The 115343-nt window shown below is 57.4% G+C and carries 77 protein-coding genes and 1 tRNA gene (1 of these 78 only partly in view); 57 read left to right on the top strand and 21 right to left on the bottom strand.

The genetic code is table 11. The features are described from left to right. The 5 genes from C1719_RS15270 to C1719_RS15250 all read left to right on the top strand — a co-directional run. Positions 1-1286, top strand: the 3' portion of a protein-coding gene (locus C1719_RS15270; protein ID WP_102375875.1) for a molybdopterin-dependent oxidoreductase. 1090 nt of this gene lie to the left of the window's left edge; only the last 1286 of its 2376 coding nucleotides appear in the window; its start codon lies off the left edge, out of view; its stop codon occupies positions 1284-1286. A gap of 15 nt (positions 1287-1301) precedes the next feature. Then, entirely contained in the window at positions 1302-1634 is a 333-nt protein-coding gene (locus C1719_RS15265) for a 4Fe-4S dicluster domain-containing protein (RefSeq protein ID WP_102375874.1), read from the top strand. A gap of 289 nt (positions 1635-1923) precedes the next feature. Further along, complete coding sequence (locus C1719_RS15260; RefSeq protein WP_146007924.1) at positions 1924-3270, top strand: SLC13 family permease; 1347 nt, start codon at positions 1924-1926, stop codon at positions 3268-3270. Positions 3271-3371: 101 nt separating this feature from the next. After that, complete coding sequence (locus C1719_RS15255; protein WP_180963659.1) at positions 3372-4634, top strand: MFS transporter; 1263 nt, start codon at positions 3372-3374, stop codon at positions 4632-4634. Between the two features lie 418 nt (positions 4635-5052). Next, positions 5053-6429, top strand: coding sequence for a response regulator transcription factor (locus C1719_RS15250; protein ID WP_180963658.1), 1377 nt, complete (start codon positions 5053-5055; stop codon positions 6427-6429). 106 nt (positions 6430-6535) lie between these two features. Here the strand turns inward: C1719_RS15250 and C1719_RS15245 are convergent, their stop codons facing one another. Continuing rightward, positions 6536-8092, bottom strand: a complete 1557-nt coding sequence (locus C1719_RS15245; RefSeq protein WP_180963657.1) for an FAD-dependent oxidoreductase — start codon at positions 8090-8092, stop codon at positions 6536-6538. A 232-nt stretch (positions 8093-8324) separates the two neighbouring features. Then, positions 8325-9914: an FAD-dependent oxidoreductase gene (locus tag C1719_RS15240; RefSeq protein ID WP_245874567.1), complete on the bottom strand. Its 1590-nt coding sequence runs from the start codon at positions 9912-9914 to the stop codon at positions 8325-8327. A 314-nt stretch (positions 9915-10228) separates the two neighbouring features. Between C1719_RS15240 and C1719_RS15235 the strand changes: the two genes are divergently transcribed. The 14 genes from C1719_RS15235 to C1719_RS15170 all read left to right on the top strand — a co-directional run bounded on the left by C1719_RS15235 (position 10229) and on the right by C1719_RS15170 (position 31400). Then, a complete protein-coding gene (locus C1719_RS15235; protein WP_102375869.1) occupies positions 10229-11800 on the top strand; it encodes a helix-turn-helix transcriptional regulator in 1572 nt (523 codons plus the stop codon). A 327-nt stretch (positions 11801-12127) separates the two neighbouring features. Then, positions 12128-14221, top strand: coding sequence for a C1 family peptidase (locus tag C1719_RS15230; protein ID WP_102375868.1), 2094 nt, complete (start codon positions 12128-12130; stop codon positions 14219-14221). Positions 14222-14351: 130 nt separating this feature from the next. Beyond that, entirely contained in the window at positions 14352-14822 is a 471-nt protein-coding gene (gene purE, locus C1719_RS15225) for a 5-(carboxyamino)imidazole ribonucleotide mutase (RefSeq protein WP_102375867.1), read from the top strand. A gap of 160 nt (positions 14823-14982) precedes the next feature. Then, positions 14983-16362 carry a helix-turn-helix transcriptional regulator gene (locus C1719_RS15220; RefSeq protein ID WP_102375866.1) on the top strand — a complete coding sequence of 460 codons (1380 nt, stop codon included), beginning with the start codon at positions 14983-14985 and terminating at the stop codon, positions 16360-16362. Between the two features lie 217 nt (positions 16363-16579). Then, entirely contained in the window at positions 16580-18829 is a 2250-nt protein-coding gene (locus C1719_RS15215) for an oxidoreductase (protein WP_102375865.1), read from the top strand. Positions 18830-19583: 754 nt separating this feature from the next. Next, on the top strand, positions 19584-20267 hold the full coding sequence (locus C1719_RS15210; RefSeq protein ID WP_146007923.1) for a hypothetical protein: 684 nt from the start codon (positions 19584-19586) through the stop codon (positions 20265-20267). Next, a complete protein-coding gene (locus C1719_RS15205) occupies positions 20264-21292 on the top strand; it encodes a VanW family protein (protein WP_102375863.1) in 1029 nt (342 codons plus the stop codon). Before C1719_RS15210 ends, C1719_RS15205 begins: the two co-directional genes overlap by 4 nt. 85 nt (positions 21293-21377) lie before the next feature. Beyond that, the gene (locus tag C1719_RS15200; RefSeq protein WP_102375862.1) at positions 21378-22199 is read left to right on the top strand and encodes a hypothetical protein; all 822 of its coding nucleotides are present in this window, start codon (positions 21378-21380) and stop codon (positions 22197-22199) included. Between the two features lie 179 nt (positions 22200-22378). Then, the gene (gene tnpA / locus C1719_RS15195; protein ID WP_180963402.1) at positions 22379-22900 is read left to right on the top strand and encodes an IS200/IS605 family transposase; all 522 of its coding nucleotides are present in this window, start codon (positions 22379-22381) and stop codon (positions 22898-22900) included. A gap of 288 nt (positions 22901-23188) precedes the next feature. After that, the gene (locus C1719_RS15190) at positions 23189-25336 is read left to right on the top strand and encodes an FAD-binding protein (RefSeq protein WP_102375861.1); all 2148 of its coding nucleotides are present in this window, start codon (positions 23189-23191) and stop codon (positions 25334-25336) included. A 158-nt stretch (positions 25337-25494) separates the two neighbouring features. Continuing rightward, on the top strand, positions 25495-26925 hold the full coding sequence (locus tag C1719_RS15185; protein ID WP_146007922.1) for a helix-turn-helix transcriptional regulator: 1431 nt from the start codon (positions 25495-25497) through the stop codon (positions 26923-26925). A gap of 361 nt (positions 26926-27286) precedes the next feature. Next, on the top strand, positions 27287-29308 hold the full coding sequence (locus C1719_RS15180; RefSeq protein ID WP_102375859.1) for a thiamine pyrophosphate-dependent enzyme: 2022 nt from the start codon (positions 27287-27289) through the stop codon (positions 29306-29308). Then, positions 29301-29906, top strand: a complete 606-nt coding sequence (locus tag C1719_RS15175; protein ID WP_102375858.1) for an indolepyruvate oxidoreductase subunit beta — start codon at positions 29301-29303, stop codon at positions 29904-29906. The genes C1719_RS15180 and C1719_RS15175 overlap by 8 nt, the downstream gene beginning before the upstream one ends. A 30-nt stretch (positions 29907-29936) precedes the next feature. Continuing rightward, a complete protein-coding gene (locus C1719_RS15170) occupies positions 29937-31400 on the top strand; it encodes a helix-turn-helix transcriptional regulator (RefSeq protein WP_102375857.1) in 1464 nt (487 codons plus the stop codon). 74 nt (positions 31401-31474) lie between these two features. On the opposite strand, the gene C1719_RS15165 is transcribed toward C1719_RS15170, so the two are convergent. After that, a complete protein-coding gene (locus C1719_RS15165) occupies positions 31475-33157 on the bottom strand; it encodes an FAD-dependent oxidoreductase (protein WP_102375856.1) in 1683 nt (560 codons plus the stop codon). Positions 33158-33656: 499 nt separating this feature from the next. Here C1719_RS15165 and C1719_RS15160 point away from each other — a divergent pair, with 499 nt between their 5' ends. From C1719_RS15160 to C1719_RS15150, 3 genes are all read left to right on the top strand, one after another. After that, positions 33657-34649 carry a diguanylate cyclase domain-containing protein gene (locus C1719_RS15160; protein ID WP_102375855.1) on the top strand — a complete coding sequence of 331 codons (993 nt, stop codon included), beginning with the start codon at positions 33657-33659 and terminating at the stop codon, positions 34647-34649. Between the two features lie 68 nt (positions 34650-34717). Continuing rightward, a complete protein-coding gene (locus C1719_RS15155; RefSeq protein WP_102375854.1) occupies positions 34718-35953 on the top strand; it encodes a phenylacetate--CoA ligase family protein in 1236 nt (411 codons plus the stop codon). A gap of 506 nt (positions 35954-36459) precedes the next feature. Continuing rightward, positions 36460-37551, top strand: coding sequence for a KamA family radical SAM protein (locus tag C1719_RS15150; RefSeq protein ID WP_102375853.1), 1092 nt, complete (start codon positions 36460-36462; stop codon positions 37549-37551). Between the two features lie 125 nt (positions 37552-37676). Here C1719_RS15150 and C1719_RS15145 read toward each other — a convergent pair whose 3' ends face one another. Beyond that, positions 37677-39587, bottom strand: coding sequence for an FAD-dependent oxidoreductase (locus C1719_RS15145; RefSeq protein WP_102375852.1), 1911 nt, complete (start codon positions 39585-39587; stop codon positions 37677-37679). A 197-nt stretch (positions 39588-39784) separates the two neighbouring features. Between C1719_RS15145 and C1719_RS15140 the strand changes: the two genes are divergently transcribed. The 4 genes from C1719_RS15140 (at position 39785) to C1719_RS15115 (ending at position 47353) form a co-directional block, all read left to right on the top strand. After that, positions 39785-41275 (top strand): helix-turn-helix transcriptional regulator, encoded by a 1491-nt coding sequence (locus tag C1719_RS15140; protein WP_102375851.1) that lies wholly within the window; start codon positions 39785-39787, stop codon positions 41273-41275. Positions 41276-41987: 712 nt separating this feature from the next. Then, positions 41988-43523, top strand: a complete 1536-nt coding sequence (locus tag C1719_RS15130) for a sodium:solute symporter family protein (RefSeq protein ID WP_102375849.1) — start codon at positions 41988-41990, stop codon at positions 43521-43523. 357 nt (positions 43524-43880) lie between these two features. Further along, positions 43881-45560 (top strand): Na+/H+ antiporter NhaC family protein, encoded by a 1680-nt coding sequence (locus C1719_RS15120; RefSeq protein ID WP_102375847.1) that lies wholly within the window; start codon positions 43881-43883, stop codon positions 45558-45560. Between the two features lie 242 nt (positions 45561-45802). Then, a complete protein-coding gene (locus tag C1719_RS15115; RefSeq protein ID WP_245874566.1) occupies positions 45803-47353 on the top strand; it encodes an FAD-dependent oxidoreductase in 1551 nt (516 codons plus the stop codon). Between the two features lie 105 nt (positions 47354-47458). Here C1719_RS15115 and C1719_RS15110 read toward each other — a convergent pair whose 3' ends face one another. Both C1719_RS15110 and C1719_RS15105 read right to left on the bottom strand, forming a co-directional pair. After that, a complete protein-coding gene (locus C1719_RS15110) occupies positions 47459-48943 on the bottom strand; it encodes a helix-turn-helix transcriptional regulator (protein ID WP_102376124.1) in 1485 nt (494 codons plus the stop codon). A 2-nt stretch (positions 48944-48945) separates the two neighbouring features. After that, on the bottom strand, positions 48946-49593 hold the full coding sequence (locus tag C1719_RS15105; RefSeq protein WP_180963655.1) for a 5-formyltetrahydrofolate cyclo-ligase: 648 nt from the start codon (positions 49591-49593) through the stop codon (positions 48946-48948). Between the two features lie 629 nt (positions 49594-50222). Here C1719_RS15105 and C1719_RS15100 point away from each other — a divergent pair. Continuing rightward, the gene (locus tag C1719_RS15100; RefSeq protein WP_102375844.1) at positions 50223-50762 is read left to right on the top strand and encodes an RrF2 family transcriptional regulator; all 540 of its coding nucleotides are present in this window, start codon (positions 50223-50225) and stop codon (positions 50760-50762) included. A 476-nt stretch (positions 50763-51238) separates the two neighbouring features. Here C1719_RS15100 and C1719_RS15095 read toward each other — a convergent pair whose 3' ends face one another. Together C1719_RS15095 and C1719_RS15090 are read right to left on the bottom strand one after the other, a co-directional pair. Then, positions 51239-52618, bottom strand: a complete 1380-nt coding sequence (locus tag C1719_RS15095; protein ID WP_102375843.1) for an NRAMP family divalent metal transporter — start codon at positions 52616-52618, stop codon at positions 51239-51241. Between the two features lie 3 nt (positions 52619-52621). Beyond that, on the bottom strand, positions 52622-53974 hold the full coding sequence (locus tag C1719_RS15090; RefSeq protein ID WP_102375842.1) for a magnesium transporter: 1353 nt from the start codon (positions 53972-53974) through the stop codon (positions 52622-52624). Between the two features lie 726 nt (positions 53975-54700). Between C1719_RS15090 and C1719_RS15085 the strand changes: the two genes are divergently transcribed. From C1719_RS15085 to C1719_RS15075, 3 genes are all read left to right on the top strand, one after another. Then, entirely contained in the window at positions 54701-55321 is a 621-nt protein-coding gene (locus tag C1719_RS15085; RefSeq protein WP_102375841.1) for a TetR/AcrR family transcriptional regulator, read from the top strand. 175 nt (positions 55322-55496) lie between these two features. Next, a complete protein-coding gene (locus C1719_RS15080; protein WP_102375840.1) occupies positions 55497-57104 on the top strand; it encodes a molybdopterin-dependent oxidoreductase in 1608 nt (535 codons plus the stop codon). A gap of 10 nt (positions 57105-57114) precedes the next feature. Then, the gene (locus C1719_RS15075) at positions 57115-57909 is read left to right on the top strand and encodes a molybdopterin-dependent oxidoreductase (RefSeq protein ID WP_245874565.1); all 795 of its coding nucleotides are present in this window, start codon (positions 57115-57117) and stop codon (positions 57907-57909) included. 170 nt (positions 57910-58079) lie between these two features. Here the strand turns inward: C1719_RS15075 and C1719_RS15915 are convergent, their stop codons facing one another. Next, complete coding sequence (locus C1719_RS15915; RefSeq protein WP_219717883.1) at positions 58080-60329, bottom strand: oxidoreductase; 2250 nt, start codon at positions 60327-60329, stop codon at positions 58080-58082. A 221-nt stretch (positions 60330-60550) separates the two neighbouring features. On the opposite strand from C1719_RS15915, the gene C1719_RS15065 reads away from it, so the two are divergent. The 5 genes from C1719_RS15065 to C1719_RS15045 all read left to right on the top strand — a co-directional run bounded on the left by C1719_RS15065 (position 60551) and on the right by C1719_RS15045 (position 69332). Continuing rightward, positions 60551-61981 carry a helix-turn-helix transcriptional regulator gene (locus C1719_RS15065; protein ID WP_102375838.1) on the top strand — a complete coding sequence of 477 codons (1431 nt, stop codon included), beginning with the start codon at positions 60551-60553 and terminating at the stop codon, positions 61979-61981. Positions 61982-62237: 256 nt separating this feature from the next. Next, the gene (locus tag C1719_RS15060; protein WP_180963654.1) at positions 62238-63749 is read left to right on the top strand and encodes a helix-turn-helix transcriptional regulator; all 1512 of its coding nucleotides are present in this window, start codon (positions 62238-62240) and stop codon (positions 63747-63749) included. A gap of 110 nt (positions 63750-63859) precedes the next feature. Continuing rightward, positions 63860-65710 carry an FAD-binding protein gene (locus C1719_RS15055; RefSeq protein ID WP_102375836.1) on the top strand — a complete coding sequence of 617 codons (1851 nt, stop codon included), beginning with the start codon at positions 63860-63862 and terminating at the stop codon, positions 65708-65710. Between the two features lie 333 nt (positions 65711-66043). After that, the gene (locus C1719_RS15050) at positions 66044-67501 is read left to right on the top strand and encodes a helix-turn-helix domain-containing protein (protein ID WP_180963653.1); all 1458 of its coding nucleotides are present in this window, start codon (positions 66044-66046) and stop codon (positions 67499-67501) included. A 172-nt stretch (positions 67502-67673) separates the two neighbouring features. Further along, a complete protein-coding gene (locus tag C1719_RS15045; RefSeq protein ID WP_102375834.1) occupies positions 67674-69332 on the top strand; it encodes an FAD-dependent oxidoreductase in 1659 nt (552 codons plus the stop codon). A gap of 146 nt (positions 69333-69478) precedes the next feature. Here C1719_RS15045 and C1719_RS15040 read toward each other — a convergent pair whose 3' ends face one another. Beyond that, positions 69479-70876: a sensor histidine kinase gene (locus tag C1719_RS15040; RefSeq protein ID WP_245874564.1), complete on the bottom strand. Its 1398-nt coding sequence runs from the start codon at positions 70874-70876 to the stop codon at positions 69479-69481. Then, complete coding sequence (locus C1719_RS15035; RefSeq protein WP_102375833.1) at positions 70824-71552, bottom strand: response regulator transcription factor; 729 nt, start codon at positions 71550-71552, stop codon at positions 70824-70826. The genes C1719_RS15040 and C1719_RS15035 overlap by 53 nt, the downstream gene beginning before the upstream one ends. Positions 71553-71709: 157 nt before the next feature. Between C1719_RS15035 and C1719_RS15030 the strand changes: the two genes are divergently transcribed. From C1719_RS15030 to C1719_RS15015, 4 genes are read left to right on the top strand one after another with little or no spacing between them, the layout of a single operon-like run. Continuing rightward, the gene (locus C1719_RS15030) at positions 71710-71970 is read left to right on the top strand and encodes a hypothetical protein (RefSeq protein WP_102375832.1); all 261 of its coding nucleotides are present in this window, start codon (positions 71710-71712) and stop codon (positions 71968-71970) included. Between the two features lie 31 nt (positions 71971-72001). Next, entirely contained in the window at positions 72002-72922 is a 921-nt protein-coding gene (locus C1719_RS15025) for an efflux RND transporter periplasmic adaptor subunit (protein ID WP_102375831.1), read from the top strand. A gap of 8 nt (positions 72923-72930) precedes the next feature. Further along, on the top strand, positions 72931-73608 hold the full coding sequence (locus C1719_RS15020; protein ID WP_102375830.1) for an ABC transporter ATP-binding protein: 678 nt from the start codon (positions 72931-72933) through the stop codon (positions 73606-73608). After that, positions 73605-74765 (top strand): ABC transporter permease, encoded by a 1161-nt coding sequence (locus C1719_RS15015; protein WP_102375829.1) that lies wholly within the window; start codon positions 73605-73607, stop codon positions 74763-74765. The genes C1719_RS15020 and C1719_RS15015 overlap by 4 nt, the downstream gene beginning before the upstream one ends. Before the next feature lie 122 nt (positions 74766-74887). On the opposite strand, the gene C1719_RS15010 is transcribed toward C1719_RS15015, so the two are convergent. Together C1719_RS15010 and C1719_RS15005 are read right to left on the bottom strand one after the other, a co-directional pair. Beyond that, positions 74888-76561, bottom strand: a complete 1674-nt coding sequence (locus C1719_RS15010; RefSeq protein WP_102376121.1) for an FAD-dependent oxidoreductase — start codon at positions 76559-76561, stop codon at positions 74888-74890. Positions 76562-76711: 150 nt separating this feature from the next. Beyond that, entirely contained in the window at positions 76712-78163 is a 1452-nt protein-coding gene (locus C1719_RS15005) for a helix-turn-helix transcriptional regulator (protein ID WP_146007920.1), read from the bottom strand. A 172-nt stretch (positions 78164-78335) separates the two neighbouring features. On the opposite strand from C1719_RS15005, the gene C1719_RS15000 reads away from it, so the two are divergent. Continuing rightward, positions 78336-80018 carry an FAD-binding protein gene (locus C1719_RS15000; RefSeq protein WP_102375827.1) on the top strand — a complete coding sequence of 561 codons (1683 nt, stop codon included), beginning with the start codon at positions 78336-78338 and terminating at the stop codon, positions 80016-80018. A 93-nt stretch (positions 80019-80111) separates the two neighbouring features. Here the strand turns inward: C1719_RS15000 and C1719_RS14995 are convergent, their stop codons facing one another. From C1719_RS14995 to C1719_RS14980, 3 genes are all read right to left on the bottom strand, one after another. Then, a complete protein-coding gene (locus C1719_RS14995) occupies positions 80112-81524 on the bottom strand; it encodes a LuxR family transcriptional regulator (protein ID WP_219717882.1) in 1413 nt (470 codons plus the stop codon). A gap of 316 nt (positions 81525-81840) precedes the next feature. Next, positions 81841-82776: a LysO family transporter gene (locus C1719_RS15910; protein ID WP_219717880.1), complete on the bottom strand. Its 936-nt coding sequence runs from the start codon at positions 82774-82776 to the stop codon at positions 81841-81843. Positions 82777-83471: 695 nt separating this feature from the next. After that, entirely contained in the window at positions 83472-83984 is a 513-nt protein-coding gene (locus tag C1719_RS14980; protein ID WP_102375824.1) for a nitroreductase family protein, read from the bottom strand. 256 nt (positions 83985-84240) lie between these two features. Here C1719_RS14980 and C1719_RS14975 point away from each other — a divergent pair, with 256 nt between their 5' ends. The 3 genes from C1719_RS14975 to C1719_RS14965 all read left to right on the top strand — a co-directional run bounded on the left by C1719_RS14975 (position 84241) and on the right by C1719_RS14965 (position 88820). Then, a complete protein-coding gene (locus tag C1719_RS14975; RefSeq protein ID WP_180963651.1) occupies positions 84241-85128 on the top strand; it encodes a hypothetical protein in 888 nt (295 codons plus the stop codon). 386 nt (positions 85129-85514) lie between these two features. Then, the gene (locus C1719_RS14970; protein ID WP_180963650.1) at positions 85515-87179 is read left to right on the top strand and encodes an FAD-dependent oxidoreductase; all 1665 of its coding nucleotides are present in this window, start codon (positions 85515-85517) and stop codon (positions 87177-87179) included. Between the two features lie 144 nt (positions 87180-87323). Further along, the gene (locus tag C1719_RS14965) at positions 87324-88820 is read left to right on the top strand and encodes a LuxR C-terminal-related transcriptional regulator (protein ID WP_102375822.1); all 1497 of its coding nucleotides are present in this window, start codon (positions 87324-87326) and stop codon (positions 88818-88820) included. A gap of 382 nt (positions 88821-89202) precedes the next feature. Here C1719_RS14965 and C1719_RS14960 read toward each other — a convergent pair. Next, a tRNA-Arg gene (locus C1719_RS14960) sits at positions 89203-89279 on the bottom strand. A 430-nt stretch (positions 89280-89709) separates the two neighbouring features. On the opposite strand from C1719_RS14960, the gene C1719_RS14950 reads away from it, so the two are divergent. After that, entirely contained in the window at positions 89710-91059 is a 1350-nt protein-coding gene (locus C1719_RS14950; protein ID WP_102375820.1) for a citrate/2-methylcitrate synthase, read from the top strand. A gap of 128 nt (positions 91060-91187) precedes the next feature. On the opposite strand, the gene C1719_RS14945 is transcribed toward C1719_RS14950, so the two are convergent. Next, entirely contained in the window at positions 91188-94340 is a 3153-nt protein-coding gene (locus C1719_RS14945) for a cell wall-binding repeat-containing protein (RefSeq protein WP_180963649.1), read from the bottom strand. Between the two features lie 307 nt (positions 94341-94647). Between C1719_RS14945 and C1719_RS14940 the strand changes: the two genes are divergently transcribed. The 13 genes from C1719_RS14940 to C1719_RS14880 all read left to right on the top strand — a co-directional run bounded on the left by C1719_RS14940 (position 94648) and on the right by C1719_RS14880 (position 110140). Further along, complete coding sequence (locus C1719_RS14940) at positions 94648-95556, top strand: PGN_0703 family putative restriction endonuclease (RefSeq protein WP_102375818.1); 909 nt, start codon at positions 94648-94650, stop codon at positions 95554-95556. A 102-nt stretch (positions 95557-95658) separates the two neighbouring features. Beyond that, positions 95659-96771, top strand: coding sequence for a CPBP family intramembrane glutamic endopeptidase (locus tag C1719_RS14935; protein WP_180963648.1), 1113 nt, complete (start codon positions 95659-95661; stop codon positions 96769-96771). Between the two features lie 260 nt (positions 96772-97031). Then, positions 97032-97478, top strand: coding sequence for a MarR family transcriptional regulator (locus tag C1719_RS14930; RefSeq protein ID WP_102375816.1), 447 nt, complete (start codon positions 97032-97034; stop codon positions 97476-97478). Between the two features lie 161 nt (positions 97479-97639). After that, a complete protein-coding gene (locus C1719_RS14925; protein WP_102376119.1) occupies positions 97640-98425 on the top strand; it encodes a glucose-1-dehydrogenase in 786 nt (261 codons plus the stop codon). Positions 98426-98526: 101 nt separating this feature from the next. Further along, positions 98527-99171, top strand: coding sequence for a hypothetical protein (locus tag C1719_RS15595; protein WP_146007919.1), 645 nt, complete (start codon positions 98527-98529; stop codon positions 99169-99171). 230 nt (positions 99172-99401) lie between these two features. Beyond that, a complete protein-coding gene (locus tag C1719_RS14915) occupies positions 99402-102893 on the top strand; it encodes a SpaA isopeptide-forming pilin-related protein (RefSeq protein ID WP_102375814.1) in 3492 nt (1163 codons plus the stop codon). A 138-nt stretch (positions 102894-103031) separates the two neighbouring features. Continuing rightward, positions 103032-104873: a SpaH/EbpB family LPXTG-anchored major pilin gene (locus tag C1719_RS14910; protein WP_102375813.1), complete on the top strand. Its 1842-nt coding sequence runs from the start codon at positions 103032-103034 to the stop codon at positions 104871-104873. Positions 104874-104957: 84 nt separating this feature from the next. Beyond that, entirely contained in the window at positions 104958-105863 is a 906-nt protein-coding gene (locus C1719_RS14905) for a class C sortase (protein ID WP_102375812.1), read from the top strand. Continuing rightward, positions 105856-106728: a class C sortase gene (locus tag C1719_RS14900; RefSeq protein WP_102375811.1), complete on the top strand. Its 873-nt coding sequence runs from the start codon at positions 105856-105858 to the stop codon at positions 106726-106728. Before C1719_RS14905 ends, C1719_RS14900 begins: the two co-directional genes overlap by 8 nt. Continuing rightward, on the top strand, positions 106721-107494 hold the full coding sequence (locus tag C1719_RS14895) for a class C sortase (RefSeq protein WP_102375810.1): 774 nt from the start codon (positions 106721-106723) through the stop codon (positions 107492-107494). The genes C1719_RS14900 and C1719_RS14895 overlap by 8 nt, the downstream gene beginning before the upstream one ends. A gap of 42 nt (positions 107495-107536) precedes the next feature. Continuing rightward, positions 107537-108718, top strand: a complete 1182-nt coding sequence (locus C1719_RS14890) for a hypothetical protein (RefSeq protein ID WP_102375809.1) — start codon at positions 107537-107539, stop codon at positions 108716-108718. A gap of 160 nt (positions 108719-108878) precedes the next feature. Then, positions 108879-109601, top strand: coding sequence for a PRC-barrel domain-containing protein (locus C1719_RS14885; protein WP_102375808.1), 723 nt, complete (start codon positions 108879-108881; stop codon positions 109599-109601). Positions 109602-109792: 191 nt separating this feature from the next. After that, a complete protein-coding gene (locus tag C1719_RS14880) occupies positions 109793-110140 on the top strand; it encodes a MarR family winged helix-turn-helix transcriptional regulator (protein WP_146007917.1) in 348 nt (115 codons plus the stop codon). A gap of 9 nt (positions 110141-110149) precedes the next feature. On the opposite strand, the gene C1719_RS14875 is transcribed toward C1719_RS14880, so the two are convergent. The 3 genes from C1719_RS14875 to C1719_RS14865 all read right to left on the bottom strand — a co-directional run bounded on the left by C1719_RS14875 (position 110150) and on the right by C1719_RS14865 (position 114818). Further along, a complete protein-coding gene (locus C1719_RS14875; RefSeq protein WP_102375806.1) occupies positions 110150-111661 on the bottom strand; it encodes a helix-turn-helix transcriptional regulator in 1512 nt (503 codons plus the stop codon). A 276-nt stretch (positions 111662-111937) separates the two neighbouring features. Beyond that, on the bottom strand, positions 111938-113011 hold the full coding sequence (locus tag C1719_RS14870) for a molybdopterin-dependent oxidoreductase (protein WP_102375805.1): 1074 nt from the start codon (positions 113009-113011) through the stop codon (positions 111938-111940). A gap of 7 nt (positions 113012-113018) precedes the next feature. After that, positions 113019-114818, bottom strand: coding sequence for a molybdopterin-dependent oxidoreductase (locus C1719_RS14865; protein WP_102375804.1), 1800 nt, complete (start codon positions 114816-114818; stop codon positions 113019-113021). Positions 114819-115343: the final 525 nt, after the last annotated feature.

The raw sequence follows: 115343 nt of genomic DNA, 5'->3' as shown, positions 1-115343 counted from the left end.
ACGTTATCGCTTCGGACCCGTGGGGCGTTGGCGTTCTCATGGCGTATGCGGGCGGCAGTACCGACGGGCAGATTGCGCCCGAAACCATGGAGAAGCGCATCGGCTACAAGGGCTATCCCATGCGCGAGGCCGGCATGACGACCGTCGGTCTGGGTGACGAGTGCCTGCGTACCCTCGAAACGGGCAAGCCCTATCCTCTGACGATGTGCTGGATGACGGGCACCAATCCTATCGCCAACATGTCTGCAGATGCACCGCGTGCTTACAATGCGCTTAAGAAGGTCGAGTTCACCGTTGTATGCGATTACCATATGACGCCGACGATCCAGGCGCTTGCCGATCTGGTCCTGCCCGTCGCGTTCAACTGGGAGCGCAATACGCTTCGTCTGTGGTACACGCCTGTTCGCGCGACGCGAAAGATCTCGGAATACTATGAGTGCAAATCCGACGAAGAGATCTGCGTGCTGGTCGGTCAGCGCATGAATCCCGAGTTCTTCAAGGAGAAGAACATCAACGACGATGTCGATTTGCTCGAGTACATCATCACGTGCGCCGACCATCCGACTTCTACGTGGCACGAGCTGATGGACGACACGGGATATCTGTGGCCCGAGTACGAGTACGGGAAGCACGAGAGCGGCAAGCTGCGTCCCGACGGCGCGGTTGGCTTCGGCACCCCGACGGGTCGAATCGAGCTGTATTCCACGTTGTTCGCTCAGTTCGGCTTTTCGCCGGTTCCGACTTACCAGGAACCCGACGAGAGCCCGTACTCGACGCCGGAGTTGTTCGAGGAATATCCGCTTGTGTTGACGACTGGTGCTCGTAACTGGGAATACTTCCACTCCGAGCAGCGCGATCAGCCCCATATGCGCGCTACGCGCCCCGATCCCATCGTCGAGATCAACCCTAAAGATGCCGCGAAGTACGGAATCGAAAACAACGAATGGGTATGGATCGAAAACGGAATTGGCCGCTGCCGCCAGCGCGCCTGGGTTAACGACGGAATGCTCGAAGGGTGTGTGTCGGCCGATCATGGTTGGTGGTTCCCCGAACAGGATCCTGAGGAGCCTTCGTTCTACGGTGTGTTCGAATCGAACATCAACAATCTCGTTGAGCAGTGCAATCCAGGCGCGTACAGTTTCGGCGCACCGTATCGCGGCACACTTTGCAAAGTGTACAAATGCACCGATGAGAACAGCAGGATCACGCCTGGTCAGCAGACTGTAAACGGCGGATTCCATGAGCTGACGTATCGCGGCCTCGTCGAGCCGCCGGCGAACGCGTAGAAGGGAGGATGGAAGATGAGCAAAATGGGATTGTTTATCAACTACGAGTACTGCACCGGGTGCCATGCTTGCGAGATGGCCTGCGCTCAAGACAAGAAGCTCGAAGCAGGCGAGTGGGGAATTAAGATTTCCCAGTACGGCCCCATCAAGAATCGCAACGGGCAATGGGAACTCACCTTTTTGCCTACGCCGACGAAGCTTTGCGACATGTGCGCCGATCGCGTGGAAAAAGGGAAGCTTCCCGCCTGCGTACATCATTGCCAGACGAACTGCATGAAGTTTGGCGATTTCGAAGAATTGAGTGCTTTGCTTACGGATAATCCGCGTTCGGTAATCTTTTCTGTTTAGCTGAAAGGCGGCTGGCTGGCGGAATCTGCGCTCGGTTGGCCGCCATCAGGCCGGCATCGGTGGGATGTCGGCCGGCGTTTAACGATGCGACGATTCTAAATTGGAACGTTGGCGGGGTGGCGCATATGGTTTCATGTGATTGCTCGACATCGCGGAAACCATCTGCTCTATCTCGTAGAAGGGGGCGGTTCGCACAATGGGGAATGCGAAGCATATACGAAATGCAGCGATCTCTATCGCGATTATGGTTCTGTTCAGGTTTATTCCGCCCATTGGGGCTATGACTCCGATGGGAATGGAAATACTGGGAATATTCATCGGCGCCTTTTATGCTTGGCTTCATGGGGAGATGATCTGGTCGAGCGCGATTGCTCTGATCTTGTTCGGATTTACGGGTTACTTCGACAACGTGACCGCGGTGTTCGCATCGGCGATGGGCAACGGTACGATCCAGATCATTCTTTGGATGCTGGTTTATTCGTCGATTATGATCAGTTCTGGCCTCGGTGAGCATATCGCTAACAGGATAGTGTCTTTCAAGCTGCTGCGCGGGCGGCCGTGGGCGATAACGATTGCGATCATGGCTGCGGCGTATTTCACGTCTATGACGGGAGCTATTTTTGCGGCGATCATCATTTGTTGGAATTTTGTCTATCTCATAGCGGAAAAGGTTGGGTATGAGAAGGGCGACCGATGGATCAAGATGATGCTGGTCGGCGTTGCTTTTTCGACATGCGTTGGTGTTATGACGCTTCCGTTTCAGACCAGCGTAGTTGCGACGTTCGGGTATCTCTTCGCTGTTTCGGACGGAGCATACACCTCCTACGATTACCTTACGTACTTGATTTTCGCCCTGATTCTCGGATTAACGATCATGTGCGTGTACCTGCTGCTGTGTCGTTTCGTCGTTCGTCCTGACATGGGTAAATTGAAGGGTTTCGAAATGCCTCTGGGGCATCGCGATCCTCTCGATGCCAAGCAGAAGATTGCTGCGTGGTCGCTTGTCGGTTTGCTGGCGATAACCGTTGTTCCGGGCTGCATACCCAACGATACCGTGCGAGCGCTGTTCTCCACGCTTGGTCTTCCGGCAAGCATTCTGCTGGTTATCGGAGTGGTGATCTTTCTGCGCGACCGAGAAGGGAAACCGTTCTTTACGTTCAAAGAGCTGGCGAATGCGGGCATATATTGGGATATGGTGTTCATGATCGCGGCGGCGATAACGTTGGGTTTGGCTCTTTCGTCCGAGCAGGCCGGGCTTTCAGCGACACTGCTCAATCTGCTGAGTCCCATGCTTGCCGGCGCTACTCCGTACGCCCTTGCTCTCGGCATCGCGGTTGTCGGATTGATAATCACCAATGTAATAAACAACTCGGTTTGCGGTGCCGTTCTCGTGCCCTTGTCGTTTTCTCTCTCGCTCTCTGTGGGCGCAAGCCCTCTTGCGCTGGCGGCAATTCTGGGTTTCATCTCCGACATAGGGCTGCTTATGCCGAGTGCGAGTCCCACAGGAGCTCTTCTGGCGGCGAATACGGAATGGATAACGACGAAAGAGATCGTCCCGCAAGCTTTGATCTGTGCGTTCTCGACGTTTGCGGCGGTCGCCGTAGTGGGCATTCCTCTCGCTTACGCAATGTTCTGATCGATTGCGGCGCGGTAGGCGGTGTCGCAAGACCTGGTATTCGATTTATGGAGCGCTTGCTAAGGCGCAAAACCAATGTTCTTCACTATATAGGAGGAGATATGGAAACCAAAGATATAAAAACAAGCTCCGAAAGCAGCGGAGCGTCGGAGGCGGTTGCCAAGCCCGCAAAGAAAAGCCCGCCGAAATGGCTTCTCGTTGCAGCATGCTTGTCGTTTGCCCCTTTGACGAACACCGCCGGCCTCATCATGCCGGTGCTTGGCACGATGCAGCAGTCGTTCGCCGCATCCGGTGCGGTATATCCCGACTGGCTCGTTCAATGCATTCAGACTTCCTTGATGTTGTCGGCGTTTATCATGGGCCTTCTTTTTGGTCCTGCCAGCAAGAGGTTTTCGCTCAAGACGCTCGGTGTGGCGGGTATCGCAATAACCATGGTATGCAATGTCGTGCCTGGCATATTCCCGCAAGGCGGCCTTTGGCTGTTCGTTATCATGCGGTTCTTGTCTGGGTTCGGTGTCGGTTTGGTTTACGGATGCAACACGAGCTGCATCGTGGCGAACTTCCCGCCGGCGCAGCGCGCTGGCTTGATTGCCGCTTCGGTTGCGGTTATGCAGGCGAGCTCGATCGTCTATTCTTTCGCAGCGGGATATCTCGGTGCCATCGACTGGCGGTTGAACTTCATCGCCATGAGCATCTTTGTGATTCCGATGATTCTGGTGATCGTCGGAATGCCGAGCAAATCGGAGCTCGAGGTCAAAGAGAGCGGCAAAAAGCAGAAGGTCAAGCTTTCGGGCCAGTGCTGGTTCGTTATCGTTATGGCTCTTCTGTACATGCTTATCGCAGGTTCGTTCAACCTGGGAGTTTCGCAGCAGCTTATCGCTTTGGGTATCGGTGGTCCCGTCGAAGCAGGTCAAGCGCTCGCCGTGTCGGCGGTTGCAGGTTTGCTGATCTCCCTTGTGTGGGCTAAGCTTCGCTCTCTGTTCGGTCGGTGGTCGTTGCTGGCCGTTGTCATCCTTGGCGTTATCGGATACGTGGTTGCAAGCATGACGACCTCGTTGGTGGTTGTTTACGTGGCGGCAGCGCTGATCGGCGCCCAGTGCGGTGCCGGTATGGCGGAGGTGAACACATCCATTTCGGAAACCGCTGGTGCTGCGGCCACTCCGACTGCGATCGGGATCTATAACGGGCTGAGCCGCCTTTTTGGGTTCTTCCTTTCGATGATTCTCGCTCTTATTCAGGTCGTTTTCGGGTTCGTTGGGCCTAATGCTTTCATGATGGCTTCGCTTCCGATTTGGGCTGTTCTCGTGGTTTTCGGAATCATTTATGCGGTTAAAGTCTACAAGAAACCCGAGATGGTCGACTAGCAATTGGACAAGTGCAGTGGAATAGATCGCTGAGCTGCAAAGAGTGTACGTGATTGGGCGGCTGTCATCATGAAGGTGGCAGCCGCCCAATGCAAAGAGAAGAGAAGGGGGGCTTCAATGTGCGGATTGTCGTGCGTACATTGCGGCAAGTGTCCAGGTAAAGAATCATTCGCCCGTCCGTTCGGGACGTGCTTGAAATGCGGAAAAAGCAATGATCCAAGCACCGACACGTGCTCGTTTTGCGGCGCGCGTCTAGTGAAACCCCCTGGAAAGCCAATGGGAGTCAAAGCCGTTCGGGTTAGAGGTGCGTCGGATTTGGGCTAGTGCGACCGTAGACGCTTCTCGGCGGGGTTTAGAGCCAAGTTGGCCCGCGCGGGCGTATATTGGCTATAATGCACCAATGAACAGAAACGCTCGATTGATAATAGGCTACTCTTTCTTCGTCGCGGCCAACTCGTTTACGTTGCGCGAGCCGACGCTGATGTTTTCCGCCGACTTGCTTTCGCACGAATGGCTTCGTGCGGCAACGTATCTTCCCTTTGCGCTCGCAACGATAGCGATGTGCTTTTTCGTTCTGCGAAGCAAGAAGGATGCAAGCCGCTCGTTGCTCGTTGCTTCCGTGGCGTCGTTTCTCGTCGGCGCGGCATTGCTCGTGGCAAGTTGGGCGCTCTCGGGCGAGCTGTTCGTATCCGTCTTGTCCATGATCGTGCTGGCATGTTACTGCGCGATACTGTTCACTGCGTGGGTGAACGAGGCGGTTAGGCTTGAGAAGAACGACCTGTGGATCTATCTCATCTCGTCGTCGATCCTCGCAGCGCTGATCCATTTTCTGTGCGTTGCCTTTATTGGCGATGCTTCTGCGGCGCCTGCGTTCCTGGTGCTTTCGGTGCTGTCCCTCAGCCTGCTGCTCGGAGTTTCCAAGAGCGAGAACGCCATTGCGCCAACGCATCCTTCCTGGGGCGCCGACTTGCGGTTCGTCTGGCAGATAATCAGCGAAAAGGGACTGCTCATCCTGTATCTCGGCGCACTCGGATTCGTGTCATCCGTCTCGCGGATGGTGCTGTGGGAAGAGGGCATCGTTTTGCTCAGCAGCGTCGAGATGGTTTCCGTCGTTTTGGCGGGGGTCGTTTTGTTCTTCGCGTTGTTCGTCATCCGCGCCCGCGTCAACGCGGAAGAGACGATTCTGTGTCTCATCCCCATCGTAGGTTTGTTCTGCTTGGGCATTCCCCTCGCGAGCGATCCGCTCCATCTTGCCGCGTTCGGCGCTTCCACAACGGCGTTTACGACGGGTCTTTTGCTCCTTCAGGTTGTATGTCGCGACTACGGCAGAGGCGATGCGAGAAAAGCGGTCGCTGCATATTGCCTTTTGGCGGGGTTCGTCTGCGTGCTGAACGTGCTCGGCTTTTACGCACTCGATGCTTTGAACAGCGAGTCGGGCCTTTCCGAATACATGGCGTCGGTGTTTATCTGCCTATTCGTTTTGTTACTTGCCCTGCTTGTCGATAGGCTGCCGTTCAGTAAGACCCGATTTGAAGAAGCCGAGGCAGAGACTGCTTCCGAAAACGCCGCGATCGCCAATCTTGCTCAAGAATACGGGCTTACGGAGCGGGAGCGGGAGGTGCTCGAGCTTATGGCGAACGGGCGAAACATTCCCGCCATAGCGAAGATCCTCTACGTTTCGGAAAGCACGGTGCGCACGCACAACAAGCATATCTTCAAGAAAATGAACGTGCATACGCGCCAAGAGTGCCTGGACCTGGTGGCGGCGGCATCCGGTACGGGCGTCAAGCGGTAAGCTCGTTTGCGCCCGCATCTGGCGCCGTCAGCTGTTGGACGATCGTCGGGTTGCACCTGCGTTGGTTGGGCGGGAGAGACGCTCGGCGCAACCCGTTGCTCGGTGTTTACTTCACATAGGTTTCGAACGCGTGGTTCACGGCTTTTCTGCCCGAAGCGATGCCCCAGCCGCTGCAGGTGCCCGGCGTGTCAATCGTGTAGATGTTTCGGTAGAGCATGCATCCGTCGTTTCCGATTGCGTACAAGCCATCGACGGGCTCGAAGCGATCGCGGACGACCTGGGCGTTGTGGTTCGTTCCGATGCCGCCGACCACGCAGAAGACAACCCAGATGGGACGCGCAATGTAAAATGGGCCGTTCTCGATGGGCTGCATGTACTCGGCGCTCTTTCCGAAAAGTTCGTCGGTGCCCTCGGCGCACATCCTGTTGTAGTCCTCCACGAACTTCTCCAGTGCGTCAGCGTCCAGGTTGTAGCCTTCGGCCAGTTCGCGGATGGTATCGCAGCGGTAGACCGAACCGTCGTCGTTTTCCACGGCGGCTTCTACGAGGCTCGTGAAGTCGCCCGTCGAGTCGACGCCCCAGGAGCTGTAGCCTTCGAGCATCTTCGTGTCCCAGATCATAAAGTAGTCTTTCTGGTTCCACTTGGGAGGATTGGAGTAGGACATGTTGGTGACGACGATGTCTTCGGCGTAGAAACGCTCGCAGTTCTCGTTGATCCAGGGGATTTCCGGCTCCAAGCAGAACAGCATGTTGGTCTGGCCTTGCGGAACGCCGGCAAGCATGGGAGCGTTCTGGTCGCAGCAGCCGGGGATCGTGTCGACAGCGCCCATTTCCATAGCCATAAGGTAGCCGTGGCCCTGTGCGTTTTCGAACATGCAACCCAGACGATCCTGATCGTAGCCGATGCGGGAAACCAGCTCGGCGTTCGATCCGAAGCCGCCGCTTGCAAGGATGACGGCTTTTGCGTTCACCTGCAGCCAGTCGCCGTTTTTCTGCTGGGCATAGACGCCGGTGACTTTTCCGTTCTCGTCGGCGATGAGCTTTTTGGCGGTCGTGTTGACGATGACGTCGACTCCCAGTTCTTTCGTGCGAGCCGACATTGCGGGCACGTAGCCTGCTGCGGCTTTGCCGTCTTTGTACCAATGGAACGTGTTGAACTTACCCGAATGGTAGTTGTCGATCGTACCGTTGAACTCGACGCCCTGCTTTACGAGCCAATTGATGTTTTCGCCTGCCACATTGAAGAATTCCCTCCACAGCAACGCGTCGCTTCGTTGCTGCGCTTGCGAAAGCTCGTCGTTGAGTATCGCCAGGCTGTCGACCTCGACGCCTGCCGTTTTCATCATTTCGGAATTGAGACCGAACGTTCCCTCGACGCCCATGCGCGCACCGCCGCCGACATCGTCGCCCGATTCGAGTGCGATGACGTTCAACCCCAGTTCGCCTGCCTGGACGCATGCCGAGAGCCCCGACAGACCGGCGCCTACGACGCAGATGTCGCATTCTTTGGTTTCTGACGGCTCGATGACCGTCTGCTCGGTTGTCGAAGGCTGGGCATCCGATTCCTTGCCCGGCTCGGCGGCGCATGCCGTCAGCCCTGCCATGGCGGCAAGACCGCCGGTTACTATTGCGCTTTTGATGAAGCTCCTTCGATCTAAACTCATTTCCATCCCTTTCGATCGTTTGATCAGACGCCCGATGCTTCTCCCTGTAAGTGCACCGAGCTTCTTTGTTTTACGATGGAAGAGGAAGGGGGGATGGGGGCAAACCTGGGGATTTGGGATATCCCCCAGAGTAGGGGATGGGTGTGCGAGTCCTTCGTTGCTGATAATCCCCGTCGGGAGCCGGCTGGTTCGCGGCTCCCGACGTTGTGGCGCTCTCTCGGCGGTTTTCGGTCTACTCGCTTGTTTTGCCTTGCTCCCAGACGGCAAGTTGAGCCGTTTCCTTGTCTTCGGTTGCCGCGTTCTTCCCGGCGATCATTCCGAAGAGAAGCGCTTGGATCAAGCCGTTGCCGCTCGAATAAACCGATCCGGCGCGGCAGGAAAAACCTTCGGTGCAGCCGCCCGCGGCGTACAGCCCCGGTATCAGGGTCTCGTCTGGACGAATCACGTGTCCTGCCACATCGGTCGGCATGCCGCCCTGCGTGTGGCGTATTTCGCCGGTAATCTTCATGGCGTAGTAGGGCCCATCGAAGTTTTCGGGCAAGTGGGATCGATTGAAGCTGTCTTCGCCTTTCGCTATGCCCTCTTTGTAGGCCTCGAAGGTTTTCTCGAGCGCAGCGGCGTCTATGCCGAGCGCATCGGCGAGCTCTGCGGCGGTTGCACCTGTTGCAACGTAGCCGGCCGATTGGCGCTCGGGGAATTCTTTGCTTTTCGCTGCCTGGATGTCGGTGAAGCATATGTATCCGATGTGGTCTGGCTGGGCGAGCACATGGGGCGACAGGTCGGAGTAGCCGCCGTACTCGTTCACGAAGCGTTCGCCGTTGGCGTTGACGATGATGGCTCCATTGGTCGCGAGGGCCTGATGGCCTGCGGTTGTATTGCTGTCCACTCCGCGAAACGCGTGGCCTTGGTAGGCTCCCATGCATTGCAGCTCGACGCCGAGCTCTTCTGCCCACTTAAGGCTTTCGCCCGTTGCGCCGATGGCCACGACTTTTACGGCATCTGCGGTTTCGGGGCAGTACTGTGCGATCATTTCAGGGTTGTTCGCAAATCCGCTCGTGGCGAGCACCGTGTTTTTGGCGGTTATCGCGTAGTCTTTGCCGTCGTATTTTCCGTAGGCGCCGACAACCGCGTCGGCATCGTCGAGCACGAGGCCCTCGATTTCGAAGGAGAGCATCTGGGTGATCGAATCCTGGGCCGTCATATGCTCGATGAGGGTGGTGACGAGTCCCTCGCCGGTGCCTTCGGCGATGTGCATGCGGCGGGCGGTTTGCCCGAAGCGCCCTCTTTCATCGAGGTTCCAGACAACGCCCTTCTTTTCGGTCCATTCGATGAGGTCCTTGGCGTTTTCGGCCACGGTGTACACGAGATCGGGGCGGACGGTGTAATTCGTCGGTCGCAAAATATCGGTAGCCATCGCGAAGATGCTATCTTCCACGCCTGCTTCGACTTGCTGGTTCGTTCCAACGACGGGGATGGCGCCTCCGGATAGAATCGTCGCGCCGCCGAGCTGGCTGAGCTTTTCGGTCAGGATGACCTGAGCGCCGTTTTCGGCTGCGCTGATTGCGGCGCAGATGCCCGCGCCGCCGCCGCCGACAACCAGCACGTCGGTAGAAAGCTGTTCTCTGTCGGCAACGTCCGATTGCCTTTTCGCGAAGGCGTACGATCCGGTCGATTCACCGGCTGCGCTGTTTTTCTCGGTGGCGGTCGAGGGCGCGCAACCGGTAATGCCGGCGAGGGCTGCCATTCCTGCAACGGCGCCCGCTCCCGCTAAAAACGTGCGTCGGCTCAATGCTGCATCGTGTGATTTCCCGTTATCGATCATATGGTCCCCTTTTCACGGTATCGGCGCCTCCCTGGCACCTTTTTCCATTTCTTTTCGGATTGCTCCGAAGCGCACCTAGATCGTATGGGGCGCTGTCTTTTCGGTCTTCGATAAAGATGGGTGAAAAGAGTCGGAGCAGCCGACACTTTTTGCCTAATTCGCTCGACAAAAAGTGTCTAAATATAACGTTTCGCCATGTCGGCGAACCTGGGGTGGAACGTTGCGTGGCGTTGCTTTCGAGGTTGGCGGGCCGACCATGTTAGAATGCGAGGCACGAACCTCGAAGGTGGGAGGCTCGGGCAAGGGGGCATGCAATGCGGCTACCAGGTGGGGGTTGGGAAGCTCCTTCTAAAGACGAAAACAAAAAAGACTCGACGGCGATTTCGAATGCTGCAGGAAAGATCGCGGCGAATTCTTCGCTTGAGTGGCGTGCGGGCGTCCTGTTGGTTTTCGGGTTCCTGTTCGCATGGATGTACATCGCGAAGGCGTTTTTCAAAGAATCGTATTTCGCCGTAATCGAATCCGTCGACGGCATACTCGCCTACTGCTTCTTTTTGGCCGTCCTTATCGGCTTGGTGCTGTTGGCTTCGATTGGGCGAAGGCGATTTGTCCGATTCGCTCGACGGCGCGGCGTCGTTCTCGCGTTCGGTCTTCTCGGTTCGGCGAGCCTGCTTGCGGTTCATTCGGTCTTGGGCTATGCAGGCCAGCCTTTTTCGGCGATTGCATGCGCACTGTGCCTTGTGGTTTTTGCAGCGGGGTTCGTCGTGGTCTTCTTCTCGTGGGTCGTTGAAATCAAAGAGCTCATGTTCTCCCAAAGGCTCAACACGATCGTCGTGCTCATGCTCATAGCGATGGCGCTGGCTTACGTTGTCGTTCCGAGCAATCTCAATAACAGTGAATTCCGGGTTGTCGTGCCCATCGCAAGCCTGGGTTTATCGAGCGTGTGCTACGTTGCCTATGCGAGACTGCGCGGAGGCCTTGATCCCGTCGGGTCTGCGGAGAAGTGCCTTGAGGGGACCGGGCGTCGGACCGAACGCAAAACATGGCTGATTCCGCTGTCCTTGCTCGTGCTGGCCATAAACTTGATATCCTACGTTGAGATTTTCGTTCCGGGATACCATGTGATAACCAGCGAGTCGCCCCTGACGTACGCGTTGCCGCTGATACTCAGCCTCATGCTGGCTCTGATAGCGGTTCAATCGGGAAAGACGCCGTTTTTCAAGAACAAGCTGTTTTGGTATGCCTGCCTTGCTTTTCTTGCCGTCATCTTCCTGAGCTTCTTCATGGCCGTATTCGTTTTGGCCGTTCAAACGAACTTTTGCTTTGAGGTTATGTACTTGTTCCGCCGTATGACGAAGATCATGTTTTTCATCATATTCATGGTCATCGTCTACCAAGAGGATTTGGATCCTTTGCCCGTTTTTGGAGTCTGCTACGTCGTCGCCCTCTTCGTGCCGTCTCTCGCAGTAAACGCCGTCCGCATTTTCCTGGAGAGCTATGCTCCTGATACGCTCGCTTTGATCGGGGAATATGCTGTTGGCTATGCATTGATACTCGGGTTCTGCCTCATCCTCTGCCTTGTGTTCGTTTGCGTCATGTTCGTCAACGGCAGCATTGCCAAGATGACGTTTTCGCCGACCCGAACCGATGCGGATCGCAGCATCGACAGAAGCGACGTATGCAATCGGATAGGGGATCGCTTCGGCTTGACGCAGCGCGAGAAGGAGATTCTTTTCTGCATCTCGCTTGGGTACAGCATGAAGAAGACATCCGAGGTGCTCTACATATCGACGAGTACGGTTCACGCGCACACGGCGATGGTGTACCGCAAACTAGGCGTGCACTCGCGCCAAGAGGTGATCGATCTGATCGACGCTGCGGCATAACGGTTCGGGGTCCTCTGACCGAGGCAGGCGGGGCGATGGGAAGACTGCGTGGACAATGGAGTTCGATATGGGAATCGCAAGCAGCCCTCTCCCTTTGTAGGTTCGAAGCCATGTCGTTCTACGTTGGTTTGCCGAAGCGCGATCGATAGCTTGCCTTGGGGCGATTCTGAGTTTCGCCAACAATCTTGTCGGGCCGTCGAAGCCGTTTTGGCTTGCTTCTCGAAGCGCGCTGGCGCCAGGGGCCCGTCACCATGTATACTTGCAGGGCAAGAGTGAAATATATTACTCAATTAGTAATCATTCTGTACTCGATGCAAGGACGGGCTTATGAGGGGATCTTCGCAAAACGTCAAAGGCAAAGGCGAGCGGATCGACCGCCGTTTAACGGCGCGCTGGTGCAAACGGGTTCTTTCCCTGGCCGTTTCCATCGCCCTTGCGGTTTTGCTTTCTCCGGCGGTCGCATTTGCCGATACGGACGATGCGTCGACGTTTACGCTGGGCGGCACGCCGCTTGCCGACATGCTCGTTTGGCCGACGGGAGGCCCGGCTGGTCAAAGCATAGCCGAACCCGGTTCGCGATACGGTATCGATCCCTCGTACTCGAACTACTCTGAGGGCGATGCGGGAGTAGCTCCGCTGAGCAGCCTGCCTTCGGCGTACGATTTAAGAACATCGGACGGTGCACCCGCCGTTACGTCGGTGAAATTGCAGAATCCTTGGAACTCGTGCTGGGCGTTCGCGGCTGTTGCGGCATGTGAAAGCAATCTCATCAAGCAGGGCGTTGCGGATGCAGTGTCGATCGATCTTTCGGAGCGTCATCTCGCATGGTTTAGGAGCACCGCGATTACCGCAGAGGAAACGGCAGGTTTGATCAGCGACCAAACAGGCGAGGGCGCGGTCGTTCGTCCAGGGGGGAGCCCTTTGGACATCGGCGGCGGCATCAGCACGGCAGCTGCGATTCTGGCTGCGGGGCAAGGCGTTGTGACTGAGCAGCTGGTTCCGTACACCAACGATGCGGGCGAGCTTTCCGAGGGCGTAGACAAGGAAGGAAACCTTATCTCCGAACCGGTGAAGGACGGCAATTGGGCTGTGGCTTCAAGCTTGCGGTTTTCAAGCGCCTATCAGCTCGAGGAGGCGGAGATCCTGCCAAGTCCCGCCGTCATAACCCATAACGACGATGGATCGACGTCCTATAAATACGACCAGCGAGCAACGGATGCGGCAAAGCAGGCCCTTATGGAAACCGGCGCGCTTGACATGGGCTATGCGGCTGATGTGAGTTCGCCGGGGCAAAGCGGCAACGGCGAGTTTTTCAACTATACGACATGGGCGCAGTACACCAATGAGTATTTCCCGGCAAATCATGGCGTTACGGTGGTTGGCTGGGACGACTCGTTTCCCAAGGCGTCGTTCAGCGACGATCCGGACAAGCAGCCGCCTGCCGATGGCGCATGGATCGTGAAGAACAGCTGGGGCAGCAAGAACGGCAGCCCGGGAAATTCGATGACGTGGGGAATCGACGGAACGGGTTACTTCTATCTTTCGTATTACGATCAGACGATCGAAACCTTCGTTGCATATCACATGGCTTCTTCGGATGCGGCGTACGATCGCACGTTGCAGCATGATATCGTGGGGCACGACAGCCCTCTGACTCATCCATTGACAAGCTCAGCCGAAATCAAGGTTGCCAATCGGTTTACCGCCGATGAGGACATGACGGTGGGGGCGGTCTCTGCGATAACGTACACCCCGAATTCTTCGGTATCGGTGCAGGTCTACCGCCTCGGTCCCGATTCCGAGAATCCCGAAGACGGTGAGCTTGTGGCAACGCAGGCGACAACGCCGTCCTTTGCGGGATTCCATCGCATCGAGCTTGATAACAAGCTCGAAGTGCGTGAGGGGGAGAGCTTCTCGGTGGTCGAATCGATCTGCTCTTCGTCAACTTCGCGGGCGGGAACGACATGGATGGTTCCCATCGAGCGAGGTCTCACTCAGAAGTATGCCGAAGACCACGGGTTGCAGTATTACAGTTCTCTTGTGGTCAATCCGGGTGAAAGCTTCTTTGGCTCGGATGGCGATTGGGAGGACGCATCCGGACTGAGCAACGATCCCGCTATGACCGATGGCGGAAGCATCGCCTACGGCAATGTGCTGATCAAGGCGTTTGCGGACTCCACGCCGTTTCCCGATGATCCTGCCAAGCCGATTGAGCCTGTCGAACCCGATCCCGATCCTGCCGATCCGAAGCCTTTGCCGGTCGATGCGTCGGGCGAAACCTTCGGCGTGAGGGGGGATCTTGCGTCGGTGGGAGACGTTCCTTTCGCTGCGACGGCGAGCATCGTGGCCCTCGCTGCCCTTGCGGTTATGGGGCGCGCGGCGGCAACGGGGGCGAAAAGGGCCGAGCGCAATCGGAAATGATGCGGCGAAACGATGCTGCTGCAGGGCTTCCGTTTGCGGAAATGAGCTCTAATCGATGGTAACCGCCAATCGGGTTCGCTACACTAGTGCAATCAAGCTAACGCGCACTATCGTGAACGAAGGAGTTCGAATGTCTGCTGAGAACAAAGCCCCGCTCGTCGGCATCATCATGGGTTCGGAAAGCGACATGCCCGCTATGGAGCCGTGCATGAAGCAGCTCGAGGAGTTCGGCGTTCCCTATGAAGTAAAAGTCGCAAGCGCCCATCGCAAGCCTGCCGAAGTGCACGAATGGGCATCGACCGCGGTCGATCGCGGCATTCGCGTTATTGTTGCGGCGGCTGGCAAGGCCGCCCACCTCGGCGGCGTCGTTGCCGCATACACCCCGAACCCCGTTATCACCGTGCCGATGAAGACGAGCGACCTCGGGGGGCTCGATTCGCTGCTTTCGATGGTGCAGATGCCTTCGGGCGTTCCGGTTGCCTGCGTTGCCATCAACGGGGCGAAGAATGCCGCGATTCTTGCCGTGCAGATGCTCGGCACCGGTTGCGATGAAGCGCGTCAGAAGATCGTCGATTTCAAAGAGGGCATGGCGAACGTGTAGGATATCTTCCGTCTATGCCAGATGGTTCAATCGTCAACGCGGATAAGGGCAATCTCCTCTCTGACGCCTCGCAGGCAGGATCGATGCTTTTGGGAGGCCGCTTCCGATAAGGTAGAATTGGCGGATACGTGCGTGCCTTGTTTGCGGCGAGAGGAGAGGGATGGGAGCGGGCTTCGGCAAAACGCATTCGTGGACTTCGTTCGGCTTCGTAGTCCTCATCCTTGTTTTTCAGCGCGCGTACAGCTTTTACTCACAGCTTTCGATGGATTACCAGGTGACTTTGGGGCTTGCTTCGGTTGCCTCCTGGGGCGTCATCTTCCTGCTGACGGCAGCGCGAAAGGATAAAACGAAGGGGTTCTTCGCCCTTTCTCTCGTTTTGCTCGCAGCGGCCTTCGTCGTGCAGGAGGCGTTTCTCGTTCTCATGGCGGATGGGCGGCAGAGCACCGCGCTCCTTTCCGCATCGTGCGTTCTCTTTGCAGCGGGCTATGCGCTTTATTGTCGGTTGTGGATTCGGGCCTACGAAAAAAAGTCCCTGGTAAAAACTCTCGTCTGCATTTCCGCCGCTTCGGGCATATCGACGATCATCGCCTGCTTGCCGCCTTTGGCGATGGGCTTCGATTTGGTTGGAAGCCTTTGCGCGTTCGCCGTTCGCCTGATCGTGCTCGGACTATCGTTTTGGTGTCTTCGCGTCGAGTTGCAGCGGCCGTTCGAGTGGGTTGCCGAAGAAGAGGCGAAGTCGTCGCTCGGGGAAGCCTGGGATGCCATAAAACTCGTTGTTATCGCTGTTCTGGCGGCCCGTTTCGTGCAAGGACTGTTGTTCATGGACGAGGCGGCTTACAGGGAATACGGCGCGCAGGCGCTCCTGATCGCCTCGCCGCTTGTTTCGGGGCTCGTTATCGTGTTGGCGAAAAGATTCGGATCGTACTCGGGTTTCGTATCGGCGTTTTACTGGCTTTTGTCCACCTGCTCGCTTGTCGTTCTTCTTGTTGTCGCATCGGTGGTCGATAGTTCGATCGGGTTTCTCTGGGTTTTGCTTTTCGCTGTTTACTCGCAAGTCGATGTCGCGTTCCTCGGTATCCTCTCCTCGCTGCGAAAAGCCCTGGGGTCCTCGTTTTCCCAATTGGTTTGCGTGTTGTTTATCCTTAAGGATCTCGTGTTCGTGTGCGGCAGGGTCATGCGTTCTTCAATGGAGGTCCAAGTAGGAAGCTTCATATGCGTTGTCGTGCTGCTTGCGACGGTGATCGTGATGATCGTCGTCTATTTGCTGCAGTCGGTTAAAAGCGCGCACGGAAAAGACTCGTCGCCTTCGATACCGGAAGCGCTTTCCGCTTCGATGGCGAAGCGCTACGATCTCACCTTGCGGGAAACGGAGGTGCTTCTCGCGCTTCTGCAGGGTCGCAGCTATACCAACATCGGATACAAGCTGTTCATTTCGAAATCAACGGTGAAAACCCACGCGAACCATATATACGCCAAAATCGGCGTCGGATCGCGTGACGAGTTGATCGATCTCCTGAACCCCGAGACCTATCCAAGATAAGGGCTTTTCTTGTCTCTAAGAAGCTGTTTTCCCACGTGATATGGGCATCAACCCTTTGAGCGATCATGCTCGGAACAGAAATCATCCTTTTGAGCAATGCCCGGCGAATCGCCATCGGCTTATTGTTTTCGCATCGGGATCCGATTGGCGCAAGCCGGCGGATTCCGCAAGCGAAAGGAATTGCACCTACGATGAGATTCAAGGAAGGGGATGTGCAATGAGTAGCGAAAAAACAGGGTTATCGAGAAGGAGCTTTTTGAAGGGGGCTGCTTTTACGGCAGCGGGAGGAGCGCTTATCGGGGGCGGCCTCGTGGGGTGTGCGCCGAGCGCCGAAAAGGCTCCGGCTGCAGCATCTGCGGGCAGCGCCGCGGCCGATGAGCCGATTGTGATACGGCAGGCTCCCTCGCAGCTCAATCCGCAGGATTACGAGTATGCGAAGGGGGCTTCGGATTTCGCAACGTTGTTTTCGGGAGTGAAAATCGGTTCGCTTGACCTGTCGAATCGCATGGTTAAATCGGCGGCGGGTTCGGACACTCAGAACAACGAAGAGGAAATCCTTTCCTACTATACGAGTTTTGCCAAAGGCGGCATAGATCTGGTATGGATGGAAGACTGCGCCGATAAGTTCGAGCATTTTCCGAACGCACGGGCTCAATCGATGGACAAAATCCCCTTCCAGAAAATCGCCGACGGCATTCATGAAGAGGGTGCGTTCGTGGGATATCAGCTCTCGTGCATGGGCATCGTTTTCAGCGGAACCAAGCAGGATGCCTCGGGCGCCTTTGCGTCTGCGGTTGCCGGGGATATGACGCTTGAGGAGATCCAGCTGATCCAAGCGGATACCGTGGCGGCTGCCAAGAAGCTGAAGGACTACGGATTCGATGCCGTTGAAATCAACGCGGCCGGCAACAATATCGGTCAGTCGTTCTTTTCTCGCATGCGCAATCACCGCGAAGACGATTACGGCCCGCAGTCGTTCGAAAACCGCTCCCGCTTCGTGTGCGAAATCATCGAAGGCATTAAAAAGGAGTGCGGTGAAGACTTCGTCGTTCAGGTTCTCATCAACGGCATCGAAGAAAACGATCTGAATCTTGGGGACAGCTCGCTTATGACAACGGTAGAGGAGAATCTGGAAATAGCGAAGCTGCTCGAGAAGGCCGGGGCGGATAGCCTGCATGTTCGCTTGGGGCCTCTGGGAATGCACGTATGTCAGTTCGCCTCGGATCTGTACTTTACCGGTTACGGCATAGACGGCACCACTGCATACGGGACGCAATTCGATTTTTCCCGTCACTGGGAAGGCAAGCTGATCAGCGATCACTCAGGATGCGGCATGATGCTCGATGTTGCGAAGGAGTTCAAGGATGCCGTATCGATACCCGTCGGAACCGTTACGTATATGGATCCTGCGCACGCTCCGGAATACTTCGAGTCGGCGCTTGCCGACGGCAAAGTTGATTTCCTGCTGATGAATCGTCCGCTTACGGTGGATCCCGAATATGCGAATAAGCTGAAAGAAGGAAAGCTCGACGAGATTGCTCCGTGCACCCGCTGCCTGCACTGCCATTTCGACTACGACGAAGAAGGAAAGGTGTACGAGCACTGCCGCGTCAACGCGTGCACGCAGCGAGCGTATCGCGATGGGATGCCTGAGGGCTTCGATCTTCCCGAGGCATCGTCTGCCAAGAACGTCATGGTAATCGGGGCGGGTCCGGCAGGCATGGAAGCTGCTCGCATCGCGGCTTTGCGCGGGCATGCCGTAACCGTTTACGAGAAGAAAGACGCTGTTGGAGGACTGCTTGATTTCGCGCATGCGGTCAAAGGACCCCATGAGAACCTCGATGCCCTCCGTGCCTACCTTGCGCATCAGCTGGAAGTGACGGGCGTCGACGTTGTTACAGGGCAGCAGGTCGATGCCGACTTCGTTAAGGAGAAGAATCCCGATGTTGTGATCGTGGCGACGGGAGGTCTTCGCGATTCGCTGGGGCTGTCGGAGACGGCGGGGACGAAGATCGTGCCCATAACCGACTTTCTTACCGCCGACATCGGCGACAAGATCGTTATTGCAGGGTCTAACGCCCAGGCCGTTGATACCGCGCTGTACCTAATGGCTCAAGGAAAGCACGTTACCATGGTCACGCCCGACGGGATGGACGACGTGGACAAGGGCCAGTCGAATTGGGTTAAGACGTTCGCGTTGCCGATGCTTTACGCTCGCGGTATGAGGGTTTGGCCTCATGCGGAAATAAAGTCAGTGGGCGATGGAAGCGTCGTGGTGAGCGGAGATACCGGCGTCGACCTCACAATCGAGTGCGATACGATAATCGAGGCCATGGACATGCTCCCCGATTCCAGCATTGCAGACGCCGTGTCGGGATTCGAGGTCTACTCTGTCGGGGATTGCAACAAGCCGTGGAACATCGCCGAAGCGATCGCGGCCGGAAACCTTGCCGCGCGAGCCGTCTAAAAGCTGCTAGACCGCCTGTAGGCGCAGACCGCTAAAACCAAGCGGAACGCCAAGCGGGCGGCGAGCTTCAAGCCGGTTGAAGTTCAAGAATGGTTGTTAGGAGGATGCGCATGGCGTGCATCCTCCTGCTTGTTTTCTGCGACGGCGATAGCGAATAGACAGGTTCGGAGATAAGCCGCAAACCGAAGCAAAGCTTTTCCTGGGTGAAGCGGCTTGACCCGATGCATTCGGGAGTGGTGCAACCGCAGGTTGTGGCAAGGTTCGGTTTCTGAGATAAACCAAGTAACGAATTAGGGAGTTTCTTCATAAAAACAGATCTAGCGCGAACTAAATTACGCATAGTAGACGAGGTTACTATACAATGCTTCTACATGAATAAGTGCAGGCGGCATGGAGCGCGCGGTTGCTTGCGCCTTGAAGATGGGAATGTAACGTGCAGGCGTCGTGGTTGGGGATCGGCTTGATGGCCCTTGTGGTCATCGGGGGATCGATCATCGGGTTTAAGCAAAGTGGAACGAGGGCTCAGCTCCGTGCAACGCTCTGCGCCTTTGCGTCGTTGGCCGCGATAGTTGTTCTGTTCTGCGCTTTTGCCATTGAGGGCTCGCAGCGGTGGGCTGCTCCCGCGCTCGCCGTGGCATGCCTTTTCGTTCCCATCGCCGTTTACTTCATCGTTCTTAAGGCTGCGCAAGCAAAGCGCGAATCGGTATCGCATTCACGCAGGGATACCTCGCGAGCACCCGCGAAAAGCCCAGCTATGGTTAGTCCAACGCATCAGGCGAATGCATCGGGACGCGTGCGATCTGTTCCCATCTTCCAACAATTAGGAGTCGAGGAGGAGCCTTCCTCTCGGGCTGGAATCGATTTTGTGCAGGAGCGCAGCGGAGAACTGGCGAAGGCATCTTTCGACGAGGCCGATGCAAAAGAGGCGATCGAGGCTGTCGACGAAGAGCCGGCGGCTTGCGAGGAGATGGAGGGCTTCGGGGCGGATCTGATGGAGGAAACCTGTCCGATCGATGTCGAGCAATCTGTTTTGCCGCAGATGGGCGATACTGCATCTGAGCCTGAGCCTGAGCCTGAGCCTGAGCCTGAGCCTGAGCCTGAGCCTGAGCCTGAGCCTGAGCCTGAGCCTGAGCCTGAGCCTGAGCCTGAGCCTGAGCCCACGACGTTCGATTCCTCGAGCTATTTCGCCAAGGCAACCTCGCTGCGCGACAAGGGCTTGTTTGCGGTGGCGGCTAAGCTGTATGCCGAATGCGCTGAGCTTACCAACGATCGGGCGGTTTATCGCAAGGCGATGATCGAGCAGATTGCGTGCTACGTGAAGGCGAACCAGCTTGAGCAGGCAGTGTGTTTGGCAACCGAATTCAGAAACAGCGCTTCGGATTTGACTGCAATCGAATCATTGAAGATCGATGCCGTGCTGAGGATGGCGGAGCGATGAGCGGGCGCCACGTAAAACCGAACGCTCCGAAGGCGACTCTTCGAAACAGCGCGAGGAGGCCTGCCGAGGAATCGGCGGGCAACGGATCGGTGCAGCCGCAAGGGAAGCGGTCTGTTCGCGGGCTGAGCATGTCGAAGGTTCTCATTCCCATCACCTTGGGGTGCAGCGTGCTGGTTGCCTCTGTCATGGCGTTCGGAAATCCCGTCCTCTGGGTGACCGCCGAACAGCAGATCGCATCCCAGTACGCCGAGGGGACTGATGAAGACGATCATCAGTTTATCGACGAGGTGGCGGGCGAAGACGGAGATACCTCCGATCTTGTCTGTCTTGGTGAATACAACGCCGTTTCGCAGGACGACGATCCCAATCGTGCGGCGAATATCGAGCTTGCCGCGCAGACGCTCGACGGAATAGAAATCAAGCCCGGCGAAACGTTCTCGTTCAACGAAACGCTTGGCAACACTTCTGAGGACGAGCGGTATTTCGAAACATCGGTTGTGGATGGAACAACTATCGTGAAAGGGCGCGGCGGCGGCATCTGCCAGGTGTCGACGGCGCTCTACATCGCTGCGCTCAAAGCGGATCTTGAGATCGTCGAGCGCTATCCCCATACGATCGTGAGCGATTATTCGCCGATCGGGCTCGATGCTACGGTGTCGTACGGGCAGAAAGACCTGCGCATCAAAAACAATGCCGAGACGAGCGTATACATTCGGGTGGATGCGCTCGGGCAGACGGTCGACGTGAAGCTGTACGGTGCGCCGCGTGCGGACGGCGACGTCATCGATCCCACGTCGAGGATCATCGAGCGATTCGACATTCCCGCCTACAGGGTATACGGTGACCCCGCTTCTCTCGGACTCGATCCCGAAGATCCTGTGACGTACTACGTTGCCGAGTCGTATCGGGTGCTGTATCGCGATGGCGTCATGGTTTCGAACGATTTGCTGTCGACCGATACGTATCAGGTTTCGGTGCAGTCGAGCGTCCAGGTGGTAGAGGGCGGCGTCGACCCCGCAAAATAGCTTGTACCGAATCCGTGCGGAGGCACGGTTTCGAGCGTCGTACATAGGATGGGCTTGCGCAGTGCGCGGCTGAGAAAGGATGCATATGGAAACGAACGAGTCGATAGTAACCAAAGGGGTTGTCTCCATCGGCGATCGCAAGCAGATCGGCACCGTGAAAGGGGTCGTCATCGATTGCGACACCTGCGGGGTAAGCCACTACATCGTGTCGAGTGCGAGCACGAACTCGTCGCTCGTTCTTCCCTTCGAAAAATCGGTCGCTGTCGGCGATACGTTCCTGACCATTCAAACGCGCGACGACTTCCTTTCGACAACCGATCCCGCGGCGCGGACCCTTGCTTGCGAAGGCTACGATCTCGTTGGCGTTACGATGTATTCGCGTGCAGGCAATCAACTTGGCACGATCAGGGGATTCGAGTTCGACACCACGTTCGGCATGGTGACGAAGATCGATCTTGGCGATGGCGCGACATTTGATAAAGAGGCGTTCGTGTTCTTCGCGCCCGAGTTCGTATTCGTCGACGATGGCACCAAGACGGATTCCGATCTTCGCGCTGCGGCGCCAAGCGACGCCGAGGGCGAGCCCGCCGCCGAGAAAGAGCCGCGAGAACCTGAGGCGGTCGAAGTGGTCGAGGAGGTTGGGGAAACCGAAGAAGCCAAGGCCGAGCCGATCTCTGCGGAGCCCGAAGCGGCACCCAAGGCAGAGCCGGTTGTCGATCAACCCGAAGAAACCGATTCCGATGCCGAGTTGAAGGCATTCCTGCTTGGCAAGGTGCTCAACGAGCGTGTGGTGAGCACGGACGGGGATTTCGTCATTGAGGCAGGCGAGAAGATCACCGAGAAGGTACTTGATGACGCCCAGAAGAGCGATGCTCTTCTTCTGCTTACGATGAGCGTCGACGAATAGGGGTCGAAGCCAAAAAGCGCACATGCGCATTCAGGTGCGTACGCTGGGGGCGAAGCTGCAGCTTCGCCCCTCGTTTTCTATTAGGGCTTTAGCCCGTCGGCCGCGCAAAGCGCGGACGATATCAACCACCCGCTATGCGGGTGCGCGACAGATGTTATACAAAATCACCTTCCTATACAATGGCGATTGTTCAGGTCGTCCAGCGAATTAGGAAGGTGATTAATTTGGCGCAACAGTCGCATAGCCTGTCGCACACGAAGTGGATGTGTAAGTATCACATCGTCTTCACTCCGAAGTATAGGCGCAAAATTATCTACAATCAATTGAGGACTAGCATTGGGAGCATACTCCGCACACTATGCGGATACAAAGGCGTTGAGATACTAGAAGGGCACCTCATGCCTGATCATGTTCACATGCTAGTGAGCATTCCGCCGAAGATAAGCGTCTCTAGTTTTATGGGGTATCTGAAGGGAAAGAGTTCCCTGATGATTTTCGACAAGCATGCCAATCTCAAGTACAAGTTCGGTAACAGGAAGTTTTGGGCCGAAGGTTACTACGTAAGCACGGTAGGTCTTAATGAGGCCGCTATTGCAAAATACATTCGCGAACAAGAAAAGCACGACATTGCACTCGACAAGTTAAGCGTTAAAGAATACGAAGACCCGTTCATCAAAGGACAAGGCAAGCTGCCACTTTAAGTGGCTTGTTGCGAGTCAAAAGCTATACGGCCTGAACACAAGTGAAGGCCAGCGTCTTTAGGCGCTGGCTGGTAATCCTTGGGGTTATACCCCTAGAGCAAACCACCCGTTTTCACGGGTGGTTCTGATTGCATTGGCGGCGATGGTTGGCTTCGACATGAAATATGGGAGGGCGATACGGACGAGTTTCCCATGATTTATGGCTAACGGTTCTTTCTGCGGATCAAGTAGTTTCAAGATGGCCCGATCGAGTAAGGGCCATCGGGAAACACGATCCAAGGAGGGGTCATGAAAAAGAGCTTATCGCGCAGGGAGTTCATCGGAGGCGCACTTGCCGGAGCGGCAACCGTCGGCGTCGCGGGGTCTTTGTCCGCCTGCTCTTCGCCGTCGAGCGCTGCGGGAGCTTCCGAATCGGAAGTGAGGATGGAGCCGGGCAAGTATACGGCTTCGTATGTAGGCCATTGGGGTATCTGGGAAACGCCTGTCACCGTTACGGTTAACGAGACGGCGATTACCGCCATCGAGGTGCCGACCGATCGAACCCAGTACGGTGACACGGAAAAGATATTCGACGCGTGCAGGGAGCGGTTGTTTCCTCGCATCATCGAGGCGCAGTCGTTCTCGGTCGATGCCATCTGCGGTGCAACCATTTCGAGCATGGGAGTGAAGCAGGCCGTTCGCGAAGCGCTCGAGCAGGCGCTTGAGGCAGGGGGCTCGGACCCTCGGGCAATCGATGCGTTCGATGTGGTTCCGCCGAAAACCGAAGAGGGGCAGACGGAAGAGATGAACGTCGATGTGCTTGTTGTGGGCCTCGGTTCGTTCGGGATCGTCGCCATGAAGCGGGCGCGGGAAGCCCTCATGGAAGAGAACGGCATGATGGCTTGTTCGGTATGGGGTATCGACAAGGCGGGCTATCTGGGCGGCCAATCGCTGCTCACCCACGAGATGAACGCGGTCAACCCCCCGCATATCTTGGCTGAGCGCAACGGCGAGCCGCTTGTCGACTACGACGACTACCTCAATACTTGGTTTACCGACACAACGGGTGCGGACGGAACGTTGAAATGCAAAGAAGAGATGGTCCGATTCTTCTTCGACAATTCCGGCGCTGCCAATCAGTGGCTCGATGTGGACCAGGGCTGGGAATTCGGCACCGTCAAAGACACGAACGATTTCTCCGAATCGAACTACGCCGTCGTGTTCAATTACTTCTCGACCAACGGGATCGACAAATACAGCAACAGCAACGAGAACCGTCGCGCCGTGAAAGACAGCTACCACAAGAAAATCGTCGCTGAAATCGAAGCCACGGGCGGTGGTGTTCTCCTTGAAACCGAAGGCTACGAGCTTATATACGATGAGGCCGGCAATGCGGTCAAGGGAGTCAAGGCTCGCAACAATGTAACGGGTAAGGAATACGTCATCAACGCAAAGGCGGTAATCATATCCACGGGCGGCTTCGGCGGAAGCTCTGAACTGATGAGCAGCCTGCTCGATCCTCGTTGGGCAGGCAGCTGGAAGCAGAACGGATCGACGCAAAACGACGGCAAGATGATCAAGGCCGGTCTCGATATCGGTGCCGGCACCTACAACATCGACATGTCGCCGATTACGATGGAGATCGCGCTGCCCCGTTTCCTCACCCATTTCCCCATCAACTTCATCGATGGGAAGATCACCGCGAGGACCGGAAGGCAGAGTACATGGACGTACAATGATATTCCTCTTTGGATGTGCGTTTCCATCAATTCGTTTGCCGTCGACAAAGAGGGAAATCGCTTCGGGAACGAATACGCAATCGCGAACGGCATAGGAACCATGATGCCTCCGAACGCATGGAAGGTCGGCCCGTACTTCTACAGCGTATGGTCTCAAGACCAAGTCGATCAGCTTATGAGCGAAGGTTTCACGGCAGTGAAGAGGACGGCTGCGTATTGCCAGCAAGGCGGATTCGACCTCAATGTGCCGACGCCCGAGGTGCAAGAGGCGCTCGACGCGAGCATCGATGCCGGCATCGCGTGGAAAGCGGAGACCGTTGAAGAGCTTGCGGGGGCGATCGGTGCCGATCCGGCAACGCTTTCTGCATCGGTCGAGCGCTACAACGAGCTGTGCGAAAAGGGCAGTGACGATGATTTCGGGAAGGACGCCGAATATCTTGTACCCGTCGGGTCGGGGCCTTACTACGCCATCAAGGCGATGCCCGTCATGTACGGAACGGGCGGGGGCTTCGACGTCGATACCCAATTCCGCGTTCTCAAAGAAGATCATGAGACTCCGATCAACGGGTTCTATGCGATCGGTCAGGATTCTTTCGGCGTGCTTTGCAGCAACGAAATCAACTACCTCGCATACGGGGGAGTTTGCCAAGGCTATGGCATGACGTCGGGGTATACCGCTGGGTACGAGGCGGGGAAATACGCGGCGGCTCAAGCGTAAGGCTTCAAATTCGCCGTGTGGTTCAGGCGCTCGTTTTGCATGCGTGCAGGCGGGCGCCCTGCCGCGCTTTGGGGCAAAACGGGGCTTTCGGCTCCTATGGTATACTTGCCGCAGGTGGAGATCGTCGTATTTTGTCAATCCAGGTAAAAGGGAACTCGTTGAGAACGCGTTCAAGAATCACCATTGCACTGGGCATGCTGTTCCTGTGGCCGCTTCTGCGCACTCAGGCGACCGGCACGCTTCTCGTTGCCGCCTCGAGCGCAATCCCCTGGGCCCAAAGCAGTTACTATATATTTCTCATCGTCGGAGTCCTTTTCGTTGCAGTGGCGCTTGCGGCGAAAAACGCCCTGCAACGCGTCTACGAGCTTCGCTGGCCGGTTGCGGTTCTGGCCTCGGTGACCGCAGTTGCAAACTTCGGCGTAGCCCTTGCCGTCCAGATGGACGTGCTGCATCCTCTGCTGCTTGTCGCAAGCGTATTGTTCTATGCGGTCTGCATTCCCGTTCTCGTCGTTGCGTGGGCGTTCGTGCTGGTGCCTTTGCTGAAGGCCGATTTCCATGTTTCGAGCATCTGCATTGCGGCTTCCTTTGTCGGCAGCTTCGTCCTTGGGTTCTTGCAGTACCTGCCGCAGCCGTGGCCGTATCTGTTTCCGATTCTTTGTCCTTTGCTGGCTGGTTGGTGCTGGTTTCTGGTTCCCAAATCCGACGCTCGGCACTCGGCGGCTTCCATGGATCTGCCGACCGTGCTCAGGTCGCTTCCTCTCGGATCGCTGGCAAGCCTCGTTATAACGATGTTTCTCAGCTGCTTTCTCGTCGGCATCGCCCGTTCCGGTTCGATTGCCATATCCGAGAACATCGATCTCTACTATGCGAAAGATTTTGCCACCATCGTTGTTACGACCATCATCGCCTTCATGCTGTACGCTTTGCTTGCGTCGAAGCGATCGACGCGAGTGATTTGGATTTTCATCTTTACGGTGCTTTGCATCGGGCAGCTTATCATATTGGCCTTCGATGACGGCGTGTTCGCCTTGGTTGGGATAGGAGTTTCCTCTGCTGCCCGCGCGAGCTTTTCGTTCTTTTTATACTTCTACCTGCTTACCTTGGTTTACGAAGAGAACCTGCCCGTGATTCCCGTGTTCGTTTCGGTGTTCGTATCGACGAATGTCGTGTCAGACGCCCTGTCGTTTGCGGTGGTCCCTGTGTTTTCGGGTGCGCTCGGCGTTGATTACGCCGGCCTCATCAGGCCGGCTTCCCTTGCGGTCGGAATCATCGTGTTTTTGTGCCTCGCGTTTTTCTCAGGATCGATGGCATTGAGCTATCCGCGAGGCGAGCGGGCGCATGGTTTCGAAGGAGCGGCGTCGAACCAGCTGCAGCGTCAGGTGGACGAGTTGACGAGCCGCTACGGCGTGAGCGAGAGGGAGAGCGAAGTCATGCTCTACATCGTTCAGGGGTACAGCTACAAGGCGACGGCCTCTGAGTTGGGAATAACCGAGGGAACGGTGCAATCGCACATCAAGCGGCTGTACGTGAAGCTCGACGTACATTCGCGCCAAGAGCTCATCGAAACGGTCAGATCGGTTGACGCCTGACCGTTTCGGTTCGGGCCTTCTTCCGTTTGGACAAGCGCTGCCATAGGCTGTTGGGTCGAGTGCCTTTGCGCCGGGCGGGAATCGGGCGCCTTGGCCTAATCGCCGAGTTTCGATGCCCTGTCGCTCGCTCATGACTAAGTCGACGTTGCATACGGGGCATTTTACGGAAACCACCTGCTTTCGTGTCGGGCGCGATTCGCTCGGATTATGGCGGCGTGCGGCTTACCGAGCCGACGCATTGCGCGGCTCATCGAAAAACGCATCTGCGGTACAATGGGCGAATCGAATCCTAGACGGCTCGATTCGGGCGCTCGCACCCGCAACATGCCGTCTTACCGATCAAGACGAAGCAGGCGAGATTATGCAGAAGCAACTACTGATGGGCAACGAGGCGTTCGCCCACGCCGCGCTCAAGGCGGGCGTTCGCGTGGCGGCGGGATATCCCGGAACCCCCTCTTCCGAAGTCATCGAGACGATTGCCGCCGAACACGCGGCAGGGCGCGCGCAAGGCATCCATGTTGAGTGGTCAACCAACGAGAAGGCGGCGCTCGAGCTGTTGGCGGGAGCGGCTTATGCGGGGGCGAGAACGCTGTTCACCTGCAAGCAGGTGGGTCTCAACGTTGCAAGCGACGCGCTTATGAGCCTGAACTACGTCGGTATCAAAGGCGGCACCGTGCTGTTCGTCGCTGATGATCCGGGTCCCATCTCGTCTCAGACCGAACAGGATACCCGCAGGTTCGGGGCTTTTGCCAAGGTGCCGGTGCTCGATCCCGCAACCCCCGATCAGGGATGCGAGATGATAGAGGCCGCCTACGAGCTGTCGGAGGCTTACCGCACGCCGGTTATCGTGCGGCCGACGACGCGCGTTTGCCACGCATCGACCTTCCTCGAATTTCCCGATGTGACGACTGCGCGCGATATTCCCGAAGAGGGTTTCGTCCGCGATTCCAAATGGGTCATTTTCCCGAAACGCGCATTCGAGGCGCATGGGGAAATCAACGAGCGTTTGAAGCAGATTGCCGAGGATGCCTCAACGGGGGCGCTCTCGGCGTTCAACCCGATTGAGGGGGGAGGGGCGACCGAGCAGGGCGAGACTCCGCAGCTCGGCATCGTGGCGGGCGGCGTGAGCACGATGTACGTGCGCGAGGCTCTGCGCATCCTCGCCGAACGCTGCCATACAGCCGGCGTCGATATGCCTGCATACCGGTTCATGCAGATCGGCATGCCGTTTCCTTTCCCCGAGCATGCTGCGCAGGATTTTGCCGGCGGGCTCGATCAGATCATCGTGTTCGAAGAGCTCGACCATGTGATCGAGGATGCGTTGCTGGCGATGTGCGGCAAGCTGCATGCGGGCTACGAGGTGCTCGGAAAGCTGAACGGCTATACGCGCGACAGGGGAGAGAACACCGTCGACGATGCCCTCGAGCGCCTCGCGAAGTATCTGGGCATCGAGCAGGTTCTCGGTGCCGCATCCGCCCGCCCCTTGGGCGACGATGTTTCACGTGAAACATCTGTTCGTGTTTCAGGCGATTCAACGACTCCACTCGCTTACGACGGAGCACTTCCCGTGCGTCCGCCCGTGCTGTGCGCGGGCTGTCCCCATCGGGGAAGCTTCTACGCGATCAAGCGCGCGCTCGGCAAGACGCCTGCGGTGTTGTGCGGCGATATCGGCTGCTATACGCTTGGAAACGCGATGCCGCTCGATGCCGTCGACACGTGTTTGTGCATGGGGGCGGGCATCACGATGGCGCAGGGATTCTCCGTTGTCGAGCCGCAAAAGAAAACCGTGGCGTTCGTAGGGGATTCGACTTTCTTCGCTTCGGGCCTCACGGGCATCGTGAACGCCGTGTACAACCAGCACGACATCACGGTTGCCGTGCTCGACAACGCGACCACGGCAATGACCGGATCGCAGCCCCATCCAGGTACGGGAGTCACCCTCATGGGTCCGAAGAGCCAACCTGTTTCCATCGAATCCGTGCTCAAGGCGGTCGGCTTCAAGTGCATCGTCCATGCGAATCCGTTTGTCTTTGAGGAAAGTGCGGCGGCTGCAAAAGAGGCGATCGAGTTCGAAGGCCCTTCGGCGATCATCTACGAAGGGCCGTGCATCTCGCTTTCCAAGCCTGGGGAGCCCGTGTCCATCGATGCGGGCGCCTGCACGGGCTGCAAGCGGTGCATCACCGAAATCGGGTGTCCCGGCATAGGCTTCGACGCATCGCTTCGCGGTCCGGCGAGCGGCGGGCGGGGCCAGGCGTTCATCGATCGGAGCCTGTGCAACGGGTGCGGGCTGTGCACGCAGATCTGCCCGTTCGATGCGATTCTGCTTCCCGGGCAACGACCAGATGGCGCCGAGGAGCGCGGGGAAGGAGCTTCCCATGCTTAACATACTGCTTGCCGGGGTGGGCGGACAAGGTACGGTGCTCGCGGCGAAGCTGCTTGCGCAGGCCGCCGAGGAAAAGGGCTGGCAGGTTCGCACCGCGGAAACCATCGGCATGGCCCAGCGCGGCGGCAACGTGGTCTCCCATGTTCGCATGGGCGATCGGGGCGAGGAGGTCTACGCGCCGCTCATCGCGCTGGGCACGGCCGATCTGGTGGTTGCGTTCGAGCCGGCCGAAGCCGCGCGTGTGCTGCCGTATTTCAAGCCGGGCGGCGCGATGGTGTGCGCATCGACCGCTATACAGCCAGTGTCGGCTGCGCTTTCGAACACGCCCTACCTTGCAGGCGAGGTGTTGGAAAACCTTGCCCGCATAATCGGGGAGACGGGTGGAACCTTCGTTGCGGTCGACGACGCTGCGCTTGTGGAAAGCGCGGGTAGCCGCAAGGCGCTCAACGTGATGCTTCTCGCGTGCGCCTTGTCCGAAAGCGGTTTGCCGATCTCGGTGGACGATCTCAAACGCGCCATCCCCGCCTGCGTGAAAGAGCGCTTCGTCGACATGAACCTGCGCGCGATAGACAGCGCCTTAAGCAGTTGTCTATCGTAGCCGAAAGGCTGAGAAGATGCCGACTTTTGTATGGCGGAAATAAAGCAATTGGGGGTTGACGTGAAAGACGAGCTGGCGGCGACGAACAAAGAGCGATTGTTTCTCGCCCTTGGCTGGGGAGTGTTCCTTTCGATCAACGTCTACTTCCTGTGGGGCGTCCCGCTTCCGCTTTTGCCCAACATCGATATCGCCACATACGATCGTCTGATCGATCCTTTCAGGTGGGCTGCTAGCGTGAGCATTGCCGTTACCGCCCTCGTTTTTGCAGTCGCAAGCTTGGTAAAGCTTTTCGAAGCAAGCCAAGCTAAATTAATCCTGGTTGTGGGTGCGCTGCTTTTCCTCGGCGGGTTTTTCATTTACATCTGGGCATCTGCCGTATCGCCGATGGCGTATCTTTTTCTCATGGCAGGGTTGCTGATCGGCGTCAGCAACGGAATGTTCTTTCTTCTGTGGGGGGAGGTGTTCTCGTCCTTTGACGCGGCTTCGGTAATGTACGTGCTGTTCTTTGCAGGAATCATTTCGGGAAGCATCTGTTTGATCCTTCTTTTCATAAAGTCGGTGGTTGCCTATATTGTGTTAGGAATGCTTCTTCCCGTAGCGATCGGCACGCTATGGTCTGCGTTGAAGACGGCTTATGAGCGCCAGGCGAAGCCTTTCGTCGCCACTACTATCAAAGGACTGCGGGCGTACCCATGGCGCCCGCTCATCTGCGTGACGATGCTCGGTTTTGTCTTCAATGCCATGAGAGAGGTGTCGTTCGTCGATTTCAATGGACCTGCCATCATCAACATGTTTTCTCTGCTCGGTCTTATCGTAGTATCTTTTGTGGTGGTGGGCGTCATGAAGGTCACTGGAGCGAAAAAGCCTGATATCGAGCGTCTCTATTCCCCGATCATGTTGATAATTGCGGGATGTTTGATCCCGGTACCCTTTCTTGATGCACAGTATCGGATTGTTTTCATCGTTCTGATAAGCTGCGCCTACCTTTTCGTCGTGACGCTGTTTAAGGCGACTTGCGCAAATACATCCCAGGAAAGCGCGCTGCATCCGTTCTGCGTGTTCGGTATTGGGTATACGGGGGTGTTCGGGTCGGTAGCCCTCGGTACGTGGGTTGGCATGGTCCCTCGAGAAGCCGGGGGAGAAAACAGCACGATCTACATTATCGGCATCGTGCTTGTGGCGATTTATCTGCTTGCTATACCCCTAGTGCTGATGAAGCGGCGAAGGAAATCATCGGTTATCGTTGCGATGGACGAAGATCAGCTTTCTTTCTGTTGCGAAAGACTGGCACGGCGTCATGCGATCACCCAGAGCGAACAGGCGGTTATGGAATTGCTGGCGCGGAACATGAGCTATGCCTCGGTAGCCAAGGAGCTTCAGCTTTCCGAAAACACCGTGCGAACCCATGGGAAAGCGATCTACAGAAAACTCGATGTGCATTCGAAGCAAGAGCTTGTCGATCTTGTCACGGCAGAGCAAACGCGTGGCCTCTGAGTCGTGTGCCTCTGTGCGCTCGCGTGCGAAGGCGGGCCACATGAGGCCCGCCTTCCGGTCAGGGGCGATCGTCTCTAGATTTCTTGAACGGATTTGTCTTGGGCGAGGGCTTCCCCGAGGACGTACCCGAACGTGATGGCGCGTCCGTGGCTTATGCCGGGACAAACCATGGGGTATCCATCGGCAAAGAAATTGCCCGCAGTGTTGCCGATCGCGTAAAGACCTTCGATCGCCGCGCCCTCAGCGGTGCATACGTTCAGATTGCTGTCTACGTCGAGGCCCGTCGTGCAGCTAAGAAGAACTGCGGTGACCTGCGATGCGTAGAACGGTGCTTTCTTAATTGGGAAGAGGTTGGCCGCGTCTTTGCCGAAATCATCATCTCGCCCAAGATCGGCAAGCTCGTTGTAGCGGGTAACGGTCTTTTCGAGGGCCTCCTCGGGAACGCCCATCGCCTTGGCAAGTTCTGCAATAGTATCTCCCGTTACCGAGGTTCCCGCTTCGATGGTCTGCTGCATGCCGTCTTCCGGAGTTATCCCGAGCGTCGGATCGAAGGGGCCGGATGTGGTTCCGTTGTACATGCTCAGTTTCGACATCTGCGTGACCTGCGTAGCGAAGTCGGCATCCATCACCGTCCATACGGTGTGGTTGGGGGCGACCATATAGGCATTCGTGATGCCCGGCAACGGCGTGTCTTCGTTGCAGAAACGACCGCCATCTTTGTTGACGCGCAAGAACGAATAGGTACCGCAGGCCCCACCGCCCATGATGGGGTGGATCATGGCCGCCGCTCCTCCTTTTTGCATGGCGCCTCCGGCCCAGAAAGCCATGTTCACGCTATCGCCCGTGTTGGCTCCAGCTGGAGTGTAGACGCTGGTAGCTGCTTCCTTGAGAAGGGGCGCCCATTTGTCGACCATTTCGGGGTTTCCGGCGTAGTCTCCCGTAGCTAGAACAACCGCCTTGCTTGCGTTGAATCGAACGTAGTCATCGCCTTGCCGGCAGACGACGCCAACAACACGTCCCGAATCATCGGTGATGAGCTGTTGGGCGGGTGAGCTGTAGTACACCTCGCCTCCTGCGGCCGTGCCTCGGTCTATGAAGCTTGAGAGTATGTTCTGCTGTGCTGCGCCGTTTCCGAGTTCTGGAACGCCGAATGTGTGGGTGACGGGATACGTTCTGTTCCAGAAGCCATCGGCATCCATATTGGTCTCTTCAAGCGAAGCGATGGCTACCGTGAGTCCCTGACCTTCAATCATCTCGGTGATGTCGTCGTAGACGCGGCCCGACTGGTCTGCCCACAGCTTGATAAGCTGCCCGTTAACCTTGTAGCCCCCTGCAGTGACGAGATCGTTGACGATTTTCGCCTTATCGAGGACGATGCCCGCTTCCGCTTGCTTTTTCGTATCGATGGCCGCGTTGTCCATGCCGCGCGCGCTGAAGGTATCCATCTTTTCGACGAGCGCTGCTTTAGCGCCGCCTTCGCAGGCGCGAGCAAATGCTGCGCCTCCCGCAACGCCTGCTCCGACAACGACGATCTCGAAGTCCTTCGTTTCGGAGATATCGCTCTCGGGTATGGCAGCGGGCGGATTCTCCCATGAGGGGAGTGTGCTTTCTCCTTGTGAGGCGTCTTTCCCGTTTGACGGGGCGTCTGTGGAAGGCGAGCATCCTCCCAGAACGCCCAATGCTCCGACGCCAACTGCACTGAGTGCGGCGCCCTTCAAGAACCCGCGTCGATCCAAAGAACCGTGTATTGCCTTCATTGGTTTCCCTCTCTTTCGTTTCCCTAACCCTTTGTCTGTCGGCTTTGCAACAGGGTGTCGAGATCAATAGTTCCCTGTTCGTCCGATAAGGAAAGAATAGGGGGAGTCGATGCGGCGTTCTTCACCGAAGCGGTGGGATCGTCTACCGCATTCGGTGTGATTTTGGGCCAAGGAGGTTTAAGGGCAGAGGGCGGGGACGGTTTTGTCGGGGCCGCCATTTTGGCTTGCGGGATTGCCTCGCGAGCGTTGCTCTCTGCGGAAGCACGTGTTTTTGATTCTGAAGTTGAAGGACGCAGCGGCCCGGTTCGAACTGAGTTCGTCGAGATCCGTGCATATCGAATACGTCTTGCAACTGTCTGGACACAGCGTCCTGCATTATACTTACGATTAGCGAAAAGGTAATGGAAATAATCGCCCTTGTACGTTTTGGACTCAGGGTCCGGGTCGTCGCATTCCGTTGTTTCGAGACGCACTCCGAATAGGATAGGAGTAGGTGACCATGCCGGCAACCGAAGAAGAGGCTTTTCAGGACGAAGCGATCGAGCTGACGCGCGAGCTTTGGCGCGCATACCTCATCAATCGATCCGACGAGGGAGACCAGGCCATCGCGCGTGTTCTCGATATCGAGAATCTTTCCGTTATCGGAACGGGTCGTCACGAGTTCTGCTCGACGGCAGAGCAGTTTTTCGAAAACCTGACGAACGACCGTTCCGAAGCGGGCGATGTCGTATTCGATATTCTGGACGAATATTACGAAGCGCGCGTGATCGATCCTGACGTGTGCCTTGTTTTCGGCACGCTCTGGGTGCGCGAGCGTCCGAGCGAACCGAAGCTGCTGCTTGTGGAGATGGATACGCGCTTCAGCATTCTGTATCGCAGAGTCGGAAATGCGTTGAAGCTTGTCCATCTCCACCATTCGACGCCGAACCTCGACCAGAGGATCAACGAGTTTTATCCCAAGACTGCAACCGAACGGGCCAACGCGGCGCTCGAGTATTCCAAAGAGCTCGAACGACGTGCCGATCTTGATTCGATGACCAGCCTTTACAACCGCATGGCTTTTGAGCGGCTGGTTGACGAGCGGCTTGCGCGGGGCGCTTCCAGCGCTGTATTCTGTATGATCGATCTCGATGATTTCAAGGCGGTCAACGATACGCTCGGCCATCTGGCGGGCGATCGCGTCATCATCGATTTCGCCGATGCCCTCCGCGGCGCCTTCCGGGATGATTCGATCATCGGGCGCGTGGGCGGCGATGAATTCGCAGTGATGCTGTGCGACAGGGCAAGCGCTTCCAATGCCGAGCGGCTTGCGACGCGGCTTATCGAAGCGTGGGCGGAACACGGTTCGGATCAGCCGATCCCGTTCAGCTGCTCGATCGGCATGGCGAAAGTGGGCGGCTTCGGCGATTTCCAAGAGCTGTACCGCGCCGCCGATGAGGCGCTGTACGCAAGCAAGCGAAACGGAAAAGGGCGATGGTCCTGGTACGACTAGGGGATATCCTGCCAAGATGGAAAATCCCCCCGCAGCACCATACGCTCTTGTGATAGAGTTAACCCATTATGAACATGACTCCAGAACAATTCACGCTCGTCAAAGAGCAGTTCAAAACGCTGAAAGAGCGTTCTGACTTCTATGCCCGCAAATTCGAGGGCATCGATCTTGGGGATGTGCAGACCCAGGAAGATTTTGAGAAGCTGCCGTTTTCCGAAAAGGACGATCTGCGAAGCGCCTACCCGCTTGGCTTGCAGGCCGTGCCCGACGAGGAGATCGTGCGCATCCATTCTTCGAGCGGCACCACGGGAACGCCCGTCATCATTCCCTACACCCAGCAGGATGTTACCGATTGGGCCATCCAGTTCGCTCGCTGCTACGAAATGGCTGGCATCACGAACAAGGACCGCATCCAGATCACGCCGGGATACGGATTGTGGACGGCGGGCATCGGATTCCAGCTCGGAGCCGAGCGCCTCGGCGCCATGGCCATTCCCATGGGTCCAGGCAACACCGACAAACAGCTTCAGATGATGCAGGATCTTAAGAGCACGGTCATCACGGCTACGAGTTCGTATGCCCTGCTGTTGGCAGAGGAGATCGGCAAGCGCAACCTGCGCGATAAGATCTGCCTGCGCAAGGGCGTTATCGGGTCGGAACGCTGGGGCGATAAGATGCGCCATCGCATCGCCAACGAGCTTGGCGTGGAGATTTACGACATCTACGGGCTCACCGAAGTGTACGGCCCGGGCATCGGCATTTCGTGCGACGAGCATCACGGCATGCATATCTGGTCCGATTACATCTACATCGAAGTGGTCGATCCCGATACGGGTTGCACCCTCCCCGATGGCGAAGTGGGCGAGCTCGTGCTGACCACGCTGCGCAAGCAGGGTGCACCGCTCATCCGCTACCGCACGCACGATCTCACGCGGATCATTCCCGGCGATTGCGCCTGCGGCTCTGCACATCCCCGCATCGACACCCTTGTCGGCCGCACCGACGACATGGTGAAGGTGAAGGGCTGCAACATGTTCCCCGCCCAGATCGAGGAAGTCATCAAAATTACGGACGGCGCCTCTTCCGAATATCAAGTGATGATCGAAAACATCAGCGGAAAAGACATCCTGACGGTGTTGTTCGAGACGGAGCTCGAAGGCGAAGCGAAGGAGCGTTGCGAAGAAGAGCTCTCGATGATCTTCAAGGCGAAGATCGGTTGCACGCCCGATGCGAAGGGCGTTCCCATGGGGGAGCTACCCCGTTCTGAAAAGAAGACCAAGCGCATTTTCGATAGCCGGTACTGACGTACCCGTTAGACATGCGAGCAAAGACGAACCCCGACGTTGCAAACGAGCGACGTCGGGGTTTTATGCATGGGGCGCTTGCCTGATCTTTTTTCCCAGCATGTCTAACATGCGGCGGCGCCCTCCTTTTCCCATCATGCCCGATGTGCGGCTTTCGATGCATCGGGCATAGAGCACATCGTCTGAACAATTATACTAAAGCAAGGAGTGAGGGGAAGCCTTTCTGCCTGCTGCTGCCTGGCCTGATGCAGGGATCGAACCGTCCGAGCCTTCTCTGTCCTTGGATGATTGCGCCGTCGTTCTTTTTCGAGCATAATATAGTCAACGAGAATCGTGCCCTTTCGCGGCACGCATTGCCTTGCAGGCGCCCTGGGCGAAAAGTCCGGTGGACGGGGCCTGCGATCAGACATCATACATACGCCAGCGCCGTTTCGGCGGGTCGCTTCGCGTTTCCTTCAATGCGGGCGCCCGAAGCGACGCGCACGGAGGCACGAAGGAGGAACGCCATGGGCTGGAAAGACGAGATGAGAGAATGCGCGAGGACTCTCGAGGATTTGGGCGATCGCCTGCAGCTTGACGAAGGTGCGCGTTCGAGGATGTCGGAAATCCTCGAACGCGCACCCATGGCTGTGCCGCCGTACTATCTGTCCCTCATTGATTTCGATGATCCCGAAGATCCCATCGGCAGGCTCGCCATCCCGTCGTTGCGCGAGGAAGACCAATCGGGCAGCCTCGACACGTCGGGCGAGGCGGACAACACGGTTGCTGTCGGGATTCAGCACAAGTACCGCGAGACCGTTTTGATGCTTTCCACCAACGAATGCGCCATGTACTGCAGGCACTGCTTTCGCAAGCGGCTCGTCGGCCTTCCCGATGAGGGAACCGCCCGCGACCTCGAGGCGATCGAAGCGTATCTGCTCGAGCACGACGAGGTCACGAACGTGCTCGTGAGCGGTGGAGACGCCCTTATGTGCTCCAACGAACGAATCGATTCCATCCTGGGGATGCTCGCCGGCATCCCGCATCTCGACTTCATCCGCATCGCAACGCGCGTGCCCGTCACGCTGCCGTCCCGCATAACAACCGACGGCGAACTGCGCAGCATCCTCGAGAGGCGTCGGGCGGAGAAGCAGATCTTCATGGTTACCCAGTTCGACCATCCGCGCGAGGTCACGCCCGAGGCCGCCGAGGCCGTCGGGGCGGTTCTTGGCCTCGGCATTCCCGTGCGCAACCAAACGGTGCTCCTGCGCGGCGTCAACGACGATGCCGAGGTGCTCGGGAGCCTGTTTCGGAAGCTGACGTCCATCGGTGCCGAACCGTACTACGTGTTCCAATGTCGCCCAGTGTCGGGTGTAAAAAGCCAGTTCCAGGTTCCCCTGAGAGAGGGTTGCCGCATCGTCGAGGGTGCGAAGGCGCTGCAGAACGGCCTGGGGAAGTCGTTTCGGTACTGCATGTCGCACGTGACGGGCAAGATCGAGATACTTGGCGAGCTGGACGGAGGCCGAATGGCGTTCAGGTACCACGAGGCGAAGGATCGTGCCGATCTTGGCCGTCTGCTCGTCCGCGAGGTTTCCGACGACCAGGCGTGGTTCGATTAGCCGCTCGAGGGCGGTTCGGCGTAGAAGCAAGGCCTTGGGCCGCGTGCAGTGGGCTCGCCTGCCCGACCTGCGCGGCGAGGTGTTTCGGAACGCTCGAAACACCTCGCTATTGTTTCGAGTTCTCGTTATAGGGAGAAATCCGCCACGGCGCTGAGCGCTGCCGTGTAGCCGAACGTGCAACCGCGATGCAGGTTTCCGCCGTAGTACGAGGCCGACGGGCGCACGATGTTGTAATTGCCGGCCGTCTCGCCTGCCGCGTACAAGCCAACGATGGGCTGATTGTCGCCGTCTACAACGCGAGCGCAATCGTCGATGACGAGGCCGCCGTAGGTGTTTTTGACGTTGGGGATCGTTTCGAAGATATAGAAGGGGCCCTCCTCGAGCGCGATCAGCGAATCTTCTCCTTTTCCGAAGTCTTCGTCGATGCCCGTCGCGCAGAACCCGTTGTACCGCTTTATCTGCTCGGCGACCACCTTTGGATCGAGTCCTGCTTTCTCGGCGGCTTCTTCGACGGTTTCTCCTTTGAAGACGACCTCCCCCTGTTCAGCCATGCGCTCGAGTTCTTCGTTGTTGCTGTCGGTCACGTACGTGGCGTAGTTGCCGTAGTAGAGGATGTCGTCGCTTTCCAGGATGGCCTTATTGGCAACGCAGTAGACGGTGTTCTCGTCTGTGTCGAAGTATGCGCGCGCCGCATTCGACCCCTCTTTCCAAAAGCGAACGCCGTCGGTGTTCAGCCAGACCATGCCTGGCGTGTTGTGCTTGATCTCCCTCATGACGCTTTGGCCGTTGCCCTCGAGAACCGGCAGGGTGCCGCCGTCGGTGCGGCAGAAGTCCATATCGTGCAGTACTGCGCCGATCTTGACCGCGGCATCGAACATGTTTCCGATGGATGAGGGGCTGCCCGAACGCGCCCAGCGGGCGTAGAGCTGAGAGAGCATTTCCTCGTTGGCGCAATATCCGCCGCACGACAGGATCGTGGCGGGCGCGCTGAACTCTTCGCCGGCTTCGGTGCGCACGCCTGTCACCTCTCTTGCGTCGTTCGTGACGAGCTCGGTCGCTTTGGTGTTGAGCAGATAGACCATTTGACCCTTGTCGACGAATTCTTGGATACTGGCGGCGGTATCTTCGAAGATGCTCAGGCCTCGCTGCTCATGGGAAATCACATACGCCGCAAAGTAATCAACCTCTTCGGTCGCATTGCCGGTGGATGCTGCATTGGCGTGCGCCCCGACACCGTCTCCGATCGGTCCGCCTTCAATCCATTCGGCGCCGTATTTCGTGAGCATGTCCAAGGCAGGGCCGCTGTTGTACGCTGCCACGTATGAGAGCTCGGGTCGAAACGTAGATTCGTCGCCGTCCAAAAACCATGCGTACAACTCGTCGGGGTTCGTTTCGTAGCCGTACTTCGGCAGCGTTTCGCCACCCGCGGCTGCGCAATAGCCGCCGCTGTACATGGTCGAGCCGCCGAAGTGACTGTTGTGATCCAGAACGAGGACTTTGGCTCCTCGGTCGGCGGCGGTGAGCGCAGCGGTGATTCCCGTGATGCCGGCTCCGACCACGATGACATCGGGATCGAAATCCGCGATGTCACCGGAGGCGTTCGCCGGCGCGGGGGTCGTGGCGTCTTCGCTGAACATCTTCTTGTTTGCGCCCGCCTGCGTGAGCGCGTCGCGGATCGCTTCCTTCATGGTGGTTGTGGTGATCGTGGCGCCGGTGATGCTGTCGACCTCCGTTGTTTGGTGCTTCACGACATTTGCGGCGATCGTGCTTTGGGCTCGCTGTCCCATATACATGGATTCGTGGGTGCTCGCGATGCGTACGTCAAGGATGGCTTCTTCGGAAACATCGACTTCGATGGTGTACGGACCGTAAAGTCCTTCGACCGAGGCGCTGTAGGTTCCTGGTGTCATCTTGGCTTCAGTAGGTTTTGTGTTGGGCGGCGTACAGCCGCTCATCAGACTCAGTGCGAGTATTCCTGCTCCTGCGACGAAGTGTCGGCGGCTTAGAGAGCCGGCTTTGAAGGCGTTACTGGTCATGTTTTCCTCCTCATGTAGGGAAGACTCTTGCGCTCTTTGCGTCTTCCGCGTTTCGTACAGTGCGCCCCGGCGGGGGCTTGGCAACGTGCATTATGTGTGTGTTGCTCCGCCTCTCGCATCGGGCAAATAACAGCAAATGCCGAGATGGTTGTGATATCATGCACTTTGTCCGATGCAGGATCGAGAGGGTTGGATAGATGTCGAAGGCCCGGAAGGCTTCTTTGATGGCGCTTGCGGCGCTCGTGCTTGTAGGTATTTGGGTCGACATAACCGGGTACCTCGATGTGTTCTCGAGTCCTTCGGCTACGAGCCATTCGCAGGAGATCGCTCACTACGCGTGCTATGCGGGCCGCATCGCGATGGCCGCCGCCTTCCTTTTGTTCCCCCGCCAGCTCAACTGTCCGCTCGAGCGCTCCGTCCCCCTTATGCTTTGCTGCATGGTTGGCGGCACGATGCTGTATTCGTTCGGGTTCCATCAATCTTTGTTCGACCCTCAGTTTGTGGCGGCAGCAGGATCGGCGCTCATCGGCGTGGGGCATATCTGGATCGTTTCCTCCATCTATCTTTACCTGATGGGTGTATGTGGGAAGCGCGAGGCTCTTTATGTGCTTGTGGCGGCGCAAATCGCCGAGCGCATTCTCGTTGAAGTGCTCAATTCTCTGCTGACGGATGCGTCCCTTATCGTCTGGTCGTATCTGCTGCCCATTGCAACCGCCTGCGTTCTTGCCGTTTCGAACCGCATGCTCGTGCGCTATCGCATAGTCCGCGACGAAAAACCCGATGCCGACCAACGGGGGTCGGTTCGGGCGTACTTCGTCACTCTGTGCGTAATGTGCGGTATCGGCCTTGTAGCATGCGGAGCGATGAGCACAGTGGGCATATGGGGCAAAGCGGGTACGGGACAGTTTGCGGGCGAGGGGGAGCAGCTCGTAACGGCGCTCGTCGAATGCCTGATCGTGGTGCTTTGCTGCCGTGCGACATTCATCGCGTCATGCGAAAAGCCTTTGGCTCTGCGATATCAGAGCTCTCTTCTTGTGCTGGTTACTGGGTTTGTGCTGATGTCGTCGCGCCAATTGCTGGTTCCCGTGCCCGAGGAGCTTGTAAACTCTCTGCTTGTGGCGATCGAAAACTACGCGCATATACTGTTCTGGGTTGTCGCGCTCGATGCGGCACGCTCGCTCGGTTGGCCGGCCTACCGCTCTTTCGGCGTCGGATTGGTGTCTTGCAGCATGACGGGTCTCGCATGGAGCTTTTTCCTGGAGCATCATGTGATTGCGGCCGAGTCTGCCGTATTCGTGGTGTTCTATCTTCTCCTTGTCGTCTGCATCGTTTATCCTCAGGTGTTCAACCGAGTCAACATGCGCTCGTCCAGCGATGAGGGTGCGATCAACGAATTCGCCCTTCAGGGCGAGCAACGGTTGGACGCGGGCGTGAACGGGAGAGCGCTGAAGCTTGCTCTCGAACAGCGGTGCGCCCACGTGGCGGAGGACTACGGACTCTCTGCTCGGGAGGGGGAGGTACTCGTTCTTCTCGTAAAAGGGGACACGCGGCAAAACATGTGCAAGACGTTGCAGTTGTCGGAGGGGACAGTCAAGACCCACCTGACCCATATCTATGACAAGCTGAACATCCATTCGCGTACCGAACTGCTCGAAATAGTCTACGATGCGGAGGCGGGAAGGGGGTAGAGATGGCCCCTATGCCCTGCGAGGGACGCTGCGGTACGCTTTCGTCGGTCTCTTCCTCCCGTCGGAGAATACGAGCGTGACGAGCGGATCCGTATTGATCATGGAGCACCTGAGGGCGGCCTGCTCTGTGCTTAGCGAAAGTCCGGGCGGTGGGATCGGGGTCGACGTGGCGGTGTTGACGATGCGGGCATCCACAAGCCGGTTAATCGCGAATTTTAAAAGCCGGATGGCGACCATGCGCGGATCTGCCGACTGGTCTAAGTAGTGTATCCGAATTTGTTAACAGGGATCAGCCGGATCACGTTTTTCAGTTAACGTAGTTTAACGATGCGATAAGAAAGACGGCTGCAGGCCGATACGGCGCCATCGCTCATCGATCGGATATCGCCGGCTCGCTCTGTATGTGGTCCGCTCGGTTCGTGCGCGAAATTCTCAAACGGTTTGCGCTTTATTGTGATAAAGTAAGCGACGTGCTATCGACAGCGGAACATATCACCTTCGCTTCGGCGGTCTCGCAGGCCGTCGCTTCCCCTTATGCACAGACTTCGTACTATTACTATTATTCCTATCGATACCTGTAGCACATGGGTTTGCCTCGTGATGCTGCGGTCGTAGGTTCATTCCCTGCGCCGAACCGCGCATCCGCACAGAGCAAAGGCAAAATCATGTGCGCCTCTCAGTCCGAGTACGTATCGAATCGATAGGAAACCCCATGATCGAAAAAGTGTTAATGGTCCTCATATTCGTCGGCGTTGCGGTGGGCGTCGGCATCTATTGCCGAAAGCATACGTCGAGCGTCGACGGATTCATTCTCGGCGGCCGCAACGTGGGTCCGTGGCTCTCTGCATTTGCTTTCGGAACGAGCTATTTCTCGGCGGTTATCTTCGTCGGGTATGCCGGGCAGTTCGGCTGGAAGTACGGTATCGCAGCCGTATGGATCGGCATCGGCAACGCCATCCTCGGCAGCCTGCTTGCCTGGTGGGTGCTCGGTCCGCGAACGCGTGAGGTGACGCATCGGCTTAAGGCCTCCACGATGCCGGAATTCTTCGGCGAGCGTTTCAAGAGCAAGGGTCTGCGCATCGCATCGGCCGCCATTATCTTCGTGTTTCTCATTCCGTACACCGCAAGCGTCTACAACGGTCTCTCGCGTTTGTTCGGTATGGCATTCGGGCTGCCCTACGAGGTATGCGTGATCGGAATGGCGGTTGTCACCTGCGTGTATGTGGTGCTTGGCGGGTACATGGCAACGGTTGTGAACGATTTCATCCAAGGTATCGTGATGCTGTTCGGCATCGTTGCGGTTATCGTTGCGGTGCTTGTGAACAACGGCGGCTTTACCGAGGCCATCAACCAGCTCTCGTTCATACCTGCAGAAACATCCGAGATGGCAGGTCCCTTCGTCAGCTTGTTCGGACCCGACCTTTTCAACCTGATCGGCGTCATCATTCTCACGAGCCTGGGAACGTGGGGTCTGCCCCAGATGGTGCAGAAGTTCTACGCGATCAAGAGCGGACCCGCCATCAAGCAGGGTGCGATCATCTCCACTGTGTTCGCGATGATCGTGGCGGGCGGCAGCTACTTCCTCGGCGGGTTCGGACGCCTGTATGGCGATCAGGTCGAGATGACCGCGGCGGGTACGCCGGTGTACGACAGCATCATTCCCACCATGCTTTCCACGCTGCCCGATTTGCTCATCGGCATCGTGATCGTGCTCGTGCTCTCGGCTTCGATGTCGACGCTTTCCTCGCTCGTGCTCACCTCGTCCTCGACGCTCACGCTCGACCTCATCAAAGACAATATCGTGAAAGATATGAGCGAAAAGAAGCAGCTTCTGTACATGCGCGTGCTGCTCGTGGTGTTCGTAGTGGTGTCGGCGGTTATGGCTCTTGTGCAGTACAATTCGTCGATTACGTTTATCGCTCAGCTCATGTCTATATCCTGGGGCGCTCTCGCCGGCTCGTTTCTCGGTCCGTTTTTCTGGGGGCTGTATTCGGGACGCATCTCGAAGGCGGCCGTGTGGGCGAGCTTTATCGTGGGCGTGGGGCTGACCACGGGCAACATGATTGCGGGTTTTGTTGGTACGCCGTTCATCGAATCCCCTATCAACTGCGGGGCCCTTGCCATGGTTCTTTCGCTCGTCATCGTGCCGCTCGTGAGCCTTGTCACGCCGAAGGTTCCCTTCGATGTTGATCCGCCGCACCCAGAGGGTGCGATCGACCGCGAATACGTGCACGAAATCGAGGACTAAGGTTTGCGGCAGCGCTTCGGAGGCGTTTGCGTGCGTAATGCTATCGAGAGTCGTTCGGTCCCATGCCGACCGTTTCGGCTTTCGAAGCTTTGCGGCTCAAGCGAGACTTCAAAGCGCTGCTCGGCATGTTCCGCACAAGCCGCCACCTTCTCGAATGGCCGAAATTGCGGGGTTTCTCCTTCTTGTTGCGGGTCATCCCCGCTATACTGATTCGCATTGAACTGCGTGGTTTGCGAAAACCGTTCTATGTTTCGGATGGCATAGCCTGGCTGTTGCGGCACGATGGGCAGGGGCACCCGAAAGGGAGATCGGGATTGCGGATCGCGATTTGGTACCGTATCGATTAAGGGGAATCATATGGAAGGCTTTGACCTTATCAGCACTGGTATATGGTCGATCATTCCACCTATCCTGGCTTTAGGCCTCGCGCTTATCACCAAAGAAGTGTATTCTTCGTTGGCGATCGGCGTATTCGTGGGTATGATCATCTACCAATTCACGCTCAACGGTGCTGGCTTCGAACAGCTCATCTCGTCGTTTACGATGGTGCCGCAGATGATGGCTGAGCAGATAGCCGGGAACGGGGCGCTGATCTTATTCCTTGCGTTGTTGGGGGCGCTCGTCGTAGTCATTGCGGCGGCAGGCGGCTCCAGGGCGTACGGCGAATGGGTGTCGACCCACATCAAGAATGCGAAGATGGCCCAGATCCTCACGGCTGCACTCGGTATCATCATCTTCGTGGACGACTACTTCAACTGTCTGACGGTTGGCGCGGTCATGCGTCCGGTAACCGATCGCTTCAACATCAGTCGCGAAAAGCTTGCGTGGATCATCGATTCGACCGCGGCTCCCGTTTGCATCATCGCCCCGGTCTCTTCGTGGGCGGTAGCGGTTGGCGGCTATCTGGGCGAAGGCGGCTTCTCCACGTTTGTGGCTTCGATCCCGTACAATTTCTACGCACTGCTTACGATTGGCTTCGTCTTCTTCATGTGCATCACCAATCTCGATTTCGGGCCGATGAAGACCGCCGAGCTCGAGGCACATCGTTCGATGGCCGACAAGCAGCGCATCCCGGGCGATAAGGTGCTCAAGTCGGTTGCGACGGCGGGTATTCCGAAGGGAGCCGATCCGGATAACACGCCTCCGTACGAGAACGACCTGCCGACCGTGGTAGCCGAGGAAAGCGAAGTACTCGATGCGGCGGCGCAGACGATCGATGATTTCAAGGGCATCAAAGTGTCTGACAAGGGCAAGGTGTTCGATCTCATCATCCCCATCGTCGTTCTTATCATCTTCTCGATTCTGGGAATGCTTTACGTGGGCGGGTTCTTCGAGGGCGTCGAATTCGCCGAGGCCGTGGGCGTCGATCCCGTATCGGGCCTGTGCATCGGCGTGTGCGTATCGCTTGTCGTGGCGGCTGCGATGTTCCTTCCGCGCGGGCTTACCACGCTGGCCGGCTACATGGAGGGCATTGCCGAGGGCGTTCGTTCCATGGTCGGTGCGATCATGATCCTCGTTCTTGCTTGGAGCTTGGGCGGAACGTGCCGCTACCTTCTGGGAACGGGCGAATTCGTGAGCGGTTTCCTGAACAGCGTTGGCGTCGATCTCGCATTTTTGCCTGCGGTTATCTTCCTCGTCGCGGCGTTCATCGGGTTTTCGATGGGCACCTCTTGGGGCACGATCGCGCTTATCCTTCCCATCGTGATCGGCGTTTTCCCGGCCGAGACCTCGCTGTTCCTCGTGGCGGTCGGCGCGACGCTTGGCGGAGCGGTTTACGGCGATCACGTGTCTCCCATTTCGGATACGACGATCCTCTCGTCGGCCGGCGCGCAGTGCAACCATCTGCGCCATGTGGCAACGCAGCTTCCGTACGCGACGCTTGTCATGGTCGTGTGCTTCGTGTGCTACATCATCGCGGCGTTCATCGGCAATCCGTGGATTCCGCTTGTCATCGGTGCGGCGGCAATCGTGATTGCGGTCATCGTTTTGGCGAAGACCGGCGTGAAGCTTCCGGGCGGCAAGAAGAAGGCTGCATAGAAGCCGCAACCCGCATAGTCACAAGCCTTGGGGCCGTCGAAGCGATTCGGCGGCCCTTCGTTTGCATGAGCTTCTTGACCAGGAAAAACGATTGCGGAAAAACGATTACCACGTTTCGTGCGACACCCTTGAACCTTTTCGTGCGACAGCAAACTCCTCGTGAGTATCTATAGTTTCCATCGTTGCCGCGGCGCATTGGCCGCAAGGCAGCGATGGATGCAAACGATTTGAGAGGAGCTTCCGTGGAGGGAAGAAAACTATTCAGCAGAAGGCAATTCGTTGCAGGCGTGGCGGTTCTCGGCGGCACGCTTGCACTGACCGCATGCGGCGCGAACCCGAAGACCGAGAATCCGACGAGTGGTTCGAGCGACGCAGGCGCAGAGGCGAAGGAAACCGATATCGTCATCATCGGATCGGGCCTTGCCGGTTCAGCGTGCGCCCGCGCGGCGGCGCTTGGCGGCGCCAAGGTTACGCTTGCGGACAAGGCACCGTTCTACATGTCGACGTTTCTCACCTCGCTTGGCAATGTTTCGATCGCCCAGGTTCCCGAAAACAAGGAGTACTGGCAATTCGAAGACGGCGAACCCGACACGATGGAGGCTTTCACCGAGCGCTATAAGGCGGCAACCGAAATCGGAAAGGTCGATGCACCGTATCCGGATTACGAGCGCATGCAGCGCATGATGGAAGAAAGCTGCAAGACCATCGATTGGGTGAACGAGCTCGGCATCGGTTTCAAGGAGTCGTTTACCAAAGAGCAGGTGGGCACCGATACGGTGAAGCCCGACGCGCCGACCGACCCTTCCATCAAGGCGGGCCAGGATGTTGCCGATGCATTCCAGGCCGAACTCGAGAACCTCGGCGTCGAGATCATGCTCTCGACCGAGGCAACCAAGCTCTTGCAGGATGGCGATACCGTTGTCGGCATCACGGTCAAGAACGGGAAGCAGGAACAGGATATCAAGGCGAAGGCCGTCGTGCTTGCCGTGGGCGGCTTCGGGGGCAGCGACGAGTACCGCGACGAACTCGTTCCCGCTATCAACAAGATGGGCTTCCAGTATCTCGGTAATGCCATGAACACCGGCGATGGCATGACCATGGGCAAAGCGGTCGGTGCTGCGCTCTACGACGACTGCTGGGTCATTCCCAACGTCATCATGCCGACCCGCACGCTCACCGAGGCCGAGCCCGGTTTTGCGAAACTGTGCGATACGGGCATGGAAGGCGCTGCAGCATCCGCGAAAATGCTCGTCGATGCCTCGGGTAAGCGCTTCGTGAACGAGGCGGGTCCGACCACCGCGCTTGCAACTGCGATGACCGATAATGCCGCTGGTCCGTACTATGTGCTGTTCGACAGCTCGAATGCCGATGTGGCGGCCCTTATTGAAAAGGGCATCGATACCGGCGATGTGCTCAAGGCCGAAAGCATCGAAGAGCTAGCTGCTGCAGCCAACGCCGCTGCGCTCGCCGACACGTTCGCCACCTATCAGGCGGCTGCCGAAGCGGGCGTCGACGGCGAGTTTAACAAGAAAGCCGAGATGCTCGTGCCGTATCAGGACGGCCCGTACTACCTCGTTTCGTTCGTACCGTCGTTCGTGGCAACGATGGGCGGCGTGCGCACCAACGGCGATTGCCAGGTGATCCGCGAAGACGAATCGACCATCGAAGGCCTGTACGCTATCGGCGAATGCACGCATCGCTACATGTACAATCGCAGCTTCGTGCGCCATTGCTCGAATTCGAGCGCGTTGACGATGGGTCGTTTGACCGGAACGGCGCTGGCCGAGGCATAGGCTTTTCCGCACCACCCTCCTCCCTTGCGAGCCGCTGCGATCATCGTGGCGGCTCGTTTGTTTGAGCGGTGAAGCGCGTAGAATGGGCGATGGCGAAGAGGTCTTCTAGCCGCGCAGTCGCCGAGCCTCCATCGTCTCCATGAGGTCGAGCAGCTCTTGGCGCGAATGGACGCTCATCTTCGCGTATGCCCGCCGCAGGTGGGTTTTAACCGTGTGCTCCGACAGCACGAAGTAGTCGGCGATGTAGCGTGCGCTGCGCCCTGCCGAGAACTCGCGGATGATCTCGACTTCGCGATCCGATAGGCTGTACGTTTCGCTCAGCAGATCAAGCGCGGCCTCGGTCGCATCGGCTTGGGCGGCAGCAGAGTCGGTCAGCTCGTCGGGAGCATCGTCGAGCCGGTGCTCCTTCTGCTTGGCGCTGTACCGCAGATAGCTTGCGAAAATAAGCGAAACGGTGACGACGAGAACCCAAATGGCAACGATGGTGACGTTGTGCGGCTCCAAGGCAAGCGGCTCGAAGAGAAGCTGCGCAAGCAGCCGCCCTGCGGCGATCGAGAGGCGTGCGACGCCCAAAGCCAACCCGAGCAAAAAGAAAGCCGGCAGCTTGCGCTCGTAGGCTTCGCTGATGAACGTGAGCCACAAGAGCACGTAAAACGACATGAGAAACGTCGTGAGCATAGCCCCTGCCAAATAGCCGTCGCCTCCATCGAGGCTTCGGTACAGCAGAATCGAAGCGAGGCAGAGCGCGGCTATCGGGCAGATATAGTCGATGTTGGCTTTCTTCAGCTTCAATACGGCAAGGATCGCACACATGGCGATCGATACGCCGATGGCGAGCCATGCGGTGAGATCGGTTTGCGCGTACTGCAGATCGGAGAAGATGTCCATCTGAATGATGAACCCGCATACGAGCGAGAATACGAGCGTGCTGGCCACGGCGCGTCGCGTGCGCGAAAACGCCTCAGCCATCGATGTCTTCGGCGCAACGGTTTCCTTCATGCGCTGCGCGATCGCTTGGTTGTGCACGAGGCAGTAGTACAACATGATGGCCGAAGCGACGAATACGACGAGGAGGACGATCTGGCGATAGCCGGGGAACAGCGCGCTCGACACAGGCTGGATGAGCGTATCGATGAGGTAGCCGAGTGCGATCATCACAAGCGAATGGAACGGACGGTAGCTCGTGAATACCTGCATCCAGCACAGGATCATAAGCGCCCAACCCATTCCGGAGGCCGCCTGCATGAGGACGAGCACGATATCCGATTGGCTTCCCGAGACGATGAGCGCTGCGTATACTGCTGCGACGCCGATGCCCGTCCAGAAGAGCTTGAATGTGCTTTCGATGCGCACGAAGTACGACATGAGCGCAACGGCAAGAAACGTGCAGCCGTCAAACGCGAGGCCGACCAGAGCGAAAGGGCTTGAACTGTACGGTCCCGAATTGAGGTCGAGCAGGCGCGCGCCTTGCAGAAAGCCGAAGCCGACAGTGGCAATCAGGGCGAGGGCCAGCGTGTTCTTGTCGAACAGCTTCGGGCGGTTTTCATCCCTGCCGGTCGCATTTGCGTTTGCGCCTGCATTCGCATTCATGCTCATTCGCTTACGATTCTCGGGAGTTTTTGATCGTGCAGGTCGCACGGAACCTCATCGATGCGCTGCTCCTCGAAAGCGACGCCGACGACGATCGCATTGTCTCGGAGGTTCGGGAGAAACTTATCGTAGTTGCCTCCTCCGTATCCCAGTCGGCTGTTTTTGCTGTCGAAGGCCACGAGCGGCACGACGACCATATCGAGCAACGGCGGATCGACTGCGGGAAAGGGGGAGATATCCGGATCGTCGGTATCGAACGATCGCAGGGGGCGGTCGAGAAATGCAACGCCGCCGAGTTCGTACTGCTCGCGCGAAACCTCTCGAAACACCATGGTCGGGCCTTTGCCCTCCGACGTGGGAGAAGGGCGCATCATGCAGGGAAAGCATGCGGAAAGCCCGCGATCGTACACCGTTTCGATGAAGCGGTCGATCGAGACCTCGCTTTTCATGGATTGGTAGAGCGCAACCGCGAAGGGTTTCTGATGGTAGCAGACCCCGGGTTCTCCCGTTACGTTTTCGTACGAGCGAAGTGCGTCGTCGAGGATCGAGGCGAGCTCGCTGCAAATCGAGCCGCACTTCTCGGCGCGCTCTTCCGCCGCGATGCGGTCTCTTGCTTCGAGGGCTGAAGCCCTTGCTGCCATCTTGTCCATTCCCACCTCCGTTGTGCCTACGATAGCATAGTGCTCGAAGGTTTGCGACGCAACGGCTCCGTCGTTCGGTATGGCGAAGCGATCGCTTTCGTTTCCGGGCGGCGCAACGGCTCTGCCGCGCCTTGCGGAACACCGCCGGGGGAGGGAGGCTGTGCGTCCAGCTAGACTATCCATCCGTCTGTCCATCCATCCATCCATCCATGAGGGCGGCTGCCCCTATGGCCCAATAATATGCAATATCATACTAAACAGGTCAGAATTATGGAGATATTGCTAATAATGTAACTCTTTCCCATCTATTTGTCAGAAAATGAGGGAAATTGCTTGCGGAAGAACTTACATTCCGTGTAGACTTCGATGCGGTAAGGAAAGAGGTTGTGAATCATGTGCAGATCCGCAGGTCGGATTACGGTATCGAAGGCGCCTGCGCCGATGGGCCTGGATGAATGAGAGAGACGCTGTGGCGTCTTCGCTTGTTTCAGGGCAATGATTAGCGAAACGCTTATCGATTGCGTTCGTCATGCAACCGAAACGAAAGCTCTTTCGCGTGCAGCGCGGAAGCCGCACCCGTCTGGGAAGAGACGGCGTGCAACGGTCTAACGTCGGAAACGGCAGAAAGTGGGGAAAGGATGCAGCTCAAAGCTTCTACGGATTATGGAATCCGCACCATCCTCTATTTAGCGGCGGAAAGAAGCGTGCGTTCTTCGAAAGAGATCGCCCGTGAAATGTCAATCCCTCGAGATTACCTCATCCAGCTCGCGCAGCTTTTGCGCAACGCCGGCCTCATCGAGGCGAAGCCGGGCAAGCACGGCGGTTATGCGCTTGCACGCGATGCTTCGGACATCACGCTTTTGGAGATAATCTCTGCGATGGAAGATGCCATCAAGGTCGATGAATGCTCAGGCGATCAGAGCACCTGCGATCGCGACCCCGCCGACTGCAACCAGTTCTATCCCGAAGAGGATTCGTCGGGCAAGAGCGAAGGCAGCGAGAAGGCGTGCAAGGTACGTCGCTCCTATGCGCTTATCCAGGAGAGTTTCAACGCATACCTCAACAGCCTGACGGTCGATCTTCTGCTCGATTGCGCCCGCGAAGCGCATTGCAGCATCGAGTATCTGTCGAAGAAGCTGTCGGAGGAGAGCACTCGGTTGGCCGAGCTGGCAGCATAGTCGCTTGCCGTAAGCGGCGCGCGGAATCTTATCGTTGCTGCCTGCAGCAAAACGCTGCGTTCGGTGCGCTTGCGACATGCGCTTCTTTGTTGCTTGTTGCGATACGAGAGGCGACCCTGGGTTTTGCCCGGGGCCGTTTTGCGTGCAGGCGATGAGTGCAGCATGCCGGCTTGCGCGATGCCGCACCTGTTAGGCGCTTGCGTGTGCTCGCCGATTGCGGCTAGGAGCCGAAAGGCGGCCAAACTGCACGGTTTTTGCCAGATTCATACATCGGCGTTTTGCTTTCCTTTCCAATGCTCCTGCCTGCGGCTCTGTGAACAGGGCGAACAGCTCGCGGGGTTTTTGCGATGCGTTTTAGAGAAGGCATTGGGCGCCGCAGATGTATGAATCTGGCAAAAACCGTGCAGTTTGATGCGTTTTTCGTGCCAGCTTCAATGGACCCCTGTGTATCGATTCGGCGGCGAAGCGCAGGGATCCTATACTGCCACATCTCCGATGCCGAGTACCTGCATCACGAGGAGCGCTATGGTGAGCACGGTGACGATGGTGACGGTCGCCCAGATGAGGATGCGGGAGATGGGTTTGCTTTTGTAGGCTCCCATCACACGTTTGTCGGCGGCGATAATGGCCATGAACACGAGCAGCACCGGCAGGATGATGCCGTTGACGAACTGCGCCGTCAGCATGACGCCCAAAAGATCGATGTTCGGGATGATGACCACCGCGGCCGAGAAGATGATGACGAACGTGAGGATGCCCTTGAACAGAGGAGCTTCCTTCCACGAGAAGTTCACGCCTGCCTCCCAGCCGAACGCTTCGCAGATGACGAACGAGGTGGTGAGCGGAAGCACGCAAGCGGCCAAAAACGATGCAGCGATGAGGCCGATGGCGAACAACGATTCGGCATACTGCCCCGCAAACGGAGCGAGGGCGTGCGCGGCGTCGGCGGCGCTCGTGATTTCGATTCCTTCGGGGAACAGCGTTGCGCCCGTCGTCACGATGATGAACCACGCCACCAGGCAGGCAGCTATGGTTCCCGAGATCACGTCGACTCGCTGCGAGAAGAAATCCTTCACCCCCACGCCCTTTTCGACGACGTTGCTCTGTGCGAAGAACATCATCCAGGGCGCGATGGTCGTGCCGATCATCGCGATCACCAGCGATATGAAGCTCGTATCGTTCACCACATGGGGAACGACGGTGGCGATGAGCGCTTCGTCCCAGTTCGGCCTGGCCATGAAGGCGGCGAATATGTAGGTGACGAATACGAGCGAAAGGATCAAGAACACCTTTTCGACCCGCTTGTAGCTGCCGCCCACGACGAGCAGCCAGACGGCTGCAGCGGCTATCGGCACCGATATGAATTTTGAAACGCCGAACATTTCCATGCCGCTTGCGATACCCGCAAACTCGGAAAACGTGGTGGCCACGTTGCCGATGAGCAGCGCGAGCATGGCGAGTGCCGTCAGGCGGATGCCGAAGCGCTCGCGGATGAGCGCAGCGAAGCCCTTTCCTGTGACGGCGCCCATGCGGGCGGCGGTCATCTGCACCACGGCAAGCAGCACGCACATGACGGGGATGACCCAGAGCGTTGCGAAGCCGAACTTCGCGCCGACGGTGGAGTACGTGGAGATGCCGCCGGCGTCGTTTCCAGCCATGGCAGTGATGATTCCAGGGCCCATCGCGGCAAGCAGCAGCCAGAGTTTGCTCGGACGCTTGTCGGTTGCTTTTGCTTCGGATGCCGGTTCGGCGGGTGCGATCGATTCGTTGTTTTGAACCTTCGGGGAGCCGATCCTACCCGTGCGGAAGATGCCCCATTCCCTCGTTGGCTTATCGGAGCGATTCCTGGGTGTCATGGCTTACCTCCAAGAATATCCGATGATCTGGAACAAGACCAACGTGTAGAGGGCGAGAATGAGGATGCCCACCAAAACGATGCCCGCGATTTTGAGGCCGAGCTTCTTCGCCTTGTCGCTGCTTACATCCTCCTCGATAGCATCCCACGCATCGTCGACGGTGACGATGCCGAGCAGGCTTCCGTGCTCGTCGACCACCGGCATGGCGGGAATGTCGTACTTGAAGATGTCGGCGGCAACTTCTTCCTCGGTTTCGTCGGGCGGCACGCTGATGATGTCTTCGTAGGCGACGTCTTTGATGAGCGTGCGATCATCGGTCAGCACGAGGGTGCGCAGCGAAAGCACGCCCACGAGTTTCTCGTAATCGTCGAGTACGTAGACGTAATGGACGGTGGGGTGGTCCTCATCGAGCTCGCGCAGCACCTCGATCGTTTCGCCGACGGTATAGGTTTCGGGAACGGCGACGTACTGGGTCGTCATCATGCCGCCGGCCGTGCCGTCCTTGTAGCCGAGGAGCCTGCGAATTTCCGTGGCGTCTTCAACGCCCATGAGGCGCAAAAGCTTTTCGGCCTTCTCGTAGGAGAGGTCGCGGACGATGTCGGCGGCGTCGTCGGGGTCCATGCTGCCGAGAAGTCCCGCCGCGCGCGCATCGTCGAGGTCTTCGATAAAATCGGCCTGGTACTCGTCTTCCATTTCCGAGATGGCTTCGGTGGCCTGGGCATCGTCAAGATGCTGGAACACGTTTGCGCGTTGCTGCGGATCGAGCTGCTCGAGGATGTCGGCAACGTCTGCGGGGTGCAACTCGTCAAGGCGTTTGTGCGTGACGGAAAGCTGCACCTCGGAGAGGTCGCGATCGAGCAGGTCCATGTAATTCCAGGCGATGATCTGCTCGTCGATCTTCTTCCCAAAGAGCTTGGAGATGGCGACAACGGCCCTTTCGAGCCAGGGGGCGAGTCCGCGCAGGATGCCGCGGAACCCCACTTCGGCGCCCAACAGGCGCAGCTGTGATCCCGACTCCGAAAGCTTGAGGTCGTTTACGCGTACGACCTTCATGCCCTGCGTATCGACGATCTGCCGGTTGAGCAGGTCGCGTGCAAGCAGGATCTCGTCGGGCTGCAGGTAGCTGAAGCGGATGTTGTGGCTTTCCACGCCGAGCGTGATGCCGTCTTCGTCGAAGCTTTCGACGTACTTGCGCCACGAGATCATGAACGGAGTCTTGCCTGGACCGAGGAAGGCCAGGCTGGTGATGCGAGGAAACACCTCGCCCGTCGAGATGGCGAGATCGGCGATGGTGCCGATCTTCTCGCCGGTGGAATCGACCACCGGTCGGCCGAGCATTTGAGACAAATAGAGCATAATCTTCCCTTACCGTTTCGGCATCGGCGCGCAGCGCATCGCAAACATGAGGAAACGCGCAGGTTAAGCTGTGCGTTTATGGGATGTGTTGCGTACCGATGTTTTGTCGCAGTCGTCCTTCGACTGCCGACAGGGGAAGTCGAAGGCTAATTACTGTGAGGTTTCGGTTTTCGAACCTTCAAGTAATATCCTTTCCTTGAGCCAATAAAAAAGCCGCACGTGCTGGATTTCCCAATCGTTGCGGACATAAGCCTGTTCAAAGGCACAGTCGATAATAAGTTAATAATTCCCGTTAGTCAACCGCTACAGACGAACGGTCGGAATCTGCAACCAGATTTTTACCGAAAAACGCAAATGCAATCGATATGGTTTGGCGCTTGCTCGCACAGGGCTCTGTTGTTTGAGGCGATTCTTCATGGGAGTGGAGTCCTTGTCGATATCGATGCGGACAATGCATCATTGAATCGGCCGTGCTCTATAATTTTCTATGTTGTGTGTTTCTGCCCAGAAGATAAAGCGACCGCTGAATTCAGTCGATAATCGTGCTTGGCTTTCCGAACGGCCTCCGTGTCGAAGGAGCCAGCGTGCGGTGGCAGGTAGATCTAGCTTATTACAACGGATTTTTCGAAGCTTGGTTTTTGCCAGCGGTCTGCTTGATGGTCTTGGGATGTGCTTGCTCTTCCCAAAACCATACGCTGTGGGCTCCATTGTTCGAAGGAATGTGGTATGGCTAAATACAAATGCAGCGAGCGTACGCATAAGAAGATATATAACGCTGCTCGGGAGCTATTTGCCGAGAGGGGCTACGATGCAACATCGCTGATCGATATCGCCAACAAGGCAGAAGTTTCCGTCGGCACGCTGTACCGGCACTATCCCGCCAAGCAATACCTGCTTCTCTATGCAGCCGACGATGCGCTAGCGAGCATGAGAGCGCTTATCGATGGCTTTTCCGATGATATGAGCTGCTATGAAAAAATACTGGCAGTTATGTCTGCGGATATGCGCGACTGCCTTGAGGTGTTCGATTCGGGGGAGCCGTCTGCTGAGGATCTTGGATACGGGCTCCATCTTGAACACAGATCCGCAATCTATTCTTCGCCGACCGCATTCGATTATGCCTACAGGAACAGGGCGGCGATGAAGGCCTTGTTCGAAGATATGTTGGAGCAGGGCGTTCGAAACGGGGAGCTGGCAGGGGAGACCGATATCGCGGACTTTGCCGATATCCTGGTTGCGGTGTTCTTCAGGCAGTACGACCTTGCCCTGTTTGATCCCGATGGCGATGGGAGTCTCGGGGCTTTAGAGAGGAAGCTCTCTTTTTTATTTGACCTTCTGAAGCCCTAGCGGCGTCGAGGCTGCCATAGCCACGCTCTGCAACAAATCATTCATAAAATAGAATAATTAACGACCTGTTCTTTGGCGTGCGCGTCTCCTAGAATACTCTGTGCTCTAAAAATGGTGTTTAAACACCATTTTGAGTTTAAACATAATTACTAAACGTACTAACAGAGGAGGAGATATGGGTAAAGCAAAGACGAAGCTTGCGATCGTCCTCGTGCTTGTCTGTGTGATGGGCGCCCTTGCCGCATGCGCACCTTCGTCATCAGAATCTGGAGGCGATGCAGGCGAGCCAGCGGCAAGTCCGTATGCAGACGGAAAGGTCGGCAACAAAACGGGGTTCGATCCCGAAGGGCCCTATATCGAGAATATCGATCAGTATCCCGAAGCGATGGACGCCGCGGATCGTAATGCGCGCAACGCCGAGGCGAACAAACCGAGTACCTATACTGATCAGTTTGGATTTACCGTACAGCCGGTTCCGGCAGATCCCAAGGGATTTAACATGACGTACCTCAATGCTGAGAACCGAGGGTGCTTGTCGTGCCATACGACGATTGAGGATGCTCTTATGAGCATGGATACATGGCATACGGTTGGGGCTATGGGGTATCCAACGCAGCTTACCGTAGCGAACTGCATCGGTTGCCATTACAGCAAAGTGCATGGCGATCAGCGGCCTATGAGCTCGAATATGCACGGCATCCATAATGGCAAAGAGGGCTTTATCGAGATGGGCGGGACCTGCGATTCTTGCCACTTCGTTGACGGCAACGGCGATTTTCAAATGTGGGACTACGTAAAGTACGATCAGTACCGCGGCATCACCGATCTGACCGCTGAAGAGGCTTCTCTTTCGGTTAGTTACGACCAGGAGACGATCACGCCTGATGGCCAGATATTCTTCGAGGGAATGCGGCAGGGGAGCGATCCTGCTTCATGGATGACTGATGACGAAAATTACGACGAAGCGCTTGCTGACAGCTGGGTTGTTACCATCGATGGCGAGGTCGAGAATCCCATCGAGATGACGGTTACCGAGCTCGTTGAGAAATTCGGTACCGAGACCGTTGTTGCCAAGCAAAATTGTCTGGCGAACGGCGTTGCGGGAGGGTGGATCTACCAAGCGGAGTTCACGGGGGTGCCTATTTCCGCGATCCTCGATTACGTCAAACCCGCTGAAGGGGTTCAGCAGGCGCTTACTGTATCGGCCGACGGAGCCTATCAGCTCAACTTGCCTATCAAGTACTATGAAATAGAGAACGCTCTGCTTGTAACCGAAATGAACGGCAAGACTCTTCCGCCGAGCCAGGGTTATCCGATTGCTACATGCTTCCCCGGTACGTCTTCTGGGTATATGGTCAAGCAGCTCGAGCACATCACTTTCTCAAGCGACCCCACCCCGATGGGCAAGATGCCAATTGGGCAGTTGGTCAAGGACCCTCAGACCGGTACAGCGATCGGTTTGCCGAACAGTGCCGTATTGAGCCATCCCGATGGGGTTCTGCTCGAAGGGCAAGCGGGTAAAGAGCTTACTTTCGAAGGCTATGCCGATGGATGGGACGAGCCGATTTCCAAGATAGAATTTTCGCTCGATCACGGCAAGACTTGGACCGAGGTGGAGATGACGGAAGATTACGATCTCGATAAATGGGTTTATTGGCGCATAAACATCACACCCCCCGAGGCCGGATCCTATCTGCTCAACATTCGAACCACAAGCACGATGGCGGACGGAACCGAGCGAGTCTGCGACCGCAACACGCAGTTCCTGTTTACGGTCAACTAAGGAGGCGACCATGCAAGACATGAAGAAGAACATGCTGCTCGGCACCATGGCAGCTTCGCTTGTGCTCGCAGGTGGAGGAACGGCTCTTGCAGAAGAGATGCTGCCGGGAACAGACGACGTGTCTTCCGCAAACACGGCAGTTGATGCCTCGGACGGCGTTGCGTCGGGTTTGAGCGAAGCCGACGCCTCCCAGGGCGAGTTTTCCTACGACCAGACCACGATCACGCCGAACGACGTCATCAGGGATGTGTTTCGGCGCGCGACTGCAGCATTATGCAACGCGACCGATGACTTCGCAACGAGCAATCCCCTCGAATGGAAGATCGCGGTGTCGGGCGACGTCGATCAGGCCTTCACGGCTGCAGTCGACGAACTTGCTTCCGAGAGCAGCGTCAAACAGATCATGACCTGCACGTGCGGCGGCAACCCTGCCGACGGAAAAGCTGTCGTCACGGCAGATGTGAAGGGTATTCCGGTGTCCTATCTTCTGGACCGCGCCGATGCGCGTCCGGAGGCCAACACGCTCACGTTTGTGTCGAGCGACGGGACCGAGCTTGCGATTCCGATTGCATACGTCGTCGGCCGCCACGGGGTCATCTCCTATCAGGTCAACGATGAGGATCTGTCGGCTTCGGTCGGCGGCAACAATCAGCTGTGGATGACGCGCACCCCAGCCAACTACTTCATCCGCGATATCGTCGAGGTGAGGGTGACTAGCGAAGCGAACCCGCCTGAAAACCCTGGTGAGGGGATGGAATACCCCAATAGCCCGAATGTGGGCATTCTCAATGCCGAGATCGGCTAGGGTAAAAGCGATCTAAGGCTGTCTGCCAACAAGCACCGAAAGGCGAACTTGTTGGCAGGCTTCGACAGCTTAAGGAACTCGATGTTTTTCAAAGAGGCTGTCTCCGCCGATGTGACGGAGACAGCCTATACGAGTCGTTGTTTGGTGTGTTCTGACTCAAGCAAGCACGGCTAAATAGCCCTTGCGGTCAGGTTGCCCATCTTGATGGCTTGCGCGATGTCGAACGGTGTGTCGCAGTCGCCGATGGTGTGAACCTCGTATGCCGAGCCGAGTTCGTCGGCGAGCTGGGTGTTGGGCACCATGTCGTAGCACTCGAGCACGGTTTGGCAGCCGAGCGTCTTCTCTTCGCCCGTCGAAAGGGTGATGGAGAGGCCCTCGTCGGTCAGGCTTCCGATCTTCGCATTGTTCCAGATCTTGACGCCCTGGCTGTACAGATGGGGGATGACGAAGGCGCGCACCCACATGGACTGCTCCTTGTCGATGATCTCCTTCGCGCCCTCATGGACCATCTGCACCTTCTTGCCCTGCGCGAGCAGGAACAGCGCGCAGTCGATCGCCTGAGCACCGGCGCCGCAGATGACGACCGATTCTCCTATATCGGAACCGACGAGCGTGTCGACGCTGACGACGTTGACGGAGCCGGTAGCTTCGAGATGCGTCTCACGGGCGCCTCCGACGGCAACCACAACGACATCGGGGGTCGCCTGTGAAACGACATCGGCGGTTACTTCGGTGTCCAGGACAACTTCGACCCCGTTGACTTCCTGCTGGCGTGAAAGGTACTGCACCAGATCTCCCAGTCGCTCGTGATCGCCTTTGAATGCACGGGCGGTCGACACAAGTCCGCCGAGAGAGGATTTCTTCTCGTAAAGCGATACCTCGTGTCCTCGTTGTGCCGCGACTCGCGCTGCTTCCATGCCGGCAGGACCGCCGCCGACGACCATGACTTTTTTGGGCTGCTCGGCGGGCAGGAGCGCGTAGCCTTCGGGCATCTCCTCGGTGTAAGCGCGCTGCGTGACGGCGTTTACACGGCAGTACTCTTTGCCGTCGGAGGCATACTCGGCGGGGCCGCCCTTGGCATGACAATGCATGCAGCGGCAGCAAGGCGCGATCTCGTCGTGCCGACCCTCTTGAAGCTTGTTGGGCAGCTCGGGGTCGACGGTCAGCGGACGGGTGATCATCAGGTAGTCGATCTCGCCTTGCGCGACCGCGTTGTTCATGAGGTCGGGGGCCGTCCTCGGGTCCATGTACCCGGCGCACGAGACGGAGGCCTTCTTCAGGCTCTTCTTGAATGCCGCCGTGGCGCCCAGAAGCAAACCGCATCCCGAGTACTGGCCGGTTGCGATGCCGCCGAAATGCTGGGAGAAGTCGGCGCGGGTACCGAAGCCCGTGGCGCCTTCGCACTGATAGCCCGTGAACATGAGGTCGGGTGCGAATTGGGCGATGTGCCTACCCGGCACCGAAAGACGCAGGTAGAAGGTATCGGCGCCTGCGGCTTCGAACGCCAGCGCATCGGCGATGCTTTCCTCGAGCGAGAGGAACCCGTCGCTGTTGCCGAGGCTCGCATCGTTTTCCTCGACGGCATCCATGAGGATCTGCACGGGGTAATCCTGCCCGCAGGCTTCCTTGATGCCCTGGATGGTTTCGCAGATGAAGCGCGTACGGTTCTCGACGGTATCGGCTCCGTACTCGTCGGTGCGCTTGTTGGTTCGCGCCACGGTCATGTATTTCAAAATCTGGGTCGCCGCGCAGTGAAGCTCGACAACGTCGAATCCCGCTGCCTTGAGCTGCACGGACATCTCTATGATGAGATCCTTGAGCCAGGCGATGTTTTCCGGCGTCATGTCGTTGATGACCGTGGTGTCCTCGGTGAGCATTCCCACGCCGATCTGAAATCCAGCGTAGGCGTCGTGCTTATGGATGCGCTCGGTTACCGGCGCCATCAGTTGGGGGATCTTGCTCATGTCGTCGAGCAGCCATCCGGTTGCCGCCTGCTCGAGGGGCTTGACGGCCATCAGTTTCGAGATCGAGCTTTCTACGAACACGAGGGATGCGCCGCCTTTGGCGAAGTTCTCGTAGTAGTCGAGGAAGTTGTCGTTCAGGGTATCGCCTTCAGGTGCCCAGGTATCCGAGCCAGCGGGGCTTTTCACGATGCGGTTCTTCAGGGTGATGGCGCCCATAGGAAGCGGCTCGAAGAGGGCGGAGAAATCGGTGGTGTTTGCCGTATATCCCTCGTCCTGGGGATTCAAAGCGGTGGCATTGGCTGAAACGTCGGCTCCCTCAGCCTTCGCGTCGCCTGCCGGCTTCGATGCTTCGGGCTGGGGCGTGCATCCCGTCAATCCCCCCAGTGCAGCTGCCGATCCCAGTGCGGCTGCCGTTGCCGCCGCTGCTCCGATAAAGTTACGTCTTGTGATGTCCATGCGTGGTCCCTTCTCCTTAGTGCCAAAACTGCGCGCTATGCGCATCAGACGGTTTGATGGTATATTCCTGTAATGCACTGGGCATCGCATCAATCATGGGGAATGGCTGGTGCTAGGCGAAGATCACATGAATGATGTGAGTCGGGCGACTCTGTGCAAAACTCGCAGCGTTCTGTTTTCGCGGAGCCAGTAGGGGAGAATCGAAAGGATGGGAGCGCACGATGCCTCTCGTGGAGTCCGAGCGTCGAAAGAGCAGCTTCATAACGGCATTGTCGGGATACCCGGTTGCCGCCGCTTTTGGTCTCGCTGCGTTTCGCGTGGGCGCATGGACTATCTTTCAGAACGGGCCGGGTTTCACGGATGGAGGCATTCCCTTTTTCGCTCATGTGGTGCAGGCTCTCGTGATGGTTGCCATCGTCGTTGTCGATCGAAAGGTTGCCTACTCCGAGCAGTCGTTCGTACGAGCGTTGGGGGTTGCGGCTGCCGTAGGCACCCTTGCCACACTGCTTGTGCTCTCGCCCGTGTCTGCCGTGGCGTATGTGGGCAGCGCTTTTCACGGCGCGGCAAGCGCCTTCGTGATGGTGGGAGCTGGGGTGTATTTCTGTTCCTTAAAGCCGAATCAATCATGCGTTGCTCTTTCGTTGGCTTTCGCATTGTACGGAATCGCCACGTGGACGCTTTCGTTTGTGCCCGCGGCGGCGATCATTGCGGTATCGCTTGCATGCTACCCGATAGCCTTCTTCTGCTTGTATCTCGGCATTGCCAAAGGAAAGCCGCTCGGAGGATCCCGACCGCCCATCGACAGCGTGCATACGGGTTCCATTCCGTGGAACATGCTTGTTTTGCTGGGGTTGTGCACTTTGGCAAGCATGATGGCGAGGGTACTCGTTCCCATGACGGAAGAGCTCTTGCTCTCTGCTTATAAAATGTATTGGCCGATGATCCTGCTTTGCATTTTTGCGCTGTGCTTCGTGTGGATCGTGGTGCTGAAAAAGAACGCGGAAACAATCTGGCCGTTGTTCATGATGATAATTCTGAGCGGGTTTTTATGCTTTTCGTCGTTCTCGAGGGATGACCCTCTGTTCGCCGCCAGCTTCTTTCGGGCTACGCGCGAATGCCTTATGCTTTTCTGTTGGGTGGTGATTGCCGGAACCGCCAGCAAAAACGATCTGCCGCGGCTGCCGTACTTCGCGATTACGACGTTGGTTTTGCTGTCGGGACCGGTCATAGCTACGTCTGCGGCAGGGTTTCTTCTGCCTGCTCGAACGTTTCAAGTTCCCGATTCGGGCGCGGTTATTGCGACTACGATCATGTCGTTCATCCTTATTGCTGCGACCATCGCCGTTTCTCTGTCTTGGACCGCATCAACCCGATCGGCGCGGCGCTTGGGCGAGGATAATTCCAGTGTTGCGGACGCGTGGGAGGATACGCTCGATTCCGTTGCTTTGGAATATGGTCTTACTCATCGAGAGAGGGAAGTCGCTGCGCTTTTCGTAAAGGGCTACACGGTTCCGCACGCTGCCGAGGCTCTTTGTATCTCGGTTGACACCGTGAGAACGCACTCGAAAAGCTTGTACAGAAAGCTCGGCATCCATAAAAAACGGGAGCTGATCGCTCTTGTGGAAGGCGAAGGGAAGGAAGGCGAAGCCTGAACGTAGATCCGACGGTGAGTGCGGATCTTGGGGTTAAGATAAAGGATCTGCGCCGTATCGAGTTGCCGGTGCGGGTATCGGTGTTTGGAAGTTGGGTTTGACAGATTTGCGCGGCAGCCTCTGGCTTTTCGAGGTTCTGCCCAAGTTGATCGTTCGGTCAAGCTTGGCGAACTCGCACGGCAACGCTCCTGCGCAGCAATGCGCCATTGGCCGGTTTGCTACAATGCATTGGAGGAATGCAAGCGGAGGGGATTTCTTGAACGTCAAACAATCTATGTACGGAAAGCCCGGCGTGATGACGATTGTGGGATCGGGTTTCCATTGGGCGTGGTTCGACGCGCTGTTTATGAGCGCTTTGTTTATCGGTAACCGTCCGTATGACCTTCTTCCTGAAATCGCCACGATTCTCGTGTTCGCTTGCTGCATCCCGTTCTGCCTGTTTGCTTTGGGGAAGAGCTTATTGGTTGAGCGAATGATCAACGACCCGAGGCTGATTTTGACGTTTGCGGCAATCGGTACGCTTGGCTCGCTTCTTTTCGTTCTCTCGGGCATCGGGGGTTCGAAGGTCGCGCTTGTTGCGGGAGGCGTGCTTTGCGGTGCGTATATGGGCTTCGCTCAGCTCGGTTGGTGCGCTTCCTATTCTCAGCAAGGCGCCAGCACGGCTACGCTGTTCGTGTCGGGTGCGTTTGCATGTGCGATGCTGCTCGATTTGATGCCCTTGCTCATGGTGCCGCTCGCCTCAGCCGTTTTGTTCGCCCTGTTTCCGCTTGCTTCGGGGTTGCTCTATTTCTTTCTTGATCCGTCGTACCGCACGTATCGCAGAAGCGATAGGCCTGCAGTGCCTAGTGCGGATAAGCCACGGTTCAGTCTCAGAAGGCCTTTGGGTGTATCGAACACGTTGCTGGGTGCTTTGATGCTGGTATTCGTGTGCTTCGGATACCTTCAGCATCTCAACTCGTTTATGACGATGCCGAGTGCTGATGGCAGTAACGGCATGTTGATACAGATGCTTCGCGGGGGAGTGGCGATCTTCCTGTTTATCGCGCTCATGCTCGGGCGTGGTTCAGGCGCGGGTGCGATCTACCGAGTCGGCTTGCTAACGATGGTGGCGGGATGCCTGCTCATGCCGTTTTTCGTGGGAACCGAGCATTTCTGGGCATCGGGAGCCGTCATCATTGCGGGTTTCACGGTGTTCGACGTGCTTATTTACGTTGTGTTTTCACAGGTTGCCTACGGCGAATCCGAGGTTCCGATCAAGACCATTGCGGTTATGCGCCTGCTTACATGCGTTAGCTACTGTATAGGGGCGGTTTGCGCCATCGGGCTCACGGGCGCTGGGGAGCAGATCAGTCCGTTCTTCTCTCAGGAGGCGACTCTTGTCGCTTTCCTCATGACCATTGCCACGGTGCTTTTGTTGAGTAGCGACGACATCTGGGTTGTGCTGGGCGCGAAGGCGTGCCGAGTCGATGGGCTTGCCGATCGCGGTGCGGAGTCGGATGTCGGCGCTCGATTCGAGGAGTGCCTGGACTCGTTCGGGCTGACGGCTCGCGAGATGGAAGTGGCCAAACTGCTTGTTCTGGGGCGCACCCAATCGAGGATGGCCGAAACCCTGTGCATTTCCGAGAACACGGTCGCAACGCATGTTCGGCATGTGTATCAGAAAATGGGCGTGCATAACCGACAGCAGTTCATTGATTTCATTTCGCCGAAGATTTCGGTATCACTAAAAATCAATGACAGGGTTTCGCCAGATCAAGAAGATGAGTGATCTTTGCAAATCCCCCTCTTTCTGTGACGCATCAAAAACCCTCTCGTCGTAACTTTGGCCTTGCCGGTGCTATCCGGGACAAGGTTAAGGGTAAACGAGATGGAGGATGAATGAGTTTGGACAGAAGGAATTTCCTCAAGGGAACGTTGGCGGCCACTGCTGCCATGGCGACGGCGGGACTTGCGGCTGGCTGTGCGCCTGCGGTTAGCGGATCGGGCGAAGGTTCTGCGGCGGGTGCGTCGGAAGGTGGGGTTCTGGGTCTTGAAGAGACTGGCTATCAGTGTTCGGAAGATTGGCTGGGCGAAGCGCCGCAGATCGATGAAGCCGACATCGTTAAGACGGTGGATGTGGAGGTCGTTGTATGCGGCGGCGGCCATGCGGGTTCGCAGTGCGCCCTCGCGGCTGCGCAAGGAGGTGCGACGGTCGCTCTTATCGAAGTGCAGCCGAAAGACACCTATTCCGCAAACGGGGTCGATCTTTGCGCATACAATTCGAAGCTTCTGAGCGATCGGGGTCTGGGCGGATACGATACCGGCCAGATCGTCGGAGAGTTCGTTCGCCGCGGGGCGGGCCGTGTCAATGCGGATATCATACGCAGCTTTGTCGAACAGTCGGGCGAAATGCTGGACAATCTTGTTGCCATAACGCCGGACACGAGTGACTTTTTCGATTTTGAAACCGGTCAATGCCAGGTTCAAACGGCTTACGAGATGCCGGATGCAAGTTATTATCCTCTCGTGCGCTCGGGATTCAAAGGTTGGGCGTCGTGCTTGCAAACGATGGGGACGCACAACAGCAATCCCATCGATGGGCGCGATCCTGCGGACGTCATGAGAATGACGGAGATCGAGATTTATACGCGCTTGGCGGCGGAAGAGCTTGGGGCAACTTGGTATTGGGAGACGGCGGCAACCGTTTTGGTGCAGAACGAGAACGGTGACGTTACCGGCGTTATCGCTAAGGGTCCAGACGGATACATCAAGTTCAATGCATCTAAGGGCGTATGCCTGTGCACGGGTGATTTCAGCTCTAACCCCGATATGGTGTGGAACCTGCTCGATGACGTAAACGAGCTCGGGGCACGTAACGGAATGAAGCGTGAAGACATGATCGGGCAAGGTCGCGACGGCAGCGGTATCAAGATGGGCTGCTGGGCTGGTGGCGTTATGGAATGCCATCCTCGTCCGTCTATGAATACGATGATGTACACGCCTGGCCCTTGGGGTGATGCTCCGTTCCCGATGATCAATGCGAATGGAAAACGCTTTATGGATGAAGGCATGTGCGGACTTCACGCTCCTATGATGCTTCGTCAGCCTCACGGCCCCATCGCCGTGGTGACCGATGCGAACTACCTGGAGTCGCTTAAGGAATGCAGCATCGATCATGGCGCTGCCGACTGGGGCGATGCTTACGTGAACATCCACGATTACTGGGGCAGAATGCAGGCTGACATGGCGGCATGCATCGATGCCGGCGCCGAGGGTGCCGACGTGCATGATGTGGCGGTTCCGTATCGCGAATGGCGTATCTTCAAAGTGTGGGCTGCCCAAACGCTTGACGAGCTGTTCGGCTACCTCGGCTACGACGAGGACGCGAAAAAGCAGGCGCTCGCTTCGATCGAAGAGTACAACCAGATGTGCGCTGCCGGAGTCGATTCTTTATACGGGAAGGACGCTGTGTTCATGAAACCCGTAGACACGCCGCCGTTCTACGGGGCGGTGGTGATGAACGAGGGGCATAACACGACCGGTCTTGTGACCCTTGCCGGTTTAGTGACGGATGGCGACATGAATGTTTTGAAGTCCGATTATACGACGCCCATCAAGGGATTGTATGCAGCTGGAAATTGTCTCGGGCATAGGTACGGTCCCGGCTACTCAACCCCGACGGCAGGTGCATCGATGGGCATGGCGTTTACGCACGGGCGCGTGCTAGGCAAGTACTTGGCAGCAATGTAGAGAACCCCTTCGGGATACCCCCGCGAAGTGTTTCCCTCCGACGCTTCGCGGGGTTCTTTTTTAGGCGATTGCCTTTGCAGGAGGGTTTTCTTGCTTCGCATGCCGGGGCGCTATGCGAAGCCTTCAAATGAAATATAATGATTCTGTTGCAATGCTCTGTTCGACACGACATTTCGTCGATCATGGGATATCTCTCGTCTGCCAGGTTTTGAGTTTGGGCTGCGAACGACATCGGCCTTGCAGGGTGGCGGCATCCGTTCCGCCTTAGTGGCATTGCGGGGTTTTGCTCTCGGCAACATGACTTTTAAAGTATTTTGTACAGGATCGCTGAAAATGACTAGTAATATACGATTGCTCAGATCTCTCCAATGGCCTTATCTGGGTTACGCTTTTTTATGGACCACTGTATTTGTCGGAGCCTCTCCGGTTGTTGAATTCGTTGAACTCGATGTTTTTTGCGGTCTTGCCCAGCTTGGAGCGAGCATCATCGCCATTGTTGTTTTTGCTTGGATCCTGCGAAGCAGATTCTCCGTCCCTTCCTGGCACGCCTTTCCCTGCGGGATCGTCCTCGCTCTTGGGGCAAGCGTTTTTTATATTGCCCCTAATGTCGGCTTCAGCCCATTGGCAACGAATCTCGTCGGATCGATTCTCACTGGTGCTGCTGCGGGTTACTTTTACATCATGTGGCAGCAGTTTTTTGCATCTGAAGGCGAAGGCCATACGAGTATTTATATTCCGCTTTCCGGGATTCTTTCCGTTGCCCTTATAGCTGCGGCGAGTGCGGTTCCTCCTTTCGCTCGCATGGTTCTTGCTGTGGTTGTTTTTCCTAGTCTTGCGACCTATTCTTTATGGAAATCGTTAGGCGCCATCGTCGTGATTCGTTCCGAGGCGGGTGCTTTTCAAAGCGACGAAAGTACTTTGCTAAAAGTGGTTCATACCGTTTCCGATTTAAGAGGCGCTATCATCTGCTGCAGTGCTCTTGGTTTCTCGTGGGAATTTGCATCGACGGCAATTGGCGGTCAAGTGGATTTGGCGCAGTGGGTTTTTATCGCTAGCCAATGTCTTGCTGTTTTGCTGGCGTCTGTAATTATTTTTACGCGAAGGACGGCAGCGTCTATCCAATCCGTGTATCGTGCCGTTTTTCCGTTGCTGCTCGCCTCCATCCTTTACGCTCTTGTTGCGATGTCGAGCTTCTCTTTTGCGGTTGCGACGGGTTGTCTCGTCTTCGCTTCCGAGTTGATGAGCATGTTGTTGCTTTACGTCGTAGCAGTCTATAGCAGCTCAAGGGAGTTGCCGCCTTCGCCCGTCTACGCTGCCTGTATGGTGCCTATGTACGTATCCATGTGGATTGGTCAGTTGGTTGCGATGGCAATTTTTTCGGATGGCGTTTCGGGAGCTTCCGTTCAGAATGCTCTTGCCGTTGTTGCGTTTTTGATCGCTGTGGCCGTGCTGGTGATTCCGGGAAAAGCTTTTTTTGCGAGTAATGGCTTGCGGGGCTCCGCCGGCGATCCGGTTGATGGCGCTTCTGTTGTCGAGCAAGGGAAAATGGGGCTTTCCACTGTCGAAGGATTGTCGGAGACTCTTCTTCGGGCAGACCTCGTTGACCCCCTAACGTACCGGGAATGCGAGGTTACGCTTCATATTCTGCACGGCAATTCGGTTGCTGCCGTTTCAAAGAAGCTTTTTATCTCTGACAATACCACGCGTAGCCACATCAAGAATATTTACAGGAAGATCGGCGTCCATTCGCGGCAAGAGCTTGTTGATTTCATCGACGGTATCGACGAGTAAAGCAAGCCGGTCTCGGCTAACGATGCTTCTCTTCATGGAAGCGTTTTGCGATTCCACTTATATTGAGTGGTGCCTAAGGGTGCGCTCACCTAATTCGGGTGGTGCCGCTTTTTCTCCTGATTTCTAGAATCGCTGCGTTGCATAACTTCGCTCTATATAAGGAGGAGATGTCATGAAGACTATAGCGAACGTTAGCCGCCGGGATTTCCTGAAGGGGGGCGCCGTCATTGCTGCAGGGTCGGCGACGATGGGCCTTATAGGTTGCGTGCCTGGCGATCAGCCTACTGCCACAGATGCTGGTGGTTCGGCGGTAGGGAAGCATACGTGGGAGACGAAGCCCGATCCGATTCAGGAAATCGCCTCTACCGTTGAGGCTGATGTCGTCATTGTCGGAGGAGGCTATTCGGGGTGCGCCTGCGCTTTAAGCTGTGCCGAAAACGGCTTGAAGACTATTTTGGTGGAGAAAGGCGGCGATGTCCACGGCAACGGTATCGGTGGTACGGGTGCTGTTTCATCCAAAGCCATGAAAGAGCTTGGTGTCGAGGTTGATGTTGCGGAGGAGTTTCAGCGTTGGATGGGTGTCTGCGGTGGCCGCGCGCGCTATTCGCTGGTCGCGAAGTACATTCGTGAATCCGAACGGACGATGGACTGGCTGCTCGATCTCGCTGAGAAACATGGTGCGCAGTGCATGGTGACTGTGGGTTGCGAGGGAAAGGTCTGGCGCGAGGCTTCGAACTACCATTGGCTCTTTGGGGGCGACCTCTATGAAGAATACGGCGCAGCGGTTTTTGTTGAAAAGATATTCCAGACTGAAGCTGAGGCGCTCGGAGTGCAGTTTATTTTTGATTCTCCCGCCGTTCAGCTCGTCCAGGATGATAGGGGTGGCGTAACCGGTGTCGTCTGCGAGACTAAAGACGGCTACGTTCAGTACGGTGCCACGAAGGGCGTCGTGCTAGCAACGGGCGATGTAAGCTATAACGATGAGTACATGGAGGAGTTCTTGCCCATCGTCAATAGGGCAAAGCACATTCAGACCATCACCACCAACACGGGTGACGGCCACAACATGGCTGCTTGGGCGGGTGCTGCGCTGCAAGAAGGCCCATGGGCGTCATGCCTTGATTTTCAGGGCGGCGCTATGTTCCGCGGTCCGTTCATGTTGGTTACCGAGGACGGAAAGCGCTGCGTCAACGAAAGCTTGTGGGCTCACTACGTATGCGTGGGCGTTTTGAACCATGGCAGCACCGAAGCCTGGTCTGTCTTCGATAAAAATTGGACTACCGATCTCGTAGACAGCCTTCAGTATGGCGGTGGTGGTTTTTGGGATACCTTCCGTGCTGTCGGATCCGATCCGAGCCTTGCGGCAACCGATAATGAGGCGACGGTGGAGGATGGGCTTGCCAACGATCCTGATAACTACAAGCGTGCGGATACGCTCGAAGAGCTTGCTGACATGATGGGTGTCGATAGGGAGGCGTTTCTCGCCGAAGTGGATCGCTATAACAAATTCTGTGACGAAGGTTGGGATTCCGACTTTTGCAAAGAGCCTGGCTTGCTCTATCCTATCGTCGAGCCGCCTTTTACCGCTCTGCGCTGTGTGCCCGCGATGCTTACTACGATGAGCGGCATTCACATTAGCGATAATTTCGAAGCGCTTGATGCCGAAGACAACATCATTCCTGGTCTGTATGCAATCGGAAATTGCTCGGGCGACATGTATGCCATCGACTATCCTATTAATCTTCAGGGCAACGCTCACGGGCACTGCCTTATGATGGGCAAGTGCATGGGTGAGTTTCTTGCAGGCAATAGCAAAGATTCTGTCGAGTAATTAACTTGTTCGGAAGAAAGCCCGCTTCATATGGGCTTTCTTCCGGTACTGGAGAACGGTTCGGATGGTTTTGCCCCTGCGGTAATGCCCTCCGCTGGACAATGCAGTTTTTGTTTCTGCTGTATTGGGAAAAGGTGTGATGATGCCTACTTTGCCCTGATCGGCACCTTCACGATGGCGGTGACCCCTTTCGGCTCGTTGCCTTCCAAACGGATCGTGCCGCCATGGGCTTCGATGATTCCCCGAGCGATTGAAAGGCCGAGCCCGGCGCCTCCCGTTTCGCGCGATCTGGCCGTATCTGCGCGGTAGAAGCGATCGAACACGCGCTCGAGATCTTCTTCGTCGATGCCGATTCCCGTGTCTTCCACCCTGATCGTGGTGTCGGACCCCCGTACGGCAACGCTCAGGCGCACGGCGTCGCCGGCGTTCGTGTACTTAAGCGCATTGTCGAGCAGGATGGCCAAAAGCTGCCGGAGCTTATCGCGGTCGCCGCGCACTACCGCCTCGTCGCCTTCGGCAAATTCGAGCGTCTTTCCCTGTAGAAGCGCGATGTCATCGTATGCCGAAACGACGTCGGCACACAGATTCCGAAGGTCTACATCGCCTATCGCAAGGTCGAAGCGTCCCGCGTCGGTCGCTGTGAGCGCAAGCAGGCTTTCGGTAAGCCGCGAGAGACGCTCTGCCTCCTCGATTGTCAGGGTTATGTCCTCGAACTTGTCGACGATGCGCGCATTGGGACTGTCGAGCAGCAGCTCCTGGGTGGTGCGGATGACGGTGAGCGGAGTGCGCAGCTCGTGCGAGGCGTTCTGCACGAATTCGGTCTGCTTCGCCCAGGCGTCGGCGATGGGTCGCAGCGTCATCCGCGAAAGCAGATAGCTCGCACCTGCGGAAACGACGAGCGCGACGACGAGGCCGCCGACGAGCATGGCGGTGAACTGGTTGAGGATGGCGATTTCCGAATCGACGTTCGCGATAGCCTGCATATAAGAAGCGCTGCCGTCGTTACCCTCGATCCGATAGTTGACGGCTCGGTAGTGGTGCCCGTTCTGATCGATGGGATACGGTGTGTTCAAAACCGACGAATCGAACGGCAATCCCTCGATGGAGTCGGGGTACGAAGCGTATATGCCGTACGTATCGGTTGTCGAACCGTCGCTCGAGCGGGCGAGGAAGATGGTCTGGGGGTTGTTCTCGATGGATGAGTAGATGGTTTCGCTCAATGAGACCTCTCCGAGGCTATCGTTTGATCCGACGTCGTCTGCGCTTGGATCGGCGTCGGATGATTCTCCGTACGGATTGTCGACCGAAAGGGCGGCGGAAGGAACGGTATCGACGATGACGCCGAAGCTCGGAAGCGAAAGCTGCTCGTCGACGGCTTTGAAAATATTAGAGCTCACCGTTTGGTACACGAATATGCCGAGCAAGGTGAAAATGAGCCCGAACACGACGAAGAACAGCGCGGTATAGCGGATGGATTCGCGCCTGAGGCGATCATTCTCGATCAGCGAAGGAGTCGTGTGCGTTTTCTGGATCCTCTGCATCATGGGCGTCCTCTTCCGTAAACAGGTAGCCGACCCCGCGGATCGTCTTGAGGTATGTATCGTAGCCGAAAGGTTTCAGCTGCTTGCGGATGCCGCTCACGTATACGGCGACCACGTTTGAAGAGGTGTCGGAGAGAAAGCCCCATACCCTGTCGAACAGCTGGGTTTTCGAGATAAGCCGATCCCGGTTGCTCACCAAGTATTCAAGCGCATCGAACTGCTTGCCTTTGAGGTCGAGCGCCACGCCGCCGATTTCGACGGTGCGGCGCGAGCGCGAGATGACGAGTTCTTTGAACACGATGTCCTTCGTGTCGTATGCGCCCGTGGTTCTTCGAAGGATCGCCTCGATGCGCATGACGAGCTCGTCCCGATGAAACGGCTTTACCAGGTAGTCGTCTGCTCCCGCCCTGAACCCGCGGGCTTTATCGGCAAGCGTGCCCTTTGCCGTGAGGATGAGCACGGGGGTGTATACGCTCTCTTCGCGCAATCGTTCGAGCACGGTGCAGCCATCCAATGCGGGAAGCATCAAATCGAGGATGATCAGGTCGTAGATGCCTTTGCTCGCAAGAAAATAACCCTCTGCACCATCGAACGCCTGGTCCGAATCGTACGGGAGGGGAAGGCATCGCTTGATCGCGTGCGATAGGTTGCGGTCGTCTTCGACGATGAGAATTTTCATGCATGCACCTCTTCGCGCCCATTCTACCATCTGTTTCGTTAAACGAAGGTTAAGCGAGCGTGGAGATATCTCCACGGAAGCGGGCCTTTTGTTTCACGTTTCTTTAAAGGCAGTTTGGTTAGGATGCGCAGCATTGGAGCCGATAAGAGGAGTTGCAATGCATGCGAGAAGCAAAGCGTATAGAAATCTAGTGATCGTATTGGTTGTTCTGATCATGCTGGGGGCGGGGCTCGTGCTGCTTAAAAACCTTGGCGCGCAGGGCATTCTGGGCTTCGGCGATGGGACGTCCGGCGGTACATCTGGGGCTCCGGGCACCTTTGAATACGAGGACGCTGCGGGTGGGGATGGGAGTGTTGAGGTAACGACGACGCCGTTCGAAACGACCGATCCCGGATTCGATGACGGGTCTGCGGAATAGTTGAAGTGCGAACTGGAAAGAGGAAACGATCATGGCGAAAACCATAGGCAAGGCAGCGGTCGTACTGCTGCTCGTTGCCGTTTTAGGCGGAATCGTATACGTGCTGATAGGGCAAGATGCTGCCGCATCGGGGGCTGCCGAGCCCCTGGAGATGCCCACCGCTTTGGTGACGAAGGGCACTATAGAGAAGCTCGTCACCGGGCCAGGCGAGGTGAAGCCCGCCAAAACCGAAAAGCTCAAAATGGCCAAATGGCGATACTTCAAGTCGTCGCCGGTACCGCTCAACGAGCGTATTCCCGCCGGTACCTCGCTGGTCGATTACACCTACGGCGATTCGCTCGTTGCGCCTTACGATCTGGTCGTGCTGTCGAAAAACCTTCCCGAAAAAGAACGAGACGAGCTGACCGAGGATCACTACGTGGAGGTTGCGCGCGTCGATTCGATGCATGTTGAGCTCGAGGTGCCCGAAACCGATATAGCCGATCTGTCCGTGGGGCAGGCGGTCGAAGTGAAGCTTGCAGCTAAGGAAGACGAAGCCTACGAGGGCACGGTCGCAAGTATCAACGAGGTGGGCACCTACGGAGCGACCGGCTCGAAGTACAAGGTGACCATCGAGATTCCAAACGACGGCAGCATCCTCATCGGCATGTCGGCGAATGCGAGCATCAAGGTGGCCGAGGCTGCCGATGTGCTGACGGTGCCCGTGAGCGCCGTGACCGACGGGGGAGAAGGCGTGCGGTTCGTGCTCGTGCAGCATCCCGACGGCTCGCTTGAGCCCGTCGAGGTCGAAACGGGCCTGTCCGACGGGACGATGGTCGAGGTCGGCGGAAACCTGAACGAGGGCGATGAGGTCCTTTTGAACGATGCGCTTTCTTCGGGCGCAAGTGGCGAAGGCGAAGGCGACGGTAGTGCCGGCGGCGTCAGTTTCGTATCCCGCGTGGCCGCAGGTTGAGGTGCGCCATGATTGCCATTACCCGCTTATCCAAGCTGTACCGCATGGGCGATACCGAGATTCGCGCGCTCGACGGCATCAACTTCGCGGTGCGCCGCGGCGAGTTCGTCGCCATCGTGGGGCCTTCGGGATCGGGCAAGTCGACGCTCATGAACATCATCGGCTTGCTTGATGCGCCCGACGAGGGGACCTATATGCTTGACGGCGAGGATGTCTCGCACATGTCCGACAGCAGGCTCGCCGCCTTGCGCAATCGCAAGATCGGTTTTGTGTTCCAGAGCTTCAATCTGCTCAAATCGATGAGCGCAGAAGAGAATGTGCGCGTACCGCTTGTCTACCGCGGCATGCGCGCTCGGCAAGCGGACGAAATCGCGCGGGGCATGCTCGCCCGCCTTGGTCTCGAGGGTCGCGAAAAGCACACGCCCTCCCAGCTTTCGGGCGGGCAGCAGCAGCGCGTGGCCATTGCGCGGGCGCTTGCCGGCTCTCCTGACATCCTGCTTGCCGACGAACCGACAGGATCGCTCGACTCCAAGACGAGCGCTGAGATCATGGCGATGTTCAAAGCGCTTAACGAACAGGGGCAAACAATCGTGCTCATTACGCATAACCCCGAGCTTGCCCGCGAGGCGGGCCGTGTGGTGACGATTTCCGACGGCAGGCTGTTCGAGGAGGCGGTTCCGGCATGAAGTGGCTGCAAATAGGCAAGGAAGCCGCCAAAAACGTAGGCCGCAACAAGCTGCGCACGGCGCTTACGATGCTTGGGCTGGTGATCGGCATCTCGTCGGTTATCGTGCTGGTGGGCATGAGCGACGGCTCGAACAGGCAGGTTGCCGAGCAGATGAAGGCGCTCGGGGGCGATATCATTTCGGCCTACGTGTTCGAGGGATCGCTTGCATACGACGATATGGCCGAGGTGCGGGCGCTTCCCGCCGTGGCCGATGCGGCGCCGTCGAAGTTTCTCAACGCTTCGGTGAGTGCGGGCACGAAGAGATCGAACCGCGCGATGGTCGAGGCATCCGACGAGCACTATCTGCCCGTGCGCAACCTCGAGCTCGCGGCGGGTCGCAACCTCTCGTCGATCGATCGCGAGAACAAGTCGAAGGTCTGCGTGATCGGGGGCGCGGTTGCGCGCGATCTGTTCGGGACGACCGATGCGGTGGGGCGCGCCGTTAAGCTTGCGGGCGACGAGTTCACCGTGGTGGGCGTGCTCGAAGAGAAGGGCGAATCGATGGGTCTCAACACCGAGGGCCTCGTGCTCGTGCCGTTCCAGTCGGCGGGCACGTTGGGATCGGACGGGAAGGTCGAATCGGCCTACGTGCGGGCGGTGGGCGACGATGCCGTGCAGCTTGCCAAGGGGTCCGTCTCCGACTATCTCGAGCGCGATAAGGGCATCGATCCGATGATGTTTTCCGTAAATACGCAAGACGAGCTTTTGGGTGCGAGCGGATCGGTGAACAAGACGATGACGCTTTTGCTCGCGGGCGTGGCGAGCATATCGCTTCTGGTCGCGGGCATCGGGGTCATGAACGTCATGCTCGTATCGGTTGCCGAGCGCGTGCGCGAGATCGGCATCAAGAAGGCGCTCGGCGCGCGGCGCGGCGACATTCTGGTTCAGTTTCTCGTCGAAGCGCTTGTGATGAGCTTGTTCGGGGGCGTGCTCGGCATTCTTTTGGGGATAGCGCTGTGCGCGGCCGCCGAGTACGCGGGCATTCCGTGCGTCGTTTCGCCGACGATCATGGGCGTCGCTGCTGGAGCGAGCATACTCATCGGCCTCGCGTTCGGCATCTTCCCCGCGCACCGTGCCTCGCAGCTGCACCCCGTGGAGGCGCTGCGGCAGGAGTAGGGGGCAGGGGATGACCGGAGAACGACGGGTTATCGTCAAGACAGCATAAAGCGAAGGCGCGCATTGGGGGCAATGCGCGCCTTAATCGCGATGCAACGCGTTACATGCTTGGCAAGGTTAGTCTAGCTCACGTAGTTCTCGCACGCATGCTCCGCAGCGCGTAAGCCTGAGTAGATGGCGTAGCTGACCAGGCCGCCTGAAAGCCCGTAGTTGTAGGTTTCCTTGTAAAGCTTGTTGCCGTCGACGCCTACGCAATACAGGCCCTCGATCGGCTCTTCGCTCTCGTTGAGCACTTGGTTGTCGTAGTTGACGTCCAGGCCGCCAATGGTGTTGGTGACCGTCGGGTCGACGCGGATGGCGTAGAACGGACCGCTTTCTACGGGAAGCAGGTACTGGGCATCCTTGAGGTAATCCTCGTCAACGCCGTTGCTGCAGAATTCGTTGTAGCGTTCGATGCTTGCGGCGAAGTTCTGGGTGTCGATTCCCATGGCTTCGGCAAGGGCCTCCACCGTGTCGGCTTTAAACGCGTTGCCCGCACCCGCTGCTACACATTCGTCAACCTGAGCGACCAGGCCTTCAATGTTCGACCCTGGCTTGTACATGCGCCAGCCCGCCATGATGCCTTCGCCGGATTCGAATCTATCGAGGGTTGCTTGATCGAAAACAGACCAGCATCTTTTCTGGGTGAGAACCGCATTGACAAACAGCGCTTTATGGCTGTGTATGAAAAGGCTTTCGTCCATGCAGCGATTCCCTTTCTGGTTCAGGAAGAGAAGGGGCTGATTGCAGCAACCGACCGTAATGGGATCGGCGACAACATATCCTTCCACATGCACTGCCGGAAGCATAGCGGTCATATAGGTGCCCGCACCTACGTCTTCCGCCATGATGACGCCGTCGCCGGTTCCCGTGGCAACGGCATTGGCATACGTCATATCCCAGGTTGTGAGCTGCTCGATGAGCTTGTTGTTTGCTGCGTAACCGCCGCACCCCGCGATTACGGCCTTCGAAGTGACTTCGATGTAGTCTCCGTTTTCGTCACGAGCATATAGGCCGACTACCTTCCCGCTATCGGTTTTCAGGCAAACGGCCGGCGTGGTGAAGCGGAATTCGACTCCTAGGTCCTTGGCGCGGTTCTCGAGGAACTCAACCAAGGTGGCGCCGGACTGGCTGATGTTTTCGTCATCCTGGCCGCCCCAGAAATGGAAGCATTTGAATGTGTTGATGGATGATTTGTACACATCGACGCGATCGAATTGGTATCCGCCTTCTTCGAGCCAGTCGGCCGTTTTGCCCGATTCCTTGATGAAGGTTGTCCACAGTACCGCGTCAGAACGATAGTTGGTGTAGATGTTTTCTTCCTCGACATATTCCCCGACGGAGGCCAGTTCTATGCCGCTGCGCTCTTGAAGCTTGCTTCCCCATCCGAACATGCCCTCGGTGCCGGCCGTGCTTCCGCCGGCTACGGACCCTTTTTCGAAAACGATAACGCTGGCACCCAGCTCGGCGGCTCTGACTGCTGCGGTCATGCCGCTGCCTCCTGCGCCAATGATTGCGATGTCGCATTCTATCTGCTGTGTGGTTTTTTGCGATACATCGGACTCGAACTCCACGATGGAGATCTTGCGGGCTTCGGGGTATTTCACGTCTTCGGCGCTCGATGCGGCTCCGCCTTCGGCGGAAGATGGACTCGGGGATGCAGAAGAGCATCCGGATACAAGAGCAACCCCAGCCAAACTCGCTGCCGCTCCCGCCGCTGCCGAACCCTTAATAAAATCCCTCCGGCTCAGTTCCATTGTTCCTCCTCCTCTATGTGGACCTGATTGTCCAATCGAAGACGAGGTTAACGAATGCCGGGTTGCCCGGTAACACACGCAGGGGGTGGTTATATTACGCCACACGTTTTATGTGGGGGTTTCATCGGGCATTTTGCCGATGCACTGGGCTTATCGAGGTTTGCCGGTGCGCAGATCGCTGCGGCTCCTTTCGATTACGAGTCTCATCAGCTCCTCGCGGGAATGGGTATCGAGCTTTTGGTATATATGCGAGGCATGGGTTTTTACTGTGTTGACGCTGACCCCGAATTCTTCTGCGATGGCTTGGAGGCTTTTGGATCGAGCCATTTCGCACAGCACTCGTTTTTCTTGCGGCGTAAGTGCGTTCTCGGCTGCAATAAGCTCGCAATACTTGTCGAGGCATGCCTCGAGGTCGCTTTTTTCTGCGGAATCGTCAGCTGGGGGAATTTCGGCAACAGTTGGCGTTTCGTTGGTGCTGCCCATTATGGAGAAGCCGGCGAGGAGCAGAGCATAGGCGACGAACAAGGGAAACGTCTGAGCAAATCCTGCGGGTAGGAGGACGGTTGCTTGCGATAGATTGCTGCCGATTGCCAGGCCTACTCCGTAAATACCGAACCCGAAGGCGAACGTTCTTGTGACCGATCCGGGAACGAGGGCGGCGTCGCTGACCGTCGTTTGCCAGAAAATAATAATGTACAAGAACATTCCGGCTGAAACGAACGGCAGAGCGAAGTCGAGCGCGCCGAGTATATCCAGAAAGATCGACGCGGTGATGCATGCTACGGTTACGAACCGCAGTTGAACTTTCTTGAATGCGATTGTCGATACGATGCCGACGAGGACGATTACCAGCGTCAGTGCGATGATCGAGGAGTTGTCGAACGGCATAAGAGATCCTCGTTCGACGGACCCCCTGATGTAGTTGATGGACATGCCGAAAATGAAGAAGGCAAGAAGCTTGTTTCGAGGAGTGGCGATTTCGCGATCTCCCGAGTGCTTTTCTTCGAACGTGTCGGAGATTTTTCGGATGCGCTGTTCCGAGGCGATGCTTGCGAGGAAAGGGATGAGGCATACGATTATTCCTGCAACTGCCGATGCCAGATTGTCGATCAGAAGATACAGCAGCAGGCTGAGCACCGTTCCTGCGAAGACGATGAGGCGCCGATCGCTTTTCGACGGGAAAGAGGCTAGCGCGTGCGCGAGCTGAATGGCGTAGAGAACCGAGCCGGCGGATCTTGCGAAATGCAGCAAACTCCAATCGAGAGAAGACGGATCCGCGAAAGGCCAGGAGGCTGTGAATGCAATTTGGATGGCGGTCGTTATCGACATGATTGCTACGGAGAGCACCCTTATCGGAGTTCGCGAGATCGATTGCGTCAAGAAGCGGGAAAGCAACGCAGCCGCAAGGTAGAGCGTTGCTGTGGCGAGCCCGCCGGTGAGCCATACCGAATGCTGGGCTTCCGATGATTGTCTGAGGACGGGAAGGTAGAGCAGACATGTCTGCCATGTCCAAAACAGGGAAAAGGAGGCAATTGCGAAGAGGATGTTTCGGGAATGGCCGGCGAAACCTCGCCCCCCTGTTTTCAGTACACGTTCAAACACGCTGTGATCCACCGAAATCCTCTCATGCGCAACGGGTGAGATTGCGTAAAAGCAATCATATTTCACGAATTGTGGATGACGCGCCGAATGATGGCACCAGCCAACATTACGTTATGCCGATACGGCGGTCAAGTTGTTTGCGCGGAAGGCGCAAGGAGGATGGGAGGCAGAAATGTTCGAAAAGATTTCACGTCGTTCTTTTCTAGTGGGGGGAACCGCTCTTACTATGGGTGCTGCTTTGGGCGTGGTGGGTTGCGCCCCTGCGGGAACGAACGAAGAGGCGAAAGCTTCCAGCGCCGCGATTGACGGAGGCGGTGCTGAAACCAAGGGAATGCAGACGTTGAACGCAGGTGCGGAACTGAACTTCTTCGAGCCTGTTCCGGGAACCGTTGCATTCGTTAGCGAGAAGATCAAAGACGAGGACGTCGCATCGACGGAGGATTGCGACGTGGTCGTATGCGGACTCGGTTTAGCGGGAATCGCAACCATGCTCGCCGCCACGAGCTTCGGTTTGAAGGTTATCGCGCTTGAGAAAACGGGATCGTACAACGTTCGCGGTACGGGCATCGGCGCTCCGGATTGCCGTCTGTTCAAAGAGGCCGGGGCATCGTGGGATGAGGAAGAGATACTCAACGACATGATGAAAGCCTCGTCTTATCGCTGTAACGCCGACATCTGGAAGAGCTGGTTCGCGAATAACGGTGAAGCGGTCGATTGGCTGCTCGACCAAGTCGGAGATAAGCTGACTCCGTATCTGGGCCTTGGTCCGAACGGCGAGACTACCTCAGAGTTTGCGGGCGTGGTGACATATCGCGAAGACGTTCGCTTTGAGGAGGGAATGGACGGTTTTGCAGAGGTTGCCATCGAGGTTGCCAATAGCAAGAACGTCGACATTCGCTACAACACCCCCGCTTGTCAGATCGTTCAGGATGACAGCGGCAAAGTCGTCGGTGTAATCGCTCGCGACGAGCAGGGGTCATATGTAAAAATCAATGCATCCAAAGGTGTCGTTCTCTGCACGGGAGGCTACGAGAACAATTGGGATATGATGTGCGAGAACATGCGCCGAGAGGACCTATGCGTAGCGGCTTGGAGGCTTCCCAATACGGAGAATACAGGCGATGGGCACATGATGGGAATGTCCGTCGGTGGGCTGATGGATCCGTATCCCCACATTATGATGCGCGATCCGGGTGCTTCTGTGGCGAGCAATGCAGGAAACAAGGGCCTCACTTTGCCTTTCCCGCGAGTCAACGAATCAGGTTTGCGTTACGTCAACGAGAGTATCGCGCCCCACTTCCTTGCGAATTCCATTCAGCATCAGACGGGCGGACATGACTTTATGGTGCTCGCTGGTCCTGACCTGGAAACCATCATAGACCGGTGCTCCTATCGCAACTATGCGATGTCGGCTGCGCGCATGAGCCCGAAAGAGGTTGCTGATCTTCTCGAGCCGATCGCGGTTCGCGGAGAGACGGTGGAAGAGCTGTGTGAGGCTACGGGCATCGATGCCGAAAATCTCAAGAAGACGTTGGCGCGCCTTACCGAGCTGCACGAGAAGGGCGTGGACGAAGATTGGGGCGGCGATACAGAGATGTTCATGGACTACAGCTCCGGCCCCTACTTCGCTTTCGAAGAGTCGGGTTCGTGCCTGGTGACGGTTTCGGGGCTGAGGGTGACGGTCGATTCGGAGGTCATCGATAAGACCGGTATGCCGATTCCCGGCCTGTACGCTGTCGGCAACTGCTCGGGCGAGATGTTCAGCGACACGTATCCCCATGATCTTCAGGCTATCAGCCATAGCCGTTGCGTTGTATTTGGCTATGTCGTCGCGAAGAAACTTTCGCAGCAATAGCCGGCATTTCTCCCAATTTGCGTCAGCTGCCTCGATGGGGCTATCGACACAACGTTGGCGAGCCGACCTTCATATGGCCGGCTCGCCTTTGCTTTATCCGATCTCGAAGAGATCGATGAGTTCCTGCTTGCTGTGAACGCCGGCTTTGAGGTAGATGTTCTTCATGTGGAAGCGCACGGTGTTTTCGGAGATGCTCAGATCCTCGCTTATGAACGACACGCTCCTGCCTTTTAAAAGCAGGCGCACGATGTCCAGTTCTCGTTCGGTGAGTGAAAACCGTTCGACCAAGCTGCTATCCAGGTCTTGGGCGGGGTTGGTGCTCTTGCTTTTCTTCTTTCGAAAGGCATGGATGAAGCCGAGGACGGACAGCCCGTATACGATCAGCAGCGCTACGACCAACCTTTGCGTGGTTCCCAGAAGGCTTGCCATGTCGGGACATATGATCGGGCCTGCAAGATATCCGAGCATTTGAACCAGGTAGAACGGCCCGAGCACCCCGCAGTAGATGATTGCGGGATGTATGGTGCGCGTTCGCGCGGCATCGTTGCAGGAAAGCATAAGGACGATCGACGAGAGCCCGAACACTACATAGAACATCTCGGCGAGCACGAAGAAATAGTTGTGTTCGATCAGGGGCATCAGCAAGACGACCGTCACGCAGATCGGCAAAGTGATCTTTGAGAGGATGTCCATGCTCGGATACGAGCGGAATCGCGCAATGTACAGGGCTGCGAGCAGCCCTGAGATTATGCGTCCGAATGAAAACAGATTTCCTAAAAACGTGTTGTCGGAGACCACCAGAGCGAGCGCGTAGAAGAGCCCCCAGGCAAAACCCATGGACGCTATGATGAGTATCGCCGTCCAGTTTTCTTTGAAAAACAGTGCGAATCGCTGCCAGCTTTGCTGCAGAAACTCTCTCGAAGGCTGCTCGTCGTTTTCGGGAATCAGGTAAAGAAGAATTCCTGCCGACAGGGGGAGAAAAAAGACGATGCTTGACATAAGCACGACGATGTCGGGCAGCCAGCGTACCGCGAAGTAGAGTACGCCTGCGATGATGGTTCCGCTTACCTGTATTGCCATGGCGTCTCGAGAACTTTGCCGGTAAAGAGCTTGCTGCCAAAGGAAGATGCCCATTGCGCAGCCAATGCCTATGCATATTCCGAAGAGGCTTACCAGTACCGACTCGATTGCAAACGAAAAAAGCGATGTGGATACGGCGAGCGCTATTCCGACGACGAAGCATGCAATCATGAACCACACGGAGTTCTTGGTGGAGAATATCTTTTTGTGCCCGGAAAACCGATAGGCGACTCCCAACAAGATGATCGCGAGGGGAAAAACGATGTTGTTTGCGATGGTGGTGAAAGAGTGCAGGCTTATATCGTTGGTGCCGACGAGGGTCAGAAGGGAGAACTGCCAGAAAAGGAACGGCTGTAGGATCATATGGGAGGTGAACCCGATGATGCAGATTGCTCGAAGCTGGCTAGCGGCTAGCTTCTTGGGCAAAGGAAGGGCTTTTTTGTTCGAGCGTGTCATAAGCAGTAGATCTATCCCGTCGATGAACTGATGGTTTGTTGGATGGGCCCCTATCTGCGGTTGTCATTGTGAAAAGAATGCCATTTGGGCTTGCGGGGTGGCGGGTGTGCGGTTTTCCCTCGTCAGCCACACGACGTTTCGCCTTAACTTCAGCAGCATTGATTTATGTAGGATATCATAAAGCCGCAGGGCCCTATTGTCGGGTTGTTACATTTTCGGTCTGCATATCGAGTGCTTGCGGACGAGCGCGTGAGGTTTGCTTCGGGTTGATTTTGTGTACGGCATTCTACATCATCGCGTGAAACGCCTCGATCAGCACGGGAACGAGCGCCGAGCAGATAACGCCGTTGGCAACCGCGAGCACCACGGTTTCGCTGTTGGTGCTGCGGGACAGCATGGGCAGTGTGGTGTCTTCGCTTGTGGCTGCGGCCGGTGCGATGCAGGTGGGGTAGTTGAGATGGCGGGCGATCCAGGGAATCGTGAACAGCGATACGATCTCGCGCAAAAGGCTGGAGAGAAACGCGATCGATCCCGCCGAGGCACCCGCGAATCCCGATATCATGACGCCGCACAGGCTGTACCAGCCGAGTCCCGACGCGATGGCCCCACCGACGGCAAGCGGCATTCCCAGCAGCAGTGCGCATGCAAGCCCGCCAAGCAGCGAGCCGACGACGATGCCGAACGGTACGATAAGCGCCCGCACGTGGTATTCGCGCAGCTTCGTGAGCAGTCCTCTGCTCGAGCCGACGCTGATGCCCACGAAGAACATGAGGGCGTACAGGATGAAATCGGAATGCTCCGACAGCGCATCGAGGGGGGCGATGCCCGCATGCGAGAGCCCGTAGAGGGTGCCTGCCGCCAGCGCGCAAACGGCCAGGATGATCATGATGGCTTCGGCGTTGTTCTTCTCGCCCTTTTCGGAGGCGCGCCGGTGAGCGTCTTCGGCATGGCGTTTCGTGATGTCCGCCATAAAGTGGCTGGTGAGAAAGTACACGATAACGGTTGAGAAGATCACGGGGATAAGGCAGAACGCCAAGCTGGCGATCCCGATGGTGGCGAGCTCGTCCAGAAACGCGTCGCGCCCGCCGAGCAGGGAGCCCATCGAGAAGATGAGAAGCGTCGTGCACCCGAGTGCGATGTTCTCGTTAGCCTTGCGCCAGCGATCGGGGAACACCGTAGCGCCTACGGCCACGCCAACGCACATGATGATCAGAACTTCCAACGCACCTCCCTTTTCGAGCGTCTGATTCTATCAGAAGCCTGATGATATTTCGATAAGAGCGGACTGTGGATGCCTTTCGATAGGGAGCGGCAGGCGATGCGGAGTGTTTGGCGGTGGGCGCAGGTGCGTTCGTGCATCTTGCCAGAGGTCTTGTCGTAGCGGACTCGTGGAATCCTACCCATGAGCCGGCTGTTCAAAAAGCCGCCAACGGCGATGGGCATGTTCTCGTGAAGAAAAAGACGACCTGGGTACAGGTATTGTCGGTTTTGTACGCTTCGAATTCCAGGGCCAGAACGCTCGAGTCGGAAGCCGAAAGAGCCTAAGCGTTTGATCTGGTTTGCTTCTGATGTTACTAACAGGAGCTTCTCCCTCGTTGTGCAATCTCACCCCTCAAAGGCGGTCTAAAGCGTACAAAACCGACAATACCTGCACTCAAGTGGCTGTTTTTCTCACGAAGCGCTCGTTCGGAGCTGTTCGGCGACTGCTGCCTGATTGATTGCTCGTCGTGGGAGTTTGGAACCCCTGTTTTCGGCTGCAAGATATAGCCGTTCGACGTCTCTCCGATTTCGGCGAGTTTCTCTGTCTCTTGCGCAAACGAGCTGCGGCCTCGTCCGAGCGTATCGAATGAGGCCGCGATTGGTGGCCGGCGCGCAGCTTCGTTGTCGAGGTTGCGAGGGCGAGTCGAGCGCGCCTTCCTATAGGTAGCTCACGGTTTCCTCGAGCGGTTTGCGGTCGAAGTGGTTCTTGAGGGGCCCTGCGCCCTCGGCGGCGTAGCCGAGATCGAGCAGCATGAGCACCTCTTCGTTTTCGGGAAGCTTCAGTTCGCGCGTTGCAACAGCGGGGTCGAAGAGGTTGATCCAGCAGCTGTCGACACCGGCGTTTGCCGCAGCGAGCAACATGTGGGTGGCGACGATGGTTGCGTCCTCGATGCCGGAGTCGCGCTCGCCGCCGGGGTAGGTGAACACGGTGTCGGTATCGAACGCGACGACGAGCACCGTTGGCGCCCCGTAGCGGCAGGGCGTGATGGCGTCGATCTTTGCAAGCCCTTCTTCCGATTGCACGACGTAGATGCGCTGCTCTTGCAGGTTCTTCGCCGTCGGCGCAAGGCGACCCGCTTCGAGAATCGCGGCGAGCTGCTGCTCGTCCACGGCGCGGCCGTCAAACTTCTTGCACGAGTAACGTTGCTTGACTACTTCTTTGAAATCCATGGCTCACTCCCGTTCCTCGCAGGCTGTGTGTGTTGGTTGACATGTTACGACGGCGAGATGTCGGTGTCCATGCTGGGGGGGGGTTCGAAAGCAGGTTTCCGGAATTGCCGCTGGCGTGCGTTTTCGTTGTTTTAACAACATGGCGGTCGGGTTTGCGGCGGTATAGTTGAAAAGGCATTTAACAGCAGAAGTGCAGGGTGTTTTGTATCGCAGAGGTTGTCAGATGCTGCAGGTTGGCTTCGTCCGAAAGGTGGATATGCTCCCATTCGTTCCCGTGTTTGTGCCGAACCTCGTGCAGGTGGCGCCGTTCGTTCTCGCATTCGCGATTCTGTGCGCCAATCCGCTGCGCAAGCACGCCGGCTGGTTCTACGCGTTCTGGACGGTCGCCGTCGTTGCGGTCACCTGGTACGATCCGGTCATCTCGCTCATGGGCGAGTCGGCTCCCGCGGCGGCGTTTGCGATGGAGTCGCAGATGAGCGCCCTTCCGAGCACGATGCCTGTGCTCTACGCGATCTCTCAGCTGCTTACCTCGTCGTTTACGGGCGTGGCGTTCTACCTTGTCGTGATGTTCGTCGGCGCGCTCGAGCGCACGCCTATCGTGAAGCGCCTGCTTTCCGTGCGATCGGAACTCTCGGTGATAGGCGGCATCGTCATCATGGGGCATCTCGTGCGCATCGTCGATTTTCCGTTCATGTTCGCCAATCCCATGTGGGCGACCATATGGGGAAGCCCTGTGGTCGATTACATGTTCATTGCGGCGGTGGTTATCGGGCCGCTTCTGACGGTGGCGTTTCTGGTTCCGTGGATCACGTCGTTCAAGGTTATCCGTAAGCGCATGGACCATGCAACGTGGAAGAAAACCCAGCTGCTCGCATACCCGTTCATGGCTCTCATGATCGCACAGGGTTTCTTTCTTGCGCTCGGGCATGCTCTCTACGGATTTCCCTACGACGGCTCTTCGTTCATGATGTCGTTCATGTCCGATCCCGCCGCATGGGTCGGGGCTTTCGCCCAGCAGGTGGCGACTGCATGGATGTACGCGTCCATCGGCGTTGCGTACCTGGTGCTCAGGCTGCGGAAGCGTTCGCGCGACAAGGCGCGGCGGGAAAGCGTGCTGCGGGAGCAGGGGGCCGAGGGGGCTTGATGGCTGCAGTCGACCAAAGGGCGTAGTTGCTCTGCGTGGGTTGAATCTCATATGTGGAGCTTCCGGCGCGTTGATTCTCAAGGAATAAAAGCCGCATGGATATGGGCGGCCGGATGCAAAGATTGATGTGAATCAGGGATTTTGCCTGTGGGTTTTGCTGCTCCCTCGCATGATTCATGCGAGGGTTTTTTCGAATAAATCAGATGATACCTTCGATTGCAGAAATAGCTGTTTAGATAACAATTTTGGTGTAGGAGCGGTTCGGTAAAAACGTGCAAGTGCGAGCCGGGAGACCGATCTGGGAACGTTTCGGAGAAGCGATTCTGAAGAACGGATCGGCGGGGTGAAGCGTGCCGAGCCGACAATCGATGGCATTAGGAGGAATCATGGATCTTTTCAACAAGAAGCTCGATGCGTCACTCGATAGGCGCTCGTTCCTTGTTGCCGCAGCGGCAACGGCTGCGGTTGCAGGAGGCACTGCCTTGACTGGCTGCGGCCAGCGTTCGGAGTCTTCGGGAGAATCTGCACCACCTCGTACCGGTGAGGCAGGCGCTCATTCATGGGATGTTGCCCCGGACCCGATTGACGAATCCCAGATTGCGAATACCGTTGAAGCTGATATCGTTATCGTAGGCGGCGGCATGTCCGGTCTCGCTGCGGCCGCAACTGCCGCAACGGAAGGCATCGATGCGGTGCTTATCTCAAAAGAGCAGCAGCCTATTGGCCGCGGTGGAGATTTTGCAGCCATCGGATCCCAGCAACAGATTTCAGCTGGCGTGGAGATCGATGCGGATGAGATCACCAATGCTATTCTGGACAAAAGCAACTTCAAATCACGCAATGATGTCGTGAGGATATGGGTGGACAACTCTGGCGAGGCGTTCGATTGGCTTACCGAGCTGCTGTCCGGCTACGGCATCGATATGTTTTTGGATGCCACGGGTCCGCGCGAGGACTGGATGTACACCCCGTACTCCACTTGTCACACTTTCATTCCCGAAAGCTTGGACTTGGGTGGCAACCAGCCTGCGGTTATGGCGGTTATGGCTTTTGACGACGTGTGCGAGAAGGCGGGACTTCCGCGGCATTACGGCGTCAAGGGCGAGCAGCTGGTCAAAGACGATTCCGGGCGTGTAACCGCTGTTGTCGCCACGAACTCTGACGGCGAATACGTAAAGTACGTTGGTCGCAAGGGAGTCGTGCTCGCTACGGGTGGCTACGAATACAATGACGAGATGAAAGACTATTTTTTCGATTACGAATCCAAGAAGATGATCATGATGTACGAGACCGCCTCCTCTACCGGCGACGGTCACGTGATGGCCTGCTGGGCTGGTGGTGCCATGGAGCCCGCCCCCCATGCGACCATGAAGTTCGACTGGTCTGCTACCACGGTCAACAATCTCGCTTTGGCCCGTCAGCCCTGGCTGTGGGTGAATGCCGAAGGCGAGCGCTTCACCAATGAGGATCTGCTTTGGGAAGGTACGACCAACGCCATGACGCACCAGCCCGATTGCGTGTGCTTCTCGATCTGGGACAACGATTGGGAGGCCAAGGCGCGCCAGATCGACATGCCCGGCTGCAAGCGTATGTTCGGCGGCTCTTCTTTCTGGCAGCCTGGAATGCTTGAAGAGAACATCGAGGCTGGCAACATTCTCGTCGCGGACACCATCGAAGAATTGGCCGGAAAGATCGGCGTACCTGCAGAAAAATTTAAGGCATCGGTCGACCGCTATACCGAGCTTGCCAAGAAGGGTCACGATGACGATTTCAACAAGTCACCCCTTCGCATGACGGCCATAGAGGAGCCTCCCTTCTACGCGGCACCCCTGGGCGCCTATGTTTTCGTTACCTTGGGAGGCTTGCTGATCGACGGGCAGATGCGCGTTATGGACGAAGACGACGCAATCGTCGAAGGTCTCTATGCTATCGGAAATTGTTCGGGTAACTTTTTCCGCAACGGCGAGTACCTCGTCAATGTAACAGGTCTTTCCCTCGGCCGCGCGGTGACCATGGGGCGCACTGTTATCAAAAATTTGATGATGCAGTAACGGGTTGCCAACACTCCGATCCCTCTTCTTAACGGGGGCGCTACGGCGTCCCCGCTTTTTTGTGCGCGTTCGGCACGTAAAGGTAGGATTCTCTATAATGATGGGAAGATCGGCTCTTCACAATGCTGGAAGCGAGGATGATTGGTGGATCAGGCGAAAAACAACGAGAACCGAGCGTCCTTCGACATCCTGAAGGATCTTTCGCCCTCCGCTTTCGGGCTGTCGTTCTGGTGGGCTTGGGTGTGGCTTGCCTTTTTCAGTCCCGTTTTGTTTTCCGATTCGTCTTTGGCCGACGGTGCTTACAGGTTCTCCGTTGTTGCCGTCGCAGCGGGCTGTCTCGCCATGGCCCTGCTTTTCAAGAAGCTGGGGAATCTGCCGTCGAGAAAGCTCTGCATATTGGCCGCCTGCGTCTTCTCCGTCGGAACATTGCTCATTATCGTATGGGCCGACGTCTCCGCTTCCCTGATCTTCTCTCTGGGCAGCGTTCTCACAGGGCTTGCCAGCGGTGTGCTGGTGGTGCTGTGGGGCTCCTATCTGTGCACCTTAGAGCCTCGCGTTTCGACCCTGTGCATTGCGGCGAACTTTTTGTTGGCTGGGTGCTTGTATTTTATCGTGAACGGGATCCCCCCGTATTTGGCGGTGGTCGTGCTCCTCATCGCCCCTGCGCTGAGTGCGCTGTGCTTGATCGGAGCGCTGAAGAGCTCAGACAGGCTTGCAGGTATCGACGAAGGGCGGCCGCCTGCCGACATCAATCCTCAGGCGGCTGCCGTCTGCAGTCCGAAGCGTGGCGATCGGCGAGTTTTTTCGGAATCTATGTCTTGGCGCACTCTGGCGGGCATTGCGGGCTTTGCTTTCTCATCCGGCTTCGTAATATCTCTCGCATCTTTCGAGGGAGGCGTTTCCGATTTCGAGCTGGCTGGATCGCTTCAGGTGTTAGGCAATGCGACTGCAGCGGCGCTCGTCCTTCTGGCCGTCTCGGCTCTCTCGATTCATTTCGATCTGCACTCCACCTGCCGGGTCGTTTTGCCCTTGATGGCGGTGGGATTTCTTGTCCTCACGACGCTCGAAGGACCGCTCGGGATGATTGGTCTGTTTATCGCGTTTGTCGGAAGCGGTTTGTTCGAGCTGGTGGTTTGGGCAGCTTTTGCGCGGCGAGCCTATGAGTTCCCCCAAGGTGCCGCCATGCTTTTCGGGATCGGTCAAGGCGTCAAGCTGATAGGATGGGCTGCCGGATCTCTGGCGGTTACCGCAGTGGGACCCATGCTGAGCCAAAGCCAAAGCATCTTGTTTGTGGTGGTGCTGCTGGTTGTGGCGGCCACTGTGTTTCTGGGTGAGCGGGCGTTCCGATCTGAGGAGTCTATCGTTCGCTTGGCAAACGCGGTCGATTCCGATGAGAATCGGTCCGAGACTGCTGGAGTGACGGTAGATGACGGCGTCGCGAAGCTTGCTGAGGAGTATCGCCTTACGCCCCGCGAAGCTGAGGTGTGCCTCCTCCTGGCCAAAGGGCGAAGCGTGCCTTACATAGAGCAAGAGCTTAGCATCTCTCATTCTACTGCGGTCACCCATACTCGGCACATCTACGAAAAGACGGGTGTTCATGACAGGCAAGAACTCATTGATTTGGTTGAGGAACGAAGATGAGCAATACCCAGCGAAGCGAGATGTTTGATTCAAGGCGCGGCGCGGAAGAGAGTCCAGGCAAAGTTCCATTTATTTTTTTGGAATCCGCCAAAGAAAAGATGCTCTTGCCGTTTTAGACGGCGCTGGCACGCATAGCTATCCTTGCAGTTTTGCTTGGCGACAGCTGCTATTGCTTATTCGTTCTTAACCGGGTTCTGGCTTATCGCGGGAAAGGCTGTGAATCTGCGGGAAATAATACAATTCGGGATCGTTGCATCTATTGCGGGTAATGTAAGAATACTTGTAAACGGAACAAGGATGCGAATCGGGAAAATCGAACCGCTGAAGAAACCACGCTCCACGCAAACAAAAAACGAACCCGAAGGTTCGTCTAGTTGCTAAATGGTGCGCCGTGAGGGATTCGAACCCCCGACGTACTGATTCGTAGTCAGTCCCTCTATCCAGCTGAGGTAACGGCGCACGTTTGACAGCTCGATTATTCTCCCAGTATTGCGGGTGATTGTCAAAGGGTTTTTCGAAAATGTCGCAAAATGTTTGTTTTCACCATTTTCCCCTTTCAGCCGTTGGTTTTTGAATCGCACATGTCATTCGGGGTGTCGGATGCGCAGGGGTGGGGTTTTCCGCACTGCCCCTCCCCGAAAAACGTGTGGTTCGGTATAGGAGAACGACTCCTCACGAGGTACAATAGCCCGATATATCCCAAGGGCTCTCATCGTACACCGATCATATTGGCATCAAGGGAGCGCCGCTCACTCGGCGTTGGCGGTTGCGCATTTGGAATCGAGGGAAGATCGTTTCCGATCGCGGCTGCTCGGCTTCGTTTCGGCGAAGCGGGAAAGACGAAAAGCATCGTATCGACGCCGTGTCCTGCAATCAGAAAGGGGTTTGGATGAACGCAGAAGAGAGGAATTTCGCACTCTACGAGAACTTCCAGAAAGTCAACGCCATTGCGCCTGAGTTCTTCGAGCAGTACGAGGTGAAGCGGGGGCTTCGCAATCCGGACGGCACCGGAGTCATCGCCGGCATCACCAACATCGCCAACGTGCACGGCTACGTGGTGTCTGACGGGGTGAAAACTCCCGACGAAGGTCAGCTCCGCTACCGCGGCTACGATCTGTATGATCTGCTCGAGGATGATTCGCCCGAGCGCCGTTTCAGCTTCGAAGAGGTATGCTACCTGCTCCTGATGGGGGAGCTGCCCACGAAAGACCAGCTCGATCGCTTTGTTTCGGTGCTTGATTCCGAACGCGAGCTGCCCGATGGCTTCACCGCCTCGCTCATCATGCGCAACACGCCCCCCGATATCATGAACATCCTCGCGCGCTCGATTCTTCTGCTCTATGCGTTCGACGAAGATGCCGAGGATCGCTCCGCCCATCACGAGATCCATACCGCCATCTCGCTGATCTCCCGCGTGCCGCGCATCATGGTGCTTGCTTACTACGCGCAGCGCGCCAAGTATTACAACGAGTCGATGATCATGCACCGTTTCATTCCCGGTCAATCCACTGCCGAGACGATCCTTTCGATGCTTCGTCCCGATCGCCAGTTCACGGCCGATGAAGCCCGCATGCTCGACGTCATGCTGTGCTTGCATGCCGAACACGGCGGCGGCAACAACTCGACGTTCACCACACGCGTGGTCACGTCGGCCGACACTGACGCCTATTCGACGTACGCGGCCGCCATCGGCTCGCTTAAAGGCCATAAGCATGGCGGAGCGAATCACCAGGTTCTCGCCATGCAGAAGGAAATCAAGGCGAACGTGCAGGATTGGTCCGATGAGGGCCAGGTCGCCGATTATCTTGCCAAGATCGTCAACAAGGAAGCCTACGATCGCACGGGACTGGTGTACGGCATGGGCCATGCGGTTTACACGGTGTCGGATCCGCGTGCGGTCATCTGCAAGAAGTTTGCGGAGCGGCTTGCGGTCGGCACCGAATACGAGGCCGAGTTCGAACTGCTCAAGAGCGTCGAACGCCTTGCTCCCGAAGTCATCCTCAAGGAAAAGGGCACGAAGAAGGACATGTGCGCCAATGTGGACATGTATTCGGGTTTCGTGTACTCGATGATGGGCATTCCCGAGGATCTGTTCACGCCGCTGTTCGCCTGTGCGCGTATGTCGGGCTGGGCGGCGCATCGTTTCGAGGAGATCGTCTCGGGCAAGCGCATCATCCGCCCCGCATACAAAACCACCCATTCGGGCAAACGCCCCTACGAATCGATCGAGAAGCGATAGGAAAGCGTTCTGCGGATTGCCGGAAACGGAGCGCTTGGAACCTGAGGCGTCCAACGCGATTTCTGTATCAGAAGCAGAAGAAGCCCCCGATGGCGGGGGCTTCTTGCATGACGGGGCTTTATCTGCGTTTAGCTTAGATCGATGGCGACGCTTTCGTCGGGCCTCCACACGAGCGTGTCGTACGTGAGTACCGAAACGAAGCCCTTGATCGTTTCGTGGCCGATGGAGTAGTGGTCGCCGAAGAAGCGGATCTCGGCGATATCGCCATCGTGCGACGCGATGTGGGGCAGTACGGCTTCGTGGGGCGCGCCGGTGGTGGTAAGCAGGATCGGGCTTCTATCGCGTCCCTGCAAAGCGCCGCCGGTCAAGGCGTCGGCATGCAGGTCGCCGCGTGTGATTGCAGGTTTTTCCCAGGTGAGGCGATCGCCGTCCGAGCGGTCGGCAGATGTCGTCCATGCGGCGATGAGCGACGAGGTGTCGAAGCGGTCGATGCCTCCGAGCCTTACGACCTGGCTGTAGGGCACGCCTGCGGCGATGCGGGCTTCTTCGGCTGCGCGAGCGCTGACGGCGTATGCGTCGCCGACGATGACCACGCGGTCGAAGTCGCCCGCCGCAAGGGCATCCTGCGTTTCCTGAGTCAAGGAGGTCTCGCCGAATTCGGTCAGGAAGATGGGACTGTGCGTGGCAGCGGCCCACGGCGATATCGAAAGAGAGTCTGCGAAAAGACCGCAGCGGGCGATGATGGCGGTGGAGGAGTGGTTGCCGAGGCGCTCCGAGTAGATGAGCTCGGCGGTCTCTTGACGGTCGACACCCCCGATCCGTTCGATCTCGCTGACGGAGGGAAGCGCTGCGATCTGCGCCTCGACCTCATCGCTTACGGCATACTCGTTGCCGACGATGATGACCTTGCCCGCCGAAAGGGTATCGTTGATGACGCGGCGCGTTTCGTCGGACAGCGCGTACTTGTCGGTCAAGACGATCGGCGCATTGCCCTCGATGCCCGAAAGCGACGATGCTGCCAGAGAATCGGGGAAGTGGTAGTCGTTTCCGGCGGCCACGATGATCACGTCTTCGTCAGCGGCAACGCGCTCGTAGGTTGAGACCTGCTCGGACGTGCCGTAGCGGTCGTCTCCGAAGAGCCGTGCGACGTTGAGCGATTTGTTCGGGCGAGCGGGTTCGTTTTCCGAAACGAGCGTAACCGGTGTGGTTCTGATGATATGGGTGCTGGTTGGGCAGAGCGTTACGCATTCCGACCCGACATCGCCCGTCCTCGTTGCGATGAGCGTGATGTCGGTGGCGGTCGTCGAGGTGGTGACGCCCTGCTTGCTTCCCGAGCCGTCCTTCTCGATGGAGCATGTCGGCGTGCCCGCGTATTCGTAGTTATCGTAATCGGTTCGCGTGGTGATTCCGTCGAACGGGATGACGAACGAATCCTGGGATATCGTGAGCGGAACGAGGTAGTTCTCGGCAACAGTCGAAGCATCGGTCGCGTCGATCGTCCCGTTCGGCACGTAGAGAGCGCCGTGCGTTGCGCTCCAGTTGACGGCGTACAGTTCTACGTCTGACGCGCGGATGATCACGTCTCCCTCGGGAACCCAAAGCGCGCAGCAGCCCTCCGATTCGGTTTTAGCCGTAATGGACGATCCGTTTTCCGCGTCGGCGCCGTAGTACGCGCTGATCGCGCTTTGCTGGCGCGAGTAGGCGTCAAACGTGCCGTTGTCGGCGTAAATGAAGTCGGAATCGATTGCGAGCGACGAGTCGGAAGCGGCTTTGATGGTGCCTTCGAACGTTGCTCCAACGGTACCGTAGGAGCAGATTCCCTGACCGGCTGTGCCGGTGGCGTCGATCGTAGCGCTGCTGTGAGCGGTTACGTTGCCCGAAGCGTAGATGCCAGCGGAAAACTCGTTGCCGTCTGTTTCGGTGGCGGTTGCGATGACGCTTGTGGCGCTGCCCGTTGCCGATACCGTACCGTCGTCGATGCATATGCCCGAAGAGAGTCCGCTTGCCGTGACGTCGGCTCCGTCTTCGGCGTTGAATGCGCCTGTCGATCCCGTCGTGCGGATGCCGTAGCCGCTCGATCCATCAGCGATCAGAGTCGATGCGGAGACGAAGATCTCGTTTTCGTCGAATGCCCCATGGATGCCGTAGGTTGTTCCGTACGCCTTGAACGTCGATCCGTCTGTAACGGAAAGCTTCGCAGGCGATCCACTGCCAACCGACCCGTTCATTTCAAGAGCGGTTTCAAGTGTGGTTGCCGATTCGGTTCCGATTTCGACGATGCTGTTCCCATCGACGGTGAACAGGGCGCCCTGAACGTTGATTCCCACATCGCCCGTGCCGGTGAACGTTTGGTTGATGAGAAGCTTCGACCTGTCGGTGACCGAGATGTCGTTGACGGCGTTGATCGCCCTTGCGCTGTCAATCGAAAGCGTTGAGGCTCCGTCGACTACGATATCGTCGGCCTCAAGGGCTATAGGGTTGCCGCTGCCGGTGTTGGCAATGCTTGCAAAGCCGCCGTTTACGATCTTGACAAGCGCATCGTTACCATAGCCGACCAGCGATATGGATCTGCTGGCGGGGGAGGAAACGTTGAGCGTTCCACCATCGACGACCAGGGAGTTTTTGAGGTCGACGTTGCTGCTTGCGCCCATGCCGGTAAGCGTGAGGCTTCCCTTGACCGTCAGATCGGTTCCGCTCAGCAAAAGCGATGACGAGGTAACCGAAAGCGAGCTGCCGCTTTCAACGGTAAGCTCGGTGGCGCTGATCGCCGAAACCCATGACGTGTAGTCGATGGAGACGGTCGTGTTGTCGGCAATGGTTACGGCTGAGGCTGCCAGCCCCGAAAAGTATCCCGTGTTCGAATCTCTAATCGTAAGGTGCCCACCTCCGGAGATAACGGAGGGGCCGACAACGTTGCGGACGACGGCGTTATCGGCGATCACCCGGAGCTCGAAGGTCCCGGCGCATGTGATTTTGGTTCCAGCGTCGTATTCGCCGGCTGTTCCCGTGGGGTTGCTGTCAAAGTAGAACGTGGTAGGGCTTGCAAGTACAAGAGTGTCGCCCGAAGGAACGTTGATCTCGGCTTGTGCGGTCAAAGGCGAGATCGGCTCAGATCCGCTTTCGGCTTGCGCGGCCGAAGGGGCGATTGCTTCGGATCCGCTTTCGTTTTGCGGAACCGGTTGGCTTTCGTTCGCGTAGGCAGGCAGCGTACTTGTTGCAAGCAGTGCCGCCAAGACGGCCGAAAGGGCAAATCCGAACCCCCGTCTTGTCTTGATTCGCATAGGCGTCTCCTCTGATAGCATGGCGTTCTCATAAAAATAATAACTTACATATTTGAAAAGTATAAGATCATATGTTACTAAAGTCAAAGCATATATCGAGAAATAGATAACATATTTTATAATTCTGGAGAAATCGACAAGCGCCAGCGGGAAAATGCCTGTTGCACCGCCGCCCAGCCGTCGAAAAGGGGACGCTTCGGCGGCGTTTCGCGCATGCCGAAGCGTTGCGTGTGCAAAGGAGCGATGCTTTATACTCTATCCTGTGATACAAAATTTCTGACATAGGCGAAGGCAGGCAAGCTGGTTTATGGATTTTCCCACGACAGTGGTCGAGGTAATTAAAAGGCGGTTCGAGGAGACGAACGGCTGCAAGGAATTCGGCGGTTGCGAAAGCGAAGCCATGTCGCCCTACTACGTGATGCATCTCGAGGACAACCTTGTCGAGCAGATGGCGGAGTGCCACCTTCGCGAGTACGAGCAAGGCATTGGAATCGAGCTCGGCGAGAAGATGCGCGCGCTCAGATCGTCATCCGCCATGACGTTCAACGTGCTGGGCAACAAGCGGGTCAACATCATCGATTCCCTCCTCGCTCCCAAAGGGTGCTATTCGATCAATTACGAATACCAGCTCCCCACGCTGAAAGGCAACCCCAACAAGGCGAACCTCGATGCGCGTCTCACGGCCGAAAACGGAAACACCGTCGTGTACTGCGAAATGAAGATGGCCGAATGGATGCTCGGCTGGATGAAGATGCTCCGCGTATCGTACCTGGATCCCGACCGCTACCTTATTCCGCGCGAAGACGCCCTCGTGTTCATCGATCTGTTCAACAGCCTTGTCGCGGGCGATCCCAATTGGAAGGGATCTCGGAAAACGAGGTTCCGCCGCTTCGACGCCCTGCAGATGGCGAAGCACCTGCTGGCCATCTACAGCAATCTCGATCGGGAAAACTGCCGGGCCGTCAAGCTGGTCAACTGCATATGGGAGGTTCGCGAAACCTCGCTCCTTGCGCCCTATGAGCGTAAATACGAAACGTGGCTCGCAACGGAGCGCAGCGAGTTCTTCGAATTCGTTCGGGCGGCGCGTCCCGTTTACGATCTCTTCGAGAAGCGTGGCTTCGATCTGACGATCGATTACATGCCGGTCGACCGATTTCTTGCCTGCCTGGAGAAAACCGATGAGCAGATGCAGAAGCTTGCGCGCTACATCCTGTGATTCGGCTTGCACGGTGTTTCCAGCTGCTGTGCGCCTTCGCTGCAAAGTCGGGTAAAGCAAGTCGGGTATACTGATGAAAACCCGACGATGGAGCTGAGTGCCATGAGGATCATTAGCTTTGGCGTATTCGAATTAGTCATCCTGATTGCCGCTGTCGTGGTTGTTCTTGCGGTGATCGGCATCGCCATTGCGCTGGATCGTTCTCGCAAGGCGAAGGCTTTGCGCCGTCCCCCCTCGTTTGGTTGGCTGGCCGCGTCATCGGGGCGGCAGGAGTCGGCGTCCTTCGACCGGTCGGCATCGGGGGCGACCGGTCAACGGCCCTCTGCGGCAGCCGGTCGGTATGAAGCCTCGACGGTCGGCCCGCAACCGGGCTTTTACCCTTATCCGTCCATTCCGCCGAAGCCCGATGGGATAATCATCCGTCTTTGGCGTGCGTCGTACCCCGTTCTCCTTATCCTTGGCGTGCAGGCGCTGGCCGGCCTTGCGCTCGGCGCCCTTGTTGCGGCCAACCCGTCGTTTGCCGGCGTTAACGACTACGATTTCGTATGGCTTGTCCTTATGGGGGTTGTCGTATCGCAGGTGGCGGCCGTCCCGTTTTTGATCGCATTCCGCATTATGGACGGCAATCGGCTTCGGGCGAAAGGTGCCTGGTCGGAATTTCGCTTTCCTGTTTTCTGGAAGCTTCTGCTGTGCCTGGCTTTGGGAATCGCCATGGCGTTTCTCGCTCTGAGCTCTTTCGAGCTGATCGGATTCGGCGACGATGGTACGCAGTCGATCGTTTTTTCGGCGCATCCCGTCATATCGGTGCTCGTTATCGGGATCATCGGTCCTGCAACCGAGGAGCTTGTTTTCAGGGTTTTGCTCTACAGCCGCTTGCGTGAATGGATGGCACCCGTTTCCGCAGGCCTGCTGTCGGCGCTCGTGTTCGCGCTTGCCCACGGTAATGCGACGCAGGGTGTGACGGCGTTCTTCTACGGACTTGCGCTCGCTTTGGTGTACGAACGCTACAAGACGTTCTGGGCGCCCTTCCTGTTGCACGCCGGAATCAATTCGACGGTGGTCATCGTGGCGGTTGCAGGCCGCAGCTTGATGTCTTCGTTGTCGGATCCAGGGCTTTTTTTCATCGTACTGCTGAGTGCGGCGATCGTTGTCGGATTGGTTGTTGCGGCGTACCGCTCGGCGCCTGCGGAAAAGAAGATGCCTCCTTTCCCGTAGGCTTGCTTGCACGGTGTCCGAGCGGCCGGAAACCGCACTTTTCGGCAGGCGATGTCCCCCGCCTATTTATGTAATAACATATATAATATGGAGAAACCATGGACGCGGGCACGTATCGGTTGTTTTCGCGACGGAAAAATCGATTTTACCCATCTTATTACTTAGGAAAGAAAAACGTACAGGGCTTCCCGACCCGTTCGGTTCGAAGCGGGGGTCGGAAGATGCGAGGTGCCTGATGATGGAAGAAAGAGAGACGGCGTATGGATGCTGGCGATTGGGATCGTGTCGATGCGGGGTTGTTGTGGGACATATTCGGCATTCATTCTCAGATAGGAGCTTTGCTCAGATCGGAATACGGTGGGCTTAAGGGCTACGAGATTGCGATGCTCTTAATGCTCTGCACGTCGAAGGAGCCTCCGTCGATCGGGGCTATCGCCGAAGCCCTCGGCGTGACGTCGCAATATGCTTCCTCGGTTTCGACGAGCCTTGTCGAGCGGGGATACGCGGAATTCAATTGGGGCGAATCCGATAGGCGGTGCAAATTGGTGCATCTCACCGATTGCGGCCGGTCGGTGTGCCGGGAAAGGTTTCTCGAGCTGGGCGGCGCAGACGGTCCCTTCTCGCTTCGGTATTCCGAAAAGGATCTCGATGCGCTCTCGGCCCTGCGCCGGCAAGTGGGAAAGGCAGCTGAAGCGTTCGGCGCTTAGGGCGCGGGTGAGGGCGTTTCTGCGAAAGGGCATCAGCGTGCGTCCCGTGCCGAAATCGCAACCAAGCAGAAACGGCTCGTCAATGATTTGCGTTTCTTCCCGATAGCGAAGCTTCCGGATGATAGAACGAGATGCATACCGAAAGCGAAAGGCAGGAAACCATGTATGCGGATCTGAGGGAGAAAGTTGCGGTTGTCACGGGCGGCTCGAAAGGACTCGGCTCCGCCATCGCCATACGGTTCGGCTGCGAAGGCATGTCGATCGTCGTGAACTACCATACCGATGAAGGCGGTGCGCAAAACGCGGTGCGCGCCATACGGGATGCGGGAGGGAGAGCCTGTGCGGTCCAAGCTGACATCGGTTCGGAAGACGGTGTAAGGCGACTGCGCGATGCGGCAGCCAGCGAATACGGAAGACTCGATGTATGGGTGAACAACGCTGGCATGGAAAACAGGTCTCCAACCGACAAGCTCGCCCTTGAGGATTGGAATCAGGTTATCAACACCAATCTCACGGGCGTGTTTCTCGGGTCGAAATGCGCGCTCGAGCATTTCGTTGAAAACGACAAGCCGGGCTGCATCATCAACATGTCTTCGGTGCATGAGAAGATACCGTGGCCGACCTTCGCCCACTACGCTGCGAGCAAGGGCGGCGTCGAGCTGTTCACCAAGACGATCGCACTCGAATACGCCGATCGCGGGATTCGCGCGAATTGCATCGGACCCGGCGCCATCAACACGCCCATCAACAAAGAGAAGTTTGCCGACCCCGAACAATACGATACGACCGTCTCGATGATTCCGATGGGCCGCATCGGCGAACCTGAAGATGTGGCTTCGGCCGCCGCATGGCTCGCGTCCGAAGAGGCGCGCTACGTGACGGGCATCACGCTGTTCGTTGACGGCGGCATGGCGTTGTATCCGTCGTTCCAGTACGGAAACGGGTAGGGCGAATGCCGTCACGATAGATTTCGTCGAGCTGGCAGGGCCGTTTCGAGCGACGCTTCGAATGGTCCTTTTTCTTCCGGATAGGCGCTTCCGGCACCGCTTTGGTTACCCAAGGCCATGATCGAGGGAGGATATTCGCGCGGGAAAATCGGGGATTATTCTCCAGAACAAGCAATTCATCAGGGAAAACAATCTGCTCTCTTGTGCGCTGTGCGGCAATACGCAAGTACTTATGCAAGAAATTACAAATTTTTATATATGAGATTACACTTCTCCCAATAAAATGGTATCCTTCTAATATCATTGCTGGATACATGCAGAAAGGAGGAGATGACTTGATTGCCACATCAGCAGGGGATGGCTCTTCAAAAACGGCTATCGCTATGAAAAAGAGCGGATCTTCCAAACAGCCGGCGCGAGCTTTAGCCATTTTGCTCGCCGTGCTGCTCTGCATTACCGGGTTTCCCCTTGTAGCGGGAAGCGAGCGGGCCGAAGCAAGCGAGCGCGACATCACGGAATCGGTTGAACTCGAATTGACGCATCAGGCGTTGGCAGAGGACGGAACATGGGTCGACATCGATTCGGCTCAAATCGACGCCGAGGCCGGCGATAATGCAGGCGCGTATCGCGTACAGCTCAATTGGGCTCTGCAAAATCAAGCGCATCGAGTCTCGAACGGCGACTATTTCGTCTTTGAAATTGCGAATTCGCTGGGGGGGGGAGCTTACCGCGAAGTAATTTTCTAGACTCGAACGGCAATTCCCTCGGCTCCGTCGAGATAGACGAAAACGGTGAAGCAAAGGCATCGGTCACCGAACTCGATGGCAGCGAATCGGAACAAGAAGTATCTTCGGGCACGGTAGAAATAGAATTCGAACCCGAGGCGACCGTCGAAGACGGCACCGAAAACTCCGAGGCAAACCAGGAAGGCGAACAGGCTTCCGAAACCCCGGAAATCCTAACGCCGCAATCTGAATTGATAGCGGCTCCCCTTGTAACCATCGCGCCCTATGGCGCAGGCAGAGGCCCGACGGGCGATCCGAACGATGCCGGCACGGTCGGTCAGATTTCTCTCGTCAAGTTCGAACAGCTTGCCAACGGCGCCATGGGCGGCATGGCCCTCGACGGGTCGGGCCGCGTTTGGACGTTCGGGTACAACCTTTACGGCGAGTTGGGCATCGGCAAGAACTCGACCCAGCAGATGTACTACGGCGGCATGAAGCGCGTTCCGTACTTCATCGAAGAAAACATCAACATCATCAAAGTCGGGGCGAGCTACCAAACTCGTTTTGCCTTGAGCAGTGCGGGCGAGGTGTACGTTTGGGGTCAGGGCTCTTCGGGCGAGATGGGCGACGGCTCGACGAGGTCGGAGAACTCCATTCCCAAAAAGGTGGAAGGCCTGCCGAAGATCGTTGACATGTTCGTGAGCAGCTCGTACGTGTACGTTACCGGCGGGGCAGTGTTTGCCCTTGCCGAGGATGGCAAGCTGTATGCGTGGGGTTACAACAACGGTGGCAAGCTGGGCGTCGGCACCACGACGAGCTTTGTCACCTCCCCTCGGGAGGTGGATCTGGCGGCTCTGAGCCCGGAATTCGCCAGCGGAGAGAGAACGGTTGTCAAGGTTGCGACCGGCCGCGCTTCGTCTCATCTGCTCGACAGTAAAGGCGATCTGTGGGCTGCGGGACTCAACGGGTACGGCGAGCAGGCGGGCACAGGCGCCTCCTCTACGTTCAAGAAGATAGATCCCAGCCGGTTCGATGGGGCGGCCATCGTCGATGTGGACACCGCGTACAACCTTGCGGTTGCAGGGGACCGCGTTGTCGCAGCCGATGAAAACGGAACCGCATGGGAATGGGGCGCCACCACCGGCGATGCAGGCGACAAGAACGCCACGATGGCCAAAACCGCTCCCCAAAAGATCGGCATCAGCGCCTCTGAGATCGATGCGTACGGCTACACCCCCAAAGCCGTGCAGGTCACGTCCTCCATGCACAACGGCGTGTTCATCGACCAGCACGGGCGCTCGTGGATGTGGGGCAACGGCGTGTACTATGGCTTCGGCGCCGAAGGTGGAAACATCCCCCACTACACGCAGCAACGTGTTTACAGCTCTGCAGCCGAGCAGTGGCCCAAGGTCATCGGCGACGGCGATACGCAAAGCTACGACACGAGTGACAAGAAGCCGGTGTATCTCGGTGGCGGAAAGACCCAGATCGCAAGCCATCGCAGCTACGGCATCGATGCGCTTCATCCCACCATCTACGATGAGAAGTACATGATGCGCGACGACGATGGCTACATTCTCGACGGCGACGGCAACCGGATCAAGTACGCAACCGGAACGACGGTCGATGGCGTAAACGGCCTTACCACCGGGAAATACTATCTTCTCGACGCATCGAACAAGATCGACCCATCGAGGACGGCGGCTATCCCTGCCATCAATCCGACCGATGCCATGTGGATCAATTTGGCGTTCCAGTCGGTTCCCTACATCAAGACGTTCGACATCAGCCTTTCGGCGTATGCGATTCTCGATACCGATGGCAACATCTTCAAATGGGGCTACGACGGATCGGGCGCGATCGCCTGGGGCTGGGATTGGGAGCAGAAATACGACGGAACGCCGTACGCTTCCTCGAACGCCCAAGTTGGTTTGGCCGACCGCTATTGCTACGAAGTGATGTACATGCGCGGAGCTCCCTCGATCGACATCGTCGATTTGCAGGCGGGGCTCAAAGACAACGTGAAGGTGTACAAGGATCCGGTAACGGGCGAAGTCTCCAACGTTGCCGAGGTCAAACTCCACCTTCCCAAGACAGTGGCGAGCGCAGAGCTTGAGTCGGACGTCCACAGCGACGTCACCGAGCTCAAGTACGTCATCGTGCCCTACGACACCGACGATCCCAACTTCGTCGTAGACAATACGGCCATGACGTACGAGCAGTTCATGGCGATCTACAATGCTGCAGCCGATGGGAGCAAGGGCGATCTCATTTCCTCGCCGGTGCTTTCGGGCTCGGCCGAGCAGAACCTGACTTACGAGGTCGACGTCCCCGATAACGGGCGCGTGATCGTGTGGGCGGTCAACGATCGCTACGTCGACGGCCCGAACGGGACGAAGGAATACCAGAACATCAACCATGTGAGCGCTGCGTTCGTGGCCGACAACGTGTACACGCCCGTCTCGATGAACCACAAGGGCGTCGGCGTCGACCCCGAAGGTGCGGAGACCGAACTGTACGCATCGACCACCGATAACGTCGTGAAGACGAACGATGACAGCAGCCATACGCAGAAGCCTTTCGACGAGGACCTCTACGGTTTGCCGCTCGATGCCAATGGCATGGCGATTGGTACGAGCCGCGACGGCGACGGCAATCTTGTGGTCGATTCCGATGCGGCGCCGACGTACGGCTACGATACGACTTCGATCAAAAGCTACGAAGCGGTTGGCGATGTGGGGCTTCCCGCGGGCATCAAGCCGTACTGGAAGTTCAAAACCCACTTAGACGATGCCCAAACGCAGGTTCAGCCTACGACGGTTTCGAAAGACATGAACGACGAGAAGCTGCTGCAAACGGGATACGCCCATACCTTCTACTACGATCAGGATCCGGACTACTGGACGACGGTCGAGGGCGAAAAGACTTGGGAGGATTCCGACGACAGGCTCGGGTTCAGGCCCGATGAGGTTACGCTGACGCTCAAGCAATACGAGCGCAATACGACCACGGGCGCGAAGGGCGCGTTCATCAAAGATGTCGAAACGATCACGTTCGGCGAGGATGCTCACGGAAAGTGGCCGTTTAGTTTCGGTTCGCAGAAATCTTACGAATACACCTATGAGATCGTCGAACAAGAGATCCCGGTGTACACGACCTCGATCGCGTATCCGAACTTTGTCGTCGGCTCGGGGACCAACGAAGATTTTAGCGGTACCAGCGTAGTGAACACGCTTAACTTGAAGCCCGTGAAGCTCAACAAGGTGGACTCGGCGAAGAATCCGATTGTGACCGATGCCGCGAAGTTCGAGCTTACCAGTGCGACTGCGGGCGAAAAAGTTCTCGATGAGTCGGGAGTCGAGCAGGATAGCATCGAGCTGACCACTTCGTTGCTCAACCCCTATATCGTCATGCCCATTCAGAAACCGGGCACGTATCACATAACCGAGACGAAGGCGCCCGCTGGGTACAACTTGCTCACTATGCCGATAGAGGTTGTTATCGGCGCCGATGGATCCGTTGCGTCAACGCTTGGAGCGGTCTCGTTGGAAGAGGTTGCGCTGAGCGGCAGCGATGCGGATCGCTATTCGAAAGCGTACAACGTCGTGAACAAGACCGCTTCCGAATTGCCGAAGGCGGGCGGTATGGGAACGATCTTCCTCACCTTGGTGTCGACCGCGATTCTGTTCGCTGCGGCGTTTCTCCTGCGGAGGAGAAGCCGAGTAGCGAGAGCGTCGGTGTGATGCATATGGATAAGCCAATCGATACAACAACCATCGAGCTCTGATCGCGATGAGAAGGAGGTGCCGTTCGCCCAATTATGTAAGAGCATATATAAATATAACCAGCGAACGAATAGATAAAGAAGGAGGAGGACGTCTATGAAAGGCAAACGCCTGATAAGCATGCTTTTTGCGGTTGCTCTGACATTAGGTCTGGTCCCGGCGATAGCGTCGGCAGCCGATCCGATCGCAACCGATCTCGTCATCCACAAGATGCAGGTTGAGACGGGTACCGGTCTCGAGAACCACGACGGTACCGAGCTCAGTGACTTCACTGGGACGAACCTCGAAGGTGCGACCCCGCTTGCGGGCATCATCTTCAAGTACTGGAAGATATCCGACGCCGCCACCCCGGCGCAGATGTCCGAGATCAAGGGTCTGTCGACCATTGCAGATATCGAAGCCTACGTGGCCGCCAACCCGACGATCCTGACGGGTGGAACCGAAACCGCCGCATCGAGCGCTGCGGGCATCGTCAACGTCAACGGTCTTGCGGAGGGCAAATACCTCTTCGGCGAGGTCAACGGAGCTGCCGAGAACGTGTCCGAGTACATCGGCGTGCCGTTCTTGCTCGAGCTGCCGCAGATGAAAACCGATGGAACCGCTTACTTCGGAACCGGCGCCGATGCGCTTCACGTGTATCCGAAGAACGTGAAGAAGATGCCTGGACTCGATGTCGAGACGGTCAACGCTTCCGATGCCCGCATCGGCGGCGGCGAGTTCCTCGTGCAGCAGTACAACTCCGTTACCGATGCCTATGAAACCGTAACCAGCATCGGAACGGCGGGCACGATTTCGCTTCCCAGCGGCTTCATCACCTTGGCCGATCTTCCGGCTGGGCAGTATCAGCTCGTGAACACCGTTGCTCCTACGGGCTACGTGGTCGATGCGCGCCCTGTGGGCTTCACCGTGTCTGCCGGTACGATCACGTTCGATAGCCCGAACAGCCCGATGGCGTCGTTCACGCCCGCTTCGGGAACCGACAATCCGATGATCACGATCGAGTTCAACGCCAAGCCCGATGTGTCGAAGACCGAAGGCAACGGCGGTACGGAGCAGATCGGCGAAACCGTCACATGGACGGTTGCCATGGACGTTCCCGTTCTCATCAAAGATTACGTCAAGTTCGGAATGACCGATACGATCGATTCTCGACTCGATTACATCGCCGATAGCGTTGCTGTCTCCATCGGCTCTACCCCGCTTACCGCGGGCACGCACTATACGGTGGATTACAACACCACCACGCGCGTGCTGTCCATTGCGTTTATTCCGGCTTCGCTTGATGCCTACGAAGGCGAGACGATCAACGTTTCGTACGGGACCAAGATCAACGAAACCGCCATCATGGGCGAAGAGATCCCGAATGACGTCGAGCTTGCTTTCGACAACAACTACGGCCACATTACCGAACCCGGTGAGATTAAGCCGCCGGTTACCCCGACGGTTTGGACGGGCGGCGCCCAGTTCAAGAAGGTCGACGGATCCAACACCGCCGTCGTTCTCGAAGGTGCGGAGTTCAAGATCGCGAGCGACGCTGCCGGTACCGTGTTCTTGACGTGGACCCAAGACCTGATGGATGCCAACGATCTGAGCAAGTTCGTGACGCCGACGGTTGGCGGGGACATCACCCTGAAGTCCGGCGCAGATGGCCTCTTCGAGATCATGGGCCTCAAGGGCGGTACGTACTACCTCGTCGAGACGAAGGCTCCGACGTACAACGGAACGCAGTACAACCTGCTCAGGGATCCTGCTGCCTTCGAAATCACCAAGACGAGCCATGAGGACGCCAGCGCTATGCAGGTTCTCAACAATTCCGGCCTGCAGATTCCTCAGACCGGCGGCATCGGCACCGTGCTGTTCACGATCGTCGGTGTAGCGCTCATGGGTGTTGCAATCGCCCTGTTCCGCAAGAAGAAAGGCCCTGCAGCGGCCGAGTAACCGATTCAGCTGCACGAATAACGTTATCGGAATAGCCCGCACGAGCGGGCTATTCCTCCGAAGGAGGATTGAAGAGATACAGCGATGAAAGCCACGTCGTCGATACGTTCGCTTGTTTTGAGCAAGTACATCTACGTTGCCATCTTCGTGATCGGCGCGCTGGCTTTCGCGTATCCGCTTGTTACGAGCATGATCAACCTGCAGACGCAAACGCGGGTGATCTCGAACTACGAGCAAGAGAGAGCGGCGCTCGACGAGGCGGAAAAGGAACGCTTGCTTCAAGAGGCCGAGGAATACAACCGTTTCGTAGCCAACCTCGAAGGCAGCGTTACCGATGAGATGACGCCCGAAGAGCAGGCGGCAACGGATGTCGTCTACATGAGCGTGCTGTCTACGGGCGAAGCGATCGGATACGTGGAGATACCCAAAATCGAGGTCGATCTTCCCATCTATCGCGGCGCAACCGACGAGATCCTCGAGCGCGGCATCGGCCATCTCGAGCGCAGCTCGCTTCCCGTCGGCGGGGAAAGCACCCATTCGGTTCTGACCGGGCATCGGGGCTTGCCCTCGTCACGGTTGTTCCGCGATCTCGACAAGCTTGAAATAGGCGATGTGTTCATCGTCGATTCTCTTGAGGGCAAGCTCGCCTACGAAGTGGAATCCATCGTTTCGGTGCTTCCCTACGAGGTCGAATCTCTGAGGATACAGGAGGGGCGCGATCTCTGTACGCTTGTGACCTGCGATCCGTACATGATAAACAGCCATCGCATGCTCGTAACCGGCCATCGCGTCGATTACGTTCCCGAGCTGCTTGAGGAAGCCTCGCAGAATAAAATATCGTTTTTTGAAAAGTACATCGAATACTTTCTAATCGTCGGGTTCTTCGCCGTGCTCATGCTGATCATGTGGCTTATCCGCGTGATCCTTCGCAAGAAGCGCGCTGATCGTGCAACTGCCGATTCGCCGGCGGGCGGTGAGGAAATTGGGTAGGGCATCGATCGTCAAGCTGGTGTTGGCGGCATGCGTGTTCGTCGCCGGTTTAGGTGTGTTTCTGTATCCGGCTATAGCGGGTTTCATCAACGAGCAGTCGCAGACGTCGGCCATCACCAACTACGAAGAAGCCGTCAATGCCCTGACGGCTGAGGACAAAGCCGATTCCCTCGAAGCGGCCCGTTCCTACAACGAGGCGCTTGCCGAAACGCAGGGCGCGATCATCGATCCTTTCGGGTCTGCGGGAGACGAAGGGGAATCCCAAGAAGTGAGCTTCCTATCGGTCGGCGAGGTGATGGGCTACATCCAAATCCCGGAAATAGGAATCAAGGCTCCGATATACGAAGGGACGTCGGAGGACGTTTTGCAGAAGGGCATCGGTTGGCTCAAGGGGACCTCGCTGCCGGTGGGCGGCGAATCGACGAACAGCGTTTTGACGGGCCACAGGGGCCTGCCGACAGCCAAGTTGTTTACCGATCTCGATCAGCTTGAGCCAGGCGATGAGTTCTTCGTGAAAAACTCATCGGAGATTCTTGCGTATAGGGTTACGGAGAAGAAGGTCATCGATCCAAGCGAATCGGATGCGTTGGCCATCATCGAGGGTAAAGACCTCATGACGCTTCTGACCTGTCATCCGTACATGGTCAACAGCCACAGGCTTTTGATCATCGGGGAGAGGGTCGCCTATACCGGGCAACTCGATGAAATCGCCGAAACGTCTGGATTCATCGAGTCGATGACGGCAGCGGAGAAAGATCTGGCGCAGGCAGGCCTGCTTGTCGCCGCATGCCTGGTGCTCGTCATCGTGCTTGTGTGGCGCCCGTGGTCGAGAAAGAGGCGAGGCGAAGGAGGTCGTGATGGATAAAGCCGTCAGAGGCGGTGCGTTTTCGTCCGAGCGAGAGCGTCGAGGCGTCGGTGCGCGTTGCAGCTCTGCTGTCAGCCGAACGCATCGCAGGGAGGGTCCGGTCGGGCAGTCCCGAAATTCGGGAATGCCTTCGGGCCGGGGAGCGGATCGTGCGAAACGAAGCGCTGCCCGCACGATTGCCGCCCTGCTGATGTTCTGCATGGGATTCGGCGTCCTCGTGTACCCTTACGTCGCCCAGCGGATCAACAACGAGAGCGCGACGCGGCTCGTCGCTGCATACAACGAATCGGTTCAGGCTGGTGCAGGCGGGCAGTCTGACGGCGAGGGTTCGGATGTGGCCGCCTATGCGGCGCCGATTCCCGACGAGGGTGTATACGGCAGCATATTCATACCGAAGCTTTCGCTTGAGCTCCCGATATTTATCGGGTCGACCGACGCCAATCTATCGAAAGGCATCGCTCATCTCGAAGGCACGTCTTTGCCGACGGGCGGGGAGAGCACGCATTCTGTTTTGGCGGGTCATAACAACGTGGCTACGAACGAATGGTTTACAAATATCGATCGGCTGGTAGAAGGCGATCTGTTCTACATACGAAACGGCGGCACCGTGTTGACGTATCAAGTGGTGTCGACGCAGATCATCGCTCCCACGGATACGTCGACCCTGCTCATTGAGCGGGGGAGGGATCTCGTGACGCTGCTCACCTGCACCGATTCAGGTGCCGAACGATTGCTCGTGACGGGCGAGAGGGTCTTGGACCAATGAGACGCTTGAGGGCGCGCTTACAGGAAAGATAGGAGTTGTCTCATGCAGTACGTGTGGGCTGTGCTTGCGCTGATGGTGGCCGTCATTGCGATAGGCTCGATCGTCTGCTTCAGGCTTATCAAGAACAAGCGCCAGAAGAAAGCGGCAATCGCGGCATTCGGGTATCTGGCTTTTGCCGCTGCGCTGTTCTACATCGACGTTGTGCAGCTTGAGCAAAGCTGGGCGGTGCCGATATACATCGCCTGCTTCATAGCGGTGCCCCTTGCGGTTTACTACGTTGTCTACAGCCTTGCCAAAACGTCGGCCGAAAACGCGAAACCGAACGCCGTCGTTGTGCCGAGGGGCCCATCGAGAAGCGGTTCCGAAAGCGATCTCCCACGGACAGTGGCGGCAGAGGCTCCGTTCGTTGTCGATGTCGAACCTGCTGCGGCACCTGCGAGCGGTCGGCGGCCTCCTGCGGCGCAGAAAGCCGTTGCGGCGAAGAGCGCGCTGCCAGACGACGAGAACAAAAGGGTGTTCGACGAGCGGGTCCAATCCTTCAAGCAGCAGGCGGTTGCGCGGGAACAGCGAATCGACGAGACCGAAAAAGCACGTAAGGCCACTCAGGAGAAGCGCGCTGCCGCTTCCGCTGCGGCGCATGAGGCCGCACGGCCGATCTTGGTTTCCGATTCCGAAAAAGAAACTGCCGTGGCGGGCAAGCGAGTGAAGCTGACGAACGCGGAAGCGCCGACGAGTACGGAAGCGCCGGCGAACGCGGAAGCTCCGTTGGGCAGAGAGGTGTCGATGGGCAAGGAAACGCCGGCAAGAAAGGAAGCGCCAAAGACCGAGCAATCACCGATGGGCAGGGAAGCGTCGACCAATGCACGCTTCGAAGAAAACGCTGCAGCCGCCGCCCAGCCGATCGAAACCAAGCAGGCGGAAGCGGAGAAGCCGAGCGAGCCGAGCGCCTACGAGGCGTATCGGAAAAAGGCGATATCGCTCAAGGAAAAGGGCCATGCGGCGATCGCAGCCAAGCTCTTCGCCGAGAGCGCTGCCGTTGCAACCGATGGAGACGAGCGGAAACGGTCTCTCTTCGATGAGATAACCAGCTATATAGCGGCAGGCGATAAGCCGAAGGCTCATGAACTTGCCCGCTCTTTGCGTGCGAACGAGATGCTGACTTCCGGCGAAACGGCGAAGGCCGATGCGCTGCTCATCATGCTGTCGGACGGAAAGGCGGGTTGATGGCGGGAGCGCGGGCGGCGAAAGGTTTTGCCGGGTCGTTGCGGCATCGCATCGGACATCGGCAGAAGGCAAGCTCGATTTTACGATCAGACGAAAACCAACAGCAAGCACAGCGCGGAATCCGCTGATCCCGCGCGGCTCATGAGAAAGGAACATCATCATGGAAACCAACAAGACGATTCTTCTGCGCGAAGTGGTATCGATCGAGGACAAGAAAACGATCGGCGCCGTGAAAGATCTTTGCGTCGATAGCGAAACAGGAAAGGTAAGCCACTATATCATCGGCGATTCGGGCCTTGGGTCGCTTTCGATACTTCCGCGCGAAAAGGCGGTAGCGGTCGGCGACTCGTTTATTACGATTCGAAAGGACAGCGTGCTTTTGTCCACCGACAACAAATCGGGAAAATCGTTGGTTGACGATGGATTCCGCCTTGTTGGGACAGAGGCGTATTCGGATCAGGGCAATCGCCTCGGCTCGGTGACGGCTTTCGAATTCGATGCGAAATCGGGTGCGATAACGATGATAACGCTGAGCGACGGCTCCGAATATGCGGCAGGCAAGATTCTGTTCTTCACGCCGCGCTACGTGTTCGTTGATAAAAACGGCGTGCAGGAGGTGTCGGTTGGCTCGTCGAAAGAGCCATCCGAGCCAGCGGCTCCGAAGGCCGATTCGGCAGTTCAGGCCAAACCCGACCTCGATTCTTCGGACGACGAAAACAAGGCGGTTCGGGACCTTTTGGTTGGCAAGCGGGTTTCCGAGAACGTGGTAAGCGCAGATGGCAGGTTCGAGCTCGCGAAAGGCGAAACGATAACCGAGGAAATCCTTGCCCGCGCCCAAGAGCATGACGCGTTACTCTTGCTTACGTTGGGCGTCGAAGTTTAAGGGATCTGCAAAAGCCGAACCGGCTTTGCCCGCTTGCTCGGCTTTTGCGGTGCATCATACGAAAGGAGCACGCGATGCTGCCAGAGACGATGTCGGGAAACGAGATCGAACGATCAGCCTTGGAAAAAGTATTTGATATGAACAGCAGCATCGAACGCTTCAAGAGGTTTCCTTTCGATCGAAGAATAACCATGAGGCAAGCGCAGCTGCTTCATAGCCTGTGGTCGCTTGGGCATCCTCCGACCCTCTCGGAAATTGCGGAGATCGATCGGTCCGGTACCACGCAGGCGTGCAGGCAGTTGACATACCGGCTGGAGCACTTGGGCTACATTGCGGTTGACGTCGATGAGCAGGATCGTCGAGCGGTCCGGATTCTGCTGACGGAAGACGGGAGCAAGGTCGGCGAAGCGTACGAAGGCTTTTTTCGGGAGCTAACCTCGCTCATATCCAAGGATATGAGCGAGGACGAACTGAAAATCGTAGCCCGCTTCCTTGATTCGTTCATAAACGTGCTCGGCAAAAGGCTGCGACCATCGTAGTCTTTTGCGCTAACCCTTGTTGCGATCCGATTCTCCGAACACGAGGTCCATCATGCCCTGTCGGCCGCTGACTTCCATTTTGGCGTAAATATGCGACATGTGCGTTTTGATGGTGCTTTCGGCTAATACGAGCTCGTCTTGGATGAACGAGCAGGTGCGTCCTTGCGCGAGCAGCATGAACACCTCGGTTTCACGAGGAGAGAGCCCGTACTCGGCGGCGATTTCGCGGCACCGTTCGGTGATGGTGTAGGTTAGGCGCGAAACGGAATCCTCGGTGCCCGCTGCGGTGCTGCGCGTTTCTGCGGAATCGTCTTCTCGGCGCTTGAACAGGCTGGAAAACCACGAGCGGTTCATGACGATGGCTACGACAATGAGGATCACGGTCGTTTCGACAACGGCGCTTCCGCGCAAAAACACAACCCATACGATCGAGCTTGCCGCATACACGAGCCCAGGTATGCCGATCGTTCTGTTTTCGGGGATGTCGAGCGCCGGAATCGCAGCGGCGATGGCCGACCAGAACAGAAGGTGGGCAAACGGGTCGTTTGCCTGCACGATGCTGTCGAGCAACGGGGAGGGCTCCTCCCCGAGTTGCGCGCGGATCACGACGACGAAAAGCCCTGCGATAACCACGAGGATGGGCAGCTGGAAGCGGATCGAGGCGGGCTTCTTCGCCATGAGCAGGAGCGTGAGCCAGGCGAACAGGGCAAGGCAGACCGTCAGAACCGAGATGGCGGGAATGCGCCCGAGCGCGTCGAAATACGTGGTGTTCGAATCGCCCCAGACGCCCGAGGGCCCGAAGGCGCGAACTATCGCCAGCAGCACGCCGACGATGACGAGCACGATGATCATGTCGTGTTCGCTCTGCGCATGGCGGATGCTCTGGGTGGGCGCGTCCTGCCTGAGATTTTGCGGTGCCGGATTATCTGCAGCTGAGGTCTGCTCGATCGGTTGGTCGCGCATGGCGAAACGGGCGGCCCAAAGGAACAGCGCCGAGAGGAACGGAAGCGCGATGGCTACGATGACCTGCTGTGCCGGATCGAGGAAACTGTCGAGTCCCAAGCTCGCAAGCTGACGCAACGGGAAGGCGGCTACGATGCACCAGACCGCCATTGCGAATCCCTGCGCCTTCGAGAGCATGGTAACGTAGCGCGAGGCGAACCAGAAATAACCGAGTCCCGCGACGGCCAAGCCCGCCGTTGCAAGCACGGTGGGGTCGAAGAAATCCTGGTTGAACGAAAGGGCGAAGCATGCCGTGCCCACGGCCGAAAGCACCGGCATGAGGTAGGTGAGGCTGCGTTCGCGTTCTGCAATCTGGTGGGGCAGGGCAACGAACAGGATGCTGATGATGAGAATGCCGAGCAGCCAGAACGTGCGTGCGTTCACCCATTCTCCGAGGCTCAGCGACGAGAGCATGAACCCGGGGGTGTGCCCCATAAGCGTGCACCACAGCAAAATGAGCGAAAGCCCCAGTGCTGAGAGAACCCCGCAGGCAAGCGAGGTGCGACGTTGCTCGTTCATGGTTTTGTTTGCCCCCTTCGAATCGAACAGCAGTATAGCGCACAAGAGGGCCCGTGGGCGAGCAGGTGGCGATCGGGCGACTGCATGCTCCGATTAACGCCGTGCGCATCGATGCATCGCGATACGGGGGATGGCGGCAGGCAGGACGCGCCATGCCGCGGATGCGCATTCGCACGCAAGCAGCATCGCCCGCCGAACGGAGCCTGTGTTCGGCGGGCGATGTGCGTGAGACGGACGGGATGCGGGTAGCTGCTATACCGATGCCCGCCCGTCGGGTTATGCGATTTCGAATGTGAGGCTTGCGGAGAGCGGCGACACGATACCATCCGCCGTGCGGGCGCGCACAGCCATCTGGTAGTCGCCCGCTTCTTCGAAGCTCGTGGTGAAGTGCCAGTTCACCCACTTGTCGGCGGTGGCGCCTTCCGTTTCGCACGCCGTCCAGGTACGGCCGCCGTCGAAGGAGAATTCGATGGCGGTGACGGGGCTGCCGCAATCGTCGGCGACGCCTTCGAAGGTGATCTGGTCGCCGGCCTTGAAGGTGCATCCATCGGATGAGTTCTTGATCTCGATCTTGTTGCGGTAGGTCGGGTCGACCTGCTGCACCTTGGGCACGGCTTCCTCGCGGGTGAGCTCGATCGAAGCGATGTTGCGCGTGAAGTAGCGCGCCACCGTCTCGGGCATCCACAGCTGGACGCTCGAGCCTTCCGACGATTTCAGCTCCTGCCCGTTGACCTTGTACACGAGCAGTGCGTTCTTCTCGAGCGCGTACTGCAAAGGCAAAGGTTGCCCGAAGCCGTCGGCGCCATAGGCGGTGATGGTGTTCACGCCTTCCTCGAGGTCGGCCATGCCGATGACCGATGCGAGCGGTACTCCGATGACCGACGCCTGCCCGAAAGGAGAGCCCGTAGCGCACGAGCAGCCCATGAGCATCTCTTGCTCTTCGCCGTCGAGCTCCGACAGGTCGAGCGTGAAGCTCTTCTGGATGTTGCCGCCCACGTTGATGTAGTAGTTCGCAACGCCCGTCTGCTCGGCTTCGAGCTCGGGTGCGGGCTTGGAGCACATCGAAAGGATGGCGGTTCCGAACACGTTGAACAGCTCGTCGTTGGGCGTGACGCCTTCCTGGTCGAACTCGAAGGTGCCTTCGACGTTGGACATCTGCTTGTATGGGGCTTCTTCCCCGAGCCAGGAGCTTGCGATGTCGAAGTCGGCGACGGTGTGCACGGTTCCCGTCGGCTCGGTTTCGGTCTCGGCGACCGCGGGTGCGAGGTTGCCGAATGCTGCGCCCGCACCGGAGGCGAGGAGTACCGCCCCGGCCATCGAGGCCATGATCTTGTTGGTGGTTTTGCTCATGGGATCTTTACTCCTCTCCCTCTACTGCGTCAGCGACGACCTTGGGGCTTACGAGCGAAGCGGTTTCGATGACGGTGGTCTGGTCGGTCTCAGGCACGGTGTCTTTGGCGTTGACCATGACTGTCTGGATGTAGGGGCTCACGAGCCCGGTTTCGGTGGTGGCGCGGATCTGAAGGCAGTAGGCGCTTTCCGCTTCGGGCGTCCAGGTGTAATCGAACCAGATGAGCTTGTTCACGTCAGTGTCACCGAGCTCGTATTTGGTCCAGGTCGCTCCGAAGTCCATCGAGAACTCGACGCTGACGATCTTCTCGTCATAGGCATCGACGTAGCCGTGGAACGTGTAGGGTTCGCCGTTTTGGATGATAAGGCCTTCGGGCACGTCGAGGATGGTCGCGTTGGGCTTGTTCGTCCAGTTGCCCTCGGCGTCGATCCAGCCGTTCGGGTTGCCGTCGTGATGCTCGAACTCGTAGACGTGATCGTTGAAATCGGGGGCGTCGGTGACCACCTTGTACTCGTTCATCTGTTTGGAGTTAACCTCGGGATCTACTCCTTCGCACCAGTTGGTGCAGGGGAATCCGTTTGCCGCCGTCAGCCGCTCGCCGTTGATTTCGTAGACGAGGAACGCCTCTCCGCCGTCGACTTTCTCAAGCGGCATCGCGCGCTTGGAGGATCCGTCGGCGCGCATCACGCGCACGCCGTTGATGTCGACGCCTTCTTTGTAGCCGCCTGCCTTCTCGATGAGCCAGCTGACGGGGATGCCGGTGATCTCGACGTTGCTCACGCTGCCTGCGCCTGTGCCGTTCCAGTTGCAGACCTCCTTTGATACCTTCGTGACCACGACGCCTGCTTCTTCGGCTTCTTTCACGAGGTCGGGAAGCATCGCGGTGTAAGGTTCGTTCACTTCGCCGTCGACGGTGATGGGCCAACTGTCGAAGAGGCTGTCGGGCATCGGGGTGTCGGCGTACTCGGCGCCGGAGCGCATGCGGTCGTACAGGCGGTTCCAGGCATCCATGTTGAACATGTCCTCCTGCTCCATGATCGTATCCTGATCGATGGAGAACTCGCCTTGGACGTTTTCGACCTTGGTTACGCCGCGCAGGCGCTCGAACTTGGTCTGATCCCAAAGCATCATGCCCAAACCGTCGTTGGTGGCGTCGTGGCACGAGTAGCAGTTGCCGTTGTACTCGTCTTCGAATTCGTCGGCGAACTCGATGCCGTAGTGGACGTTGTGCATGAGCGTGCCGAACTCGTACTGGGTGGGAATGTAGCCAGGCGAGTAGGTGTGGCAGAACAGGCACTGGTCGACCGTCATCTCGGCGTTGAGGATCTCGCTGTTGGGCGAGGGGTGCATGGTCTGCGAGAGGTTCTCGAGCAGCTTGTTGAGGTCGGCGTGGCAGCTGTTGCAGCCGCGGTTGTCGTTGTTGAGGCGGTAGATGTTGTACGGCGTCATGCCCTGGCGTGCGCGTTCGGTGAGCTCGCTGGGGGTGCGCTGCACCATCTGGCCGTCGGGCAGGGTGCGGATCTCGGGCACGTACTCCGATGCTTTGGAATCCCACATCTCGTGGAGCGTGTCCAGGTAGTCTTTGCCGGGGTAGGCGTCGAGCGAGATGTTGTCGTAGGTGGTTCCTTCCTCGCCGGCGATGATCGCGTTCTGCTCGTCGGTGTATTCGGGCGCTTCTTCGGCTTGCGCTTGGTCCTGTGCGCTGGGTGTTGCCGATTCGTTTGCTTTTGGCGCGCAACCCGCGATGCCGACGATGCCGATCACGGCGCATACGGTTGCGGCCAAGAGCTTTCTTTGTGCATGCATTCTATCCCTTCCTTTCTTTCTTCTCTTCGTCCTTGTGTCTCGCTTCTGCGCATTGGCGTCGGGCTCGACGCTTCTTGTGGCCCCTGCGCCGAGGCTTGCCTGTCGAACCTTATGCCGAGGTTTCCCGACTTGCGTTTCGCCGTGGGTTTCCACGGGTGTAGCCATCTCGCGCGGGTGCGCGGGCTTCGTCCGACGTGCAATGCTCGCCCAGATTAGAGATGGATTCGCGCGCACGCTATCGTCGAAGCGAACCATTTGCCGCTTTTGGGCATCGGTCGAAACGGAGGATGGTGGTTGAGCTGGGAATTTGGTAGACTGTGGGCTAGTTTTCCAGAGAAGTCGTTTACAAAGGTCGTCCATGCCGCCCGCAAAACGCCCCACAAAACGCCCTACTCGTAGAGACGGCCGCCAGGTGAGCCGTCTCTCAGCTGCGGGCTTTGTCGAACGCGAGCCGTACCGCTCTGGAGCCGAGGCATGCGGCGGGCGGGATCCGTATCGGCCTGGGGCCGCGGCTCGCGGCGGGCG

It is taken from the genome of Raoultibacter massiliensis, assembly GCF_900199545.1.
GTDB classification, from domain to species: Bacteria; Actinomycetota; Coriobacteriia; order Coriobacteriales; family Eggerthellaceae; genus Raoultibacter; species Raoultibacter massiliensis.
Note: the sequence above shows the minus strand (reverse complement) of the source record. Positions and strands in the feature narration are given on the sequence as shown.

Bases quoted from the DNA above. Each gene is read 5' to 3' on its own strand.
- C1719_RS15030 (WP_102375832.1), top strand. From the start codon at position 71,710: ATGCATGCGAGAAGCAAAGCGTATAGAAATCTAGTGATCGTATTGGTT.
- tnpA (WP_180963402.1), top strand. From the start codon at position 22,379: ATGGCGATTGTTCAGGTCGTCCAGCGAATTAGGAAGGTGATTAATTTG.
- C1719_RS15055 (WP_102375836.1), top strand. From the start codon at position 63,860: ATGAGTTTGGACAGAAGGAATTTCCTCAAGGGAACGTTGGCGGCCACT.
- C1719_RS15085 (WP_102375841.1), top strand. From the start codon at position 54,701: ATGGCTAAATACAAATGCAGCGAGCGTACGCATAAGAAGATATATAAC.
- C1719_RS14925 (WP_102376119.1), top strand. From the start codon at position 97,640: ATGTATGCGGATCTGAGGGAGAAAGTTGCGGTTGTCACGGGCGGCTCG.
- C1719_RS15050 (WP_180963653.1), top strand. From the start codon at position 66,044: ATGACTAGTAATATACGATTGCTCAGATCTCTCCAATGGCCTTATCTG.
- C1719_RS15015 (WP_102375829.1), top strand. From the start codon at position 73,605: ATGAAGTGGCTGCAAATAGGCAAGGAAGCCGCCAAAAACGTAGGCCGC.
- C1719_RS14930 (WP_102375816.1), top strand. From the start codon at position 97,032: ATGGATGCTGGCGATTGGGATCGTGTCGATGCGGGGTTGTTGTGGGAC.
- C1719_RS15100 (WP_102375844.1), top strand. From the start codon at position 50,223: ATGCAGCTCAAAGCTTCTACGGATTATGGAATCCGCACCATCCTCTAT.
- C1719_RS15915 (WP_219717883.1), bottom strand. From the start codon at position 60,329: ATGGACATCACAAGACGTAACTTTATCGGAGCAGCGGCGGCAACGGCA.
- C1719_RS14885 (WP_102375808.1), top strand. From the start codon at position 108,879: ATGGAAACCAACAAGACGATTCTTCTGCGCGAAGTGGTATCGATCGAG.
- C1719_RS15210 (WP_146007923.1), top strand. From the start codon at position 19,584: ATGGTTAGTCCAACGCATCAGGCGAATGCATCGGGACGCGTGCGATCT.
- C1719_RS15095 (WP_102375843.1), bottom strand. From the start codon at position 52,618: ATGACACCCAGGAATCGCTCCGATAAGCCAACGAGGGAATGGGGCATC.
- C1719_RS15175 (WP_102375858.1), top strand. From the start codon at position 29,301: ATGCTTAACATACTGCTTGCCGGGGTGGGCGGACAAGGTACGGTGCTC.
- C1719_RS15020 (WP_102375830.1), top strand. From the start codon at position 72,931: ATGATTGCCATTACCCGCTTATCCAAGCTGTACCGCATGGGCGATACC.
- C1719_RS15205 (WP_102375863.1), top strand. From the start codon at position 20,264: ATGAGCGGGCGCCACGTAAAACCGAACGCTCCGAAGGCGACTCTTCGA.
- C1719_RS15065 (WP_102375838.1), top strand. From the start codon at position 60,551: ATGCCTCTCGTGGAGTCCGAGCGTCGAAAGAGCAGCTTCATAACGGCA.
- C1719_RS15180 (WP_102375859.1), top strand. From the start codon at position 27,287: ATGCAGAAGCAACTACTGATGGGCAACGAGGCGTTCGCCCACGCCGCG.
- C1719_RS15255 (WP_180963659.1), top strand. From the start codon at position 3,372: ATGGAAACCAAAGATATAAAAACAAGCTCCGAAAGCAGCGGAGCGTCG.
- C1719_RS15155 (WP_102375854.1), top strand. From the start codon at position 34,718: ATGAACATGACTCCAGAACAATTCACGCTCGTCAAAGAGCAGTTCAAA.
- C1719_RS14940 (WP_102375818.1), top strand. From the start codon at position 94,648: ATGGATTTTCCCACGACAGTGGTCGAGGTAATTAAAAGGCGGTTCGAG.
- C1719_RS14905 (WP_102375812.1), top strand. From the start codon at position 104,958: ATGAAAGCCACGTCGTCGATACGTTCGCTTGTTTTGAGCAAGTACATC.
- C1719_RS14935 (WP_180963648.1), top strand. From the start codon at position 95,659: ATGAGGATCATTAGCTTTGGCGTATTCGAATTAGTCATCCTGATTGCC.
- C1719_RS15075 (WP_245874565.1), top strand. From the start codon at position 57,115: ATGCAAGACATGAAGAAGAACATGCTGCTCGGCACCATGGCAGCTTCG.
- purE (WP_102375867.1), top strand. From the start codon at position 14,352: ATGTCTGCTGAGAACAAAGCCCCGCTCGTCGGCATCATCATGGGTTCG.
- C1719_RS15240 (WP_245874567.1), bottom strand. From the start codon at position 9,914: ATGATCGATAACGGGAAATCACACGATGCAGCATTGAGCCGACGCACG.
- C1719_RS14970 (WP_180963650.1), top strand. From the start codon at position 85,515: ATGGATCTTTTCAACAAGAAGCTCGATGCGTCACTCGATAGGCGCTCG.
- C1719_RS14880 (WP_146007917.1), top strand. From the start codon at position 109,793: ATGAGGCAAGCGCAGCTGCTTCATAGCCTGTGGTCGCTTGGGCATCCT.
- C1719_RS14980 (WP_102375824.1), bottom strand. From the start codon at position 83,984: ATGGATTTCAAAGAAGTAGTCAAGCAACGTTACTCGTGCAAGAAGTTT.
- C1719_RS15010 (WP_102376121.1), bottom strand. From the start codon at position 76,561: ATGGAACTGAGCCGGAGGGATTTTATTAAGGGTTCGGCAGCGGCGGGA.
- C1719_RS15090 (WP_102375842.1), bottom strand. From the start codon at position 53,974: ATGCTCTATTTGTCTCAAATGCTCGGCCGACCGGTGGTCGATTCCACC.
- C1719_RS15080 (WP_102375840.1), top strand. From the start codon at position 55,497: ATGGGTAAAGCAAAGACGAAGCTTGCGATCGTCCTCGTGCTTGTCTGT.
- C1719_RS15190 (WP_102375861.1), top strand. From the start codon at position 23,189: ATGAAAAAGAGCTTATCGCGCAGGGAGTTCATCGGAGGCGCACTTGCC.
- C1719_RS14950 (WP_102375820.1), top strand. From the start codon at position 89,710: ATGAACGCAGAAGAGAGGAATTTCGCACTCTACGAGAACTTCCAGAAA.
- C1719_RS15120 (WP_102375847.1), top strand. From the start codon at position 43,881: ATGGAAGGCTTTGACCTTATCAGCACTGGTATATGGTCGATCATTCCA.
- C1719_RS15265 (WP_102375874.1), top strand. From the start codon at position 1,302: ATGAGCAAAATGGGATTGTTTATCAACTACGAGTACTGCACCGGGTGC.
- C1719_RS15145 (WP_102375852.1), bottom strand. From the start codon at position 39,587: ATGACCAGTAACGCCTTCAAAGCCGGCTCTCTAAGCCGCCGACACTTC.
- C1719_RS14895 (WP_102375810.1), top strand. From the start codon at position 106,721: ATGGATAAAGCCGTCAGAGGCGGTGCGTTTTCGTCCGAGCGAGAGCGT.
- C1719_RS15140 (WP_102375851.1), top strand. From the start codon at position 39,785: ATGTCGAAGGCCCGGAAGGCTTCTTTGATGGCGCTTGCGGCGCTCGTG.
- C1719_RS15110 (WP_102376124.1), bottom strand. From the start codon at position 48,943: ATGAATGCGAATGCAGGCGCAAACGCAAATGCGACCGGCAGGGATGAA.
- C1719_RS15130 (WP_102375849.1), top strand. From the start codon at position 41,988: ATGATCGAAAAAGTGTTAATGGTCCTCATATTCGTCGGCGTTGCGGTG.
- C1719_RS15245 (WP_180963657.1), bottom strand. From the start codon at position 8,092: ATGAGTTTAGATCGAAGGAGCTTCATCAAAAGCGCAATAGTAACCGGC.
- C1719_RS14945 (WP_180963649.1), bottom strand. From the start codon at position 94,340: ATGCGAATCAAGACAAGACGGGGGTTCGGATTTGCCCTTTCGGCCGTC.
- C1719_RS15200 (WP_102375862.1), top strand. From the start codon at position 21,378: ATGGAAACGAACGAGTCGATAGTAACCAAAGGGGTTGTCTCCATCGGC.
- C1719_RS14865 (WP_102375804.1), bottom strand. From the start codon at position 114,818: ATGCATGCACAAAGAAAGCTCTTGGCCGCAACCGTATGCGCCGTGATC.
- C1719_RS14870 (WP_102375805.1), bottom strand. From the start codon at position 113,011: ATGAGCAAAACCACCAACAAGATCATGGCCTCGATGGCCGGGGCGGTA.
- C1719_RS15230 (WP_102375868.1), top strand. From the start codon at position 12,128: ATGAGGGGATCTTCGCAAAACGTCAAAGGCAAAGGCGAGCGGATCGAC.
- C1719_RS15160 (WP_102375855.1), top strand. From the start codon at position 33,657: ATGCCGGCAACCGAAGAAGAGGCTTTTCAGGACGAAGCGATCGAGCTG.
- C1719_RS15040 (WP_245874564.1), bottom strand. From the start codon at position 70,876: ATGATGCAGAGGATCCAGAAAACGCACACGACTCCTTCGCTGATCGAG.
- C1719_RS15235 (WP_102375869.1), top strand. From the start codon at position 10,229: ATGCGGCTACCAGGTGGGGGTTGGGAAGCTCCTTCTAAAGACGAAAAC.
- C1719_RS14875 (WP_102375806.1), bottom strand. From the start codon at position 111,661: ATGAACGAGCAACGTCGCACCTCGCTTGCCTGCGGGGTTCTCTCAGCA.
- C1719_RS15170 (WP_102375857.1), top strand. From the start codon at position 29,937: ATGGCGGAAATAAAGCAATTGGGGGTTGACGTGAAAGACGAGCTGGCG.
- C1719_RS15105 (WP_180963655.1), bottom strand. From the start codon at position 49,593: ATGGACAAGATGGCAGCAAGGGCTTCAGCCCTCGAAGCAAGAGACCGC.
- C1719_RS14910 (WP_102375813.1), top strand. From the start codon at position 103,032: ATGAAAGGCAAACGCCTGATAAGCATGCTTTTTGCGGTTGCTCTGACA.
- C1719_RS15035 (WP_102375833.1), bottom strand. From the start codon at position 71,552: ATGAAAATTCTCATCGTCGAAGACGACCGCAACCTATCGCACGCGATC.
- C1719_RS15215 (WP_102375865.1), top strand. From the start codon at position 16,580: ATGAGTAGCGAAAAAACAGGGTTATCGAGAAGGAGCTTTTTGAAGGGG.
- C1719_RS14890 (WP_102375809.1), top strand. From the start codon at position 107,537: ATGCAGTACGTGTGGGCTGTGCTTGCGCTGATGGTGGCCGTCATTGCG.
- C1719_RS14975 (WP_180963651.1), top strand. From the start codon at position 84,241: ATGCTCCCATTCGTTCCCGTGTTTGTGCCGAACCTCGTGCAGGTGGCG.
- C1719_RS15000 (WP_102375827.1), top strand. From the start codon at position 78,336: ATGTTCGAAAAGATTTCACGTCGTTCTTTTCTAGTGGGGGGAACCGCT.
- C1719_RS15260 (WP_146007924.1), top strand. From the start codon at position 1,924: ATGGGAATGGAAATACTGGGAATATTCATCGGCGCCTTTTATGCTTGG.
- C1719_RS15150 (WP_102375853.1), top strand. From the start codon at position 36,460: ATGGGCTGGAAAGACGAGATGAGAGAATGCGCGAGGACTCTCGAGGAT.
- C1719_RS15045 (WP_102375834.1), top strand. From the start codon at position 67,674: ATGAAGACTATAGCGAACGTTAGCCGCCGGGATTTCCTGAAGGGGGGC.
- C1719_RS15025 (WP_102375831.1), top strand. From the start codon at position 72,002: ATGGCGAAAACCATAGGCAAGGCAGCGGTCGTACTGCTGCTCGTTGCC.
- C1719_RS15165 (WP_102375856.1), bottom strand. From the start codon at position 33,157: ATGAAGGCAATACACGGTTCTTTGGATCGACGCGGGTTCTTGAAGGGC.
- C1719_RS15220 (WP_102375866.1), top strand. From the start codon at position 14,983: ATGGGAGCGGGCTTCGGCAAAACGCATTCGTGGACTTCGTTCGGCTTC.